We start from the raw sequence: 112,412 nt of genomic DNA, 5'->3' as shown, positions 1-112,412 counted from the left end.
GTCGGTGCGGGTGCGTTGTGGGTCGGGGCCGTGCCGGTGCATCAGCCCGTCGCCGTTGGGTGAGGCGTGGGCGTCGGTGGCGACGGGCATCGATGTACCGGCACGGCCCCTCGCGTCGGATCTCGGGTGCGGGTGCGTTGTGGTGGCCGGTTCGGATTTCAGCTCCTCCGGCGTTTGAGGAGCGGGGCTGGGGCGGAGCCCCGGGTATGGGTCGGGTAGGGGTGGAGGGGGCTAGGAAACGCTTGGGGGGCGGGTGCGTGTTTCCGGGGGTGTGGGGCGGGCGGCGTACGATTCTGGCCGGGCTGGTGAAAGGGGCCGTATGGCCATCGGCGGGGATTCTCGGGGGCGGCTGCTGGGGGAGCTGGCGGTCGTCTCGCGGCGGTACATGGCCTCGTACGCGCTGTTCAACCAGGCGCTCGCCGACCACCTCGGGCTGCATCCGACGGACGTGCAGTGCGTGAACCTGCTCAGCCTGGAGGACGGGCCCGTGACCACCGGGCGGATCGCCGAGATGACGGGGCTCACGACGGGGTCGGCCACCAGGCTGGTGGACCGGCTGGAGAAGGCCGGCTATGTCGTGCGGGAGCGCGATGTGGTCGACCGGCGGCGGGTGCTGGTGGCGACCGTGCCGGAGAGGATCGCCGAGTTCGGGCGGATGTGGGAGCGGCTCGGCTCCGGGTGGTACGGCCTGTTCGACGGGCTCGACGACGACGAGGTCGCCCTGATCATCGGGCACATGCGGCGCACGGTCGACCTCAGTGCCGAGCAGGTCGCGCGGCTGCGGTCCGGGGATCTTCAGGACGCCTCGGACGAGGTGTCGTAGCGCTCGCGGGCCTCGACGACCTCCTCGATGTGGTGCTCCGCCCAGTCCTTGACGGCGGTGAGCAGGCAGCTCAGGTTCGTGCCGAGCGTCGTGAGTTCGTAGTCGACGCGGACCGGCACCGCCGGGGTGACCGTGCGGGAGAGGATGCCGTCGCGCTCCAGGGAACGCAGGGTCTGCGTCAGCATCTTGGGGCTCACTCCGGCGATCTTGCGGCCGAGGTCGCTGTAGCGCATCGGTCCGCCCGCTTGGGCGAGCGCGCTCACGATCAGGCTGACCCACTTGTCACTGATGCGGTCCAGGAGCTGGTTGGTGGGGCAGCTCTTGAGGAACGCGTCGTACTCGACGCGGGCCTGGTGGCGCCGCTGGGCCGCCGTCGTGGTCGCCATGACTCACCTCCGGGTGACGTACGCACCTTCAGGTGCCTACTTACCAATGGATAGTAGCTCTTCCTAGGGTTGTTGCAGCGGGAAAGAGACCCGTGGATGACCTGTAGATGGGGTGAGCTGGGATGCGTGCAGCGGTTGTGTCGTCGTTCGGTGGTCCGGAGGCCGTGGAGATCGTCGAGGTCGCCCTGCCGGAGCCGGGGGCCCGGCAGGTGCGGATCAAGGTGGCGGCCGCCGGGGTCAACCCCGTGGACGCCGGGGTGCGCGCCGGTGTCTTCGGGGGCGCGGGGAAGCGGCTGGGGCTCGGCTGGGACGTGGCGGGTGTGGTGGAGGCGGTCGGGGCCGCCTCGGGGTGGACCGTGGGTGACGAGGTGGTGGCGCTGGCGTACGGGACCGCCAAGACCCTCGGCACGCACGCCGATCTCGTGGTCGTCGACGCCGACGCGGTGGCCGCGGCGCCCCGCTCGGTCGACGTGGTGCACGCGGCGAGCCTGCCGCTCAACGCGCTGACCGCGGCCCAGGCCCTGGACGGGCTGGGCCTGGAGCCGGGGCGGAACCTGCTGATCACCGGTGCCGCGGGGGCGGTCGGCGGGTATGCCGTGCAGCTCGCCGCCCGGCTCGGGGTGAGCGTGACCGCGCTGGCCCGCGAGGGCGACGAGCAGCTCGTACGGTCCCTGGGGGCGGACCGGTTCGTGTCGGACGGGGTGGCTCCGCGGAGTGTGGACGCGGTGCTGGACGCGGCGATCCTGGGCGCGGAGGCGCTGGAGTGGGTGCGGGACGGGGGCGCGTTCATGGGCGTCATCCCGGGGGCCCACCCGGCGTCCGTGCGCGGGGTGCGGACGAGCGCGGTGGAGGTCGCCGCCGACGGGGCCCGGCTCGCGGAGCTGGTGGCGCTCGTCGACGAGGGGGCGCTGACGACCCGGGTCGCCGGGACGTACGCGCTCGACGAGGCCGTCAAGGCGCACGCGCGGCTCGCGGAGGGCGGACTGCGGGGCCGGCTGGTCCTCGTGCCCTAGCCGGCGGCCCCGTGGAACGCCCGGGGATCGCCGGACAGGCGCTGAGGGGTCTGGCCCTAGTGGTGCTGCTCCGGTGCCTTGAGCGGGAGCAGGCGTACGAGGGGGCAGCAGAGAAGGGCGATGGCGGCCACGACGGTGAGGCTCACGGTGGTGGCGTGGGTCCCGCCGCCGTCGGTCCGGAAGTAGACGGTGGTGACGGCGGCGGCTCCGATCGCGTTGGCGAGCTGCTGGACCGCGCCGAGTGAGCCGCCCGCGCTGCCGGCCTCCGCGGGTGCGATGTCGCCGATGGTGACGTCGTACAGCGAGCCGAAGCAGGCGCCCATGCCGAGGCCGATGACGAGCAGCGGGGGGACCAGGGCCCAGCCGCCGGTGTCCGTGCCGGAGACGGTGATCAGGGCGAGGAGGTGGGCCGTCCCGGCGAGGGTGACGAGGAAGCCGATGAGGACGAGGCGGCGGCCCAGGCGGGCGATCAGGCGGTAGCAGGCGATCGAGGCGATGACGATGCCCGCGGACAGGGGTGTCAGGGCGAGCGCGGCAGCCGCGGGGGAGCGGCCGAGGCCCTGCTGGAGGAAGAGAGAGAGGACGTAGAGGAGGCCGGCGACCGCGGCGAAGAAGACGGTGCCGAGGACCAGTCCCGAGGTGAAGCCGCGGTTGTGCAGGAGGGAGGGCTGGATCAGCGGGCTGGGCGCGGTGCGCTGGCGGTGGCAGAACCCCGCGAAGAGCGCGAGACCGGTGAGCAGGAGCAGGAAGGGGACCGCGTTCCAGCCGTGGGCGGAGCCTTCGATGAGGCCGGTGAGCAGGGCGAGCATGGTGGCGCCGAGGAGGGCGGAGCCGGGGATGTCGACGGTGGTCGCGCGGTCGCCGGTGTCGCGGGGGAGCAGGCGGGCGGCGGCGAGGAGTGCGGCGCCGCCGAGGGCGATGTTCATGAGGAACATCGGGCGCCAGCCGAGACCGGCGAGGTCGGCGTCGACGATGAGTCCGGCGAGGACCGGGCCGCCGACGGCGGACAGGCCCATCACGGGTCCGAACAGGCTGTAGGCCTTGCCGATCTGGTCCCGGGGCCAGGTCGCTCCGAGGATGCCGAAGCCCTGGGGGATGACGAGCGCGCCGAACGCGCCCTGGAGGAGCCGGGCGGCGACGAGGGCTGCCGGTGTGGGCGCGAGGCCGCAGACGGCCGAGGCCGCGGTGAAGCCGGCGAGGCCGGTCAGGAAGAGCCGGCGGCGGCCGTACTTGTCGCCGAGCCGTCCGCCGAGCACGAGCAGGACGCCGAGTGCGAGGGCGTAGGACGCGCCGAGCCACTGGATGAGGGCGGTGCCGCCGCCGAGGTCGCGGGCGATGGTCGGGGCGGCGATGTTGGTGATGGTGCCGTCGAGGAGGTCGAGGACGTCGGCGGCGAGGACGACGCCGAGGATCGCCCAGCGGACGGGGGCGGGCGGGTGCTCCGTCACTTCATGTGCGTCGTGCAGTATCTGTGTCACGCAGATAAATGTCGGGCATGGAGTGCGGTGCGGTCAAGCGGGATTTCGGAGGGGTGTGCCGACCGGTGCGGTGCGGTGCGGTGCGGTGCGGTGCGGTGCGGTGGGTGGCATGGCCCTTTCGGGGTGGGGCGACCTGTGTGGTGCGGTGGTGGCGTGGCCCTTTCGGGGTGGGCTGTCGGCGGTGCTGGAGTGCGGTGCCGGAGCGCGGGGGTCGGCGGTGCCTGGACGCGGTGCCGGGGTGTGGTGTCGGAATACCTGGGGTGGGGTGGTGGTTCGAGGGTATAGTTGAACAGTCAACAAGATGGAGGGTGAGCGACCATGCAGTTCGGGATCTTCAGCGTCGGCGATGTGACACCGGACCCGACCACGGGCCGGGAGCCGAGCGAGCACGAGCGCATCAAGGCCATGGTCGCCATCGCGCTGAAGGCCGAGGAGGTCGGCCTCGACGTCTTCGCGACCGGCGAGCACCACAACCCGCCGTTCGTGCCGTCGTCCCCGACCACGATGCTCGGCTACATCGCGGCACGGACCGAGAAGCTCGTCCTGTCCACGTCCACGACGCTGATCACCACCAACGACCCGGTGAAGATCGCCGAGGACTTCGCGATGCTCCAGCATCTCGCGGACGGCCGGGTCGACCTGATGATGGGCCGCGGCAACACCGGGCCGGTCTATCCCTGGTTCGGTAAGGACATCCGGCAGGGCATCAACCTCGCCGTCGAGAACTACGCGCTGCTGCACCGCCTGTGGCGCGAGGACGTGGTGACGTGGGAGGGCAAGTTCCGTACGCCGCTCCAGTCGTTCACCTCGACCCCGCGTCCGCTGGACGGAGTCGCGCCGTTCGTCTGGCACGGCTCCATCCGATCGCCCGAGATCGCGGAACAGGCCGCGTACTACGGCGACGGCTTCTTCCACAACAACATCTTCTGGCCCGCCGACCACACCAAGAAGATGATCGAGCTCTACCGCGAGCGGTACGCGCACTACGGGCACGGAACGGCCGAGCAGGCGATCGTCGGCCTCGGCGGCCAGGTGTTCATGCGGGCCAACTCGCAGGACGCCGTACGGGAGTTCCGGCCGTACTTCGACAACGCGCCGGTCTACGGGCACGGGCCCTCGCTGGAGGACTTCACCGAGCAGACGCCGCTGACCGTCGGCTCGCCGCAGCAGGTCATCGAGAAGACGCTGGCCTTCCGCGAGTACGCCGGTGACTACCAGCGCCAGCTGTTCCTGATGGACCACGCCGGGCTGCCGCTCAAGACGGTCCTGGAGCAGCTCGACCTTCTCGGCGAACAGGTCGTGCCGGTGCTGCGCGAGGAGTTCGCCAAGAACCGGCCGGCCGACGTGCCGGACGCGCCGACCCACGCGGCCCGGGTGGCCGCCGCCAAGGAAGAGGTGACCGCCGTATGAAGCTCGTCGTCGTCTCGGCGGGGCTGAGTGTTCCGTCGTCCACGCGGCTGCTGGCCGACCGGCTGGCGGCCGCGACCGCCGGCCGGGCGCCCGGAGCGGTGGATCTGCGAGTCGTCGAACTGCGTGACCTCGCCGTCGAGATCGCGCACAACCTCACCAACGGCTTCCCCGGACGGGCGCTGTCCGCCGCGATCGACGACGTGACCTCGGCGGACGGGCTGATCGTCGTCACGCCGGTGTTCTCCGCCTCGTACAGCGGGCTGTTCAAGTCGTTCTTCGACGTGCTCGACAAGGACGCGCTGGCGGGCAAGCCCGTGCTGATCGGGGCCACCGGGGGGACCGGGCGGCACTCGCTGGTCCTCGAACACGCGATGCGGCCGCTGTTCGCCTATCTGCGGGCGGTGGTCGTGCCGACCGGGGTGTACGCGGCTTCGGAGGACTGGGGGGTGGAGGGGCTTGCCGAGCGGATCGAACGAGCGGCGGGTGAGCTGCTTGCCCTGATGACAGCGCTGAGTGTCCCTTCGACGCGAGGCGCCTCGGCCTCGGCAGCCCCTTCGGGGGCGGTTCGGGGCGGGCCCGAAGCGGCTGTACCGGCCCAGCCTGCGCCTGGCCGGGCGGACGGTTTCCGCGTGGTTCCCTTCGAGGAGCAGCTCGCGGCGCTGCGGGCGTAGCGACCCACCCCGGGGCTCCGCCCCGGACCTCGCTCCTCGAACGCCGGAGGGGCTGGACCTTCACGCGCGGTCCCGACCCAGCCGCCGGACCGGACCCGCGGGGGCTTCGGTCAGTCGGGTGCCTCGGCGCTTTCGACCGTGAAGCCGATCACCGTGCCGCCGTTTTCCCGGGGGTGGGCGAACGGGGTGCCTCCGTGGGCCGCGGAGATCTCGCGGACGATCGACAGGCCCAGGCCCGAGCCGGGGAGGCTGCGGGCGTCGGCGGCCCGGTAGAAGCGGTCGAAGACGCGCACGAGGTCGTCGTCGCCGATGCCGGGTCCCCGGTCGAGCACCTCGACGCGGACCGGTGCGTGGCGGCCGGTGGAGCCCGCCGTCGTGGCGGAGGAGGCTGAACTCGTAGGGCTCTTGGGGCTCGTGGGGTGTGCGGGGACGCCGGCGGGGGGTGTGGCCGGCTGCCGGGCCGGGCCCGTCACCACGACCTCGATCGGCGCCGTCCCGCCCCGGTCGAACTTGGTGGCGTTCTCCACGAGGTTGGAGACCGCGCGCTGCAGGGCGGTCGGGCGGCCGTCGACCGCGGTGTCGCCGGTGGCCCGGACGGTGATGTCCCGGCCGGTGCGGCGGCGCGCGACGACCGCGACGTCCTCGGCGAGTTCGGCGAGGTCGAGCCGCCGCACGGGCTCGGTGTCCGACCGGCCGGCCGCGAGGGCGACCAGTTCGTTGACCAGGTCGGTCAGCTCCCGGGACTCCAGCGCCAGGTCGGCGACGAGTTCCTCGCGGGCGTCGGGCGGCAGCTCGTCGATCCTGCGGAGCATCGAGATGTTCGTACGCAGGGAGGTCAGCGGCGTACGGAGTTCGTGTCCCGCGTCCTGGACCAGGCGGCGCTGGTCCTCCTCGGACTGGGCGAGACGGCCGAGCATCCGGTCGAAGGACCGGCCGAGCCGGGCCACCTCGTCGTGCCCGGTGACCGGCACCTGGATGCCGAGACGTCCGGTGCGCGCCACGTCCTCCGCGGCCCCGGCGAGCCGCACCAGGCGCCGGGTGATGCGCCGGGCCAGCCACCAGCCGAACAGCCCGGCTGCGATCACGACGGCCCCGACGAGCAGCACCGTGCGCTGCTGGAGCTCCCGGAGCAGGTCCTCGGTGTCGCTGAACTGCTGGGCGACCTGCACCGCACCCCGTCCGCCGCCGAGCGAGACGGTCGCCAGCCGGTAGCGGTCGCCGGTGACGTCGACGTCCTTGTGCTCCATCAGCCCGCCCGCCTCGGCGGCGTCGGCGACCTTCCGGTCGTGGCCGTCCACGGGCAGCGGCGGAACGCCGGGGCCGACGATCGCGCCGCCGGGCCCGAGCACCTGCACGTCGGTGCGGCTGGGCCGGATGATGTCGTCGAGGGGCCCGTCGTGGTCCGGGTCCGAGGACGCGAAGTCGTCCGGGTGCAGGGGATGTTCGCGGACCTGGTCGCGCAGGTCCTGCACCACCTCGGCGAACACGGTCTGCTGGTCGACCCGCACCAGCCGCGCGGCGGCGTCGTAGCTCAGGAACCCGACCAGGACCGTGACGGCGGCGGCGACGGCCGCGAAGGACACGGTGAAGGTGGCCCGCAGCGAGGACACCTGCCGCAGCCGTCGGCGCACTCAGTCCTCCCTCAGGACGTATCCCACGCCCCGCACGGTGTGGATCAGCGCCGGAGCGCCCGGCTCGTCGAGCTTGCGCCGCAGGTAGCCCACGTACACGGCGAGGTTCTTGGAGCCGGGGCCGAAGTCGTAGCCCCAGATCCGGTCGTAGATGGTGGAGTGGTCGAGGACGATGCCCGCGTTGCGGACGAGCAGTTCGAGGAGCTCGAACTCGGTGCGGGTCAGTTCCAGCTCGCGCCGGCCGCGCCAGACACGGCGGGCCTGGATGTCCATGCGCAGCCCGGCCGCGGAGATCTGCGCACCGGACGTCCGGGGTTCGCGGGGCGCGGGCGTCGGCGCGTCGTCGAGGGCGCCGTTCCCGGTGCGGCGCAGCAGGGCGCGCAGCCGGGCGAAGACCTCCTCGACGTCGAACGGCTTGACGACGTAGTCGTCGGCCCCGGCGTCGAGCCCGGCGATGCGGTCCGCGGTCTCGACGAGCGCGGTGAGCATCAGGATCGGGGTGCGGTCGCCCTCGGCGCGCAGCACGCGGCACACCTGGAGGCCGTCGATGCCGGGCATCATGACGTCGAGGACGAGGACGTCCGGCGGGGTGCGGTGGGCCTGGGCCAGCGCTTCCACCCCGTCCGCCACGGCCGTCACCGTGTAGCCCTCCAGTGTCAGTGCCCTTTCCAGGGCATGGCGGATGGCGCGGTCGTCCTCGGCGAGCAGTACGTTCTGGGGCACCCGACCAGTCTGCCAAGCCGTCGGCGGTGTGCGACCTGGTGAGCGGGTCCGCGACGGGCCTTCATACCGGCCTCTCACCTCTCCGCGGTGTGTCGGAGCGTGTCGGACGTGCCCGGGAGGGTCCCGGCCGGGAGGGTCAGCCGACGTGCACCCGCGGCCGGCGCGCGCGGTCGGGTTCGGCCTCGCGCAGGACTTCCCTGGTGACGGGGGCGACCTCGCCCTGGCCGAAGAGGAAGAAGCGCAGGAAGTTGGTGAAGGGGCTGCCCTCGGTCCACTCGAAGTAGATGTGCGGGATGCCGCCCGTGGTGTCGCGGACGTAGAGCAGCAGGGCGGCGAGGGCGTTGGGGATGGAGGCGGATTCCAGGGTGATGACGCGGTAGCGGCTGTGCAGCACCTCGCCGCGTACGTTCATGACGGACTCGAACTCGGAGGGGTCGCCGACGGTGACCTCCAGGAAGACGAAGTCCTCCTGGGGCGGGAGGTCGTGGTCGGCGCGGATCTGCTCGATCTTCTCGCGGTACTCGGTGATGTCGCGTTTGTCGGGCTCGTTGGCGATGAAGCGGATCCGCCGGCTCGCGATGTCCCGTACGAACCGCTCGGCCATGTCGTCCATGGTCATGCTGGTCACGCGCAGTTCGAACGCGCGGGCGAGCCGGGAGAGGAAGGAGACGAGCATGATGCCGGCGATGAAGCAGGCGCCGATCTTCACACCGTCGGGGCGTTCGATGACGTTCACGACGGTCGTGTAGAGGAAGACCGCCGAGATGACCGCGAAGCCGATGGCCCAGTGCTTCTGGCGGGCCTTGCGGGCGGCGATGGTGACCGCGATGGCGGCGGAGCTGATCAGGACGAGGACACCGGTCGCGTACGCGCCGCCCTGCGCGTCGACGTCGGCGTCGAAGATCCAGGTGACCAGGAACGCGATCAGGGTGAAGACGATCACCATGGGGCGGACGGCGCGGGCCCAGTGCGGGGCCATGCCGTAGCGCGGGAGATAGCGCGGCATGAGGTTGAGCAGCCCGGCCATGGCGGAGGCGCCGGCGAACCACAGGATGGCGATCGTGGAGACGTCGTAGACGGTGCCGAAGGCGTTGCCGAGGTACTCGTGCGCCAGATAGGCGAGGGCGCGGCCGTTGGCCTGGCCGCCCGGCTCGAACTCCTTCTCCGGGATCAGCACGGTGGTGATGAAGCTGGTCACGATCAGGAAGACGCTCATGATCACGGCGGACGTCGTGAGCAGTTTCTTCGCGCCGCGGATACGGCCGGCCGGCTTCTGTTCGGTGTCGCCGGGGTCGCCCTCCACGTGCGGCATGACCGCCACACCGGTCTCGAAGCCGGACAGGCCGAGCGCGAGTTTCGGGAAGACCAGCAGGGACACCCCGATCATCGCGAAGACGTTGCCGTGTTCGGCGGTCAGGGCGGCGGTCCAGTCGGTGACGACGTGTTCGTGGGTGATCACCTGCCAGACTCCGGACACCGCGACCACGACGTTGAGCCCGAGGTAGATGGCCACCAGGACCACCGCGACGCCGATCGCCTCCAGGAAGCCCTTGAGGAAGACCGCGCCCAGGAGGGCCACCAGGAACAGGGTGATCACCATCTGCTTGTCGTGCAGGGCGTCGTTCAGATGGGGGTTCTCCACCAGGTGGGTGGAGGCGTCGGCCGCCGAGAGGGTGATGGTGATCAGGAAGTCGGTGGCGGCGAAGCCGAGCAGGGTGAGGACGAACAGCTTGCCCTTCCAGAAGGAGAGCAGGCGTTCCAGCATCGCGATGGAGCCCTCGCCGTGCGGGCTCTCCTCCGCGACCCGGCGGTAGACGGGCAGCGCCCCCGCCAGAGTGACGATGACGAGCACGATGGTCGCGATGGGGGACAGCAGTCCGGCCGCGAGGGCGGCGATGCCGGGCTGGTAGCCGAGGGTGGAGAAGTAGTCGACGCCGGTCAGGCACATGACGCGCCACCAGCGCTGCCCCTTGTGCACGGGCGCGGGCTCGGTGGACGGCCGCGGCAGCTGGCGGCCCTTGCCCTTGCCCATGTCGGAGAGGCCCTCCAGCATCCACGCCCGCAAGCGACTCGGCGGGGCGGGCTCGGTGCTGGCCATCGGTGACTCTCCTGACGTACGTCTCTTCGAACGGTTCCGGCCATCGAGGAGACGGCGCCCATCAGCGTATGCAGAGAGTGATCCATGGGCCCGAGCGTCCATGGGTCTCGGGCGTCAAGCTTGCGTTAAGACCTGCTGGTCGCGCATCACGAGTGCGCCGAGCGGAAGGGGTTCGTCGCCGGTTCGGGGAGTCGGGGGCGGTGCCGGTGCCCGGTCAGACGAGATGGGCGAAGACCACCAGGTTGTCGGTGTAGTCCTTGACGGCATGGTCGTAGGTGCCGGCGCAGGTGATGAGGCGGACCTCGGCGTCGGGCGTGTCGGCGTACACCCTGTCGTCGGGGAAGGCGTCCTTCGCGAAGGTCTCCGCGCTGTCGACGACGAAGGACGCCGTCCGGCCGTCGGACCGTTCGACGCTGAACTTGTCGCCCATCTTGAGGTCTCCGAGGCCGGCGAACACGGCGGCGGAGGTCTTCGTGTCGACGTGCCCGGCGATGATCGCCGTCCCCACCTCACCGGGGGAGACGCCCTTGGCGAACCAGCCGACCATGTTCGTGTCGTTCGCGGGCGGGGCTTCGAGCTTGCCCGTGGCGTCGATGGAGAGGTCGGTGAAGGGCGCGTCCACCGAGATCTTCGGGATGTGCAGCCGGGTCGGCTCGGCCCGCGGGAGATGCCTCGCCGCCGGGCGGTCGTTCGAGGGCGAGGCCGAGGACACCGGCGCCTGCGCGTGCGCGTGCGCCGGGGCCGCCGCGGCGGGGGAGGCGGGGCCGGACGACTGGTCCTGGCGGTGGAGCACGTTCGTGGCCACGAGGACCGCGAGACCGGCGCACCACACGACCCAGGTGGCGCGACGCCGGAAGGTCCGCTCGGGTGACGGGTTCGGGGTCTCGGCGGGAGAGGACAACCGGGCTGCCATCGGGCACCACCTCATCGGGTCGGGGCAGCGGAGCGGACTGGGCGGGAGCGGCGGGAAGAACAACAAGGCGAGCAAGCGGGGGGAAGCAGGAGCGGCAGGACAGGCAACAGCAGAAGGACCGGCAACAGCAGCAACAGCAGCAAGAGCACAAGAGCGGCAAGAGCGGCAACGCCGGCAAGGCCGTCAGGAGCCGGAGGAGGGACCGGCCGGGCCGCCACGGGGTGAGGGGGTGGCGGCCCGGACCGCTATGTCGTCAGGCATGGTCAGGCCACACCACCCGCGGAGCTCCTACGGCGCAGCATGTACACGCCCGCGGCCGCGAGGCCCAGGACGCCGACTCCGCCGGCCGTGACACCGGAGCTCGTGGCGAGACCGCCGCCGCCGGTGTGCACGCCGCCGTGCGGCCTGTCCCCGGACTCCTTGCTGCCCGAGTCCCACGAGCCCTTGTCCGTCCCGGAGTCCCAGGAACCGCTGCTGTGGTCGGAGCTCGAGGAGTCCTTGTCCTTGTAGGTCTCCGGGTCGTACTTCTTGTCGCCCTTGGTGGAGTCGTCCGTCTTGAGGGACGTCAGAGCGCCGCCGCCGGTGTGCACGCCGCCTTCCGGCTTCTGGTGGTGCCAGGTGGGCTTGCCGTGGTCGCTGTCGGTGTCCTTGCCGTGCTCGGTGCCGTATCCGGAGTCTTGGTTCTCCTTGCCGTATCCGGAGTCCTCCTTCTCCTTGCCGTACCCGGAGTCCTCCTTCTCCTTGCCGGAGGAGGAAGAGGAGGAGGAAGAGGAGTCGCCGTGGTCCCAGTCGCCGGTCGCGGCTGCGTACGCGCCGGGGGCGCCGATCGCGAGAGCGGCGGTGGCCGTCGCAGCGGCCAGGAGCATGCGGGCAGATCGCATTGTGGGAGTCCTTCCGTCAGAACCAGGCAGCTGACCTCTTGTCAGCAGGCGAAAACCCGGTGCGACGTGATCCACCGTCAATCCGATGCGGCGAGCGCACCACCCGGGAAGCTCGCCCGGCCCATGGCCGAGGGCCCGTCCTCCGGTCGCCGTGACGACCGGCCCAGGGCGGTCCGACCTCTCTGACCTGCCGATTCGCCGTGCGCATCCAGAGGGGAGCCGCCCTGAGCGGTGTTCTTCGGATGACCCGATCGGCGGCGACACGTCTGCTTCGCCGGATGCGCCGTGCGAGGGGCTCACCGTCAGATCCCGTTCCCCTGAAGGCTCTTGTCGTGGGTGAGTCGTGGGTGAGTCGTGGGACAGCCATGGGCGAGCCATGGGTGGGTCATGTCCTGGCGGCCGCTGAAGGTAGCGTGGCAGCGCGGGAGTGGCGCCCTCTGGCGTCACCTGGTGGTTCGCGTGGTGAGGAGCGGTGATCGTGGGGAACGGGCGGAGGATCACGGTGGTGACCGGCGGCAGCCGCGGGATCGGCGCCGCCGTCTGCCGGCGGCTGGCCCTGGAGGGCCATGACGTCGTCATCGGCTACCGGTCCGACCGTGCGGCGGCCGAGAAGGTGGCGGACGCCGTCACGGACGCGGGCCGGAGCTGTCTGACGGTGGCCGTGGACACCTCCGACGCCGCCGCGGTCGACGGGCTCTTCGACGCGGCGGCCGCCGAACTCGGCCCGGTCACCGGGCTGGTGAACAACGCGGGCGTCAGCGGACCCAACGGACCGCTGGCCGACGCGGACCCCGACGGCATGCGGGGCGCCCTCGCGGTCAACGTCCTCGGCTATCTGCTCTGCGCGCGTCGCGCCGTACGGGAGATGACCGCGTCCGGCGGGGGTGCCATCGTCAACATCTCGTCCGCGGCGGCGACCCTCGGCAGTCCGGGGCAGTACGTCCACTACGCGGCGGCGAAGGCGGCCGTCGACGCCCTGACCGTCGGCCTGTCCAAGGAGGTGGCGGCGCACGGCATCCGCGTGAACGGTGTCGCCCCGGGTGTGGTCTGGACCGACTTCCACGAGGACCCGCAGCGCCCGGCCTGGATGGCCGACGTCATCCCCATGGGCCGCGCGGGCCGGCCCGAGGAGATCTCCGGTGCGGTGGCCTGGCTCCTGTCGGACGACGCCTCGTTCACGACGGGAGCGGTCCTGCGGGTCGCGGGCGGGATGTAGCCGGGGGTCCCCGGTTTTCCGCGTCGCGGGCGACCGGGGGTCCGGGTCTCCGCGCCGCAAGCCACCGGGGGTCCCGGGCCGCCGCGCCGCGGACCACCGGAGGTCCCCGGGTCTCCGCGCCGCAAGCCACCAGGGGTGCTCCGCGCCGCGGGCCGGTGATCGTCCGCGAGCGCCCCGGGGCATGAAAAAGGCGGGGTCCGGAAACCCCGCCCGCTGCTCAGGAACCCCGGATCAGGGCCACACCAGGCAGTAAGGCTGGTGCCCCGCCTCGTGCAGGCGGTGCGAGAAGTCCTGCCACTCGTGCAGGAGCTGGTAGACGTTGAAGGCGTCCCGTGGGCCGCCCCGGTCCGGGACGGTGGACCAGATGAAGGCCGCCGCGCCCACGGCTTCCTCGCCCAGGCCGCGCAGCGGGTCGACGACGGTCATCGGGAGCTTGACCACGGCGTAGTCGGGGTGCAGGACGACAAGCTCCAGAGGCGGAACCTTGTTCAGGGGGACGCCTTCTATGCCGGTGAGGACCATCGCGGCCATCGTCTCCGGCTTGATCTTGGTGAACATGCCGTTCATGCCGAGTTCGTCGCCGCCGAGTTCTTCGGGGCGCATCGAGATCGGGACCCTGGCGGCCGTCGCGCCGTCGGGCGCGCCGAAGTATTTGTACGTCACCCCCACTCGGCCACCATTCCCGCTCTCCGCCCGCAGTCGTTCGACCGCACGATCGATCCGCTCGTCGGGGTCACCCGCCGATCCCTGTGCCTGTCCCGCTCTGCCGGCGGCTTCCTCCGCCTCACGCCGGTGCTTCCCCCGCCGGGCACGCCGAGGGTTGAGGTCGTCGGTCCCCTCGCCCAGTCCACCGCGATGCATATCTCCACCCGACTGCTTTTCTAAGTCGCGAGACCCCCGCCACGCAACCCGATCATCGTGACAGTGACCTCCCCCACGGTCGCACGCCGAAACGTACGCCGAAACACCTGTCCGCGGGATCTTCGCGGCCCCTGAACACCGTCGTTCATGTGAGCTGTCCGTTCTGGTCCCAGTTTCGCAGATGGCCGGGGGATGGGACCCGCTTGTCGTACCGGGCTCCGTCACACCGGCCCGGCGATGGCCGGGATCATTCCTCTGTGGAGGCGTACGTCGGGCCGGGGCCGTCCGTTCACGGCGTCCCGCTCTTCCCCTCGCGGTCCACCGGAACCCCTGGCCTACCCTGAGGAGGTCACTAGCCCCCCGGAGTCGGAGACGTCGCAGGTCATGACCGAACTGCCTTATCCCTACGAAGCCCCAGCCTCGCAGTCGCTGTTCGACCGTGCGGCGGCCGTCACACCAGGTGGCGTGAATTCTCCGGTGCGCGCCTTCCGCGCCGTGGGCGGTACGCCCCGGTTCATGGTGTCCGGTACCGGTCCCTATCTGACCGACGCCGACGGCCGTGAGTACGTCGACCTCGTCTGTTCCTGGGGTCCGATGATCCTCGGGCATTCCCGTCCCGAGGTCGTCGCCGCCGCTCAGGACGCCGTCGCGCGCGGTACGTCCTTCGGTACGCCCGGTGAGGGGGAGGTCGTCCTCGCCGAGGAGATCGTCGCCCGCGTCGAGCCCGTCGAGCAGGTCCGGCTCGTCTCCAGCGGTACCGAGGCGACCATGTCGGCCATCCGGCTGGCCCGCGGGTTCACCCGGCGCACGAAGGTGATCAAGTTCGCCGGCTGCTACCACGGCCATGTCGACTCGCTGCTCGCCGCGGCGGGCAGCGGGGTCGCGACCTTCGCGCTGCCCGACACGCCCGGTGTCACCGGCGCCCAGGCCGCCGACACCATCGTCCTGCCCTACAACGATCTCGAAGCCGTGCAGGCCGCGTTCCACGCGCACCCCGGCGAGATCGCCTGTGTGATCACCGAGGCCTCGCCCGGCAACATGGGTGTGGTGCCGCCCGCGCCCGGTTTCAACCAGGGTCTCAAGGACGCCTGCGCGAAGAACGGCGCCCTGTACATCTCGGACGAGGTGATGACCGGCTTCCGCACCAGCAGGGCGGGCTGGTACGGGATCGACGGTGTGCGTCCGGACCTGATGACCTTCGGCAAGGTCATGGGCGGCGGCTTCCCGGCCGCCGCGTTCGGTGGCCGCGCGGACGTGATGGCGCACCTCGCGCCGGCCGGGCCGGTGTACCAGGCGGGCACGCTCTCGGGCAATCCCGTCGCCACCGCCGCCGGGCTCGCGCAGCTTCGGCTGCTCGACCAGGCCGCGTACGACACGATCGACGCGGTGTCGGAGCGGATCCGGACGCTGGTGACCGAGGCGCTCACCAAGGAGGGTGTGACCCACCGCCTGCAGAGCGCCTCCAACATGTTCTCCGTCTTCTTCACGGGACGTGAGGTGCGTGACTACGAGGACGCGAAGGCGCAGGAGTCCTTCCGCTACACCGCGTTCTTCCACTCGATGCTGGCGCAGGGTGTCTACCTGCCGCCGTCCTCGTTCGAGTCGTGGTTCGTGTCGACGGCCCATGACGACCAGGCGGTTCAGAGGATCGCCGACGCCCTTCCGGCGGCGGCGCGGGCAGCGGCGGAGGCCACGGCATGAGCGGGACCAGCGGCACGAACGGCGCCGGGGACATCACCGTCGTCCACCTGATGCGGCACGGCGAGGTCGCCAACCCGGACGGGGTGCTCTACGGGCGGCTGCCCGGATACCACCTGTCCGAGCTCGGGCGGCAGATGGCCGACCGGGTGGCCGAGCACCTCAGCTCGCGCGATGTCACGCACGTCGTGGCCTCGCCGCTGGAGCGGGCGCAGGAGACGGCCACGCCGATCGCGAAGGCCCACGGGCTCGACCTGGCGACGGACGGGCGGCTCATCGAGGCCGACAACGTCTTCCAGGGCAAGACCTTCGGTGTCGGTGACGGCGCGCTGCGGCGGCCGGAGAACTGGAAGCACCTCGTCAACCCCTTCAAGCCGTCCTGGGGCGAGCCGTACGTGGACCAGGTCGTCCGCATGATGGGGGCGCTGGACGCCGCCAAGGACGCCGCGCGCGGCCACGAGGCGGTGCTGGTGAGTCATCAGCTGCCGATCTGGATCGTCCGCAGCTACGTGGAGAAGCGGCGGCTCTGGCACGACCCGCGCAAGCGGCAGTGCACCCTGGCCTCGTTGACCACGTTCACCTACCGCGGCGACAAGATCGTATCGGTGGGCTACACCGAGCCCGCGCGCGATCTGGTTCCGGCTCATCTCCTGGCGGGCGCCAAGCCGGTGCCGGGCAAGAGCAAGGCGTTCGGAGCCTGACGGGCGAAATCCAGACCCGGTCCAAACGGGCGCATCTTCGTAAAATCATATAAATCTGCGCGCGTTAAACGGAACCTCTGTCTTCATCGTGCCCTCTCATGGGATGCCAGCTGAGAGCCAGCTGAGAGGGTGCGATGAAATGAGGACCGTATGCGGGACGTCAGCCGAAGGGGAATGATCGGCCTCGGTGCGGGTGCCGCGACCGCGCTCGGACTCGCCGCGTGCGGCACCACCTCGGGGAAGGACGCCACGAAGCGTCCCGACCGTTCCGCCACGGCCGGCACCGGCCGCCCGGGCGCCCCGAAGAAGCCGGCCGTGCGTCTCATCGGCGACGGGTCCACCGCCTACACCGGCAAGCAGCCGCGCCAGCCGCTGGCTCCCGTCCCGCTCGAACCCGGCCAGACCCCGCCGCAGTTCGTGGTCTTCTCCTGGGACGGAGCGGGAGAGGTCGGCACCGGTCTGTTCGACCGCTTCCTCCAGCTCGCCAGGGAGAACGACGCGCACATGACGTTCTTCCTCTCCGGGCTGTATCTCCTGCCCGAGTCGAAGAAGCGCCTCTACGACCCGCCGAACAACCCCCGCGGCGCCTCGGACATCGGGTATCTGAGCGACGGCCACGTCCGCTCCACCCTGAAGCTGGTCCGTCAGGCCTGGCTCGACGGCCACGAGATCGGCACCCACTTCAACGGCCACTTCTGCGGAGGCTCCGGCTCGGTCGGCAACTGGACGGCCCGGCAGTGGGCCAGCGAGATCGAGCAGGCCAAGTCCTTCGTCACCGAGTGGCGCACCAACACGGGCTGGACCGACCTGCCCCCGCTGCCCTTCGACTACGAGAAGGAGCTCATCGGCGCCCGCACCCCGTGCCTGCTCGGCCAGGACAGCCTGCTGCCCGCCGTCAAGGAGCTCGGCTGGCGCTACGACGCCTCCTCGCCCGGCGGTGTCCAGCGCTGGCCGCAGAAGAAGGAAGGGCTGTGGGACCTGCCCCTGCAGGCGATGCCCTTCCCCGGGCACCGCTTCGAGGTCCTCTCGATGGACTACAACATCCTCGCCAACCAGTCCGTCGCCACCACCCGGGCGCCCTCGTACAACTACCCGGGCTGGCGTACGCAGGCCTCCGCGTCGTACGTGGCGGGATTCAAGCGGGCATTCGAGACGAACCGGGCGCCGTTCTTCATCGGCAACCACTTCGAGGAGTGGAACGGCGGCATCTACATGGACGCCGTCGAGCACGTCTTCACCCACATCGCCCGGGAGAAGCAGAAGGGCTCCGACGTACGCATGGTCTCCTTCCGGCAGTTCGTGGACTGGCTGGACGTCCAGCGCCCCGAGGTGCTGGCCAAACTCCAGGCGATGGACGTGGCCGAGGAGCCCGCCGGGGGCTGGCACCGCTACCTTCGGGGACAGGCTGCCTGAAATGCGGGTTTCCACCCGCAAGGGGGGTGCGGAAGATCCCCGAAACGGGCATGCGAAACTTTTCACATGAGTGCCGCCTGCCGCGCAGACCAGCGCCCGAACCGCACCCGCGCCGCCCTGTACGCCGCGGGGGCCGCCGTCGCCGCGCTCGTGCTGTCCGCGTGCACCTCCGGTGGTACCTCCGGCGGCGCGGGCAACAGCAACTTCGTCCCCGGCAAGGACGGCATCTCCGCCGTCGCCAAGGGGTCCAGGGACACCGCCCCGGACCTCTCCGGCGAGACCATCGACGGCAAGCAGCTCGACGTCGCGGACTACAGGGGCAAGGTCGTCGTCCTGAACGTGTGGGGCTCCTGGTGCCCGCCGTGCCGCGCCGAGACGCCGAACCTCGTCAAGGTCGCCAAGGAGACCGCCGCCCAGGGCGTGCAGTTCGTCGGCATCAACACCCGTGACCCCAGCACCTCCCCGGCCAAGGCCTTCGAGAAGCAGCAGGGCGTCCCGTACCCCAGCCTGTACGACCCGACGGGCAAGCTGATGCTCCGCTTCAAGAAGGGCACGCTCAACCCGCAGACGATCCCCTCCACGATCATCATCGACCGGGACGGGAAGATCGCGGCCCGCACGCTCCAGGCGCTCAGCGAGGACAAGCTGCACGAGATGCTCGACCCCGTCCTCGCGGAGAAGTGACCGACGTGTCCCTTCTCCAGACCTCCGTGACCCTCGCCGCCCCGACCGACATGAACACCACGGTCTACAGCGGCGCCCTGCTGCTCGCGCTGCCCATCGCCGTGCTCGGCGGGCTCGTCTCCTTCTTCTCGCCCTGCGTCCTGCCGCTGGTACCCGGCTATCTGTCGTACGTCACCGGGGTCAGCGGCACGGACCTGGCGGAGGCCCGACGGGGGCGGATGGTCGCGGGGGCCAGTCTGTTCGTGCTCGGCTTCACCGCCGTGTTCGTCTCCGGCGGCGCGCTGTTCGGCTACTTCGGCTCGACGCTGCACGAGTACAACGGAACGCTCAGCAAGATCCTCGGCGCGCTGATGATCGCGATGGGCGTGTTCTTCATGGGGCTGATGCCCTGGCTCACCCAGCGCGAGTTCCGCTTCCACCGGCGGCCGGTGACCGGGCTCGCCGGGGCGCCGGTACTGGGCGCGCTCTTCGGCATCGGCTGGACGCCGTGTCTGGGCCCGACACTCACCTCCGTCAACATGCTCTCCATGGACCAGGCGAGCGCCGGGCGCGGGGCCATACTGACGGTCGCCTACTGCCTCGGACTGGGAGTGCCCTTCGTCCTCGCCGCGGTCGCCTTCCGCAAGGCGCTCGGCGCGTTCGGCTGGGTGAAGCGTCACTACGCCTGGGTGATGCGGATCGGCGGCGGAATGATGATCGTGACCGGGCTCCTCCTGCTGACCGGTGCCTGGGACGGCATCGTGCAGCAGGCGCAGACCTGGTCCGACGGCTTCACGGTAGGGATCTGATCCATGAGCACGACCGACACCGGCAACACCTCCGAGTCCGCCGCGACGCCGGGCGACGACGGCACGCCGGACCCGGCGAGCACCAAGCGGCACATCGGGGTGAGCGCCGACGGCGAACTCGGCGAGGCCGGGTCGCAGTTGTCCACCGCGCCCGTGGAGACGGCGGTGCCCGGCTCCTTCGGCGGCGCGCGCACCCCCGGCGCCCTGGGATGGATCGCCTGGACAGGCCGCGAGGTCACCGGCTGGGCCCGCTGGATCTGGCGCCAGCTCACGTCGATGCGGGTCGCGCTGATCCTGCTCTTCCTGCTGTCGCTCGGCGCCATCCCCGGATCGCTGATCCCGCAGTCCGGCACCGACGCGGCGAAGGTGCAGGAGTTCAAGGACGCGCACAGCGTGCTCGGCCCGCTCTACGACCGGCTCGGCCTGTTCCACGTGTACAGCTCGGTGTGGTTCTCCGCGATCTACATCCTGCTGTTCGTCTCGCTCATCGGCTGCATCGTGCCCCGCACCTGGCAGTTCGTCGGACAGCTGCGCGGTCGTCCGCCGGGCGCCCCCAGGCGGCTCACCCGGCTGCCCGCGTACACGACCTGGCGCACCGCGGCGGAGCCCGAGCAGGTCCGCGAGATCGCGCTGAAGGTGCTCAAGGAGAAGCGGTTCCGGGCGCACGTCGACAAGGACGCCGTCGCCGCCGAGAAGGGCTACCTCCGCGAGACCGGCAACCTGCTCTTCCACATGGCGCTGATCGTGATGCTCGTCGCCTTCGCCTGGGGCCAGCTCTTCAAGTCCGAGGGCGACAAGCTGATCGTCGAGGGCGACGGCTTCTCCAACACGCTCCTGTCCTACGACGACTTCAAGTCCGGCAACCTCTTCAGCACCGACGACCTGACACCGTTCAGCTTCGACCTGAAGAACTTCACCGGCACCTACGAGCGGACCGGTCCCAACAAGGGCACCCCTCGCACGTACCAGGCGGCGATCACCTACAGCGAGGGCGCCTACGGCAAGGAGCGCAAGACGCTCGTCAAGGTCAACGAGCCGCTGGAGATCGGCGACACGAAGGTCTATCTGACCGCCCACGGCTACGCGCCCACCGTGACCGTCCGGGACGGCAAGGGCAAGGTCGTCTTCCACGACGCCGTGCCGCTGCTGCCGCTCGACTCGAACGTCACCTCGCAGGGCGCCGTCAAGGTCATGGACGGCTACAGGAACGCGCAGGGCAAGAGCGAACAGCTCGGCTTCTCCGCCTTCTTCGTGCCGACCTTCGCCGGGGCGGGCAAGGGCGACATGTTCTCCCAGTTCCCCGCGCTCGACTACCCGGTGCTCGCGCTGAGCGGCTTCCACGGCAGCCTCGGGGTCGACGCGGGCCTGCCGCAGAACGTGTACCAGCTCGAGACCACGCACATGAAGCAGTTCAAGGACGCCAAGGGCGAGATCGTCAAGTCGCGGCTGCGGCCCGGCGAGACGATGACCCTGCCGGACGGCGCCGGTTCGATCACCTTCGACAAGGACATCAAGGAGTGGGCGAACTTCCAGGTCACCCAGCAGCCCGGCAGTGACTGGGCGCTGGCCGGGGCGTTCACCGCGATCCTCGGACTCGCCGGTTCGCTGTTCATCCAGCGCCGCCGCGTCTGGGTGCGGGCCACCACCGGCGACGACGGTGTCACCGTCGTCGAGATGGCCGGGCTCGGCCGCAGCGAGTCCGCGAAGCTTCCCGAGGAGCTCGGCGACCTGGCCGCGCTCGTGCACGAACAGGCCCCCACCAAGCCCGACGAAGACGCGGCACCCACCGACGCCGACGCCGAACCCCCCGTACCCGCCGCTGAAGGGTCCAAGAAGCCGTGACGCTCGCCACCGCACACGACCTGGGCGCCGTGACCGAACTGGCCACCGCGACCAACGAACACCTCGCCAACATCAGCAACACGCTGATCTACTCCGCGATGGCCGTCTACACCCTGGCCTTCTTCGCCTTCATCGCCGAGTGGCTCTTCGGCAGCCGCAGCAAGGTCGCCCGCACCGCCAGCGCGCTCACCGCTGACGGCGCGAAGACGGCCGCGGCGGCCCCCGAGGTCGCCGTGCGCAAGGCCGGCGGCACCACCGTGCTGGAACGGCCGAAGGTCGTCACCCGGTCCGCGGCGGGCGCGCGGGACGTGCCCGACGGGCCCGGCGCGCACGGCGGGGACGAGCAGGGCGACCTGTACGGGCGGATCGCCGTGTCCCTCAGCGTGCTCGCCTGGGGCGTCGAGGCGGCCGGAGTGCTCGCCCGCGCCCTGTCGGTGCGGCGTGCCCCCTGGGGCAACATGTACGAGTTCAACATCACCTTCTCCACCGTCGCCGTCGGGGTCTTCCTCGTCCTGCTCGCGCTGAAGAAGAACGTCCGCTGGCTCGGCCTCCCGCTGATCACCACGGTCCTGCTCGACCTCGGTCTCGCGGTCACCGTCCTGTACACCGCGAGCGACCAGCTGGTCCCCGCGCTGCACTCGTACTGGCTGTACATCCACGTCTCGACCGCGATCCTGTGCGGCGCCGTCTTCTACGTGGGCGCCGTCGGCACGGTGCTGTACCTCTTCAAGGACTCGTACGAGAACAAGCTGGAGAAGGGCGGAGAGCCCGGCCGGTTCGCCACCTCCGTCATGGAGCGGCTGCCCGCCTCGGCCTCGCTCGACAAGTTCTCCTACCGCGTGAACGCCGCCGTCTTCCCGCTGTGGACCTTCACGATCATCGCGGGCGCGATCTGGGCGGGCGACGCCTGGGGCCGCTACTGGGGCTGGGACCCCAAGGAGACCTGGGCGTTCATCACCTGGGTCGCCTACGCCTGTTACCTGCACGCCCGCGCCACGGCCGGCTGGAAGGGCCGCAAGGCCGCCTACATCGCCCTGATCGCCTTCGGCTGCTGGCTGTTCAACTACTACGGCGTCAACATCTTCGTCGGCGGCAAGCACTCCTACGCGGGAGTCTGACCCGCCCGGAACACGAAGACCGAAGACCCTAGGACGGCGGCAGGCACTGGGCGGCCGGTGGTCTGCCGTCCGGCCAGGCGATCTTCACGAAGCGGGCGCGGCTGTCGTGGGTCAGTTCCACGATCGGCACGGCCTTGTCGTACGGATTCCCGTGGACGTCCAGGCAGATCCACCCGCTCGCCCCGTTCACCCGGAGCTGGGCGCCCTTCACCTGGGGCCACTGGAGACCGACGTCCGCGAGCGCGGGGATCCGCCCGGTCGGCGAGGCCCCGCGGACACCGCGCACCGCGAGCCGCATGGCGTCGTACGCGATGATCAGCTGGCCGTCGTCGAGGGCCACCGGGCCGATGGGGCCGACCGGCTCCCGCGCGGCGCCGGCCAGCAGCCGCCCGAGCACCTTCGCGTCGGCCGCGCTGCCGCCGGTCTTCGCGCCGTCCTTCGGCCAGGCGTCCGGATGGGCGAGGGCCGTGTAGCGCACGGTCAGCAGCGGGTCCTTCAGCGCGGCCGGGTCGAGGTCCTTGTCACCGGCGAGGTACGAGCCCTCGTCGCCGGTGAGTACGGTGAAGCGGCGGTCGGAGCAGCCCCGGGCGCCCAGCGCGTTGATGAACTGCCGCAACTGGGTGTGCCGGCCGGCGAACAGGACGGTGTTCGTGGTCTTCGGCGTGTTGCACAGGATGTTGGCGATCTGCGCGAAGACGTTGGCGGTGCTTCCCTCCTTGCTGCGGTCGGCGGGCGGGGTGAACGGCTGGGCCTCGGAGCGCGCGCCCTTGAGCATCTTCTCGAACGACGTCTGGAGCGTGCGTGTGTAGGGATCGCCGGTCCGGTCGTAGACCAGGAAGGCGTTGACCGCCGACACCTTGGCGAAGGAGGCGAGGGCGCGTGCCTCGTCGGTGTTGGTGGGGGAGACACGGGCGAGCCCGGGGAAGGGGTCCTTGCCGCCCTGCCCGTTGGCGAGGCTGTCGGCGGTGATCGAACTCCCTATCACCGGGATGCCCCGCCGGGTCAGCTCCGCGACCGCCTTCTTGTTGTTGTCGGTGCTCACCCCGACCCCGGTGACCGCGCGCAGCCGGTCCGGGCCCTTGGTCATCCGGTCGAGCTGGTCGACCGTGTGCCGCCAGGAGGCTCCGGTGGCGCCGGGGTTGGCGAGCACGAGCCGTATCTTCGGCTTCAGCCCGGTCGTGTCGTGGTTGGCCTGGTACTGGGCCAGGTAGGCGCCCTGGAGTTCGTGAAGGACGTCGGCGAGGTTGTCGGCGTCGGTCGCGGTGAAGGGTTCGAGCAGGGCGACGGTGACGTAACTGCCGGGAGCCAGGCGGTGGTTCTCGCGGTTGATCGCCCGCACGGTCTCGGTGAACCGCGAACGCCCGAAGGCGTACGCCGTCCAGGAGACGCCGACGCACTCGTCACCGTCCTTCGGCTGGACGACCCCCGGCGCGCACGACCGGTCGACCTTCGCCGCCGTCATGCCGCCCCACACGCCGAGGCCCACGAGGGCGGCGGCGAGGGTCAGCGCGACATACCTGCGGAAACGAATCTCCCAGATGTCCTCGCGCAGCCACACCCATAAGCGGGCCATCACCGTCCTCCGTCCTCGTCGTCCGGGACGCGCAGCGGCCGGCCGGCCAGGGCGTCGGCCGGCCAGTCGCGAGAGGCCCGCCACAGCAGGGCGTTGCCCGCGGGCCGCAGGTTCGAGAGCTGCTCCAGCTCGAAGCGCAGCCGCTCGGCCACCCTCGGGTCCGGCAGCACCAAGGGGTCGGTGAGCTGCCACACGGCGTGCAGCAACCGCCTTACCCGCAGATGCAGTACGGGGTCCACGCCCTCCGGCGGGCGGTGCGCGGCGTCCGTACGGCCGAGGGCGACGGAGGCGCGGTGGTCGTGGCCCCCGAAGTCGCGGCCGTCCGGATCATGGGCGTGGTAGTAGGGCGCGGAGGCGATGAAGAGCAGGGTGGACAGCCAGCCGCGGGTGTCGGAGCGGGGGAAGGTGTCCCGCAGATGCGCCACCGCGAAGTCCGCTTTCCCGAGGGCGAGTTCGTGGTGCAGCCGATAGCGGTCGCTGTCCGCCGGGGCCGTCTCGCCGAGGTCCTGGTAGTGGTCGACGAGGGCGCGGTGCACCGCCCGCCATCCTTCGTGGTCCGCGTCGTCGTGGTGCAGCCTCAGCAGCAGGAGCGCGCGCAGGAACGGGTCGCCGACGAACTGTCCGGCCGCTGTCGCCCAGCCCTCCGACGCGAGCCGTTCCTCCAGGTCCAGGACACCGGACGGGCCGAAGTCCTCCGGGAGCCGCGACTGGGCGAGCGAGCACGCCGAGTCACGGTCGTGGGCCGCGGCCAGCACGGTCAGCTCGTCGAGCCGGCCGCCGGGGACGAGCCGGCCGAGGAGCTCCTGATAGGCGGGGCGGCCGGCCTGGTCCTCCTGCGGGGCGATGTCGGCGGTCAGCAGTGTGCCCAGCGAGTCGGCGCCCTCGGGCAGGTTCTGCCGGACCGAGGCGGCCAGCAGGGTGATGCCGAGCGGACTGCCGCCCGTCAGCCGGTGGGTGGCGTGCGGGAGGTGGGGCGGTACGGCGGCCGGGGCCGCGGGTCCGGCACCGGGGCCGCCGGACGCGGTGTCCATGATGTGCAGGGTGTCGTCGGGGGTCAGCGGCGGCAGCGGGACGAGCAGGGCGCGCGAGGACGGCGAGGTGCCGGGGCGCCAGCCGGTGGCCCGCGCCGTCTCGGGCAGGGAGAGGCGGCCCGCGTTGCGCAGCGCCGGATGCGCGTCGCCCCGTAGCGTGGCGAAGAACACGGCCTGGTCCCTGATGCCGTCGGCACGGTCGCGCAGGACCGGTTCCAGGAGTCCGAGGCCCGCGGGCTCCTGGACGTTGTCGATCAGCAGGACCGGGCGTCCCCGCCGGTGCGAGCGCTGGACGACGCCCGCGTACGCGTCGTCGAGGTCGGCCAGCAGGGCGCGTACGAGATGGCGTTCGGCGTGTCTGCGGGAGTCGCCGCCCGCCCGGAAGTGCCGGGAGAGCAGGATCAGCGCGAGCTTGGGGCTGCCGCCCGCGTTCGGGTAGTCGCGGTACCAGGTGGCGGCCCTGCGCAGCCGGCGGTGGGCCGGGGAGACGCCTTCCGTGAAGGCCTCCAGGGTCGCCTCGATGATGGGCTCCACCACGGGGCCGGTCCCGCTCATGGACGCGACGAGCTTGGAGATCACCTTGCTCACCCAGCGCCCCGCGAATCCCGACAGCCAGGACTCGGTCTCGCTCAGCAGCAGGATGCGCTCCGCCTCCTGCCGGATGCGGGGCACGTCGCGGTCGCTCCAGCCGCCCGCCGCCACCGCCAGCAGGCCGGACGACAGGCGCGGGAAGCCGATGCGCCCGGCGCCCTTCACCGGTTCGGCGAGCTGTTCCGCGGCCGTGGTGAGCGCCTGCGCCACCGGTGACCAGGACTCGGCCGGGCGGTCCGGGGGCGGGGCGGCGAACTGCGTCTCCTCGCCGTCGATCAGGGCGACCGGGGTGTGTCCGCGGTAGGCCTCGCGCAGGGCGAGGAGCACGGCGGTCTTGCCCAGTCCCCGGCCGCCCGTGAAGACCACGAAGGGCGGTTCCTCGGTGTGTTCGTAGGGTGTGGCGCGCAGCTGGTACGGGCGCAGGCCGACCAGTCGTGACGCGAGTCCGGGCGGATCGGTGTCGAACAGCGCCCCCCGGCCGTGCAGCCCTGTGTGCACCGCATCTCCCCCTGGTCCGCGGTCCGGATCAACTGTGCTGCTGTGAGGTGTATCAACAACAGTTTAAGAAGGGGGAGTTGGTTCGGGATAGGGCATCCGGTGTCCGTTCAGTTACGAAAACGTTCAACCGTTCAACCGACAGTGATCGAATCGAGCTTCTGGCGCAGGTAGACGTGGGAGTCCACGGGTTCGTACACGACGCGGCCGACGGGGGCGGGCACCGACTCGACCAGCGTTCCCGGCGCGCACTCGCCGAAGTACACGAGCGAGATCAGCTCCTCGGCGGGAGCGTCGGCCGGCGGCGGCAGCACCCGGTGCCGTCCCGAGCGCCATCGGTCACCGGTCCAACGGGCCATGAGGTCACCGATGTTGATCGTCAGCGCCGCCGGGTCGAACGGGGCGTCCTGCCAGCCGTCCGCGTCCGTGAACACCTGGAGCCCGCCCTTGCCGGCCTGCCGGTCGAGGATGGTGACGGTGCCGAAGTCGGTGTGGGGCCCGATGCGGAACTGGCCCGGCTCGGGCTCGCCGACGACCTCCGTCCCCGGATACCAGTTGATGTTGAAGCCGTACGTCGGATGGTCCATGTGCCGGGTGAAGAAGTCCGGTTCGAGGCCGAGCGCCTCGCCGAGCAGCTCCAGAAGTTCGTTCTCCAGCCGGGCCATCTCGGCCAGGTACTCCTCGCAGAGCGCCCGCAGCGAAGGGGCCTCGGCGGGCCAGACGTTCGGCGCGTACCACTGCGCGTTGATCTCCGGGTCCTCGAACGGCTCGTGCGTCGCGAACGTCAGCGACTCCTTGAGGTCCGGCGGGGTCTTCGTGCCCTCCGCGTAGCCGTTGGCCTCGGCGCCGGGCCCGAGCCAGCCGCGCCCGCCGACCCGGTCGGCGTACGGCTGCTTGGTCCCGGGGGGCAGCGCGAAGAAGGCACGGGCGGCGTCCCGCAGGCCCCGGCGCAGCTCCGGGTCCACACCGTGGCCGGTGACGAGCAGGAACCCGGCCGTTCGCAGGGCCTCGTCGACGGTCCGGGCGAGCACGGCCCGTGCGCCACGGTCCCCGGAGAACCAGGGACGCAGATCGACGGTGGGGATGCCGGCGGCCGCTGGGCGCGCGGAGTGGGTGGTGGCGTCGGGGATGCCGGGAGGTGCCGGGTGTGCGGGGTCGGCGTCGGGAGCCGACGGGCGTGCGACGTGTGCGGTGGCGCCGGGAGGTGCCGGGTGCGCGAGGCCGGCGCCGGGGACGCCTGGAGCCGGCGGGTGGGCGGGGCCGGTGGGGGCGGGTGCCGCCGTCCCCGGGGCGTTCGCCGGGTCGTTCACGGGGTTGTTCACCGGGTCATTCACCGATGTCCTCGTTCCACAGGGCCGGGTTCTTCTCGATGAAGTCGCGCATCAGCGCGGTGCACTCGGGATCGTCGAGCAGCACGATCCGCACACCGTGTTCGGCGAGCCAGTCGTGGCCGCCGTGGAAGGTGGCCGCCTCGCCGACGATCACCCGGGAGATCCCGAACTGCCGGACCAGCCCGCTGCAGTACCAGCACGGCGACAGGGTGGTCACCATGGTCGTGCCGCGATACGTCCGCTGCCGTCCCGCGTCGCGGAAGGCGGCCGTCTCGCCGTGCGCCGAGGGGTCGCCGTCCTGGACGCGGCGGTTGTGGCCGCGGCCGAGCAGGGTGCCGTCCGCGCCGTACAGCGCGGCCCCGATGGGGATACCGCCCTCGGCGAGCCCGGCGCGTGCCTCCGCCAGGGCGGTCGCGAGCCACGCGCGGGCCTGTACCTGATCGATGCGCTCCATGGCCCCACTGTCCCCCGGGTCCCCCTCCCACGTCGCCGGAACACGAGGGCGCGTAGGTCCGGGGCTCGGACACGTGCTGCCGTTACCGGCCGGAGTCCGTCACCCGCAGCAGCAGCTTCCCCGTGCTCGTCCGTGATCCCATCAGCGCGTGCGCCTCCCCGGCCGTCTCCAGGCCGAACTCCGCCGTCACCGGCAGGATCACCGTGCCGTCGGCCACGAGCTCGAACGCGCGCGAGGCGATGGCGCGGAGGGCGGCCGGGTCCGTCCTGGCGAGGCCGAGGATCGAGAACCCGGCGACCGACAGGCCCGTGGGGTAGAGCTCCGGCCGGCCCACCGTCCAGGGCTCCGCCGAGCTCGCGTTGCCGAAGGAGACCAGGCGGCCGAAGGGGGCGAGGGAGGCGAGGCTGCCGCGGAGGGTCTCGCCGCCCACCGGGTCCAGGGCCAGGTCCACCCCGCGGCCGGCGGTCGCCGCGCGGACCTCGTCCGCGAACGGGCCCACGAACACCTCGTCGTAGCCGTGGGCGAGGGCGTACTCGGCCTTCGGGGCGGCGGACACGACGCCGAACACCGTCCCGGCCCCCGCCGCCTTCGCCAGCAGGCCCAGCACCGTGCCCACACCGCCCGCCGCGCCCTGGACGAGAACGGTCTCGCCGGGCTGGAGCCGGCCCACGGTGTGCAGGAGCGCGTACGCCGTGGGCACGACGGTGGGGAGCGTGGCGCCGGTGCGCAGGTCGACACCGCCGGGCAGCGGGAAGACCGTCACGGCGTCGGCCACGGCCACCTCCGCGTACGCCCCGCCCTCCGTCAGCGCCGCGACCTCCTGGCCCACCCGCAGTCCCGTGACGTCCGGACCGACCGCGCGGATCCGGCCCGAGACCTCGAGTCCGGGCACGAACGGGAGGCCGGGTACGCGGTAGCCCTCCGACCTCGCCTTGAGGTCGGCGAAGTTCACGCCCGCGTAGGCCACGTCGATGCTCACCTGTCCGGGGCCCGGACCGGGGACCTTCGCCTCCGTGACCCGCAGGACCTCGGGACCGCCGTACTCCTGGAATGCGACCGTACGCATGGCACACCTCCGGCTGACGCCCGGCAGGTCAGTCCGCGCCCGCCGTGCACTGTTCAATGAAAAGCGAACACTCGGGAGTGTATGGTTTTCATCGAACACTCGGCAAGCGGATCAGGGAATCACCAGGGGAGACCGGCGTGGCGGAGCGGACCAGTCACCGGGCGGCGCCCGAGCACACCCACCCGGACGAGGTCCCCGTGCAGACGGCCCTCGCCGCCCTCGCCGATCCCGTGCGGCTCCAGCTCGTCAGGGCACTGGCGGAGTCCGAGGAGTGGAGCCGCAGCTGCGGCAGCTTCGACGTACCCGTCGGCAAGGCGGCTCTCAGTCATCACTTCTCCGTGCTCCGCGGCGCCGGTCTCGTCGAGCAGCGCGACGAGGGGCCCAAGCGGGTCAACCGGCTGCGCCGGGCGGAGTTCGACGCCCGCTTCCCGGGCCTCCTCGCGCTCGTCCTGCGCGAGGAGCCGTCCCGCTGAGCGGTCTCGGTGGCGCTTCCGGCTGTGTGCGGTGGGGCTCGGCGACGCCGGCTCGGGTGGCTCAGGCGTGCTCTTCGGTGGCGCGGGAGTCGGTGAGCGTGAGCGCGCCGCCGGCCGCGATCAGGCCGACGACGACCGCCAGCACGGCGTAGGTGATCCGCTCGCCGTGGAAGAACGACGCCACCAGAGTGTCGCTCCAGGTGCCCGCGGGCAGCCGAGTGGTGACCAGCGCGGCGATGAGGGTGCCGACCACGGCGGTGCCGATGCTGCTTCCGACCTCCTGGGCGGTGTCGTTGAGCGCCGTGCCGATCGACGTCCGGTTGCCCGGCATCGCGTCGACGAGCGCGATGGCGCAGATCGTCATGACGGTGCGCAGTCCGACGGTCATCACGACCATGCAGGCCGCGATGGCGCCGTAGCCGTGGTCGACGCCCCAGGACAGGCCGGCCAGTGAGCCGGCCAGGCAGGCCGCGCCGACCAGGCAGGCGACGCGGTGGCCGAACCTTCCCGCGAGCCACTCGGACAGGGGGGTGGCGACGATCATGGTCACGATGATCGGCAGGTTCGCCAGGCCGGCCCGTACGGGGCTCCACCCGTAGGCGTACTGGAAGTGGAGGATCAGCCCGAACATCACGGCGGCCATCGCGATGGCCGTGCCGATCTGCGCGATGGCGGCGCCGCGGACGGTTCCGTCGGAGAAGAGGCGCAGGTCCAGCATCGGCGACGCGCTGCGGCGCTCGTGCCACACGAACGCGATCGCCGCGACGATGGCACCGAGGACGGACGCGAGGGTGATCGTGGAGAGCCAGCCGTGCTCGACTCCGCTGGTCAGCGAGTAGCAGGCGAGACCGATGGCGGTGACGCTCAGGCCGGCGCCCGGCAGGTCGAGCTTGTCGTGGGTCAGGTCCTCGGGCCGGTCGGCCGGGACACCGAGACGGACGCCGACGGCCGCGATCAGCGCGATCGGGGCGTTGACGATCAGGAGCCACTGCCACTGGAAGTGGGCCAGGGCCGTGCCGCCCAGCAGCGGGCCGAGGACGAAGCCGGACATGCCGACGACGATCATCAGGGTCATGGCGCGCATCCGCAGCGCCTTGTCGTCGAACAGCCGGAAGACCAGCGAGTTGGTGATGGGGGCCATCGCCGCCGCGGCGATGCCGAGGCCGGCCCGCAAGGTGATGAGCTGCCCCGCCGTGGTGACCGCGACGACGGCCAGGCTGAGTACGCCGAACACCGCCAGGCCGGCCAGCAGCACACGGCGGCGCCCGAGCCGGTCGGCCATCGATCCCGCCGTCAGCAGCAGGCCGCCGAACGTCAGCGAGTACCCGCCGGTGACCCACTGCAGCGCGGTCGTGCTGCTGTCGAGGTCCCGTCCGATCGTGGGCAGCGCGATCGAGAGCAGCGTGTTGTCGACCATCTCGACGAAGAAGGCCAGGCACAGCGCGGCCAGGGGAATCCATGCCGCGCGCAGGGACGGATAGGTACGCGATGCGGCGGGCGCTATGGCGGTCGTGGTCATGCCGGGCCTCCTCTCGGAACGCCGTCGACTATCGAACGGCGTTCGGCAATGGAACGTTGTTCGACAATAGAACGAGGTTCGATAATTGCGCAAGCTGTGATTGGATGGGCGTCATGACAGGCCCGCGACCACGACCCGCCGATCGTCCTTCCCGGGGACGTCAACGTGCCTCGCACTCCATCGAGGCCGTTCTCACCGCGGCCGTGGCCCTGCTCGACGAGGCGGGCGAGCCGGCGCTGACCCTCCGTGCCCTCGCGACCAGGCTCGGCACCGGCGTCGGCAGCATCTACTGGTACGTCTCGGGCAAGGACGACCTGCTCGACCGCGCCATCGACCACGTGCTCGGCGGGGTGCTCACCGCCGTCGAGGGGCAGACCGGCAGCGGCGACCCGATCGACGACCTGCGCGTGATGGCCGTCACGCTGTTCGACGCGATCGTGGACCGGCCGTGGCTGGGTCCGCACTTCATGCGCCGCACCGACGTCCAGGGCAACTCGTTGCGGCTCTACGAGAAGCTGGGACAGCAGACCCTTCGGCTCGACCTCACGCCGCAGCAGCGCTTCTACGCCGTGTCGGCGATCGTGGGCGTCGTGGTCGGCAACGCCGCCGACCTGGGGCAGGAGCCTCCCCAGGAGGTGCTCGACGGCTACGTGGACCGCGACGAGTTCCTCGGTCGCTACACCGAGACGTGGCGTGCGCTCGACGCCGGGGAGTACCCGTTCGTGCGCGACATCGTCGACGAGTTCGACGGGCACGACGACAAGGAGCAGTTCCTCGCCGGGCTGGACCTGACCCTGGCGGGCCTCCGCCTTCAGGCCGGAGTCTGACGCCGAGGGCACCCCCCCTTCCCGTCCTCCGCTCGGCGCCGGCGCCGGTGCGTCGCGTCCGGCCGGTTCCCGGGTCCCGCCCGCCTGCCAGCACGCATCGGCGGTGCCGATGGGGGCATCGGCAGGACGCCATGGTGGGCCGTGGCCCGGCGGGGGGTGCCGCTCCTACCTTCGGCGCATGACCTCAGCCACCGCAGTCGAGAACAAGGGCATCGCCCAGCTCACCGCCGCCATGATGCTCTCCGGGACCCTCGGCGTCTTCGTCGTCGAGTCCGGGGCCTCGCCCTTCAACGTCGTGTTCTTCCGCGTCCTGTTCGGGGCGCTCGCCCTCGGCGGCTACGCGCTGGCCCGGGGCTACTTCCGGGGCCACGGCTTCACCCCGCGCACACTCGGACTCGCCGCGCTCGGCGGGGTGTTCATCGTCTTCAACTGGGTCCTGCTCTTCCAGTCGTACGAGAACACCTCGATCTCCGTCGCGACCGTCGTCTACCACACCCAGCCGTTCTCCGTGGTGCTGCTCGGCGCCCTGCTCTTCCGCGAACGGCTCACCGCCGCCAAGGTCGGCTGGATCGGCCTCGCCTTCGCCGGTCTCGTCCTCGTCTCGGGCGTCTCCCCGGCCGACTTCGCGAACGGCGGCTCGTACCTCACCGGCATCGGACAGGCTCTCCTCGCCGCGCTCCTCTACGGACTGTCCACCCTGGTCACCAAGCGCATCACCGGCGTCCGGCCCCACCTCATCGCGCTCGTCCAGGTCCTCGTCGGCATCCCGCTGCTGCTCCCCTTCGCCGACTTCGGCGCGATGCGCGGGACCGGCGCGGACTGGGGCTGGCTGATCGGACTCGGAGTCGTCCACACCGGGCTGATGTACGTCCTGATGTACGCCGCGTACGCCAAGCTCCCCACCGCGAAGATCGCCGTGCTCGCCTTCACCTACCCGGCCGTCGCGATGGTCATGGACTGGGCGGTGTACGGCCACCACATCGGTCTCGTCCAGGCCCTCGGCGTCCCGCTGATCGTGACGGCCGGCCTGAAGGTCACGCTCCCCAGGACCGCCGGGACCGCCGGGACCTCCCTGGCCGGCCGGATCACCCGGGTCGTCCGGACTCCTCGGACACCAGTCGCCGCGCCCGCTCCACGAACAGCCGCGCATGCGCCGGAAGCCGCTTCCCGGCCCGCCACGCCAGTTGCGTCCGAAGCGTGAACGGCGGCTCCCAGTCCAGCCGTACGAGTCCTCCCCGCTCCAGTTCCGCGGCGACCGTCACCTCGGGAAGCAGCGCGATCCCGAGGCCGGCCGCCGCGGCGCGTTTGGTCGCCTCGATCGTGCCGAACTCGGTGAAGTCGACGGAGGAACCTTCCGGGAGGCAGGCGTTGAGCTCCCGCTCGAACAAGTCCCGGTAGGCGCAGCCGGGTTCGGTGGCGAGCAGGGAGTGGCCGGTGAGGCCGGCGGTGGCCGGTGCCGTGCCGGCGAGCGGATGGCCGGGCGCGGCGACCAGCGCGAGAGGTTCCTCCGCGAGCACCGCGACCTCCAGACCCGCGTGCTCGGTGTCCTCCTCCATCAGGAAGCCGACGTCGTACGTGCCCTGGCGCAGGGCCTGGCGGGTCTCGTCGCCGATGGTCGTGCGCAGCGACAGCCGCACCCCGGGGTGGCGGTGGTGGAAGAACTCCAGGAGCGGCAGCAGCCGGTAGGAGGTGAGGGACTCCATCGTGCCGACGGTGAGCGCGCCGGAGGGCTCCTCGGCGCCGACGACCGCGGCCCGCGCCTCCTCGGTCAGCTCGATGATCTGCCGGGCGTAGGGCAGCAGCCGTTCGCCCGCCTCGGTCAGCCTGATCCTGCTGCCCAGCCGGTCGAAGAGCTCCGTGCCGAGCGAGGACTCCAGGGCGCGGATCTGGCTGGTCACACTGGACTGCGCGTACGCCAGCTCGGCGGCGGCCCGGGTGAAGCTCCGTACGGTCGCGACCTTCTCGAAGGTCACCAGCAGACGCAGTTCCACGTCAGGACTCTTCGTCGGACCTGCTCCGGTCCTCGCGTCGCTTCAGCTCCTCCTCGCGGCGCCGCAGGTCGGCCTCCCAGTCCTTCAGGAGGGACTCGTCCTTGCGGTTCTCGGCCTTGAGGGATTTGAGGAACTCGGGGTTGTCGTCAGGGGCGACGAACGTCGTCCGCTGGTTGCGGTGCCACTCGGAGGGCGTGGAGCCGCCCGCCGGACCCCGGCGGTTGCGGCCCGCGACCAGCCAGGCGACGGGACCGACCAGCACCTCGCCGAAGAGCAGGATGATGATGACCCAGACCACCTTGGGCAGGCCTCTGACCTCCTCCTCCGGCGTGTTCAGGCAGTCGACGAAGGCGTAGATCCACAGCGCCAGGACCAGCAGGAAGGGCAGATACCTGAGCATGGCCGAACGATCCCCCAGTGAGCGACGGCGGGGCGGCACGGGCCCCCCGGTGACGGGCACAGGGTAGCGGGTGGCCGATACTTGGACACATGGCTTACGACGATCTTCGCTCCCTGCTGAGGGCGCTGGAGCGCGAGGGAGACCTCAAGCGCATCAAGGCCGAGGTGGATCCGTACCTGGAGGTCGGGGAGATCGTCGACCGGGTACAGAAGGCCGGCGGGCCCGCGCTCCTCTTCGAGAACGTGCGCGGCTCGGCGATGCCGCTCGCGATGAACGTCTTCGGCACCGACCGGCGACTGCTGAAGGCCCTCGGGCTGAAGTCGTACGCCGAGATCTCCGAGAAGATCGGCGGGCTGCTCCGGCCGGAGCTTCCGCACGGCTTCGTGGGCGTGCGCGAGGCCTTCGGGAAGCTCGGCGCGATGGCGCACGTACCGCCGAAGAAGGTCAAGGACGCGCCGGTGCAGGAAGTGGTGCTGCGCGGCGAGGACGTCGACCTCGACGCCCTGCCCGCCCTGTTCACCTGGCCCGACGACGGCGGCTCCTTCTTCAACCTGGGGCTCACCCACACCAAGGACCCCGAGTCCGGCATCCGCAACCTCGGTCTGTACCGCCTCCAGCGCCACGACAAGCGCACCATCGGCATGCACTGGCAGATCCACAAGGACAGCCGGAACCACTACCAGGTCGCGGCCCGCAGGGGCGAGCGGCTGCCCGTGGCGATCGCCTTCGGCTGCCCGCCCGCCGTGACGTACGCCTCCACCGCCCCGCTGCCCGGTGACATCGACGAGTACCTCTTCGCCGGGTTCATCCAGGGCAAGCGGATCGAGATGGTCGACTGCAAGACCGTTCCGCTCCAGGTGCCCGCGAACGCCGAGGTCGTCCTGGAGGGCTGGCTGGAACCGGGCGAGACGCTGCCGGAGGGTCCGTTCGGCGACCACACGGGGTTCTACACCCCGCAGGAGCCGTTCCCGGCGCTGACGATCGACTGCGTGACGATGCGGAAGCGGCCGTTGCTCCAGTCCATCGTGGTGGGGCGGCCCCCGACGGAGGACGGGCCCCTGGGCCGGGCGACGGAGCGGTTCTTCCTCCCCCTGCTCAAGATCATCGTGCCGGACATCGTGGACTACCACCTGCCGGAGGCAGGCGGTTTCCACAACTGCGCGATCGTCTCGATCGACAAGAAGTACCCCAAGCACGCCCAGAAGGTGATGCACGCCGTCTGGGGCGCCCACATGATGTCCCTGACGAAGCTCATCGTGGTCGTGGACGCGGACTGCGACGTCCACGATCTGCACGAGGTGGCCTGGCGCGCGCTCGGCAACACGGACTACGGACGTGACCTCACCGTCGTCGAAGGCCCGGTCGACCACCTCGACCACGCCTCCTACCAGCAGTTCTGGGGCGGCAAGGCGGGCATCGACGCGACGAAGAAGTGGCCCGAGGAGGGCTACACCCGGGACGGCGGCTGGCCCGAGATGGTGCTGTCCGACCCGCAGACGGCGGCGAAGGTCGACCGCCGTTGGAAGGAGTACGGGCTGTGAGTTCAGCTTCCGCGGCGCTTCCGCAGCCGGGCCGCACCAAGGCGTTCCTGCGGCTCGTCATGATCGAGCACTCGGTGTTCGCGCTGCCCTTCGCCTACATCGCCGCGCTGACGGCGATGTTCGAGGTCGACAAGAACATCCACTGGGCGAAGCTGCTCCTGGTCACCGTCGCGATGGTGGGCCTGCGCACCTTCGCCATGGCGGCGAACCGGATCATCGACCGCGAGATCGACGCCCGCAACCCCCGTACGGCCCATCGCGAACTGGTCACCGGCGCGATGAGCGTGAAGCACGCCTGGACCGGCGCGCTGGTCGCCCTGGTCGTCTTCCTCGGCGCCGCCGCCCTGCTCAACCCGCTGTGCCTCGCGCTGGCGCCCATCGCGGTCATCCCGATGGTCGTGTACCCGTACGGCAAGCGGTTCACGAACTTCCCGCAGGCCATCCTGGGCCTCGCCCAGGCGATGGGCCCGGTCGGCGCCTGGATCGCCGTCACCGGCACCTGGTCCTGGGACGCGGTCGTCCTCGGCCTCGCGGTCGGCGTCTGGATCGGCGGCTTCGACCTGATCTACGCCTGCCAGGACGTCGAGACCGACCGCGAGATCGGTGTGATGTCGGTGCCCGCGCGCTTCGGCATCCCGGCCGCGATCCGGGGCGCGCGAGGCTGCCACGCCGTGACGACGGCGCTCTTCGTCTGGTACGGGGTGGCCACCGGCGCCGGCGCCTTCTTCTGGCTCGGCCTGGTGATCGTCGCGGGTGCCTTCCTCTACGAGCACTCCATCGTGAAGCCGCACGACCTGAGCCGGCTGAACCGGGCGTTCTTCCAGGTCAACGGCTTCATCGGGATCGCCCTGTTCGTGTGCGCCCTGCTCGACCTGCTGGTGCGCGGGCTGACGGTCTGACCATGGGCGGTGGCCGGATAGGCTCGACATCATGAAGCCAGGACAGACGCAGCGCCGGCCTTGGATCGTGGGGGTCTCCGGCGCGTCCGGTACGCCGTACGCGGCCGCGGTGCTGCGTTCGCTGCTGGAAGCGGGGGAGAGCGTCGACCTGGTCGTCAGCAGGGCCTCACGGCTCACGCTGCTCGACGAGACCGGCCTCCCGTTCCGCGACGCCCACTGGCGGGACGACCTGCGCGCGTGGCTGGAGCGGGGCGCCGACGGCAAGCCCGGCACCTTCGACATCCCCGGGGAGCGTCTCGACGGCGTACGGCACTGGAGCGCCGGTGACCTGGCGGCGGGCCCCTCGTCCGGGTCGTATCCGGCCAAGGGCATGCTGATCGTGCCCGCGTCCACCGCCTGCGTGGCCGGAGTCGCCCTCGGCCTCTCCAAGGATCTGCTGCAACGGGCCGCGAGTGTCACCCTCAAGGAGGGGCGCACGCTGGTCGTCGCCGTACGGGAGACCCCGCTGAACGGGCAGACACTGCGTCACATGGTCTCCCTGGACGACGCGGGCGCCACCGTGCTGCCCGCCTCACCGGCGTTCTACGCGGGAGCCACGCACATCCAGGACCTGGTGGACTTCGTCGCCGGACGGGCCCTCGACGCGGCGGGCGTCGAACACGGCCTCTACCGCCGGTGGAAGGGCGAACTCGGGAGCGGTTCCCGGGACGCCACCACCTGACCCTCACGACCTCTCGACCTCTCACGACTTCTCAGACCTTTTCAGCGGAAGGCTTCGATCGCATGGACGCGGTGGACAGGCAGCTCATCCAGGCCCTGAGGGAGAACGGCCGGGCCTCCTACGCGGAGCTGGGGCGCCTCGTCGGACTGTCGGGACCCAGTGTCACCGACCGCATCAACCGGCTGGAGGCGGCCGGCGTCATCACCGGGTACCGCGCGACGGTCGACTCGGCCTCGCTCGGTCTCGGCGTCACCGCCCTGATCGGGATCTCGCTCTCCGACGCCGCCGACCACGAGGACGTGGCGCGGCGGCTGCGCGACCTCAGCGAGATCGAGGACTGCTGGTTCATCGCGGGCGACGACTCGTTCATGCTCAAGGTGCGCTCCAGCGACGTCGACGGACTGGAGAAGACCATCCGGCGGCTGTCCGGGACCAAGGGCGTCTCCCGCACCCGTACGACGATCGTGCTCTCCACGAAGTGGGAGAACCGGGTCGGAGAGCTGCCCGAGGAGGAGTAGGCGCGAAACCCCTGGTGGGGGCCCTTCGCCGGAAAGGCGGGGGAGTACGGTTGGCAGCGTTCGTCACAGGGAGAGGTAATCGCATGGATGTCGGGCTCAAGCGCGAGCTGGAGGACAAGGTCCGGGCCGGTGAGCGGCTCAGCCGCGAGGACGGCATCGCGCTGTACGAGTCGGACGACCTGGCCTGGCTCGGCGGGCTCGCGCACGAGGTGCGCACGCGGAAGAACGGCGACGTCGTCCACTTCAACGTCAACCGTCACCTCAACATGACGAACGTGTGCACCGCGTCCTGCGCGTACTGCTCGTTCCAGCGCAAGCCGGGCGAGAAGGACGCGTACACGATGCGCATCGAGGAGGCCGTCCGCCTCGCCAAGGCGATGGAGGGCGAGAACCTCACCGAGCTGCACATCGTCAACGGCCTGCACCCCAGCCTGCCCTGGCGCTACTACCCGCGCTCGCTCAGCGAACTGAAGAAGGCGCTGCCGGACGTCTCGCTGAAGGCGTTCACGGCCACCGAGATCCACCACTTCGAGACCATCTCCGGGCTGTCGGCCTCGGAGATCCTCGACGAGCTGATCGAGGCCGGTCTGGAGTCGCTGACCGGCGGTGGCGCGGAGATCTTCGACTGGGAGGTCCGGCAGCACATCGTCGATCACCGCACCCACTGGGAGGACTGGTCGCGCATCCACCGCCTCGCGCACGAGAAGGGGCTCAAGACCCCGTGCACGATGCTCTACGGGCACATCGAGGAGCCCCGTCACCGGGTCGACCACGTGCTCAGGCTGCGTGAGCTCCAGGACGAGACCGGCGGCTTCCAGGTCTTCATCCCGCTGCGCTACCAGCACGACTTCGTGGACATGAAGGACGGCAAGGTCAGGAACCGCCTCCAGGCGCGCACCCAGATGGCGACCGGCGCCGAGGCGCTGAAGACGTTCGCCGTCTCCCGGCTGCTCTTCGACAACGTCCCGCACGTCAAGGTCTTCTGGGTCATGCACGGAGTCCAGACCGCCCAGCTCGCGCTCCAGCACGGCGCCGACGACATGGACGGCTCGGTCGTCGAGTACAAGATCACGCACGACGCGGACAACTTCGGGACGCCCAACAAGCTGACCCGCGAGGACATCCTCGACCTGATCCGTGACGCCGGTTTCCGCCCGGTGGAGCGCAACACGCGCTACGAGATCATCCGCGAGTACGAGGGACCGGACGCGGAGCGCCGCGAGTCGCCGCAGGCCATGCGGGTCTGACGTGGCGCTGGTCTTCGAACTGGACCCGGCGGTCACCCCCGGGCTCCGGGACGGTGTCGTCGCCCTGTGGGTGGACGTCTCGAACGCCGGCGGCTCCGTGGGCTTCGTCCCTCCGGTGGCCGCCGGCGACGTACGCCCCGAACTCGTGAAGCACTTCGTCGCCATGGCGGAGGGCCGCACCCGGCTGCTGGTCGGCCGGGACGAACGGGGCGACGTCGCCGCGACCGCCTTCCTCACGCACAACACCCACCGGCTGATGCGGCACTGGGTCTGGCTGTACACCGTGATGGTGCACCCGCGGCACCAGGGCAACGGGTACGGCCGGGACCTGCTCGCCGCCGCGGAGGAGGCGGCGGGCCGTCTCGACGGCGTCGAGGCGGTACGGCTGACCTGCCGCGGTGGCGAGGGCCTTGAGCGCTTCTACTCCTCCTGCGGTTACAAGGAGGTCGGACGGGTGCCGGGCGCGATCCGCGTCGCGCCCGGCGACGAGCGGGACGACGTCACGATGCTGCTGCCCCTCCCGCGCCGCGCCTGAACACCCCCGCCCGGTGACCGAGGACGCTCCCTCGCCGCGGCGAGGACCCCGCTCCGCGACCGGGGGTCCCCCGTCTCCGTGACCGAGGACCCCCTGCAAGATCGCTGTCCCGGCGTGCTTCACTGGACAGGGTTCTTTGGGAACGTTCGGAACGGAAGAGTGGATTGAGATGCTCCGCTACACACTGATGCGCCTTGGGATCTTCGTGGGCTGCCTCGTGGTCGTCTGGGGCCTCGTCTACTCCGGCGTCGCCCCGCGCGGCCTCGGCGACTCCAACTACATGTGGGTCGTCCTGCTGGCCCTGGTGATCTCCGCGCCGATCAGCTTCGTCGTCCTGCGCGGCGCGCGCGACCGCGCCTCGGTCGAGGTCGTCGCCCGCGTGGACCGCGCCAGGGCGAACCTGGACCGCAACCGCAACCAGGAGGACGCCGCCCTGGACGAGACCGCCCAGGGCGCCCCGAACCAGGCATCGTGAACCCGCTGCGCGCCCGGCCGCCCGGCGGTCCCTCGTAGGCTTGGCGCATGGGTGCTGTGAAGAACAAACGGATGCCGCGCGCGGTACGCGAACAGCAGATGCTGGACGCGGCTGTGCGGACCTTCGGGCAGCGTGGGTACCGAGCCGCGTCGATGGACGAGATCGCCGAACTGGCGGGCGTGTCCAAGCCGTTGGTGTATCTGTACCTGAACTCGAAGGAAGACCTGTTCACCGCGTGCATCCGGCGTGAGGCCAAGGCGCTCACCAAGGCGGTCCGCGCCGGAGTCCGCCCCGAACTGGCCGCCGACCGGCAACTCTGGGAAGGGCTGCGGGCGTTCTTCACCCACACCGCCGAGAACCCGGACGGCTGGGCGGTCCTGCACCTCCAGGCCCGTACGCACGGCGAGCCCTTCGCCGCCGAGGTCTTCGCGATGCGCGAGGAACTCGTCCACTTCGTCACGCAGTTGATCGTCGTCGCCGCACGCGAGGCGCACCGTGACCCGTCGCTGCCCGCACGCGAGGTCGCGGGGCTCGCGGAGGCGCTGGTCGGCGCCGCCGAGTCGATGGCCGCGTGGGCCAACGCCACCCCCGGCGTCTCGGCCCGGCAGGCCGCCGCCACCCTGATGAACTTCGCCTGGACGGGACTCGGCACCCTCATGCAGGGCCGGCCCTGGTCCCCGCCGGCCACGGGGATCCCGGCCCAGACCGTCGCGGAGGCCTGACACCTCGCGGCCCGCCGCACCACCGCCCGTGGCGGGCCCGCACGACAGCGCGTTGGTGCGCCGGGTGAGCACGGTGAGTCTCACGCGCGCGGTGGCCGCACCTCGCCGGTCAGATGGAGCCGCTCGCCGGAGCGGAGCTCGAACGACGATCCCCGCGCCGCGTACGTCACCGCCCCGGGCAGCAGTACCGGCGCCCTGAACTCGGCCCGTACCTCCGCCACTTGCCCCGGCCCGTACTCGGCGAGACAGCGGGCCACCGTCCACATGCCGTGCGCGATGGCACGAGGGAAGCCGAAGAGGCGGGCGGTGAGAGGGTGCAGATGGATGGGGTTGCGGTCCCCTGAGACGGCGCCGTAGCGGCGGCCGACGTCCGGGGCGAGGTGCCACTCGGCGAGCGCGGGCAGCGGCTGGGAGCCCCGGGGCCGTCCCGGCCCTTCGCGATGCCCGGGGCCCCTGTCGTGCTCCTGGCCCCGGTCGTGCTTCCGGTCCGGGGCTCCGTCCCGGTCCCGGTCTCGCTTCCGGTCCCCGTCCCGGTCGTGGTTCCGGTCCCGGTCGTGCTCGTGGGCCCGGTCGTGGTTCTTGTCCCCGTTCCGGGGCCTGTGCCGGGCGAGGTAGGTGCTCCTCGACTCCCAGACGAGCCCGCCGTGGACCCTGGCCTCGGTCAGCACGGTCGCCTCGGTGCCCCTCCGGTGCGGCGTCAGCTTCTCCACCAGCACCGCGAGTTCGTACTCCGCGCTCGCGGCGCACTCCTGGCGGCCGCTGATCTCGATCGAGGTGTGCACGAGCCCGAGCAGCGGAAGCGGGAACGCCCGCCCCGCGAGGATCCGCATCGCCAGCGGAAAGGCGAGCACGTGCGGATACGTGACCGGCAGGGCGTCCGCGCCGGTCGGGAAGCCGCACACCCTCTCGTAAGCGGCGAGGTGGGCGAGGTCGACCCGCACGCCGGAGAGGACGAGCCGGGTGGCGGGGACGGGGGCGTCCGGGCGGGGCCGCTTGAAGGGGGAGAGCAGGGCGCCGCGGGCCAGCAGCGGGACGAGCGAGGGGGAGCCGGCGAGGGTGCGGGTCCGCGGCTCGGGGCGGACGGGAGGCTGAACGCGCATCGGAGTCTCCAGGCGGACGGGAAGGTGCGGCTCTGGGCGGGTGGCGCGGCGCGGGGTTCGACGAGGGGGATTGTCCGGCATGCGGGCGGGCAGGAGGTGACTCTGGAGTAAGTTACCGGGGGTAAGGCTATGTCGGGGAGGGGGCGGAGGTCGAGATGGGCCACGGCGGTCCGCTGGGGGCGCGTCACCCGGGGGCGGGTCGAGAAGGCTTCGGCCGACCGGTGCCGGGTGTTCCGGCGGCAAGACCGCCGGGGTGTCCGGCGCCGCCGGCCGCAGGGTCCGAACGGGCACAGCTACCCCGGGTAACCCGCACCTCGCCTGCGGCAAAGCGTCACAAACTCCACACTCCGGCGCCGTAGGATCCCCGTCTCACCGGGTTGCCGAGACCCCTGAACCCCCCACTCCCCAGGGCCGTACGAGGATTCGCGCCCCGCGCGCACCTCCGAGCCCGAACACGCTTTGCACCCGCCCCGGCCTCCGGCCGACAAGGAGCCGCCCCGTGTCCAGCCCGTACTTCTCCGACTCCGTCCCGCCCCTTCCGGAGCCCGAGATCAGGCGGCTGGACGGTGTCGTGCGCGAGGTCGCGGTGCCGCCGATCGTGGGACAGGTGACGCACGGCTCCCTCGCGGACATCCCGTTCGACAACGCGGCCGCCGCTCCGCTGGAGCCGGTCCTCAGCCGGAAGACCCCGGACGGCGAGGGCTGGACGGACGTGAGCGCCGCCGAGTTCGCGGACGAGGTCCTCGCGGTGGCCAAGGGGCTGATCGCGGAGGGGCTGGTGCCGGGCGACCGGATCGCCATCATGGCCCGGACGACGTACGAATGGACGCTCCTCGACTTCGCCGCCTGGGCCGCGGGCCTGGTCACGGTGCCGGTGTACCCGACCTCCTCGGTCTTCCAGACCCGCTGGATCCTCCAGGACTCGGGGGCCGTCGCGCTCGCCGTGGAGTCCGTGGCGCAGGCCGCCGCGCTCGGCCCCGAGCGGGAACACATCCCCGACCTGCAGCACATGTGGGTCTTCGAGAAGGGCCACGTGGAGCGCCTCGCGGAGCTGGGCCGCGAGGTCCCGGACCAGGAAGTGACCGTACGGCGCGGGGTACTGGGCCCGGACACGCTCGCCACCCTCATCTACACCTCGGGCACCACCGGCCGCCCCAAGGGCTGCGTCCTGACCCACGGCAACTTCTTCGCCGAGGTCGACAACGCCGTCGAACTGCTCTACCCGATCTTCAAGGCCCGCACCCAGGACCCCGCCTCCACCCTGCTCTTCCTCCCCCTCTCGCACGTCTTCGGCCGCATGGTGGCCGTGGCCTGTCTGCGCGCGCGGGTCAAACTCGGCCACGCGCCGAGCCTCCAGACCGACGAACTCCTCGCCGACCTGGCCTCGTTCAAGCCGACCTTCCTGCTCGCCATCCCGTACGTCCTGGAGAAGGTGTTCAACACCGGCCGCGCCACGGCCGAACGGATGGGCCGCGGTTCCTCCTTCGACCGGGCGGCCCGGATCGCCCAGAAGTACGGCGAGGCCGTCGAGGCGAGGCAGCACGGCACCGGTCCCGGCCCGAGCCGGTCACTGCGCGCGGCCCGCGCCCTCTACGACCCCCTGGTCTACCGGCGTATCCGCAACGCCCTCGGCGGCAGGGTCCGGCACGCCATCTGCGGCGGTTCCCCGCTCGGCCGCCGGCTCGCCGCCTTCTACGCGGGGGCCGGGATCGAGATCTTCGAGGGCTACGGCCTCACGGAGACGACGGCCGCCGCGACCGTCACGCCTCCGCAGAAACCGCGCCTCGGCACGGTGGGCCGGCCGCTGCCGGGCACCCGCGTGCGGATCGCCGCCGACGGGGAGGTGCTGCTGTGCGGCGCACAGGTCTTCCGCGGCTACTGGGACCCGCACGCGGGCGGTGTCGTCGACGCCGCCCCGGACGGCTGGTTCGCCACCGGCGACATCGGGGAACTGGACGACGGCGGCTACCTCGCCATCACCGGCCGCAAGAAGGAGATCCTGATCACCGCGGGCGGCAAGAACGTCGCCCCGGCGCCCCTCCAGGACTGGCTGCGCTCCCATCCGCTGATCGCCCAGTGCATCGTTCTGGGGGACCGCCGCCCGTTCGTCTCCGCCCTCATCACCCTCGACCCCGAGGGCATCGCCCACTGGCGCCGGATGAACGGCAAGCACCCGGTTCCCCCGGAGCTGGTCATGGACGACCCGCAGTTGCTGGCCATCCTGCAGCGCGCCGTCGACGAGGCCAACCGGCTCGTCTCGCGCCCCGAGTCCATCCGCCGCTTCATCGTCCTGCCCGTCGACTTCACCGAGGAGGCCGGCCACCTCACGCCCTCCATGAAGCTGCGGCGCACGGCGATCGAGAAGGACTTCGGCAAGGAGATAGAGGCCCTGTACGCGACGTAGTCCCCGGGCCGGGGTGGCCGGGGCGCCGCGCCCGGCCGGGTTCACCACCTGCGGGTGGCGGGCGGCAAAGGCGAAAAAAGGCAGGAGCCCCGCGACCGGCTGGCGCGGGGCTCCTTGGGTACTGCTATCCGTTCCGGATCAAAGCATTGGGCTCATGGAGCCGAAGGCTTAGAGCGGGGTGACGTTCTCCGCCTGCGGGCCCTTCGGACCCTGCGTGACGTCGAAGGAAACCGACTGGTTCTCTTCGAGAGAGCGGAATCCGCTCGCGTTGATCGCGGAGTAGTGGACGAAGACGTCCGGGCCGCCGCCTTCCTGGGCAATGAAACCAAAGCCCTTTTCGGCGTTGAACCACTTCACGGTTCCGGTAGCCATAAGCCCTCCTTGGGCCCAAAGGGTTGCCCTGCTCCAGAACCTGCGATTGTGTAAACAACTGCATACGTCTGAAAACGACGAGAGCCCGCGGTCACATGCTCCGCAGGCTCTGTACTGCAAGGGAAACCAAACTGCAACTTGCGGCGAGCCTAGCACGCAGGCAGCCGAAAGCAATAGAGGCAAAGATCACGTCATCCGGACGGGTGTCTCGTGTCGGCCAGGGGCCTGACGTGCGTTGACTTCGAGGTGTCACGACGGTTGACACGAGGGGCCGGGACGGTTTCCACCCGTACACGCCGACCCTGAGGCCTGCCAGGTATCGCATGGGGTCTAGCCTCGCGATGTGGACAATTCTCGCACCCGGCCGCGCGTCGGCCACATCCAGTTCCTGAACTGCCTGCCCCTGTACTGGGGGCTCGCGAGAACGGGCACGCTCCTCGACTTCGAGCTCACCAAGGACACCCCCGAGAAGCTCAGCGAGCAGTTGGTGCGGGGGGATCTCGACATCGGGCCCATCACGCTCGTCGAGTTCCTCAAGCACGCCGACGACCTTGTCGCCTTTCCGGACATCGCGGTCGGCTGCGACGGCCCCGTGATGTCCTGTGTGATCGTCTCGCAGGTTCCCCTCGACCAGCTCGACGGTGCCCGCGTCGCCCTCGGCTCGACCTCGCGCACCTCCGTGCGGCTCGCCCAGCTCCTGCTGGCCGAGAAGGTCGGCGTGCGGCCCTCGTACTACACGTGCCCGCCCGATCTGAGCCTGATGATGCAGGAGGCCGACGCCGCCGTCCTCATCGGCGACGCGGCGCTGCGCGCCAACCTGCTCGACGGACCGAAGTTCGGGCTCCAGGTGCACGACCTCGGCGCGCTGTGGAAGGAATGGACGGGCCTGCCGTTCGTCTTCGCCGTGTGGGCGGCCCGGCGCGACTACCTGGAGCGCGAACCGCTCGTCACCCGCAAGGTGCACCAGGCCTTCCTCGCCTCCCGTGACCTCTCCCTCGACGAGGTCTCCAAGGTCGCCGAGCAGGCGGCCCGGTGGGAGGCGTTCGACGAGTCCGTCCTGGAGCAGTACTTCACGACGCTCGACTTCCGCTTCGGCGGCCCGCAGCTGGAGGCCGTACGGGAGTTCGCGCGCCGGGTCGGCTCGACCACCGGTTTCCCGGCGGACGTGAACGTACGGCTCCTTCAGCCGTAACGCTCCTTCAGCCCTGACGCCCCGGGCGCGCACGGCACTACGCTGCTGGGCAGTGTGTACGGGGGAGGGGGAACCGTGAGTGCCATGCAGCCGCTCGGAGCCGACGAACCCACGGTCGTGGGGCCCTACCGGCTGCTCGGCCGGCTGGGGTCCGGCGGCATGGGGCGCGTCTATCTGGGACGCAGCGCGGGCGGACGTACGGTCGCGGTCAAGATCGTGCATCCGCACTTCGCGCTCGACGAGGAGTTCCGCGCCCGCTTCCGCCGCGAGGTGGAGGCGGCGCGGCGGGTGGGCGGCGCGTGGACCGCGCCCGTCCTGGACGCGGACCCGGAGGCGCCGGTCCCCTGGGTCGCCATCGGCTACGCGGCCGGACCCTCACTGACATCCGCCGTCGTGGACGGCGGACCGCTCCCGGTGCACTCCGCGCGCGTCCTCGGCGCCGGTCTGGCCGAGGCGCTCACCGCGGTCCACGCGCTGGGCCTGGTCCACCGCGACGTCAAACCCTCCAACGTGCTGCTCACCCTCGACGGTCCGCTCCTCATCGACTTCGGCATCGCACGCGCCACGGACGGCACCGCCTCGCTGACCTCGACGGGGGTCTCGGTCGGCTCGCCCGGTTACATGTCCCCCGAGCAGATCCTCGGCAAGGGCGTCACCGGAGCCGCGGACGTCTTCTCGCTCGGCGCGGTCCTGGCGTACGCCGCCACCGGCGAGCCGCCCTTCCCCGGCGACTCCTCCGCCTCCCTGCTCTACAAGGTGGTGCACGAGGAACCGCGACTCGACCTGCTGGAAGGCGAGTTGCGCGAGCTGGTGGCGGCCTGCCTGGCCAAGCAGCCCGCGGCGCGGCCCACTCCGGGAGAGGTGGCCGTCCGGCTCGCACCGCAGGGCGCCGCCCGGCTGGTGTCGGCGGGCTGGCTGCCGGGCGCCCTGGTCGAGCGGGTGAGCCGAAGTGCCGTACAGCTGCTGAACCTTGAGGCGGCGGGGGCCGTGCAGGCGACGCCGTCCGGGCCGGTGGGCTTCAGCAGTCCGTCGGTGCAGGACGGCCGGGGCGCCGGGAGCGGGGCCGGGGCCGGAGGGCCGGCGTCCGGTGCGGTGGCGTCCGGTGAGGTGAACTCCGGGGCGGCGGCCGGGAGGCCGGGGCCGGGTGGTGGCTTCGGGCCGCCCCCGCCGGGCTTCGGGCCGCCGCCCGCGATGCCCGCGTACGTACCGGGGCAGGGCGGGGGCCGGGCCACCGGTCCCCAGGACGCCGTGCACCGCGAGGCGGGTTCGGACCGGGGGACGTCCGACCGGCCCGGCAAGCTCTCGGTCAGCGTGGCGGCGACCTCCGCGCCGGGGGCCGGCGGGCAGGGCCGCAGGATGAGCTGCACGGTCGCCCTCGCCGTCGCGGGAGCGCTGGCGGCGGTGACCGTGGGATCGGCGTTCCTCTTCGACCTGCTGCCGGGCAGCGGCAAGGACGACGCGGGGAGCGTGGCGGGCGGGCGTCCGTCGGCCACGGCGACCCGGAGCGACCCCGCCACCGATCCGTCGGCGAGCGCCACCCGGCCGGGCTCCACGGCGAGCGCCCCCGCACCGGACCCGACGAAGAGCGCGTCCGATCCCGGAAGCCGGCAGTCCACCGTCCCGGCCTCCTACCTCGGCACCTGGGAGGGCGACGGTCTCGGTCTCAGCGGCACCCTCCCCATGGGCACCTTCCGTGTCACCGTCCACCAGGCGGCCGTGGGCGAGGAGTTGGGCACCTTCCGGCAGACCGACCAGATCGGCGGCATCTGCGACGACGTCCTCGTCCTCAAGACGGTCACGAAGAAGCGGCTCGTCGCCACGAGTGTGGCCTCGGAGTCCAACCGGGACGTCTGCACCAAGGGCCGTCACGAGGTCCGGCTGACGCCCTCCGGCAGCGTCCTCACCTACGAGACGGACAACGCCGAGGCGGGGGACCCGGTGGCCCGGATGACGAAGGTCGGCTGATGTCCCGCACCGCCCAGTGAGGCCCGCACAGCCCCGAGGCCGCCGTCCTGGGACGGCGGCCTCGGGGCCGGTGGACAGCGGTGGGCGGCCGCGGGGCCGGTGGACACCGGTGAGCCTCAGCCCGTGGCGGCGGGACCTCAGTCCTTCTGCCCAGGCGTCTGCCTCATGCCGTCGACGATCGCGCGCTCGGTGATGGCGCTGATCCCGCGGACGGTGCCGGGCTTGATGACGACCCCGTCCTGGGTGACCGGCGTGACCTGCACGGTCCGCTCGCCGAGGAAGACATGGGTCTTCTTGTCGAAGATCCACTCCTCGCGTTCGCCGCTGGTCTCGTCCAGCCGCGCCACCGCGACGCCCGAGCGGCCGAGCGCGTCCTTGGCGTCGTTCACCACGACCACGCCCGGGATCTTCGCGGCGGCCTTGAACAGGGCCGAGTAGAGCTTCGCGGGCGGGTAGCTCTCGCCGAGCAGGTCACCGATCGTGGTGAACGCCTCCTGGTCGGGGGTGTTGCCGTGCCCCGCGGCCTCCTTGTAGATCAGCTTCAGCAGCTCGTCGGGGTCGGTGGTCAGCCGGGTCTGGAAGTCGTACGACGGGTGGTTCAGGCCGGCCTCGGGGGTGTTGCCCCGCTCGTCGGGCAGGCTCAGCGTCTCGCCCTCGGAGCTGTCGTTGACGGCCGCGTCGATCAGCCAGCCCTTGGTGCCGTCGGCGGACCGCCAGATCTGGCGCCGGTGCAGCGCGTAGCTGACGAGGCTGCTCTCGTCGCCGTCCGTCTTCACGAAGGTGCCGGAATCCTGGGACGCGATGTAGACGTACTGGCCGGGCCCGACCGTGGGGTGGGTCTCCTCGGCCGCCGCCAGGGAGACCTGGTCGATCAGTTGCGGCAGACCCTTGGTGGTCGTGGCGCCGACGGGGACGATCGCCGCGGGTCCGGTGGCGAGACCATCGTTGTGCACGCCGCTGTCGATCAGCAGCGTCCCGGCGACGACCGCGGCGGTCAGCGCCATCGCGGGCAGCGCGAACGCCGGGCGCAGCAGGCGGAATCCCCGGGGCTTCGGCAGGGCGGGGGCGGCCTTCGTGGTGCTCGTGTCCCGCTGGGTGTCCTGCTGGATGTGGGCCATCAAGCGCTCCTTGTGGAACTGGTGACGGCCCGCCGGGAGATCGCGCGCAGTCTGCGGGAGGAGAGGCGTGCTCTCCTCCCACTCGGCCGGACTCTGCCGGGACTGGGTCGCTTTCATCGATTTCCTTCCGATACGGGCCGGATCGAGTGGATGTGTTCTCCTCTTGTCTGTCGATCCGGCCGGCCGAGTTCCCGATTTCCCCGTACGGGTTTTCCCGCGCGTTCTTCGGCGCGGTGGCCCGTGTACGGGGCCGTCGCCGCCCGGTCGGTGGGGCCGCCGCCGAGTTCGGCCTCGGTGAGTCTGCGCAGCTTGGCGCGCGCCCGGGAAAGACGCGAGCGCACCGTTCCGACCGCGATGCCGAGAGCCTCGGCCGCGGCCGCGTACTCCAGCCCCTCCCAGAGGCACAGCGTCAGGACCTCGCGCTCGGGTCTGCGCAGTGCGGCGAGCGCGCGCAGGGCGGCGGCGATACGCCGTCGGTCGTCGAGCCGGCCCGCCACCTCGTCGGCATGGTCGGGCAGCGCCGTCTCGGCCTCCGCGGCGGCGCTCGCCGCCGCCCGGTAGCGCCGGTTGCTGCGATGGTGGCCACGGGCGATGTTGATCGCCACGCCCAGCAGCCACGGCCGCAGGCTGCCGCCCTCGGCGCCGACCCGGTCACGCAGCCGCCACGCCTCCATGAAGGTCTCGGCCATCACGTCCTCCGCCGCGGACCAGTCGGCGGTGAGGCGGAAGGCGTGGTTGTAGACGGCGCGGGCGTAGCTGTCGTACAGCTCGGCGAACGCGCTCGGATCCCCGGCACGTATCCGGGTACGCATGTCAGTGCTCACCCTCCTTAACTGTCGATCCGCGCACCCCGGGTTCCCGTGATCCGCGTCACAGGGGGCGGCGGGGGTGTCTCGTGCGGCAGTCAACCGGGGGTCCGGGGCCGGGCCGGGGGGCGGGCTCGGAGCGGGGCCGGGGCCGGGAGGGGCGGGGCTCAGGCGGACGGGGTCTTCTCGCGGGCGTTCGCGATCCTGATGAGCACGGTGATCAGCGCGGCGGCGACGAGCACGGTCGCGAGCAGGCCGACGGCCCAGACATACGGGTACTCGGCGTGGACCCAGCAGGGGTTGCCCCGGCTGTAGCACGCGGAGTCCCAGTCGCGCCGGTGCTTGGGGCGGAAGGCGGCGAACACGACCACGGCCCACAGGAAGCAGGCGGCGACTCCGGGCAGAGAGGCGAGCACCCAGCCGAGCGAGCGCAGTGGGCTCGTCTTCCACTTCATCCTGTCGAGTGTCACGATCACCGCGGCCAGTCCGAGGGGCAGTACCGCCCCGACGGTGGCCGCGAAGCCGTAGCCGTCGCCCGGCCAGGCGGGGGCCGTGCCGCCCCAGAGTTCGGATCCCCAGGTCATGACCATGAGCGCGAACCCGGCGAACGCCGCCATGGCGGCCAGCAGGATCAGACAGCCACCGAACGCCTCCCCCCGGGACGCCTTCTCCCTCGCCTGCGCCCACGCGGACGGCCGCTGCCGCACATGCTCGTAGCGCAGCGCCGCCCCCGCGGCCCTGCGCCGCTTCGGCTTCGCCGATCCGCTCACCGGACCGCCCCCTCTTCCTTCTGTTCCCTCTGTTCCTTTCGGTCCTCTTCCTTGCCGGCCCGTCGGGTCACATCGGTGTCGTCACCGTCATCGGCTCTCCGTCGCCGAGGTGCAGCAGGCCCTTGCCGGGGGCGACCGGTCCGCCGACCATGCTGCGGTTCGTACGGATGCCGATCAGCTCGCCCGCCGAGGAGTCCTGCGGAGACAGCAGGATGCCGCGGCGGCCCTTCTTCATCTCGACCTGCCAGCCGGAGAACCCGCTGCACACATCCTCCTCGTCACCCGCGATGACCAGTCCGAGACCGCGTTCGGCGCCGCGCTGCACGATCCGCTTGAAGACGGTCTCGGCGTCGCAGTCCTCCAGGACCTCGCCGTCGTCGACCAGGACCACGACCGGCTCCTCGGGCGTGGCCGAGTCGATGGCCTCGCGCAGATCGTCGCTCTCGATGTCGTCCTCGTCGAAGACCTTCAACACGCCTTCCTGGCCGTCCAGTTCGCGCAGCGGCGACGGGCGGGGCGCCGCGATGACCAGGCGTACCCCCTGGGCCAGATAGGACCGTGCCATGTTCATCAGCGTCGTACTGCGGCCGGACTTGGCCGGGCCCGCGACGACGAAGGTCGGAACACCCCGGGAGAGGTCCGGTCCGAAGCCCATGACGTCGTCGCCGCCGATGCCCACCAGGCTCCACAGCCTGGAGCGGGAGGCGTCCGGGTCGCGCATCTCCCACGCGTCCGCGAAACCGATCCGGGTGGGCAGCACGTCGACCCGGAACGGGCGGCGCTCGCGCGGCAGTCCGGCGTCGCGGACCGTGGCCGCCTCGCCGATCGCCGTGAGCGCCGCGGCCTGGCCCTGACCGGTGGAGTCCTCCGTGAGCAGGGCGAACTGCGTCTCGGTGCCGTGCTCGTTGCGGTAGCCGCGGCCGGGCGGGATCTCCTCGGGGATCTTGCGCGCGTTGACGCCGATCAGCGAGAAGTCGGAGCGGTCGGCGAGGCGCAGGGCGTACTTGTCCTCGGTGAGCGAGCCGATCCGGGTGGACAGGATCTGACGGTCGCCCGTCATCACCAGGTGCAGCCCGACGCTCGCGCCCTCGCGCATCATCGCGGTGAGCTGGTCGGTCAGATCGCCGTGGTCGTACTCGCCGAGCGTCGGCAGCCAGCCCTCCCACCGGTCGAGCAGCACCACGATGTGCGGGAGCCGCGCGCCTTCCGGCTCCGCGGCCCGCTGCTCGCCGATGTCGGCGAAGCCCTTGTCGGCCAACAGATCCTGCCTGCGGGTCAGTTCACCCTTCAGCCGGGCGATGAGGCGGACGACACGCTCGGTCTGGTTGCGGCCGACGACGGCGCCGCAGTGCGGCAGCCGGGTCAGCGCGTTGAGCGCGCCGTTGCCGCAGTCGATCCCGTACAGGTGGACGTCGGCCGCCGAGTGGGTGCGGGCCAGCGAACCCGCGATCGTCCGCAGGATCTGCGAACGTCCGCTGCGGGGCGCGCCGCCGATGAGCAGGTGCCCGAAGGAGGCGAAGTCCACGACGACCGGGCGGCGGGCCTGGTCGGCGGGCAGGTCCTCGACGCCGTACGGGGCGGGCGGCAGCTTGCCGGGACCGCCCGCGAACGCGGGCACGGTGATCTCGTCGAGCAGCAGCGTCTCGGAGAGGGCGGGCAGCCAGGGGCTGTGCTGGGGCGGGATACCGAGGGCCTGGTTGGCCTCGCGCACGGCGTCGACCAGCACCTTGAGGTCGGTGATCTCCTCCTCCTCGCGCTGTTCGGCCTTGGGCTTGACCAGCGCGGCCCGCCCGAGGTCCGTCCAGCCGAGCGGCCCCGCCCAGGGCGCGAGCGCCGCCGGGTCGGCGGCACCGGGCCGGCGGCCGCCGACGCGCCCCGACTGGAACGGTACGAGCGAGGCGTGCCCGAGACGGACGTAGGCGCGGCCCGGAGTGCTCTTGGAGATCTGCCCGGCCTCGGGGGAGTCGATGACATCGCTCGACTCGCCGCCGTCGGTCACGCGCAGCGCTATCCGGAGGTTGGTGTTGGCCCGGATCTCGGGGGAGACGACACCGCTCGGCCGCTGGGTGGCGAGCAGCAGGTGGATGCCGAGCGAACGGCCCCGCTGGGCGATGTTGACCAGTCCCGTCACGAAGTCGGGCAGGTCACGCACCATGGAGGCGAACTCGTCGATGACGATGAGGAGCCGTGGCACGGGCGCGTGCGAGGGATCACGGCGTACGAGATCCTGGTAGTCCTCGATGTCCTTGGCGTCGGCGGCGGCGAGGATGTGCTCGCGCCGCTTGAGCTCGGCGCCGAGCGATTCCAGCGCGCGCTCCACGAGATGGGCGTCGAGGTCGGTCACCATGCCCACCGTGTGCGGGAGTTTGACGCAGTCCTTGAACGCCGAGCCGCCCTTGTAGTCGACGAGGACGAAGGTCATGTTCTCGGGGGTGTTGGCCACGGCCAGCGACGCCACGATGGTCTGGAGCAGCTCCGACTTTCCGGAACCCGTCGTACCGGCGATCAGACCGTGCGGGCCGTCGCGTCGCATGTCGATGCCGAACGGACCGTCGTACGACTCCCCGATGACCGCCGTCGTCGACTGCCCGCCCAGCCGCCAGCGCGCGCCGATCGCGTCCCCGGTCGGCGGCTCCAGCTGAAGCACGTCGAGCAGCCGGCTGGCGCCGGGGAGGGCCGAGTCCTCGGTCTCGCCGCTGATGTCGCGCAGCGCGGACAGGGCCCGGGCGAGCCGGGAGCACCAGGGGGCCGACACGAAGTCGGGCCGTACGTCCTGTACCCGTGCGACGCCCGTCTGCTGCACCCGCAGCCGCAGTTCGAGCGCCTTGGACGTCCCGGTGGCGGAGTCGTCGGTCTCGGTGGCGTGCCAGGCGTGGAAGGAGGGGAAGCCGCCGGGGGCGGCCGGCGCGACCCCGGCGGGCCGCCGCTCGCTCGTGTGCTCCTCGGGCTTCGGCTCCGCGATGACGATGGCCTGGCACTCGCCGGGCAGGAACCGCTCCTCGGCGTCCAGACAGATCGCGTACATGGCCATGGCCGGGCCCTCGCGCAGCAGCCGCACCACACCGGGCATGGACCGCAGCCGCCGGGATCCGTCCCAGACGACGACGATGTCGGGATCGCTGAACGAGGCCTTGTTGCCGTTCTGCCTGGCGGCCTTCTGGCGGGCGTCGAGGAGCTGGGTGAGCTCGCCGATGCGGGCGCCGACGGTCTCGGCGTCCGTGCCGATGAGGACGTTGGCGTCCTGGGCGCCGGCGGGCCTGCTGTGCGGGAGCCAGCGCACCCAGTCCCAGTCGTCCTGGCCGCTGTTCTCCGTCAGGACGTAGAACTGGACGTCCAGCGGGCTGTGCAGGGCCGCGGTCTGCGCGACGGCCCAACGGCCCAGCGCCTGGGCCGAGTCGCCGGGTCCGGCGATGCCGACGACCCCGCGCTCGGCGAGCGGCAGGGCGACCGGCGCGTCCTCGATGCTCCAGGTGACCTGGCGCTTGTGGTCGTCCTGCTCGGGGTCGTCGAGCACGACCTCGGACGGCAGCCGTCCGGTGCCGACGCGCAGCAGCAGATGGTCCGCGTCGGTGCGCCGCCGCTCCCACAGCCGGGTGCGCGGTCCGGTGCCCAGCGACAGCACGGTCGCCGGATCGGGGATCGCCCGGCGCCGGTCGAGGCGCTCGGCGAGCAGGGCCTCCTGGGCGTCCTTCTCGATCCGCGCCTTGTGCTCGTTGTACTCCTTCACCTGCTTGGCATGGGACTTGCGGCCCTGCTTCTTGTCCATGAGGTAGTTGCCGAGCATGATCAGCGGGCTCAGCAGCGCCATGATCATGTAGTACCAGCGCCCGAAGACCATCACCATGACGACGGCGCTGACCAGCGGCGTCAGTGCCATCAGCCAGGGCAGCGGACGGGCCTCGTAGTCCCGTACCGGGCTCGGCAGCCGGAACTTGGTCTCGCGCTCCGGCGGACGCAGCCGGGGCGGCCGGTTGTAGTCGAGCGCGGCGCCGTCGTCCGACCACTTGAGCGCGGCGTCGGGCTGTGTGTAACGGTCCAGCTGGAGAAGGGTGTTGCCGACCGCGACCTGCCCGCCGAGCGGCCAGTCGTCGCCCTCGCGCTCGGTGAGAGCCGTTCCGTCGAGGGTGACGCCCTCCTTCTCCCCGTGCGCGACGACACCGCAGGTTCCGTCCGTTGCAACTGACAACGTCAGCGCCCTTTGCGGAAGTTCGGGATCGTCGATCCTGATGGGTGAGGCCGCCCCGGCGCCGATGTCGTACCGGCCGATCCCGAGCCGGTGCACGGCGCCGGCCGACGGACCGCCCGCCACCCGCAGTTCGACCAGTCCGGTCGGTTCGCCGGGCAGACATCCGGCGGGGTCGTGCAGGCTCACGACGGCGCCCTCGCGCAGCGGCGAGGTGGCGATGGTCGCGGCGGGATCGACGGGATACCCGTCGACGTACGCGACCGGCGCGCCGCCGCCCGCGGCCCCCTGGTGATGTCCGAGGGGGATGATCTGCGCACCGCCGTCGTAACCGACGTGCGCTGCGAGCTCTTTGGCGATGTCCCCCACCGAGGACTCGGGATCCGCGTCGAGAACCACGTCGGCGGTGGCGCCGCCGAGCGGGTCGACGACGGTCAGAGTCAGCCGCACGCTCGTCCTCCCCCAGACACCGAGGGCCGCTTCCGGAACGCGGGCCACAGGTGCTCTCGACGATAGCCGCTCACCGCTTCCCGCAGGCAACGGCCCGTGTGAGGGAACCACGAAGGCCCGGGACGGGAACGGTCCTTGGTGCGGGCTCGTGACACAACCGGGGTGTGCTCCTGCAAGCGCCGTAAGTAAGCTGCTTGCTCGATGCGGGCGATCGCACCATCCGCATCAGGAGCCACGGGGGTTGGCCCTGCGGCGAGTTGAAGCATGGAGGACGCCACATGGCCGGCGGCAAAGACGCGGACATCACTTACGAGAAGATGCGGGGCGCTGCCAAGCGACTGGGCCACGAGAAGGAGAAGATGGAGGACAAGCTCCACGGCCTCGACAGCTACATCGACGGCCTCGTCGCGGACGGTTACACCACGTCCAAGGGCTCCCAGGCCTTCGACGACTCCTTCAAGGAGTTCACCAAGGGCATGAAGGAAACCCTTGAGGGCCTCAAGGGCATGGCCAAGTTCCTGGACGACGCGGCGAAGGCGTACGAGGACCTGGACGACCAGCTGGCCAAGGGTGTCAAGGGCTAGAAGCGCCCGCGAGCCACGTGCCGCACTGCGTGCGATGGGGCACATGCCGTGTCCCATCGCACCGTCATGTCAGACGTCGGAGGTGTGGGGCCCCTCGGCCCGTGTCCGCCGCATCAGATACATGTGGAGTTCGCTGCGCTGCTCCTCCGTGGTGAGCATCAGCCAGGAGCCGTCGGTGAAGCGGATGCGCAGCTTTCGGTTGTCGTACTCGGGCAGAGGGTCCTCGACGACCGCCGTTCCCGCGGGAATCTCGGCGACGACGCGCATGCGGTCCTCCCTGCGGACGGACACCCGCTTCGGCGGGGCGGCCAGCACGATGCGGCCCTCGGCCAGCATGACGAAACGTTGGTGGTGGGAGGAATGGCCGTACCAGCGCAGCAGGAACTGTCCCGCGGCCTTGTCCCAGTCGCCGTCGAAGGTGTCGTCGAGGCCCTGCTCGACGATGGCCTTGTCCCGACTGTCGGTCGCGAGGTCGTCCGCTCGGCCACGGTCGCGCTCCTCCTTCGTCGACAAGAGGCGCTTGAGGGCCTGCTCACCGGAGGCGAGGAGGCTGAACAGCATGGCGATGGGCATCAGCGGTGCTACGAGTACGGCGCCGAGGATGCCGAGCGGCCGGAGGAACGCGGGTCGCAGTGGGCCCGCGCCGGCCGCCTGGTGAACGTCCGCCGGAGGTTGAGGGACCCGGCCTATCGCGCACCACGCACCGGCGTCCGGAACGACGCCGAGGCGGTTGCGTGCTGTGCGGTCGCTGCTCCTGGACAACTCGTCTCACCTTCCTCGCTGCTGGCGGGCGAAGTATCGCAGCAGTGTCTCATGTTCACGATGGGGAATTAATCGATGGGTGACAGAACCGCTTACGACCTGGACCTGATCAAGGAGTGTTCTCGTTCGCTGGGAAAGATTCACCGTGAGTTCGAACAGCACGGAAATCCGGCGGACGGTTACAACGACGCACTCGGCCATGGTGGATTGAAAGATGCCTTCGACGATTTCGGCGGCACATGGAAGAAGACGCGCAAGCATCTCATGAAGGAAATAAAGAAGCTTGCCGAAGCGACATCGGTCGCGGCTCAGAAATATGAGGAGATAGACCACGAGTTGGCCAATGCCATATCGGGGGCCAAGGGGAAGGGCAAGTAGTGAGCAGGCGATCGAGCGACTGGCCGCCCCTGTGGGACGAGGATCCGACGCCCGGAGACCCGCATGAAGTGGCGGCACTTGGAAGCAAGTTGCGCAAGACGGCCGAGATGATCGATGAACAGGCCCGGGTCATCAAGGCGTTGTCGTCCGTGGAGGGGTGGGACAGCGACGCGGGGCGCGCCTTCAACGAAGTGGCGGACGGCGCGGGTGACCGACTGCAGAAGGCGTTCGAACGGTACGACGAGGCGGCGAACGCGCTCGGCGAGACGGTCGCGGACGGAGAGTCGAAGGAGTTCGCCGGAGAACTGCACCGCGCACAGCGGAAAGCCGACAAGGCGCTGGCGGACTACCGGGAGGCCAAGGACGATCACGACATGGCGGAGCGGGAGGTGAAGAAGTTCACGGACAAGTACCTCGTCACCGAGATCCCCGAGGCGGACAGGCCTGAGTACGAGCGCTGGAAGAAGAAACAGAACGAGGCGCTGCACAGGATCGGCCAGGCACGGAAGGACGTGTCGGACGCCAGGGACATTTTTGACGACGCCGGAGATCGTGCGGCCCGCCACATCAGGGACGTCGTGCACCACGACGCCGTTCGGGATCCCGGCGGATTCATGAACTGGCTCGCCGACTGGGCGGATACGTTCTCCAATCTTTCGGCCATTCTCTCGGTGCTGGCGGTCGTCTGCGCGTTCGTCCCGCCGCTCCAGTTCCTGGTGCCCATCTTCGCCACCCTCGCGGTTCTCTCCAGCGCCGCGGCACTGGCCGGTCACGCGTACGACATGTCCGTGCGCGGCGGCAAGGTCGACTGGCTGAAGCTGGGCACGGACGCTCTGGGCATCCTTCCCGGGCTGGGGTCCCTCAAGGGCTTCCGGGCCCTGGTCGGCCTCAAGGGCATGGCGAAACTGAGGGCGTTCGGAAAGCTCGGCACCTTCGGATCCTTCAGGGGCCTCGCCGCCGTGGACGGGATCGGCCACAACTTCCTCAACGGCTTGAGCGTGACCTTGACCAACAAGACGTTGGCCGGCGGGCTGAAGCTGGGCCAGAAGCTGGGCGTCTCAGGCCTTCCGGAAAAGTTCGTGCCCATAGGCGGCAAGGAGATCACGGCCGCCATCAAGGGGACGGGCCTCGCGAGCGCCCTTCACCGGATGTTCAGCGGGGAGAACGGCGGGACCACCGGGTACCAGCCGCCCGCTCAGCAGCCCTCACCGACTCCGGCGCCCACGCCGAGGCCTTCTCCCGGTGCCTCGCCGAAGCCCTTCCACGCCGCGCTGGCCGCCTAGCCCGCATCCGGGGCGAACACAGCAGGAACGGGGAACACGGCATGACCGGACGAACAGCATGAGAGGAGCAGGGCGTTGGTGAGTGACACAAGCGAACTCGGAGAGTGGGAGTTCATCGGCCGCAGGGGCGGGGAGCCTGCTCGGCTGGTACCCGGCGAGGTGATCGCCGGGGTTCCCGGGGCTCGGAGGCTGGCCGAAGAGGCGGGCCGTGAGGTCGGCTTCGACTTCCTGGACGACCGGGCGGTGCTCCGGATGCTGAGGCTTCGGCACCAGGACGAGCAGGAGATGTTCAGCGCCGGTTTCAGGACCGGGGTTCCGCTCGCGCTCGTCGGCTTCGGCGCCGCGGTGTACTGGGGTGGCGCGGCCCAGTACTGGGAGTCGGACAGAGCTCAGCTCGTCTATCTCGCCGCGACCGGAGTCGTCGTTCTGATTCTGCTGGGTCTGTGGATTCGAGCCGCGGTGGTTCATTGGGGCGACCCGGCCCGGCAGAATCTGCGGGCCCGGGCTCACAGGTACCGCGCTGTGGCACACGCTGCCCGCGACGGGGGAGCGGACGTCCCCGCTCACTACCCGCACTACGGTCCGTACCCCTTCGCTGCCACGTACCGACCGGGCGTGGATGAAGCGAGTGTTCCCGACGGAGAAGAACAGTCATGACGGCGATATCAGTCGAGGGCGAACTTCGGGGCCCGGCCGGTGAGAACGGCATAGACGTCCGCTGGATCATGCCGGACGGCTTCTTCGAGATCCCGCTGGACGCGGAGGATCTGGACGAGACCGCAGAGCAACTGATGCAACTCGCACGCGATGTGATGCCGGAAGCCGACTTCGACGTACAGCTCCAGTGGGCTGTCATGTGTGCCGCCCACTACGACTCCATCATGGAAGCCGGAGTTCAGTACGCGGGGTTCGTCCTCACCGAGGTGGAGGGCACCCGGTGTACGGCCACGGTGACGGTGAGCATGATCGACCTCGACACCCGGGCAGGATCCAACCCGGTCGGATTCATGGGCTCTTCGATGCGGCACCTCGGCATCGGGCAGGTCAGCGAGATCGAACTGCCGTGTGGCCCTGCCGTCTGCTGTATCGGGGACCGCAAGGGCAGCCTGGACGGCAGTCTCACGGGGTCGGGCAAGGACGAGGCGGTCCGGACGTCCTTCATCCAGGTCCAGGTGCCGCTGACGAACGGGACCGCCGTGGTGATGGAGATGGGTACCCCCACCCCCGAGGGATGGGACGTGTTCTCGTCCATGTTCGCCGGAGTCGTCAAGAGCGTGCGTCTGTTCGACGCCGAGGGCGAGCCCGTCGTGATGCCGGGATGACGACCGGGCCGGACGTGTCGGCGCGTCCCAAGGACTACCGACTGCTCGTTCCCCGCGAATGGTTCAGGATCGACCTGGTCCAGGACCGGTGGCGCAAGCAGCTGAAGACGTTCGTGGACCTCCAGGCGTCCGGCAAGAACGCCCCGGCGGAGGTCAAGCAGGAGGCGTGGGCCGGCCTTCGCAACACTGCCGAGTCCGCCGTCGCGAACGGTGCGCTGGAGTTCTTCCTGCGGCCGGAGCTGCGCGACGGCAGCGTCATGCCCGTATCGCTCGTCGTGTCGCTGATGCCCAGGCCGGGCGCTCCGACGCCCAGGGACCTCCTGGCCTCGTTCGAGGAGAGGGAGCACCGGAGCGGACGGGGTGCCGAGGTTTCGATTGTCGTCCTTCCGGCCGGTGAAGCGGTCCGGATCCGCACGCGGACCACCCTGGACCTGTACGTCCACATGCCGGGAACGGCGGGCTATCTGGTGCTCGGCTTTGTCGTACCTGTCACCGGGGTCACCGGTCCCATGGAACGGCTGTGCACCTCGATCGCGGGGTCCCTGCGCTGGGTCATGTGATCCCCGGCGACACGCGGCCCACTCCCGCGTCGGACGCGAACCCCGGCCTTCCGGCCGGTCCACGGCTCCCTCGCCGACGCCGCGTCCAAGCCCTTCCCCGACCTCGTTCCACGCCGCACCGGCGCCTGCCGGACAGGGAGAGATTCACGTGGGTGACTATCACGCCCTCAAGCCCGGACGATTCGTCGACGACCAGGGGACCGCGCACGACATGGTCCCCTCGGAGGTCGTCGCCGCCGTCCCCGCCGCCAAAGCGGCGGCCGAGCGGTTCGGGCGAGAGGTGCGCTTCGACTTTCTCGATGACCGGGCCGTCCACTGGATGCTGTTCCAGCGGCGCCAGGACACGGAGAAGGCCGGTGTTCTCGGCTGCCTCGCCGCGATTCCGCTCTTCGTCTTCGGACTCGGGGCATGGCCCTTCTGGGACCTGGTCGCGTCCGGCAGGTCCCGCCCGTTCCAGATCGCGTTCATCGTCGTCGACGCGCTGATCGTCTGCGCGTCGCTGGTGGGGACCTATCTGGTGCGGCGCCGGAGCCTGCTCGACCCGACCGACAGGAACGTACGGGCCAGGGCCCGCCTCTATCGCAAGATCGCCGCGATCGCCCGCCACGGGGGCGCCGACATTCCGCTCCTGTACCCGTATTACGGAAGGTACGCGACGTCCCGGAAGTTCTTCCCCGACGCTCCCGAGCGCCCCGTCCCGCAGCGGGAACAGGCTCCCTGACCAGGGTGATGTCATCGGTTGACGGACTGGATCTCCTGGACGGTGATGTCCTGGGTCGTTCCGAAGGTGCCGTCGGGCAGGTCGCCGCCTGCGCCTCCGGTGCCGGTCCAGGTGACCGCCCAGGTGATGGTGGCTCGGAGTTCGTAGGTGCCGTCGCCCGATGAGCGCAGGTACTTGATGCCGCACGGCGGTGTCTCGCCGGCCTTGCCCTTGGCGTAGGGCTCGCCGATCGAGTGGTCGTCGTTCAGCCGGCATTCTCCGGAGGCCGGGTAGGTCTCGGCGTCGCTCGTGCCGGGTTCCAGCTTGAGGGAGACGGGCTTCGCCGTGGTGGTCGCCGAGATGTCGAAACCGGCGACGTCGAGCGACGCGGTGACGGACACGTCCTTGAAGGTCGCCTTGTCGAGCCAGGCCCAGGTGGGCAGGTTGACCTTCGTGATGTCCCGGGGGGCGAGGGTGACCTTGGTGTCGGGGAGCTGGATGGCGTTGTAGGCGGCTTCGGCGAGAATCCTTGGCGTGACGGCCTGGGGGACACCGGGGTCGTCGTCGTTCGCCACCCAGAAGGGCAGTTCACCGCATTCCATGCTCGCGGGGTCGTCGAGACGGTCGGGATTCTGGACGGCGACCCACCAGGCCCCGTCGTCGGCCTTGTCCCCGTTGTAGTCCTTGTACTTGCCGTCCTTGTAGATGTCCCGGAACTGACCGACCGCCGACTTCGCGTAGTTGGCCTGGCCCGGGGTGTTGATCGTGTCCTCGTACATGGTCTCGACGTACTTCTTGAACTCGGCGACAGAGCGCGGCTCGTACCAACACGCGGGCGGCGTCCAGCCGCCCACCGGCTGAACGGTGGCGCTGTTGCCGCCTCTAGGGCGGACGGAGCCGGAGTAGGTCACCTGGGAGACAAGAGTTCCGGCGTCGGAGTGGGCGCTCTGCTGGGTGTGGCCCTGCGTGCCCGCGCCGGGGGGCCAGTCGGCGAAGGCGGTGGTTGGAATCATCGCGAGCGTCCCCGCCACGGTCCCGACGACGAGGAGTCGACCAGGCGTCGCTATGCGGTGCACGACTTGTGTCCCCTCTGCGACGTGAGCTTCGTCGTCTGCCAGACACCCTTCTCGTTCCTCTCGAGTCGCGTCGTGTAGAGGACGTAGGACTTGGCAGTCACGGCCGTTTTGATGACCTTGCCCGACTTCCGGTCCTTCGCGAAGGCCTTGGACTGATCCTCGCAGTACACGACGCCCGCCGAAGCGGAGTCGAAGAGGTCGATCTTGGCGTTGTAGTAGCGGTTGACGCCGGTGATCGAATAGCCGTCCTTCGCGATGGACGTGACCCAGTCCCCGGCGTCGCCCAGAGCGGTGCCGCTGTAGTAGTAACCGAGAGCGGGCAGTTCGGCGTCGCCCTTGGCGATGGCGTAGTTGGTCGCGTCGATCCTCCGTGCGGCATCCGCGAGAACCGCGTCCTTGGCGGCGTCGCCGGTACTCCAGTTCTCGAACCTGTCGCTGAGGTCCTTCGGAAGAGTGATGTCCGGCCGGTCGGCGTCGTCCGGAGCGCTCGCGCTGGGGGAAGCCGGACCCGTGCTTCCCTGGTCCGCGCCTGCGATCTTGTCGTTCGCCTTCGGGGCGTCGTCCCCGCCGCCGCAAGCCGTCAGCAGCAGGGCTGTTGTCGCGGCGAACGCGGCAGCAACGGGCAAAGAGCGGCGCTTCACAGTGGACTCCCCGTGGGACATCGGTTGAACGAAGTCGGTCAAGGGCAATGACGGTATCCGTGGGGCGCTTGGTTTCGCCAGGTTGAAACCGCCCTGTGGATGGGGTCATACGGGGCTGTTCCGGCCCGAACGGAGCCCCGTTGGCGCCTGATCGTGTTCCTGGACACATCCGCCGGTGCCGCGACGCGCTCGCTTCCACACCGCGCCCCCACATTTGCGTTCGGCACCTTCACACCGTCCCGCGAGCGGGGCTACGGCCTGGGACGGTGGGTGGCGCGGGGTCCTCGCCGGCCTCACCTCGTAGGCTGACCCGAGCCGAACAGGTCGAACAGACACGTCGAACAGACAGGGCCGGTTCGCGCAGAAGGACGGACCATCAACCCGGGGGGCGCGCCATGGACCGCTACATCGAAACGCTCACCGTCGAGCGCGGCGGATTCCGCATCAAGGTGCCGGAGTCCTGGTGGGAGTTCGACGTGCGGCCGGAGTCACGGGACGACTCGATCCGGCGGATGGTGAGCGAACGGGTCGAGGGGCGCCCGGAGTTGGCGAGGCATCGCGACACCTACATCGGCTTCCTCCGCAGGGCCGCGGCCGATGCCTGGAAGTCCGGTGCCCTGTACTGCGGCTGCATGGCCGAGTCCTTCGGCGGCGACACCCCGATCACCGGCTCGGTCACCGTCTCGATCGTCGGCGGCCGCTCGCGGACGGGCGAGGCCCTCTCCACCGACCCGGGGGCCATCGCGGGTCAACTCGCGGCGCGGGAGGCGAAGAAGGAGGGTGACGCCTGGCGCAAGGTGACCACCGTCGAGATACCCGGCGTAGGGCCCGCCGCGAGGACGTACGGCATCGAGGACATCGTCGTCCCCGACGACAGCCTCCAGCGCACGATCCGCGCCGTGCTCATGCAGACGTTCATCCCCGTGCCCGGTCAGGAGGGCAAAGTCGCCCTGGTCGCCGGCAGCAGTCAGGTCCTCGACCTCGCCGACTCCTTCTTCGACGTCTTCGACGCCGTCACCTCGACGTTCCGCTTCGTTGGCCGGTAGGACCGGCAGCCCCACGGCGGCTTCCCTTTCTCACCTCGCGCCCATCCAGTAACTTCGCCGGTGCGTACGGGTGTTGCCGAACTGGACGTGACGGGGGTTGCGGCATGGCGGGGAATCGGCCGGGGGACTGGCATGTCCTGGACCTGGACAAGGATCCGACGCCGGGAGATCCGGACCGGGTGCGGCAGCTCTCGAAGAATCTGCACGACTTCGCGGACGACGTGTCGGAAGCCCTGCGCCTGATCAAGGGGATGGCGGACGAGGACGCTGTCCTGCGGTGGGCGGGGAAGTCGGCGAAGGCGTTCCAGGGCGAGTTCTCGGGTGTGCCGAAGCAGCTGAAGAAGCTGAAGAAGTCGTACGAGATGGCGGGGGACGCGCTCGCGGACTACTGGCCCCGGCTGGAGCGGGCGCAGGCGCTGGCGGACAAGGCGCTCGCGAAGGGGCGGGAGGCGCAGGCCGATCTCACCTCCGCCAAGTCCCGTCTGGCGACGGCCGATTCGTGGGTGACGCGGGCCGGCAAGGAAGCGGACAAGTACAAGGACGATCCGACCGGCAGCAAGGACGCGGAGAAGCCGGACGAGGCGAAGGTGCGGGCCGCGACGCGGGACGCGCAGCACGCCAGGTCGGCGCAGACCTCGGCCCGGTCGGACGTGACGGACGCGAACAGTGCTCTGGACGCGGCGAAGAAGATGGCGGCTGATGCCCGCAGGATGCGGGAGGAGGCGGCGCGGGACGCGAAGTCGAAGATCGACGAGGCGTCGGACGCCGGTATTCACAATCGGAAGTGGTGGGAGGAGGTCGGGGACTGGTTCTCCGACAACTGGGACACCATCGTCACGGTGTGCAAGGTCGTCGTGGCCGTGGTGGGCATCATCGCGATGATCATCGGGGGGCCGATCCTCGGCGCGATCGTGCTGATCGCGGCGCTGGTCGTCCTCGCCGACACGCTCAATAAGTATGCGAAGGGGCAGGCGTCTCTTTGGGATGTGGCCTTCGCGGCGCTGGACTGCATACCCGGCATGAAGGGGTTGACCACCCTGGGCGGACTCGCCAAGGGGCTCAAGGGCCTCAAGGCCTTCGGCAAGACCGGCCTCAAGGGCATGGCGCTGGGGATCAAGGGGTTCGGCAAGGGCACACGCTCTCTCGGGCGGCCGATGGAGAAGCTCTTCACCTGCGGCGATCCCATCGACATGGCGACCGGCCAGATGGTGATGTCCGAGACCGACGTGGCGCTGGACGGGGTGCTGCCCTTGGTGCTGGAGCGCGGCCATCGCACCGGACTGACCGGCGGCCGGTACTTCGGGCGGGCCTGGAGCTCCACTCTCGATCAGCGGTTGGTCCTCGACGCCACGGGCGTGCGGTTCTTCACCGCCGACGGCATGATCCTCACCTACCCCGTGCCGGAACGAGACGTGCCCGTCCTGCCCGTGGAAGGCCCGCACTGGCCGCTGAGCTGGGACGGAGGTCCCGGCGGGACACTCTCGGTGAACCAGCCGGAGACCGGTCGGGCGCTGACCTTCCGGCCGCTGAAGGGCCTGCCGGCGCACGAACTGCCCCTCGCCGTGATCGGTGACCGGAACGACAACACGATCACGATCGCGTACGCCGCCGACGGCAGCCCGGCCGAGATCGCCCACCACGGCGGCTACCGCGTCGGTGTGACCTGCGAGGCGGGGCGGGTCGTGAACCTGACCCTGCTCAGCGACCCCGCGCGGCCGACCCTGATGACGTACGGCTACGACCCGCAGGGGCGTCTCACGGAGGTCCGCAACTCCTCGGACCGGCCGCTGAAACTGGCCTACGACGACCGGAACCGTCTCACGGGCTGGGAGGACCGCAACGGCGCCTGGTACCGGTACACGTACGACGAGCGGGGCCGGTGCGTCGCCGTCAACGGTGTGGACGGGATCCTCGACTACACCTTCGCCTACGACGACGAGCGGCATCTGACCCGCGCCGTCAACTCCCTCGGGCACACCACCTCCTACCAGTTCAACGACGCCTACCAACTGGTCGCCGAGACCGACCCGCTGGGTCACACCGTGCTCCGTGAATGGAACAGGCGGGATCAACCGATCTCCCGTACCGACCAGTTGGGCCATGTGACCCGTATGGAGCGGGACGCCTTCGGGCGCCTCACCGAAGTCCGTCTGCCCGACGGGACCGTCTCCGGAGCCCGCTACAACACCCTGGGGCTGACCGTCGAGCTCACCGGTTACGACGGCACGGTCGTACGGCAGGAGTGGGACGAGCGGGGCAACTGCACCTCGCTCACGGACACCGACGGGACCACCACGGTGTTCACCCGGGACCGCGCCGGCGCCGTCACCTCGGTGACCGACGCCCTGGGAGCGGTCCAGCGGTTCGCCAACAACCCGGCAGGGCAGGTCGTCTCCGCCGTCGATCCCCTGGGGGCGGAGACCCGATTCGCGTACGACTCCTTCGGGCGGGTCGCCGCCGTCGTGGACCCCTTCGGGGAGACGACGCGCCAGGAATGGACCGTGGAGGGTCACCTGGCCGCCCGGACCGGCCCGGACGGGGCGACCGAGACATGGACGTACGACGACGAGGGGAACCGCCTCACGCACGCCGACGCGCTGGGCCGGGTCACCCGGTTCGAGTACGGCGCCTTCGACCTGCCGACGGCGCGCACGACGCCGGACGGGACGCGGTACGCCTTCCGCCACGACAGCGAGCTGCGCCTCTGCCAGGTCGTCGGCCCGCAGGGACTGACCTGGGACTACACCTATGACGCCGTGGGCAACCCGACGTCCGAGACGGACTTCGACGGCCGGACCGTCGGCTACGCCTACGACGCGGCGAGCCGGCTCATCGGCAGGACCAACCCGTCGGGGCAGAGCACCACGTTCTCCTACGACGCCGTCGGCAACCAGGCCGAGAAGACCGTGGACGGCCGGACCACGGTGTTCACACACACCGGGGACGGCCGTCTGCTGCGGGCCGCGGGCCCGGACGCCACACTCACGCTCCGCTACGACGACTCCGGGCGCATCGTCGGAGAGGCGGTGGACGGACGGGAACTCGCCACGTCGTACGACGCCGTGGGCCGGCCGGTCCGCCGCACCACACCGGCCGGTGCCACGACGACGTACACCTACGACGCCGCGGGGAACCGCACCGCGCTCAGCGCCTCGGGTCACGTCCTCACCTCGTCCTACGACGCGGCGGGACGCGAGACGGCCCGTGCGTTCGGGCACGGCCTCACTCTCGGTTTCGGCTGGGGCACCGGGGACCGCCTCGGCTCCCAGACCCTGGAGGACTCCCGTGCCTCCCGTCTGCTCGCGCGCCGGACGTACTCGTACGGCGCGGACGGGAACCTGACCGGGGTCGACGACGGGGCCGCCGGCCGCCGCACCTTCGACCTGGACGCCCTGGGCCAGGTCACCGCGGTACGGGCCGCGGACTGGACCGAGTCGTACGCCTACGACGCGACGGGCAATGTGACGAGCGCGGACTGGCCCGGACACCGCGACCAGCCCGAGGCGCGGGGTGCGCGTGCCTACACGGGCAACCGCCTCGTCCGTGCCGGTTCTCTCCGCTACGAGTACGACGCCGCCGGCCGCGTGATCCTGCGGCGCCGGACCAGGCTGTCGCGCAAGCCGGATATCTGGCGCTACTCCTGGGACGCCGAGGACAGGCTCGTCGGTGCCACGACCCCGGACGGCACGCGCTGGCGTTATCTCCACGACGCGCTCGGCCGGCGGGTGGCGAAGCAACGGCTGGCGGCGGACGGGGTCGCGGTCGCCGAGGAGACCCGCTTCGTGTGGGACGGCCCGCATCTCGTCGAGCAGACCGGCCGCGTGGCCGGCCCGCCCGGGGGAGCCGCCCGGGAGACGACGCTCACCTGGGAGCGCGACGACACCCGTCCCTTGACCCAGATCGAGCGCACGACCGTGACCGGTGCGTCCCAGGACGCCGTCGACGAAAGGTTCTTCGCCATCGTCACGGACCTGGTCGGCACTCCGACCGAACTCGTCGACGAGACCGGCGGAATCGTCTGGCGCGGCGACACCACACTCTGGGGACTGGAGTCCTACCCGGATCCGGGTTCCCGCCCCGGCCAGGGCTCCGGCGCGTCCACCCCTCTGCGCTTCCCCGGCCAGTACCACGACCCCGAGACAGGGCTCCACTACAACTGCTTCCGGACGTACGACCCGGCGTCGGCCGTCTACCTCAGCCCCGACCCTCTGGGCATGGACGCCGGACCCAACCCGCGCCGCTACGTCCTCAACCCGCTGCTGTGGTCCGACTATCTGGGCCTGAAGCAGTGCTCCAAGATCCTCGGCGACAACATGGCGAAGGAGGGCCGCACGGTGGGAGCCGGAAACGCGGCGGCTCACATCGTCCCCTCCGGGTTCTCCCGCGGCGGCGGCCCCCGGATGCGGACGCTCCTGGCGAAGTACAAGGTCGACATCAACGACGCGGCCAACGGCATCGCGCTCGGACATCCGCGGCCGCACAACTTCACCCACAGCAACCGGTTCCTCGGCCGGCTCGACGCCCATCTGCACAACGTCGTCGCGGACCGTGTCGCCCGGGGCTTCGGCGACCGCGCGATCCGCACCGTGCTCCGGCGGGAACTGCGCAGTATCGGCCGCCAGATCGAGGGGGAACTGGCGGGCGTCACCACCGCGGTGCCGAGCACCGCCTACTGGACGGCGTGATGATGTCCTTCATGAACTCGAAGCCCCTGGCCGTGTACCGCCTGATGCCGAGCGCGCGGAATCTGCGCACGCTTCGTCTGGACGACTCGCTCATCGACCTCAAACGCTGGCAGTTCCAGGGTGATCGGGCCCCGCGGCCCACCGCGTTCGCCGCGGAGTGGACGGGTGACCCGGAGGCCCGCGAGGCCGAGTTCGCGTCCGACTATCCCGGCGCCCCGATTCTCGGCGGCCGGCTCGCGGACCGCCTGCGGGACGACCTGGAGAAGTCGGGTCCGCTGCTTCCGGTCCGCGTCGAAGAGCCGTCCGCGGACACGTACCTCCTCCACCTCGTGGAGCAGGTCGTCGATTGCGTGGACACCCGCGCGTCCTCGCAGCCGAAGAAGGCCACCGGTGAGATGCAGAAGACCGTCTTCCGCCCGGACGCGCTCCCGCTCGCCCTGCCTTCCTTCCGCGTGCCGCAGTTCCCCGTCGGGGTCCAGTGGAACGGCTGGGCCGTCGACCGCCTGACCGGACTGCTCGGGGACGACATCGAGGCCCGCCTGGTCTGGTCGGAGGACCCGGCCGCCAGGCCTCATCCCCATCCATGGGGGTTCTGAGTCCGCCGACGGCGGTCGTTCAGGTGCTTCGACGTCCTCGCCGCAGCCTGGCAGACCGACCGGCGTGCCTGACCGACCGCAGCCTGGACGGGACCGTAAATGACCGACAGCACCTCACACCCCCTCACCGTCTACCGCCTGCTTCCGAGCATGGGCGAGTTCCGGACACTGCTCCTCGGCGGTTCCCTCAGAAAACTCATCCGCTGGCAGATCACCGGGTCAGCGACGGATCTGCCGCCCTCGTTCAGCGGCTCGTGGGACGGCAACCCCGGCCGGCGCAAAGGCGAGTTCCCGAGCGGCTATCCGGGCGCTCCGATCCTGAGCCGGCGCGTCGCGGACCTGCTCGCCGAGGACCTGTCGGAATCGGGCCCCTTCGTGCCGGTCGTCATCGAAGCAGCCGATCCGGCCTTCCCCGCTGACGCCGGCGGCTCGGACGACTACGTCCTCCACCTCGTGGAGCAGGTCGTCGACTGCCTGGACACACGCCGTTCGTCCAGGCCGAAGAAGACCACCGGCGAGATCACCGAGGCCGTCTTCCGCGCGGAGGCCCTGCCCGTGGGGCTCGCCGCGTTCCGGGTCCCCGAGTTTCGCGGCGGCGTCCACTGGAACGGCTGGGCCGCCGACCGGCTGAGCGAACTGCTCGGGGACGACATCGAGGCCCGCCTGGTCTGGTCGGAGGACCCGGCCGCCAGGCCTCATCCCAGCCCCTGGGGGTTTTGAGTCCGGTCCTGGTCCGGTTCTTCCCGCGCCCTCTTCCGGCCCGTTCCGTGAGCACCTCGTGCAGGCATCGTGCACGGTACGTGACGGAAGTCCCGGGCGGCGGCGGCGATTCGCTGGCGCACAGACGACGGACCGGCCGACTGTCCGGCTCAACACGGAACCGGACGGCTGTCGTTGCGCGTCGATAACGTCGAGTCAGGTGCGCCTCGGGGGCCTTGGAGCTTCTTGAGGGGCCTATGGGTGGCTGATACGGTGCCATGGCCTGACACTCGCTCCGGCGTCGGCCGTACGGCCAGGTCGCACGGTACGTCCAGTAAAGGGGCTCGGGGGTGAAGTGTCCTACTTGGCACGTGAATTGACAGACATTTTCTTGGGTGTACGGGGAGCGGTCGCGTGAGGATCCAAGAGCGTACGGGGGCGGGCAACAACCGTTCCGCCACGTCGGCTCACCCGGCGATGGGCGAGCGTCTTCCCACCCCGCCTCGCGAGCGCAAACCCGCGTTGGCCGCCCTCGCGGTGCTCCTCGTCCTCGTCGGCGCGCTCGGCGCCACCATGCTGGTGCTGCGCGCCGGTGACCGGGTCGAGGTCGTGAAGGTGACGAGCGACATCCAGGCCGGTGAGTCGGTCGGCGATCACGCGACCTCCGTACTGGTCGCGGACGATCCCTCCATCCACTACGTCCCGTGGGAGCAGGTCGGACAGCTCAAGAAGCTCAAGGCCAAGTCCCCGATCTACAAGGGGACCGTGGTCATCGGCGAGATGTTCGCCTCAGGCTCCGCGCTTCCCGACGGCAAGGCCTCCGTGGGCGTCTCCCTCAAGGAGGGCCAGTACCCCGCGGGCATCAAGTCCGGTGACACGGTGGCCGTCTACCGTGTCGGCGACACCGGATCCGGTGGGAGCCGTTCCTCGGCGGGTTCGTCGAACTCCTCGGGTCCGGGCGCCTCGGGCACGGACGGCGCCCCCCTCGTCGAGCGGGCGAAGGTCGGTTCCGTCCAGGACCACCAGGACAGCACGATCAGCAGCACCAACCTGCCGGTCACCCTGATCGTGGACAGCGGCCAGGCCGCGTCCGTCACGCAGGCGGCCTCGGCGGGCCAGGTCGCCCTCGTCATCGTTCCCGGCAACTAGAGGCGAGTGGGTAGACAGACATGGCGCTCATCGCCCTCGCCGCAGACAAGGGTTCCCCCGGAGTCACCACCGCAGCGGTGGCGCTCTCCGCGGTCTGGCCCCGCAGGGTCCTGCTCGCCGAGACCGACCCCGCCGGCGGCGACCTCGTGTACCGCAGCGCGGCGGCCCACGGCGGCCCGCTGAACCCGAACACCGGCATGCTGTCGATCGCGGCGACCGCCCGGCGCGGTCTCGTCCCCGATCAGCTGTGGGACCACGTCCAGCCGCTGAGCGGCGGACTCGACGTCCTCGTCGGACTCGGGATCGCCGAGCAGGCCGCCGGTCTCGCCGGTCTGTGGCCCACCCTGGGCCGGGCGTTCGCGCAGCTCGCCGACTCCCCGAACGCGCCCGCGGACGTCATCGCCGACTGCGGCCGGATCAGCGGGGACACCCCGGCGTCCGAACTGTTCCCGCACGCCGCCCTGGTGCTCCTGATCTCCCGCACCGAGCCCGAGGCCATCGCCCGCGTCCGTGACCGTGCCGCCGCGCTCTCCGCCAAGCTGCACGGCGGACCGCGCGGCGCCGGCGGCCTCGCCACACCGTTCATCGGCGTCGTCCTCGTCGCGGACCCGGGCGACTCCGCCAAGCTCGTCCACCAGGTCAACGACATGCTCGTGGCGGCCCAGACCGGAGCCCGCGTCGTGGGCACCCTCGCCGACGACCCGGCGGGCGCCGCCCAGCTGGCCGGGCGGCGGCGCGGCCGTCTCGACAAGTCGCTGCTCATCCGTTCGGCCCGCAAGGTCACCGCGGATCTGTACCAGCAGTACGGCGCGGCGTGGTCCGTACCCGCCGACGGCCCCCGTGCCGGGCACGGACAGCCCGCCGCCGGAGCCGGCCGATGACCGCCGTCGACCATCAGCTGGTCAAGCGGTTCCGGCAGGACGCCGGTGACCGCATCTCCGAACAGCGCCGCGAGGACCAGGTCCGCGGTGTCACCCCGATGTCCGGCGAGGACGAACGGCACTACGCCCGTGCCGTCATCGCCCAGATACTCGAGGACCACGCCCGCAGCGAGATCAACCTCGGCCGGACCCCGCTCGACGCGGAGACCGAGGAGCAGTACGCGGCCGCCGTCCACGCCGCGCTCTTCGGCGTGGGCCGTCTCCAGCCGCTCCTGGACGACCCGGAAGTCGAGAACATCGACATCAACGGGTACGACGAGGTCTTCATCGGCTATGCCGACGGCCGGGAGACGAAGGGGGACCCCGTCGCCGAGACCGACGAGGAACTCATCGAGCTGATCCAGGTCCTCGGCGCGTACTCGGGTCTGTCGTCCCGGCCCTTCGACTCCGCGAACCCGCAGCTCGACCTGCGGCTGCCGGACGGCTCCCGGCTCTCCGCCGTCATGGACGTGACCCGCCGGCCGGCGCTGTCGATCCGCCGTGCGCGCCTCGGCAAGGTCTTCATGTCCGACCTCGTCGGGAACGGCACCCTGACCCCCGAGGTCGCCCACTTCCTCGCCTGCGCCGTCCGGGCCCGCAAGAACATCATGATCGCGGGCGCCACCAACGCCGGCAAGACGACCCTGCTGCGCGCCCTCGCCAACGAGATCCCGCCGTACGAGCGGCTCATCACCGTCGAGCGCGCACTGGAACTCGGCCTCGACACGTTCGCCGAACTGCACCCGAACGTGGTGGCCTTCGAGGAACGCCTGCCCAACTCCGAGGGCCAGGGCGCCATCACGATGGCCGAACTGGTGCGCCGTTCGCTGCGTATGAACCCCTCGCGCGTCATCGTCGGCGAGGTCCTCGGCGACGAGATCGTCACGATGCTCAACGCGATGTCGCAGGGCAACGACGGCTCGCTCTCCACGATCCACGCGAACAGCTCCAGCGAGGTCTTCAACCGCATCTCCACGTACGCGCTCCAGGCGACCGAGCGGCTGCCCATCGAGGCCAGCCAGATGCTCATCGCGGGCGCGGTGAACTTCGTGGTCTTCGTCCAGCGGCGCAACGACTACGAGTCCGGGGGCAGCCTCCAGCGCATGGTGACCTCCGTGCGCGAGGTCAACGGTGTCGACGGACGGGTGCTGTCCAGCGAGGTGTTCGCCGAGGCCCCGGACGGCCGGATCGTCCCGCACGCGCCCATCGCCTGCCTCGACGACCTTGTCGCGCAGGGCTACCGGCTGCCCGGCAGCGGGAATTGGTGACGACGATGACCCAGGACATGACGACGCCGGCCGCGGCCGTGCCGCATCTGACCACGGCCGTGATGCCGGCCGGGCCCCCGGGGACGACCTCGCTCGCCGCGCTCGACTCGCTCGGCTCCATGGGCGGACTGTTCTCCCTGCCCGTCCTGTACGCCCTCGGGTGCGGGATCGCCGTCGGCGGCGGCCTCGCGCTGTTCGCCGTCGCCGTGCGCGGACTGCCCGCCAAGCCCGAACACGAGAAGCACAAGGCGAGCGAGCGCGCGGGCGAGCTGATCCGGTTCGCCGGACAGCGTGGTTCGATCGCCGCCATCGCCGGCCTTGTCGTCCTCCTCCTCACCCGCTGGGCCGTCGCCGGTATCGCGGCCGGCATCCTCGTCTTCTTCTGGGACAAGCTCTTCGGCGGCGCCTCCGAGGAACGGGCCGCGATGCGCCGGGTGGAGGCACTGGCGTCCTGGACCGAGTCGCTGCGCGACACCATCGCGGGCGCGGTCGGCCTGGAGCAGGCCATCCCGGCCTCGGCACGCGCCTCCGCCCCCGTGCTGCGGCCGCATCTCGACGCCCTGGTGGACCGGCTGCGGTCCCGCACACCGCTCCCCGAGGCCCTCCAGCAACTGGCCGACGAGATCGACGACGCGTCCGCCGACATCATCGTGGCCGCGCTGATCCTCAACGCGCGGCTGCGGGGCCCCGGTCTGCGCCAAGTGCTGGGCGCGCTGGCCAAGTCGGCGCGCGAGGAGGTCGACATGCGGCAGCGCGTGATGGCCCAGCGCGCCTCGACCCGGCGTTCCGTGCAGATCGTCGTCGCGGTGTCCATCGCCTTCGTCCTCGGACTATCGATCTTCAACCGTGAGTTCGTCGAGCCCTACGGCACGGCGGTCGGCCAGCTCGTTCTCACCTGCGTCTGCGGCCTGTTCGGCCTCGGCTTCTGGTGGCTGCGCAAGCTGTCCACGATCGAGACGCCGGAGCGGTTCCTGGTACGGGACGAGTCGTCCGTGCGGTTCGTCCGGCCCCGTACACCGGTTTCCGGGGATGAGGCGGTACGCCGATGAACCTGACCATGCCGATCCTGATCGGCGCCGTCCTGGGCCTGGGCGTCTACGTCCTCGTCCGCGCGCTGATGCCGTCGAAGCGCAGCGCGGTCGCGCAGGTCGCCCGGATCGACGCGATGCGGGCCCGCGGGGCGGCGTACGAGTCCGCGCACCACGGACAGCAGGACCGCGGACGCCTCGGCAGCCTGCGCGCCCAGGTCGGCGCGCGTGTCGCCGAGCTGTATCTCCAGCAGGGCTGGGAACAGCGCTCGCTGCGCGCCGATCTGGCGGTGCTCGACCGGAGCTGGGAGCGGTTCCTGGCGACGAAGGTGCTGCTCGCCGCGGCCGGCGTCTTCTTCGGCCCGTTCCTCTTCGCCGTCGTCTGGACCCTCGGCGTCGGCCGCAGTCCGATCATCCCGGTCTGGCTCGCGCTGCTCTTCGCGATCGTGTTCTTCTTCCTCCCCGATCTGGAGGTGCGGCGGGACGCGGTGGACAAGCGGCGCGATCTGCGGCGCGTGATCGGCGCGTATCTGGACCTGGTGTCGATGAGCCTGGCCGGCGGGCGCGGTCTGCCCGAGGCGCTGCTGGCCGCCGCCGAGATCTCCGACGGCTGGGCCACCCAGCGCATCCGCAACGCGCTCGCCGACGCCCGGATCACCGGCATCAGCCAGTGGCAGGCGCTCGGCTCGCTCGGCGAGGAGCTCGGCGTCGAGGAGCTGAAGGACCTGTCCGCCTCCCTGGCGCTGGTCTCGGACGACGGCGCCAAGGTGCGGGAGTCGCTCGCCTCGCGTGCCGAGACGATGCGCCATCGCGAGCTCTCCGAGATCGAGGGCAGCGCGGGCGAGAAGTCCCAGTCGATGCTCGTCGCCCAACTCCTGCTGTGCGCGGGCTTCCTGGTCTTCCTGATCTTCCCGGCGGCGATGCGTGTGTTCCAGGTCTGATCGTCCGCCGTGCCCGAAGGGCCACCAGTCGGCCACCACTATTTTTTGAGAGGACAACTCACCATGAACGGACGGAACTTCAGTACCGGGATCCCGGGGGTGGACTTCCTGATCACCTTCCTCCAGGGGCGGGTGCAGCGTGCCCGCTCCGGCGAACTCGACCGGGGCGCGTCCGCGGTCGAGTGGGTCATCATCTCCGCCGTCGTCGTCGCCATCGTCGGCGTGGTCGCCGCGATCATCAACGCCGCGCTGAGCGACGGCGCCAACAAGGTCGGCAACTGCATCAAGGGCGCCGACGCCGGCAAGACCTGCTGAGTTCCGGGGATACGCGTGCGCGAACATCGAGGGGTACGTCGCTGGGTGCGCCGCAGGGTGGAGGCAGCCTCCGCCCGCGGCGACTCCGGCATGACCGCGATCGAGTTCGTGCTGCTCACTCCGGTGCTCTTCTTCATGATCTTCGCGACGGTGCAGTTCGCGCTGTACTTCTTCGCGGACCACGTCGCCCAGGCGGCGGCCCAGGCGGGCGCCCGCAAGGCCCGCGCCACCGCGGACGCGCAGCCCGGCGCGTGGCGCGGCGAGGCGGGTGACGTCGTCGACAGCTACATCCGCCAGCTCGGTCCCAAGCTGGTGCTGTCCCCGGACGTGACGATGCTCCAGCCGGAGCCGGACACCGTGGGGGTCGAGATCACGGGCAGGGTCCCCTCGGTCTTTCCGGGCCTGAACCTGACCGTGCACGCGCAGTCGTCGGGGCCGGTGGAGAGGTTCGTGAAGGAGGAGGCGCCGTGACGGGACCGAAGGCTCCGCTCGCCGCGCTCCTGGACCGCGTGTCCGGGTACCGGCGCGACCGGGGGCTGTCCACCATCGAGGTGGTCATCCTCGCGCCGGTGATGATCCTCTTCATTCTCGTCCTGGTGGCCTTCGGGCAACTGGTCGACGGACGCGGTGCGTTGGACGGCGCCGCTCGGGACGCCGCGCGGGCCGGTTCGATCCAGAAGGACCACGCGACCGCCATGGCCGAGGCGAGGAAGGCGGCCGAGGCCGACCTCGGGGACGTCTGCTCGGGTCCGGTGAACGTGACGCAGACCAGCGCGGGCTTCGAGCCGGACACGCTCTTCACCGTCGAGGTGAGCTGCGAGGTACGGGGTCTCGCGATGATCGGCCTGGACGTGCCGACCACGCTGGAGGCCTCCTTCAGTTCCCCGCTGGACCCGTTCCGGAGGACGGCATGAAGCTGAACTCCGCCGTACGCGGCTGGGCCGCCCGGCGCCGGGAGCGGCTCGACGACCGGGGCTCGGGCGCCGGCGCGGTCATCATCTTCGCGCTGGTCTTCCTGTCGCTCTCGGCGTTCGTCATCGACGGCGGCATGTCCATCTCCAAGCGGGAGAGGGCCGCGGACATCGCCGAGCAGGCGGCCCGTTTCGCCGCCCAGGACATCGACCTCGAATCCCTCTACGAGAACGAGAACGGCCCGGCGCCCATCAACTTCGAGAACTGCGGCGCCCGGGTGAAGGCGTTCGCCCGGGAGATGGGCATGTCCGGCGCCGACATCGCGGCCACCCACTGCGTGACCGCCGACGCGGAGCAGGTGGAGGTCGAGGTCCAGCTCACCTACTCGCCGGTCTTCACCGGCATGTTCTACGGCGGTGACGTGACCGTCCACGGTCGGGCCGTGGCGGAGAACGAGGTGGGCTGAGCCGGGCGGGAGCCGTCCTGGTGGCGCGGTCGGCCGGGACACCGCTCAGTTCACGGCGATCCCGAGATCCCGCGTCAGAATCTCCAGCAGGCGTGTCTCGGGCACGTCCGGAACCCGGTACCGGGCGTTCCTGACGTGCGTGAGGAATTCCCGGGGCAGGGAGACGTGGTATCTGCCGAGGTAGTACGGAAGGTCCTGACGCCACAGCCAGGTCCCGTCCGTGAAGAGCGAACCGACGCCGGACAGGACCGGGGCCTCAGGGTCCAGGACGTCGGGCCCGGCGCTCATCTCGGCCCAGATCCCGGCACCCCGTCCGAGGTAGCCGGTGATCTCCGCCTCGTCCGGCTCACCGACGGGATTCACGGACTCCCGCAGAAGCCCGCCCAGGGGAAGCCCCCACCCGGGCCCGAGCTCGGAAAAGAACCCCACGGGCCGAATCATCCCAGCGCCTCCGTCACGGTTCCGCCCTCGGGCTACTTCGCCCCGTCCTTCTTCTCCGTCTTCACGCCCTCGGAGACGTCCTTGGCCAGTTGGTCGTCGAGCTTCTTGAACTCGCGGACCACGGCGTCGGACATCTCCGCGAGGGCGTCGAGGGCCTGGCCGATGTCCTCGCGGCCGTCCTCCCAGCCGGATTCGAAGTCGTCCAGGGCGTCGTAGACGGTGTGATCGCCCAGGTCGTCCCGGTACGACTCGAAGAGCTTCTTGGTGTGGTTCAGCCGGGTCTTGATGTCCCGCAGCCGCCCGCCGTAGTCCTCCAGCTCGCTCAGCGAGAGCGCGAGGTCGCTCTTGCCGCCACCACCCATGCCGGTTCCCCCTCCTGGAGTCCTGAAGTCCCGGTCAGACGAACCGGAACGTGCCGGTCACCGCGTCGAAGATGTCGTGGAACGCCTCGGCCAGACCGAGCACCGGGCTGGCTCCGGAGACGAGAACGACCTGGTCGGTGGTTCCCGGGACCGGAATGTAGGTCTGGGTCAGCACCATACGAAGGGTACGGGTGTCGCCCTGGGCGACGGGTACGTCCTCGACGCCGAACGTCCGGGCGGCAACACCGACTTGAGGGATGTCGACGGTGGTGACCGTGTGCCAGGCGTCGCCCTCGCGGCGGGCGGTGACCGTCCCCAGGCTCTCCGCGATGGCACGCGGGTCGGTCGACAGCGCCACGCCCTGTTTGTTCCTGGCGCCCAGCACCGAGACGGTGAGGGTCGCGGTCAGCGGGACGCCGTCGAAGTTCTCGGCCATGCAGCCCATGTACACGGCCCCCGAGTCGTACGCGTCCTTGGCCATCTTGCGCAGCTCGGCCGCCAGGTCGCCCCGGTACTCGGCGAGTTCGGGAACCCCACGGATCCGCTCGTCGACGAGGCCGCGGACGGTCGCGTCCCGGCCCTCCGGGCGGATGTCGAACTCCCATCAGGAATCCGGGACGGACAGCGAGAAGCCCGAGGACAGGCCGGGGTTCTCCGGAGAGGTGGAGCTTGCGGTCAAGGTCGGACGCCTTCCTTCAGGTGGCCCGGTGCGATCCGTCCGGGGCCGGCAGCCAGTCCAGCAGATCCTCGGACCGGACGGGGGGACCGGCGTCCGTGGTGAGGGACACCGGCAGGTCGAGCCGGGCCGCGCGCGCCAGCGCGTAAGGGGAGAGAAAGGTCCGGGAACCGCTCCGCACGTGGCCGCTCAGGTCCAACTGCACGGAGTGGCCACGGCGCCGGATGTCCTGGACCTCTTCCAGAAGGGGAGAGATGAGCGCGACCAGTTCGTCGACGAGCCCGTCGAATCCCCGCTCCGGCGCACCGGTCACCTGGAGTGCCCAGCATCCCTCGCCGGGCCGGAACGACGCATCGCGCGTCGCCTCCCTGGAGAACGTGGGCGTGATGCCCAACGCGGCGGTGATGTCCCGCGGTTCCAGGTTCCGCCCGGTGATGAGCAGGGCGGCTCGGGGGGTGTCCCACGAAGAGACGAGTTCCATGCGGATCCTCACCGATCACTGACGCTGGTGGTGACCGTGACGGGAACGCCGAGGGCAGCAGCTGTCCGGACGACCTCGGGAGCCAGCACGAACGTGGCCCCGCGGCCGACGAATCCGAAGAGGTCGAGGTGGATGTCGTAGCCCTGGGACGTCAGTTGGGCCAGTGAGGAGGATCGGGGCCCGACCAGGTCCATGAGGGTGCGGAGCTGATCGCTCAGTCCTCCCGGCAGTCTGTCGTGCACCTGGAGTGCCCACAGTCCGCTCCGGGGCGGTGACACCCGATCGCGGTGATCGTTTCCCGGCCTCCGGACCGACGTCGGAGGGAGCGAGAGGGTCCGGGTCACGAGATCGGCGTCCAGGTCCTGCTTGCGGACGACCAGCGTCACCGCGGTCTCGGCCCAAGGGCCTTCCTTGTGCGTGTACTCGATCACGCGTCCTCTTCGTCGAAAGTGACGGGGTTGTACGTCTTCGCGTGGGCGGCGAGGAAAGCGACGGCTTCCTCCGGCAGGGGAAGGGGTGCCGCGGCCACGTAGTCGAGGAGCCTTTTCGGTGCGTAGTAGTCGACGAAACGGTATTCCACTCGGGCCGGCTCGGCCGCGTCGGCGTACCGGTGCGCCACTCCGAGGGCCTCCAGCAGCTCGGAAAGGCCGTACGCGCCGACCTCGTCCCCGAGATCGACGGGAAGCCGGTAACGGGTCACGTCCGAGGACGAGACCGGAAGTGCGCCCGAGCCGATGGCCCGGAGCTGGGGGAGACCGAAGCCGAACCATGGACCGGTCTTCTTCACGAGCATCCAGCGATCGGACATCCGGCTCTGGAAAATGTCGCACTCGTCTCCCGAGAAGACAGGGCGCATGCTCAGGCCCATCCTTGTCAACGGCGGGTGCGACGCTTCCAGACCGGGGATTTCTTCGTGCCCGGCCTGAACGAGGTGGACGAACTCCTCGTGGAACTCGCCACGTCTGTCCGATTGCTCAAGGCATGAGAAGTGGAGATTGCCGTCGAGGAAGGACGGGGAATCGGACCAGGGATCCCGGACCAGGCGGTATCCGGTGATCTCGCCGCACTGGCCGTCGATCGGGGGAGCCGGATCACCGCAGATCCGGCAGCGATTGCTGAAGTCCATGGGGCTCCTGACGGCGGTCGGCTCGGCGGGAGGTGAGGAGAAGAGGAGGAGGGAAGGAGGAGGGAAGCCGGGGTCGGCCTCACACGTCGAAGGTCCGGTCGTCGACGAGTTCGCCGCTCTCCGACCACTTCTTGATCGATCTCACCATTCCGCGCGCGCCGTATTCCTTCTCCAGGGCCAGCCGACCGTTCTGGTGCCAGTCCCGCCGGCGGCCGTACGGAATTCCTCGTCGGCATTGACCTTCCGCTCTGTCCGCTCCATCCGCATACCATTCGCGGATGGGACCGTCCTCCAAGCCTTCGGTATAGGTGGTCATGGCGACCACCTGACCCGTCCGGGGATTCTTCTCGACGGTCTCTCCGGTGAACAGCAGACCCTGATAGGTCAGGGACTGGTCGATTCCCATGTCCAGTTCGGGGTCGTCGACGTCGATGCGCATCAGTAAGTGACTCCAGGTATGAGGACTTGGTCGCTCGGCGGCCAGCCAGGAAACCTGCCTGCGACGCTGTCCACGCCGCCCGCTTCGGCACGCCGAGGTGAAAGCCACGAACATGGCACTGCACGACCGTGCCGCCGCGGGCCTCCCGGACGGTGCTTCCGCGATGCGGGAAATCACGATGAACACCCACTTTCCCTGCATGGGAGGTGGCAAGCCCGCCCCGTTCTGCGCCAACTGTCACAATGTCCTTCTGCCGTTCCTTGGCGTGCTGGGCGGCACGTGTCGCGCGCCGGACGGCGGCCTCGTCCGGCGGGGGCACGTTCTCGCCGCGGTGCTTGTCCGGGGCGTAGGAGTCGGCCTTCGCGGTGGCCGTGTGCACCCAGTCGTCGGCACCCGAGAGCGCGGTCCTGGCCGTGGACAGGTCCTGGCGGGCCTTGCGGCCGTCGCGCAGCGCCTTGTCCGCCTTCTGCTGGGCGTCGTCCAGGTCCGGCCAGTACGAGGCGAGCGCGTCGCCCGCGATGTCGTAGGACTTCTTGAGCTTCTTGAGTCGGCCGGGGACGTCCTCGAACTCCGACGCGAAGGCGTCCGCCGTCTTGCCCGCCCACTTCAGGGCCGCGTCGTCGTTCGCCAGCCCCTTGACGTCCCGCAGGATGTCCGCGACGTCGTCGGCGAAGTCGTGCAGCGAGCCCGCGAGTCTGCGCACCCGCTACGGGTCGCCCGGCGTCGGGTCGCGGTCCAGGTCGAGTAGGTGCCAGTCCGTCGGCCTGTTCGACACGCGTTCCCCCGTAACACCCGCAACCTCTGCATCAGAACGTACGTGTGAACGTAGCGCGCTGATCATTGCGACTGGAACGCCGAACCGGGCTTCGTCGAAGGGTTGTTACGGGCGGAGCGCGGTGACCGCCGAGTCGTACGGCCCGGCGGCGGCACCGGGGGTGCTTCTCGGTGGTGAGGCCGGCGTGATGCTCTGATAGTATTGATCTTGAGCTGGTCGGCGGAAGTCGCACAGACCGGCCATGCGTTGGTGGTCCAAGGAAAGACGCCCCGCTTCCTGCGGGGAAATGCAGGTGCAAGGCCTGCCCGGCGCTCCACGAAGACCCTGTCCCGAATCCTCGGGGCAGGGTCTTTTTTCGTCCTGATGCTGTGAAGGGTGTGTGGGTCCGGCGGGGGTGACGGGTCGCGGGGCGGGGCGGCAACTCGGTTGTCCGGGACGGTTGGTGACGAAACGGACGCGCGGTCGACAATGCCATCTGCCCGACCTTCGACACCCTCCCTAGACTCTCAGTAGGCTCGGGCCACCCCCGAACTCACGCCCTCATCAGACGACCCCAGGACACCCGCCATGGCGCGACGCACCACTTCCAGTTCGACGGGCGGCTCGCCGGGTCCGAGGAATCGGACGCCGCAGCCCCTGCCCCGGCGTCGTCGGACGTTCGGGGACTTCGTGAAGGCGTTCGGGGCGTTCGTCGCCCTGCTGGTGCTGCTCGTCGGCGTGCCCGGCGCGCTGGTCGTGGCCGTGGGCTGGCCCCTGCCGCACGGCGCACCCTCGCTGGACTGGCTCCAGCAGGAGATCACCGTCGGCACGTTCATCCACGTGCTGACGGTCATCGTGTGGTTCGCGTGGGCGCAGTTCACCGCGTGCGTCCTCGTCGAGATGAAGGCCGCGCTGTCGGGCGTCGGGCTGCCGAACCGTGTCCCGGGCGCGGGGGCGAGCCAGTTGCTGGCCCGTCAGCTCGTCGCGGCACTCCTGCTCGTCGGCGCCGCGGCGGCGAGTTTCACGCCGGGCCTCTCCCAGCTCGGCCAGAGCCTGGAAGGCAATCAGCACGGCTCCGTCGCCGCCGCTCAGCAGACCCCGGGCGGGCTGTTCGGGCAGCAGGAGCGGGCCGCCACCGCGGCGGCCGCCGCCGTCGCCGAACAGGCCGCCGACGCCTCCCAGGCCGCGGCGCAGGCGGACAGCGGCACGTCCGCCCGGCACGGCGACACGAAGTACTACCGGATCCAGCCGCCCGAGGGCCGTCACCACGACTCGCTCTGGGAGGTCGCGCAGCGCCACCTCGGCGACGGGCGCCGGTACAAGGAGATCTACGAGCTCAACAAGGACCGTACGCAGCCCGACGGGTCCAAGCTGTCCGAGGCCAGCCTCATCCGGCCCGGCTGGATCATGGAGATGCCCGGCGACGCCCACGGCGGCGAACTCGTCGAGATGCCCGACGGCAGGCCCGGGATCCCGGAGCAGGCCCAGCCGCAGATCCAGCGGCAGATCCACGACTACGCGAAGACCGGCGATCACCAGCAGGCCGGCGGCCGGCAGGGCAGCGGCGCCGACCGGGCCGACCGGGACACCGCGCACTTCCGCGTGCCCCAGCAGCGGGCCGGCGGCGACCAGGGCCAGGAGCGTGAGCGCGCCGCCGACGAGGCCGCCACGGACTCGCGCGACGGGCAGAGCTCGCGGCCGGCCGCCGAGGAGAGCGGGTCCGCCTTCGGGCTGCCCGAGGCACTCGTCGGCGCGCCGCTCCTCGCCGCCGGCCTCCTCGGCGCCCTCGGCAGGCGCCGCCGCCAGGCCCTGTGGCAGTCGGCGCTCGGTGCCGTCCGCGGGCACCGGGGCATGGAGCCGCCGGTTCCGACCGGATCCGCCGCGGACGCCCAGGACGCGCTGCTCGTCGGTGCCGACCCCGACGGCGTACGGCTCCTCGATCTGTCGCTGCGCGGGCTCGCGGCCGCTCTCGCCGCCGAATCCCGCCCGTTGCCGACCGTCTACGCGGCCTGGCTCGGCGGCAACGGCGATCTGCACCTCCAGCTCGCCCAGCCGGCCGGAAAGCCCCCCACGCCGTGGCAGCTCGGCCAGGACCAGACGTTCTGGATGCTGGCACGGGCCGACGCCGAGCGGTACGAGGAGACCGACACCGCCGCCCCGTACCCCGGCCTCGTCAGCCTCGGCACCATGGACGACTCGCGGCTGCTGCTCAACCTGGAGGCCGTGCCCGGCATCGTCTCCCTGAGCGGCAGCGCGACCGACCGCGCGGGCGTCTTCGCCTCCGTCGCCGCCGAACTGGCCACCAACGGCTGGTCGGACCGCATGACGATCACGCTCGTCGGCTTCGGCGAGGACCTGACGCCGCTCGCGCCCAACCGGCTGCGCCACCTCGACGACATCGAGGCGCTCGTCGAGACCATGGAGGCCGAGACCCGGCAGCGGCGCGGCGCGCTGGGAGCCGCCGGGCACGACTCCGTGCTCACCGGCCGTACCGGGCCCGCCCAGCACACCCGTTGGGCCCCGCACCTCGTCCTCCTCGCCGCCGAGCCGTCCCCCGTCGACGCCCTCAGGCTCGCCGAACTGGCGGCCGACGCGGGGCGGTTGGGGATCGGCTATCTCGTCGGCACCGAGAGTGGCGAACTGCCGGGCGCTGCCTGGGAGATGGAGATCACCCGCGAGGGCAAGCTGCTCGCTCCGCTCCTCGGGCTCGAACTCGACGCGCAGACACTGCCGGTCGCCCAGCAGCGCGCGGTCGTGGAACTCTTCGTCGGGGCGGACCCCGAGGGCGGACCCGACGGGCCGACCGACACCCCGCCGTTCCTCGTCGACATCAGCGAACAGGGGCGGCCCGCCGTGTACGCGCGGCTCGTGGGCCCGTACGAGATCATCGGCCTGGAGACGCCCGAGGGCGAACGCAGTCCGCTGCTGCACGAGGCGCTGGCACTGCTCCTGCTGCACCGCGAAGGCGTGCACCCACGCGTGCTGTCCTCCGCGCTGTGGCCGCGCGGTGTCACCGAGGACGTGCGGGACGCGCTCGTCGAGCGGTTGCGCGGCTGGCTCGGCACCGACCCCGACGGCACCGCCCGCCTCGGCGCCGACGCGACCGGGCGGCTCACGCTCGCCAAGTCCGTCGTCTCCGACCTGGACGTGCTGCGCTCCCTCTATCACGAGGCGACGCAGGGCAAGGGCGTCAACAGCCGTGTGGTGCGCGGGCGGTTGCTCACCGACGCGCTCGTCCTCGTCCGCGGCCCGCTGCTCGCCGACCGTCCCGAAGGACGGTACGGCTGGCTCACCCACGAGATCATCGACGCCCAACTGCCGCTGCTCGTGGCGGACATCGGGCTCGCGCTCTCCGCGTTCCACCTGGAGAAGGACCGGGCGGAGAAGGCGATCGAGGCGCTGAACGCGTCGATGAACTCGGCGCCGGCGGACGAACGGCTGTGGAACGAGCTGCTGCGCGCGACGCACGCCACGGGGGACGAGGACAAGGTGAAGCGGCTCGCCGCGGACCTGGTGGCCCGCAGCGGGGCGCGGGGGCTGCCGCCCCGGACGGAGGCGCTGCTCGACGAACTGCTGCCCACCTGGCGGAGCGGCGCGGCCGCGGTGAGCTGACCTCACCGACCCGGCCGTCGGATCCGTATCGGGGCAGGCCGCCGACGGTACGGATCTCGCGGCTGCCGTGGCCGTCGCACCGGAGACACTCCGGAGTCACTCTTCCTGGGGGGAACGCGTGGATCTCGACCTCTGGCTCGTCGCCGTCGCCGCACTCTGGGGTGCGGCGGCCGGGCTCCTGGTGCCCCGGCCCGCGTACCGCTTCGCCGTCGACCCCGACGAACCGTGGCGGGACCGCTGTCCCGAGGGGCAGCCGATCACCGGGGCCGCGCGGGGATGGCTGGGGCTCGCCCGTTCGCCGGGCGGAACCCGTTACGGCCCCGGCGTCCTCCTCGTCGCGCCGGTCACCGCCCTGCTCTGCGCCGGGCTCGCCGCCGCGACCGGTACGCGCCCGGAGCTGGGCGTCTGGCTGCTGCTCACGCCGCTCGGCGTGCTGCTCGCCGTGGTGGACTTCCGGGTGCAGCGGCTGCCCGACGCGCTGACCCTGCCGCTCGCGGCGGCGGCGCTCGTGCTGCTCGGGGCGGCCGCCGTGCTGCCCGAGCACGCGGGGGACTGGCCGACCGCGCTGTTCGGGGCGCTCGCGCTCGGGGGCGGGTACTTCGTGCTCTTCCTCGTCAACCCGAACGGCATGGGCTTCGGCGACGTGAAACTGGCCCTCGGTCTCGGCGCGGTGCTCGGCTGGTACGGGTGGAGCGTGGTCGTCCTCGGGACCTTCGCCGGGTTCCTGTTCGGCGCGCTGTACGGGACGGTGCTGGTGATCGCGCGACGCGCGGGGCGCAAGACGTCGATCCCGTTCGGCCCCTTCCTGATCGCGGGGGCGTACGTGGGCCTGCTGATCGGGGCTTACGCGGCCTGACACCGGCCGGCGCGGTCGGCTGGGTCGGCGCGGCGGGGCGGCGGGCCTGGCGTCGGCCGGTCGGGCGGGCTGGCGTAGGGTGGTTGGGTCTGTCCACAACCCTTACGAAAGGGACGCTCCCGGTGACCGAGAAGGCCGACCTTCAGTCCGTGCTGGACCGTGCCGCCGAGGGTGGGCGCATCACTCCGGAAGAGGCGCTCGTCCTCTACCGCGACGCCCCGCTGCACGCGCTCGGCGCAGCCGCCGACGCCGTACGCCGCCGCAGGTACGCGGGTACGGAGCACATCGCGACGTACATCATCGAGCGCAACATCAACTACACGAACGTGTGCGTCACGGCGTGCAAGTTCTGCGCGTTCTACGCGGCTCCCAAGGACACCGCCAAGGGCTGGACCCGCGACCTCGACGACATCCTGCGCCGCTGCGCGGAGACCGTCGAGCTCGGCGGTACGCAGATCATGTTCCAGGGCGGGCACCACCCGGACTACGGCGTCGAGTACTACGAGAAGCACTTCGCCGCGATCAAGGGCGCCTACCCCGAGCTGGTCATCCACTCCCTCGGCGCGTCCGAGGTCGAGCACATGGCCCGTATCTCCAAGGTGAGCGTGGAGGAGGCCGTCCAGCGGATCCACGCGGCCGGTCTCGACTCGTTCGCGGGCGCCGGCGCCGAACTGCTCCCCGCCCGCCCGCGCAAGGCGATCGCCCCGCTCAAGGAGAGCGGCGAGCGGTGGCTGGAGATCATGGAGATCGCGCACGGCCTGGGCGTCGAGTCGACGTCCACCATGCTGATGGGCACCGGCGAGACCAACGCCGAGCGCATCGAGCACCTGCGGATGATCCGCGACGTACAGGACCGGACGGGCGGCTTCCGCGCCTTCATCCCGTACACCTACCAGCCGGAGAACAACCACCTGAAGGGCCGTACGCAGGCGACGCTCTTCGAGTACCTGCGGATGATCGCGATCGCCCGCCTGTTCCTGGACAACGTCGCCCACATCCAGGGCTCCTGGCTGACCACCGGCAAGGAGGTCGGCCAGCTCTCCCTGCACTACGGCGCGGACGACCTCGGCTCGATCATGCTGGAGGAGAACGTCGTCTCCTCCGCCGGTGCCAAGCACCGCTCCAACCGCATGGAGATCATCGACCTGATCCGCAAGGCGGACCGTGTCCCCGCCCAGCGGACCACGACGTACGAGCACATCGTCGTCCACGACGACCCGGCGAACGACCCGGTCGACGAGCGCGTCATGTCCCACATCTCCTCGACGGCGATCGAGGGCGGCACAGCGCACCCCGAGCTGAAGCTGCTGGCCTCCAACTAGCCGCGCCGTGCTGACACTTCACGTAGCCGAGCAGTCGGCCGGGACCTCGGTCCTGGTCGACGGGGCGGTCGTCGCCGCCGTCGGCCCGTACGAGGAACTGGCCGCCGCCCATCCGCTCGCGAAGGTGCGGCGCTGGCCCGGAATCCTGACGCCGGGACTGCTCAACCCGTACGGCCCGGAGCTCCTGGAAGCCATGTACCACCCGGACCCGCGCGAGGCCGCGGGCTTCGGCACCGAGCCCATCGGCGGGGAGCGGGCCAAGCGGATCTTCCGCGCCGATCCCGCGCGCGTCGGCGCGAGCGCGCGGCGCGGGATCCAGAGGTTGCTGGCGCACGGCACGGTGGCGGTGGGCGGGGAACTGCGGTCGCGAGCCGTGGTCGACGCGGTGCGCAGGGTCGGTCTCGCGGTGGGGCGGCGGCCGGACCCGCTCGTGGGTCCACCGGCGCTGTCCCCGACCCCGCTGATCATGCTGCCGGGGCTCGTGCCGGGCGGTCCCGCCCGGTTCGCCGTGTTCGACGTCGCGGACCGCGCCGAACTGGTCCGGCGCGGTGCGGGAACCTGCGTGGCGACCGTGATCGGCGGGCGGCTGGTGTACCGGAGCCGCTGATCACGGCACGTGGCGCCGGCTCAGCCCGCGAACGCCTTCGCGAACGCCCCAGCGTCCTGTTTCACCCCGCTGCAGTCGGTCGCCGCGTCGCCCGCCGTGGCGCTGCCCTTCTCGCACTGCCGGTCCCGGAACGTCGACCACATCGACACCCAGGCCACCCCCTTCTTCTCGGCGAACTCCCGTACCTGCGCCGCGTCCGGGAGTCCGAACGTCTCGTTGTCCACGTCGTTGACGCCGATCATCGAGGTGAGCGCGAGCCCCTGCCAGGCCTCGGCGTCCGACAGTCCGAACACCTTCTTCAGCTGGCCGTGGGCCGCCTCGGCGGACGTGATCGCGTAGTCGCCCATGTCGTCGGCGTACGAACTGCCGTAGTTCATGGTCATGATGTTGACCGTGGAGACGTCCACCGAGTGGTCGTTGGCTGACTCCAGGAGGGCCAGGCCGTCGGCGTCGAGGCCCGACGGCATCACGGGCAGCGTGAAGGACACCGTCAGTCCGGGACGCTTCTTCTGGAGCAGCGCGACGGCCTCGGAGCGCAGCGCGACCGAGCCGGAGTCGCTCAACTGGGCGCCCTCGATGTCGAAGTCGGCCTGGGTGGAGCCGGCCGCGTCCAGTGCCGCCCCGTAGGCGGCGGCGAGGTCGCTCGCGGTGTCGCACGTCGACGCCAGCTCCTTGCCGGAGGCGCCGCCGAACGACACCCGCACCCGTGCGCCGGACTTCTCCAGCGCCGAGACCCGGGACTTCACGGCCGTGTCGCCGATCGCGTACATGCCGTCCCATTCCGGAGTGCAGCCGCTGCCGTCCGAGATCACGAAGGCCAGGTTGTACGTGGTCGGCGACCCCGCGGCATCGGTGTCGGCGGCGGTCGTGGCGCTCACGTACGGGGCGTACGAGGTGGCCGACGACTTCGTCGTGCCCGGGTTCGGTGACGCCGCCGCGGCCGTCGTGCGGCCGGCTCCCGCGGACGCCGGGTCCGAGGCGCCGCCACCCGAGGAGCAGCCCGTACAGGCCAGGGCCACCGCGCAGACGACCCCCGCGGCCGGCCTCAGGAAACTCCGCATTCCGCACGCACCCACTCTCGTGATGTCTGTCTCAGAAAAGAAAGCAAACGGTTGTTCCCCGACTGGAAATGTGTCACATCCGGAACGGAATACCGAATGGGGATCACGAAGGGGAATCGTGAGCGAGTATGCCGACAAAGGGGGTGATTCGGGCTCCGGAAGGGTGCATATCTCCCATATTCATCAGGCCTGAGTCGTGCGGGTATTTCCCGATTCTCATAGAGAAAATACAGGTTGGGGCGTCTCTCATGGTCCGTTCATACGGAACTCGGAGTTTTTGACACATAAACGCGTCCTACCGTCTGGGGAATGCAATCCGAGTCCGCCGTCGAAAACCGTGCCCAGGTGCGTGGCCGCCGCCGCAAACGCGGCAGCGGGGCCGAGGCCGGCCCTGTGTTCGTTGACAACTCCGGGCGCCGCGCCCGCCTGCTGAGCAGAGTCGGGATGCTCGTCTGCGTCGGCTGCCTCGGCTACGCCGTCGTGCTCGGCATGGCCTTCATGGGCTGGGGCACCTCGCTGACGCCTTCCTCGCTCCTCCCCTTCGACGGCGGCCGGGCCGGCTCCGCCCCCGACGGGGGCTACGGCGGGCCGCACATCGGCACCGTCCCGAGCGGCACGCCGGACGCGGCGCCCACCGGCAGCCCGCCGCCGTCTTTGCCCGCCGGGTCCACGCCCTCCGCCGCCGCGACGGCCGGGGCGTCCTCCACCGCCACGACAACCGCCGGGGCCTCTGCCTCCCCCGGCACCGAGTGACGGGGGAGCACCCACTCTCATGACCACGACGACACCGACGCGCGGCCGACGGCGGGCCCCCTCCAGGCTGGAGCGGGCCGCCGGGAAGGCCGCCGCGCTCCAGAAACCCCGTGTCATCCTCGCCCTGACGCTCCTGCTGGCGCTCATCAGCGTCATGCTGCTCGACGGCTATCTGCGCTCGGAGATCGGCAACGACGCCCGCGTGCGCGACGGCGCCGCCTACGACAAGGTCCCCCGGAAGATCCTCGACGGCGGGCCCATCCTGACGTTCACCGGCGGCACCGCGAAGACGCAGTCCGTGCCGAAGAAGACCATCGTGCTCACCTTCGACGACGGACCGACCCCGAACTGGACGCCCGAAGTCCTGAAGGTCCTGGAGAAGAACGACGTCGAGGCCACCTTCTTCCTGGTCGGCTCGATGGTCTCCCGCTACCCCGGCGTGGTGAAGAACCTGGTGGACCAGGGCAACGAGGTCGGCATCCACACCTTCACCCACGTCGACCTCTCCTACCAGAGCACCGCACGCCTCCAACGCGAGCTGAAGCAGACCCAGTTGGCCCTCGCGGGCGCGGCCGGCATCACCACCACGCTGTTCCGTGCCCCGTACTCGTCGGAGATCAGCGCCGTCGACAACTACAGCTGGCCCGTCTACAAGGAGCTCGGCGGCCTCGGCTACACCAGCGTCTTCGTCGACACCGACAGCGACGACTGGAAGAAGCCGGGCGTCTCGAAGATCGTCCGGTGGGCGACACCGAAGAAGAACCAGGGCGCCATCGTCCTCATGCACGACGCGGGCGGCGACCGTTCGCAGACGGTCGAGGCGCTCGACACGTACATCAAGAAGATGAAGGCGAAGGGCTACACCTTCACCACCGTCAGCGGCGCCCAGGCCGAACTGAACCGGTCGGCGTCCGGGGCCGCACGGGACCGGGGCGCCTCCCGGGCCGCGTCGGACCGGGGCGCGTCCGCCGCCGCTCCGAACGGGGGCGCGTCCGGGTCGGGCGGCACCTCGGCGGCCACCGGCCCGTCGGCTGGTGCGCCCGCGAGCGCCGAGGCGCAGGCGGGTCAGCGGAAGGTCACCGGCGCGACTCTCTACGAGGGCAAGGCACTCGTCTACGCCGTGGCGGTCGCCGAATGGGTCGTCCCGGCGCTGTCCTGGTTCCTCGTGGTCGTCGGCGTCGCCGTCATGGGCCGGTTCGCGATGATGCTGGTTCTCGCCCGCCGTCACCACCGCCGGCGCAACCGCGGACGCGGCCGGGGCGGGAAGTTCAGCTGGGGACCGACGGTCACCCGGCCGGTGACGGTGATCGTGCCCGCGTACAACGAGAAGGAATGCATCGCCAACACCCTGAGGTCGCTGGCGAGGAGCACGCATCCGATCGAGATCATCGTGGTCGACGACGGTTCCGAGGACGACACGTCCGGGATCGCCGAGTCGCTCGGCATGCCGAACGTCCGGGTCATCCGGCAGGCGAACGCCGGCAAGCCCGCCGCGCTCAACAACGGCGTGCGCAACGCCCGTCACGACGTCGTCGTGATGATGGACGGGGACACCGTCTTCGAGCCGGACGCCGTGCACCAGCTCGTCCAGCCCTTCGCCGACCCGGAGATCGGGGCGGTCGCGGGCAACGCCAAGGTCGGCAACCGCGACACCGTGATCGGGGCCTGGCAGCACATCGAGTACGTGATGGGCTTCAATCTCGACCGCCGCATGTACGACCTGCTGCGCTGCATGCCCACCATCCCCGGCGCGATCGGGGCGTTCCGCCGGGAGGCGGTGCTGGAGGTCGGCGGCATGAGCGAGGACACGCTCGCCGAGGACACCGACATCACCATCGCCATGCACCGCGCGGGATGGCGGGTCGTCTACCAGGAGCACGCCAAGGCCTGGACGGAGGCGCCCGGTTCGCTCAAGCAGCTCTGGTCGCAGCGCTACCGCTGGTCGTACGGCACCATGCAGGCGCTGTGGAAGCACCGCAAGTCCCTGACGGACAAGGGGCCTTCGGGGCGCTTCGGCCGCGTGGGCATGCCGCTGGTGGTGCTCTTCCAGATCGTCACGCCGGTCTTCGCGCCGCTCATCGACGTGTTCACCGCCTATTCGATGATCTTCGTGGACTTCCGGGCCGCGCTGATCGCCTGGGTGGCCGTCCTCGCGGTCCAACTGGTCTGCGCGGCCTACGCGTTCCGGCTCGACCGGGAGAAGTACCGCTACCTCGCGATGCTGCCGCTCCAGCAGCTCGCCTACCGCCAGATGATGTACCTGGTCCTGATCCACTCCTGCGTCACAGCCCTGACCGGCGGCCGGCTCCGCTGGCAGAAGCTCAAGCGCACGGGCGAGGTCGGAACCCCGGCAGGGGTGAGCTAGATGACCTGGGGCGCGGAACAGCAGGGCCAGGGGTACGAGGGCGAGTACGGGTACGGGTACGACGGGGGGTACGGTCACGGCCGCGCGTACGGGTACGACGGCGGGTACGCCTACGACCCCGGGCAAGGGCTCCCGTACGACCAGACCGCGTCGTACGAGCAGGCCCCGTCGTACGAGCAGCCGATGGCGTACGAGCAGTCGGCCCCGTACGAGGAGCGGTGGCCGGACGTTCCCGAGCCGGAGGACCCCGTCTTGACGGAGACGGCGACGGCGACGGCGGAGGCTGCGACCGGGCCGGCCCCGGTGCCGTCCCCTTCCCGCGAGAAGGGAGCGGGGGGCCGTGACCGGTACTTCGACGCTCTCCGCGCTGTCGCCCTGGTCCGTGTCGTCAGCTATCACACCTTCGGCTGGGCCTGGGCCGGACTGGTCTTCCCGTCGATGGGCGTGATGTTCGCGCTCGCCGGCACGCTGATGGCCAAGTCCCTGGAGCGCCCCGCCCTCACCGTGGTCCGGAGCCGAATACGGCGCCTGCTGCCGCCGTTCTGGTTCTGGGGCTTCTTCGTCGTGGTGGCGATGCTGGTCCACGGCTGGATGCCGGGCTGGCAGATCGTGTTCTGGGTCGTCCCGATCGGAGACCCTCCGGGGAATCAGTGGGGCGCGCAGGCCTGGGAGATTCTCTGGTACCTGCGCACGTACCTCTGGTTCGTGCTGCTCTCCCCGCCGCTGCTGAAGATCTTCCGCAAGGCCCCGGTCCCGGTGCTGCTCCTCTCGCTCGTCCCGGTCCTCGTCCTCCAGTACGGCCCGCACCCCTCGGACGGCCGTCTCGGCAGCGCCCTCACGGACCTCGCCGTCTATCTCTTCTGCTGGCTCGTCGGCTTCGCCCACCGTGAGGGGGTGCTCCAGCGTCTGCGGCCGGCCGCGGTGCTCCTCGCCTCGGCTGCCGCGCTCGCGTACGGCGGCTGGTACGCCCTCGCGCACCGGTCGGAGTACGGCACGTACGACCTCGACGAGATCCCTCTCGCCCAGGCCTTCTGGTCGGCGGGCTTCGTGACGCCGCTGATGTACTTCAAGGCGTACTACGACGTCGACTTCGCCTGGCTGGCCCGCTTCAGGCGGCTCGACCGCACGGTGACGGTCTTCAACGGGCGGGCGGTGACGATCTACCTCTGGCACGAGATCGCGCTGATCCTGGCCGTCCCGCTGATCGACCAGTTCTGGAAGGTGCCGGCCTTCGAGAAATGGCTGCCCCTGGAGAGCCAGTGGTTCATGTTCGGCGTCGGCTGGGTGCTGATCGGGATCGCGATCCCCCTGTTCGGCTGGGTCGAGGACGTGGCCGCCCGGAGACGGCCCCGGCTGCTGCCGTAGCGGCTCGAAGGGTGAACCCTCGCCCCGGTTGGCGGTGTGAGGACGCGTACAACGAGCCGGGCGTGATCTTGGCTGCGAAGCATGAGGGAAACCGCCACAGAGAGGCTGACGTACCTCATGCGTCGTTCCCTGTTCGCCGCGTCCACCGCGGCGACCGCACTCACCGCCGCCCTGTCACTGGCCCTGAACACACCCGCGGCCGCCGGAGCCGGCCGCGGGCACGACCCCGAGCCCTGGGTGAAGCGCAGCGCCGTGATGCGCGCGAATCCCAAGGACTTCCATTCGCTGTGCCGCGATCACAAGGACGGGGTGCCCGAGCGCCGCACCTTCCCGCTCTTCGAGCACGGCAAGGGCTTCACGGCGATCGAGGACTTCAAACGCCACGAACCGAACGGCACCGTGTTCTGGTCCGGCCACGACCCGAGGCATCCGGAGAACACGATCTCCGTGTCCGTCATCGGGGCGTGCACGGCCGGGCCGGTCACCCTTTCCGGTGAGATCGAGGCGGGCTTCCGCCAGTATCTGTACAAGCCGCTGGCCAAGCGGCCGGGCCGGTACCTGCTCCAGGAGATCGACGCCCTGAAACTGCCCCCCAGCGGACAGGGCGTCGACACCGTGACCGCGCCGCCGACCCGGTCGGTCAAGCCGCACAAGCCGGGTCTGCGGATCGCCACCCCCGACAATCCCGCGGCCATCGACATCGTCGTCGCCTACACCCCGGCGACCGTCACCGAACTCGGTTCGGTCGCGGCGGTCCAGAGCCGGATCGACTACGGCGTGAACCAGCTCAACAGGGCACTCGCGACCAGCTACGTGCCGGCCAGCGTGCATGTCGTCAACACCTACCAGACCCAGGCGACCGGCGTCGCCCGTGAGAACGCCGGAACCCTGCTGAACATGATCAGCAATCCCGCGAACCTGACGCTCGGCGCCACGGCCGCCGCCCAGCGGGCCGCCTTCGGCGCCGACCTGGTGGCGCTCATCGCCGCCATCCCCGCGGAGGACAGCTCCGGACAGGCCAACCTGCCCACCCCGGCGGGCCCGACGACCAGCAACAACGCCTTCTCGGTCACCAGCGCCTTCTCGATCACGGCGTGGGAGAACCTCGCGCACGAGATCGGTCACAACTTCGGTCTCCAGCACGACCGCAAGACGGTGGTGGACCAGGGCGGCACGACTCCCGCGGGCACCGACAACTACGGCTTCGTCACCTCCGACCAGCGGCACCACACGATCATGGCCTACTCCAGCGCCTGCACCCGGGCGTGCACGGTCGTCAACCAGTACTCCAACACCGTCAACCTGCTCAACGGCGAGGCCCTCGGCGACGAGAACAACAACAACGCCGGCAACGCGACCAGGGCCGCCGAGTATCTGGCGGGCTATCGGACCTCCCTGGTCACCAACAGGGTCTCCCTCACCATGGCCTCCAGCCCTCCCGCCGGAGGCAGCCTCAGGCCGAGCGAGTACGGGCCGTACGACCCCGGTACACAGGTCACCGTCACCGTCGATACAAGCCCTGGCTTCCAGTTCACCGGTTGGCAGGTCGACGGCGTGCTCCAGACCGACACCACGCCGAACTACACGATCACGATGGACGCCGACCACACCATCACCGCGGTGTTCACCCCGATCCCGGAGCCGGTGCGCTAGCACCCGGCCCGCCGGACAGCGCCGTACCCGTCCCGTGGTGCACGGGGCGGGTGCGGCGCTTTCCCGTACGACGGGAACGGAGAACGATTCCCGGCCGGGCGCCGGAGAGTCGTCCGGCCCGTACTGCCACAATGGGGACCGTGACCCGCGCATCCCTGGACAAGCAGCCGCACGAAGTCGCCTCGATGTTCGACGACGTGGCGGAACGGTACGACCTGACGAACGACCTGCTGTCGCTCGGACAGGACCGGGCGTGGCGCAAGGAGGTCGCGAAGGCGGTCGACGCGCGCCCCGCGCAGAAGATCCTCGACCTCGCGGCCGGCACCGCGACCTCGTCGCTCCCCTTCGCCCGCACCGGCGCGTACGTCGTCCCCTGCGACTTCTCCCTCGGGATGCTCCGCGTCGGCAAGCGCAACCACCCCTGGCTGCCGCTGACCGCCGGCGACGCGACCAGGCTGCCCTTCAAGGACGACACGTTCGACGCCGTCACGATCTCCTTCGGACTGCGCAACGTGCAGGACACCGACACCGCGCTCCGCGAGCTGTACCGCGTGACCAAGCCGGGCGGACGCGTCGTGATCTGCGAGTTCTCGCACCCCACCTGGGCGCCGTTCCGTACCGTCTACACCGAGTACCTGATGCGCGCGCTGCCCCCGGTCGCCCGCGCCGCCTCCTCCAACCCCGACGCGTACGTCTATCTCGCCGAGTCCATCCGCGCCTGGCCGACCCAGCCGGAACTGGGCCGGCGGCTGATCGAGGCCGGCTGGTCGAAGGTGGCCTGGCGCAACCTGACGGGCGGCATCGTGGCTCTCCACCGGGGCTACAAGCAGGCCTGACCCCGCTCGGCGTCCGTCCCCCGGGGAACCCGTCCGGACCAGCTGCCTCGGGACCGCGAACGAGCTACCTCAGGACCACGAACGGGTCGCCGGGCAGGTCGAGTTCGCGGCGCAGCCCGCCCGACGGCGGGCAGGGCGGACGCGGTTCACGCACTCCGGCGCCGCCCTCCGCGTCCCCCAGGTCGAACCACACCGTGACGACGGCTCCGCGCGGCACCTCGGCACCGGGCTGCGGAAATTGCCGTACGACGTAGTCGACGACCGTCCGATGGAAATCGGGCCGGTCGGGCGCGGCGAGCAGAACACCACGCGCCTCGGCCGTCTCACGCGCGTCCACGGCCATCAGACCGACGAGCCGCGGTACGCGCACTTCGGGTGTCTTGGGTGTAATGCGCACAGACGTCACCCCCAGCGGTACCGGCAGGGTAAGCCTCGCCCGTGCCCTTCCGGAAGCCATGAGGAGACGCGCCGGACTCCGTCACAGGGCCAGCCGGTAGCGGTGGCCCTCCTGCTGCGACGAGGGCAGCGTGAACCGCTCCGCGAGTTCCATGCCGAGCCGTCTCGTCACCGCGATGGAACGGGTGTTGCCCGCGTTGACCATGGCGACGACGTCCGTGACGCCCGCCGCGCGGACCCGCTCCAGCGTGGTCCGCGCCGCCGCCGTGACGTACCCCTTGCCCCAGTGCGCCCGGCCCAGCCGCCAGCCGATCTCGATCTGCCCGGCCGGACCCCAGGCGTGCGGCCACGGCTGCGCGCCCGTGAAGCCCAGCACCTCGTCCCCGGGACCCACCATGGTCCACAGGCAGAACCCGTGCTCCGCGTCGTGCCGCCGCTGGCGGGCCGTGAGTTCCTCGTAGACGGACCGCTCGGCCGCGCGGCCCCCGTGGAACTCCATGACCTCGGGGTCGTCGAAGACCCGGTGCCAGGCGAGAGCGTCCTCGTCGGTGGGAACGCGCAGGCGTACATCGGGGAGAACTCGGTTCACGGGGGCAGCCCTTCAGCCGGGTGATCGGTACCGCTGCATAGACTGCCCATGTCCAGTGCCCGTCGGCACGTTGATTTCGAGTCTTGGGGAGAACCCGCCGTGACCGAGCCCCAGCCGCTCTCCGAAAACACCGCCGACGTCATCGTCGTCGGGGCCGGGCCAGCCGGTTCGACCACCGCGTACTACCTGGCGAAGGCGGGACTCGACGTCCTGCTCCTGGAGAAGACGGCCTTCCCGCGCGAGAAGGTCTGCGGCGACGGTCTGACCCCGCGCGCCACCAAGCAGCTCGTGTCGATGGGCATCGACATCTCCGAGGAAGCCGGCTGGCTCCGGAACAAGGGGCTGCGCATCATCGGCGGCGGCGTGCGCCTCCAGCTCGACTGGCCGGATCTCGCCTCCTTCCCCGACTACGGACTCGTGCGCAAGCGGGACGATTTCGACGAGCAGCTCGCCCGCCAGGCGCAGAAGGCGGGCGCGCGGCTGCACGAGCGCTGCAACGTCGGCGCCCCGATCCTCGACGAGCGCACCGGCCGGATCACCGGCGTGCACGCGAAGCTGGGCGACGCCGACTCCAAGGAGAAGCGGGAGGTGACCTTCCACGCCCCGCTGGTGGTGGCGGCGGACGGCAACTCCACCCGCCTCTCCCTCGCGATGGGCCTGCACCGCCGCGAGGACCGCCCGATGGGCGTCGCGGTCCGTACGTACTTCACCTCGCCGCGTCACGAGGACGACTACCTGGAGTCGTGGCTGGAGCTGTGGGACCGCCGGGGCGCCGAGGACCGTCTGCTGCCCGGCTACGGGTGGATCTTCGGCATGGGCGACGGCACCTCGAACGTCGGCCTCGGTGTCCTCAACACCTCCGACTCCTTCAAGGAGCTCGACTGGCGCGAGGTCCTGAAGGCCTGGTGCGCCTCGATGCCGGAGGACTGGGGCTACACCCCCGAGAACATGACCGGCCCGATCCGCGGCGCGGCCCTCCCGATGGCCTTCAACCGTCAACCGCACTACACCAAGGGCCTGCTGCTGGTGGGTGACGCCGGCGGTCTGGTGAACCCCTTCAACGGCGAGGGCATCGCCTACGCCATGGAGTCCGGCCAGATCGCCGCCGACGTCATCGTCCAGGCCCACGCGCGTGCCACCCCGGCCCAGCGCGAGCTGGCCCTCCAGCGCTACCCGCGTGTCCTCAAGGACACCTACGGCGGCTACTACACCCTCGGCCGCGCCTTCGTGAAGCTCATCGGCAACCCGAAGGTCATGAAGATCGCCGCCCAGCGCGGCCTGACCCACCCGATGCTGATGAAGTTCACCCTGAAGATGCTCGCGAACCTCACCGACCCGACGGGCGGCGACGCGATGGACCGCATCATCAACGGCCTCTCGAAGGTGGCCCCGAAGGCCTGACCCCGCGAGCTGCCCGGGCGGTCGACGGGACGGCCCGACTCCTCGGCGGCGCGACGGGCTTCTGCCCGCTCGCGCCGCTCGGGCATCCCCACCGCCTTCGGAACGGACGGCATCCCGCTCTCCGGAACAGCCGGGAGCCCGCTCCGGAACAGCCCGAAGGACCGCTCCCCGCACAGGAAGCGGTCCTCCGGAAGACACCCGCGGGTCAGAGCACGCGCACCGCGCCCGTGGCCGGGTAGCCCGAGAGGTCCTGGATCACGACACCCTTGGAGGGGTTGGCCGCGTCGAGGTACTGCCCGTTACCGATGTACACCCCGACGTGGTACGCCGAACCGGCCGCACCCCAGTACAGAATGTCGCCGACCTGGACATTGGACAGGGAAACCGGCGTACCGGACACCGACTGGTCCTGCGAGACGCGCGGCAGGTCGACGCCGACCTGCTTGAACGCCGCCTGCACCAGACCGGAACAGTCCCACGCGTTGGGTCCGGTGCCGCCCATGACGTACGCGTCGCCGACCTGGGCCTTGAGGAAGGCCACGACGGTCGCGACACTGCCGCTGGCCGGGGCGGCGACGTTCGTGGACGTGGACGCGCTCGCCGACAGGACGGTCCGCGCCGAGGAACGCGAGACGGCGTCGGCCGCCGCGGCCTTGCGTGCGGCCTCGGCCTTCTTCTTGGTCTCGGCCTTGTGCTTGGCGTCGGCCAGGTCGGCCTTGGCCTGCTTGGCGGCCTTGGCGGCCGCCGCGTCGCGCTCCGCCTGAAGCTGGTAGTTGGCCGCGGTCTGCTGGGTGGCATCCGCGGACTCGGCGACCTGGGTGGCCAGATCGGCCGTCAGGGTCGGCAGTTCCATGGTCTGCGTCACGGGCTCGGCGGCGCTCGCCGAACCCGCTGCACCGGCCACTGCCAGGGTGCTGAGGACGCCACCGGCAACTCCGGCGCGCATCGCGAGCGACGGAGCGTTGCGACGGGGCTTCCGGTGGCTTCGTATGTGTGCGGTGTGGGACATGGGTACTAGCGGTACCAGGGGCTCCTCCATACCTTCAAGAAACGTGTGGTGCGCCACAGTTGTTCAATGGGCCGCCGAATTCGTCGCCCGTCACTCTTTATTGACGCCGTAACGGGCATTGCGGACACTGCCCATCAGGCCCGTGATCATGGCCTTTCAGCATTACGTCCGAATTGCCCCCGACCTACCACCGGTTGAAGTCGATGGCCAAGCCCGGCTTATCTGACCCATAGGTAGATGTGGCGCAGGTCACGGAACGGTCACCCGGGCCGTCGCGTCCCGCGCGTGACCCCTCCCCGTCACCCCGCGGCCCCCGCTCGTGAACGCGCGCACGTGTCCACATCGGTCCCGTTGATCCCTCCGAAGTGTGAACGCGGTCCTCTATCAAGGGGGTGCGTCCAGCGCGAATTTGCATGCGGCGGAAGTCTCTTGATATGGAGACGACCCCCTGGCGACCCCCTCGGCCTGCGGCGATGAGCGAAAATGTCACGTCTCGTGATCGACCTGACGCTTCGCGTGTGAAGATCACTGCTCATCCGACTTCATGATCGTTCGTCAGGTGGTGGAGATCACAAAGCTAAGGCAATACCCCGTGTCGCAGATCACAGACCGCCGGGCATAAGATGCGAGGCAGTTGGGCTTGTGACCTGCTTCACATGTCCGCGATCTTCGCCGGGACAGGTGAGGTTCGCGGTGCTGGCGAGGCAGGGGTGCAGGCTCGCCGAAACCGCCACCAGTCAGTGCCGACTGAGAGGAGCGAGGAGCGTGAACGCGTATGCGCCGATCCTCGTACTGGGAGCCCTCGGGGCAGGCTTTGCGATCTTCTCCGTGGTCATGGCCACGCTGATCGGTCCGAAGCGGTACAACCGCGCCAAGCTCGACGCGTACGAGTGCGGCATCGAGCCGACCCCCACGCCGGTCGGCGGTGGGCGTTTTCCCATCAAGTACTACCTGACGGCGATGCTCTTCATCGTCTTCGACATCGAGATCGTCTTCCTCTACCCCTGGGCCGTCACCTTCGACGCCCTGGGTGTTTTCGGGCTCGTGGAGATGTTGCTCTTCGTGCTCACCGTCTTCGTCGCCTACGCGTACGTGTGGCGCCGCGGCGGTCTGGAATGGGACTGAGGGGCCTTTAAGCATGGGACTCGAAGAAAAGCTGCCGAGCGGATTCCTGCTGACGACCGTCGAGCAGGCCGCGGGCTGGGTGCGCAAGGCGTCCGTCTTCCCCGCGACATTCGGACTCGCCTGCTGCGCCATCGAGATGATGACGACCGGCGCCGGGCGCTACGACCTGGCGCGCTTCGGTATGGAGGTCTTCCGCGGGTCGCCCCGCCAGGCCGACCTGATGATCGTGGCCGGCCGGGTGAGCCAGAAGATGGCGCCGGTGCTGCGGCAGGTCTACGACCAGATGCCCAACCCCAAGTGGGTCATCTCCATGGGGGTTTGTGCGTCATCGGGCGGAATGTTCAACAACTACGCCATTGTGCAGGGAGTTGACCATATCGTCCCGGTCGACATCTATTTGCCCGGATGTCCGCCGCGGCCCGAGATGCTGATGGACGCGATTCTCAAGCTCCACCAGAAGATCCAGTCCTCCAAGCTCGGCGTGAACGCCGAGGACGCGGCCCGCGAGGCGGAGGAAGCGGCGCTCAAGGCGCTTCCCATCATCGAGATGAAGGGCCTGCTGCGGTGAGCGACGCGAACGGCAACGGGGTCAACCCTGAGAAGGACCTGAGCGCCTCCAACCTTCCCGGCCAGCGAGGCGACCAGGGCGAGGAGATCCGCGTCCAGCGCGGCATGTTCGGCGCGAACAACGGCGGCGACACCTCCGGCTACGGCGGCCTGGTCCGCTCGATCCGGCTGCCCGGCGCGGCCACCCGCCCCTACGGCGGCTGGTTCGACGAGGTGGCCGACGAGCTGGAGGGCGCCCTGGAGGAACAGGGACTCGTCCCCGAGAACGTCATCGACAAGACGGTCGTCGACCGCGACGAGATCACCTTCCACGTCGAACGCGAGTACCTGCTCCCCGTCGCCCAGACCCTGCGCGACGACCCGGCCCTGCGCTTCGAACTGTGCACGGGCGTCTCCGGCGTCCACCACCTGCACGACAAGGGCCGCGAGCTGCACGCCGTCTACCACCTGCGCTCGATCACCCACAACCGGCTGATCCGGCTGGAGGTCAGCGCCCCGGACGCGGACCCGCACGTTCCCTCGCTCGTCAGCGTCTATCCGACGAACGACTGGCACGAGCGCGAGACGTACGACTTCTTCGGCCTGATCTTCGACGGCCACCCCGCGCTGACGCGGATCATGATGCCGGACGACTGGCAGGGCTTCCCGCAGCGCAAGGACTATCCCCTCGGCGGCATTCCCGTCGAGTACAAGGGCGCCCAGATCCCGGCTCCGGACCAGCGGAGGTCGTACTCATGAGCACGCAGACCCCTTCCGGGGCATCGCCCGCCTCTCCCCGCGAGACGACCGAGGGCACCGTATATACGGTCACCGGCGGCGACTGGGACGAGATCGCCCAGTCGGCGGCCAAGTCCGACGACGAGCGCATCATCGTCAACATGGGCCCGCAGCACCCGTCCACCCACGGAGTGCTCCGGCTCATCCTGGAGATCGACGGCGAGACGGTGACCGAGGCCCGCTGCGGCATCGGCTATCTCCACACCGGCATCGAGAAGAACCTCGAGTTCCGTACGTGGACCCAGGGCACCACGTTCGTGACGCGCATGGACTATCTGACGCCGTTCTTCAACGAGACGGCCTACTGTCTCGGCGTCGAGAAGCTCCTCGGGATCACCGACCAGATCCCCGACCGCGCCTCGGTCATCCGCGTGCTCCTCATGGAGCTGAACCGACTCTCCTCCCATCTGGTGTGCATCGCCACCGGAGGCATGGAGCTGGGCGCCACCACGATCATGATCTACGGCTTCCGGGACCGTGAGCTCATCCTCGACATCTTCGAGCTGATCACGGGCCTGCGGATGAACCACGCGTTCATCCGCCCCGGCGGACTCGCCCAGGACCTGCCCCCGGGTGCGGTGGACCAGATCCGCGAGTTCGTGAAGAAGATGACGAAGAACCTTCCCGAGTACGACAAGCTCGCCACCGGGAACCCCATCTTCAAGGCCCGCATGCAGGACGTCGGCTATCTCGACCTGGCCGGCTGCATGGCCCTCGGCGCCACCGGCCCGGTCCTGCGCTCGGCGGGCCTGCCGCACGACCTGCGCAAGTCCCAGCCCTACTGCGGCTACGAGAACTATGACTTCGAGGTCCCGACCGCCGACACCTGCGACTCCTACGGGCGCTTCCTCATCCGCCTGGAGGAGATGCGCCAGTCGCTGCGGATCATCGAGCAGTGCCTGGACCGGCTCCAGCCCGGCCCGGTCATGGTCGCCGACAAGAAGATCGCCTGGCCCGCCCAGCTCGCGCTCGGCCCCGACGGTCTCGGCAACTCGCTCGACCACATCAAGAAGATCATGGGCACCTCCATGGAGGCCCTGATCCACCACTTCAAGCTGGTGACCGAGGGCTTCCGCGTGCCGCCGGGCCAGGCGTACACGGCGGTCGAGTCGCCCAAGGGCGAGCTCGGGGTGCACGTCGTCTCCGACGGAGGCACCCGCCCCTACCGGGTCCACTTCCGCGACCCGTCCTTCACCAACCTGCAGGCCATGGCGGCGATGTGCGAAGGCGGCCAGATCGCCGACGTCATCGTCGCCGTCGCGTCCATCGACCCCGTGATGGGAGGCGTCGACCGGTGACCACCACCCCCGAGGGCGTCAGCCTGGGCATGCCCCAACTGCCAGCGCCCGACTACCCGGCCGACGTCCGGGCCCGGCTGGAGGCGGACGCGCGCGAGATCATCGCCCGCTACCCGGACTCCCGCTCGGCGCTCCTTCCGTTGCTGCATCTCGTGCAGTCGCAGGAGGGCCACGTCACGCGCACGGGACAGCGGTTCTGCGCGGAGGTACTGGGCCTGACGACGGCCGAGGTCGCCGCCGTCGCGACCTTCTACTCGATGTACCGGCGCAAGCCGAGCGGTGACTACCAGGTGGGTGTCTGCACCAACACCCTGTGTGCCGTCATGGGCGGCGACGCCATCTTCGCGGCCCTCCAGGACCACCTGGGCGTCGGCAACGGGGAGACCACCGGCGACGGCAAGGTCACCCTGGAGCACATCGAGTGCAACGCGGCCTGCGACTTCGCGCCGGTCGTGATGGTCAACTGGGAGTTCTTCGACAACCAGACCGTGGACTCGGCCAAGCGGCTCGTCGACGACCTCCGCGCCGGCGCGGACGTCGACCCGACCCGTGGCGCCCGCCTGTGCACCTTCAAGGACACCGCCCGGATCCTGGCGGGCTTCCCCGACGAGCGCGAGGGCGCGGTGGAGGCCGGCGGCAGCGCGGGCCACGCGTCCCTGGTGGGGCTGCGCCTGGCCAAGGGGGAGAGCGCTCCCGCGCGGGTGGTGCATCCGCGGGGCGGAGGAGCACCTCAGAACCAGCGGCCCGCCGAGCACCCCAGCTCGCACGACGCGCCGCAGGACACGTCGGCCTCCGACCCGTCCCACCCGGCGGGTCCCGTGGCAGAGGAGGGGGAGTGATGACCTTGGCAGCCGAGATCAACGAGACGAGTCCCGAAAAGCTGCTCGCACCCGTGCTGTCGGCCTTCTGGGACGAGGACAGGTCCTGGTCGCTGGACGTCTACCGGAGGCACGAGGGGTACGAGGGCCTGCGCAAGGCACTCGCCATGTCACCGGACGACCTGATCGCGTACGTCAAGGACTCCGGACTGCGGGGCCGTGGCGGTGCCGGTTTCCCGACCGGAATGAAATGGCAGTTCATTCCCCAGGGAGACGGCAAACCTCACTATCTAGTTGTCAACGCCGACGAATCGGAGCCGGGAACCTGCAAGGACATCCCGCTCCTCTTCGCGAACCCGCACAGCCTCATCGAGGGCATTGTGATCGCGTGCTATGCCATTCGGTCTTCGCATGCCTTCATCTATCTCCGCGGTGAAGTGGTTCCTGTGCTGCGGCGGTTGCACGAGGCCGTACGGGAGGCCTACGCGGCGGGCTACCTCGGCGAGAACATCCTGGGCAGCGGACTCGACCTCCAGCTCACCGTGCACGCGGGCGCGGGCGCGTACATCTGCGGTGAGGAGACCGCGCTGCTCGACTCGCTCGAAGGCCGCCGTGGACAACCGCGGCTCCGCCCCCCTTTCCCTGCTGTCGCGGGACTCTATGCGTGCCCGACTGTTGTAAATAACGTCGAGTCCATCGCGTCAGTTCCCGCAATTCTCCAAAAGGGCAAGGAATGGTTCAAGTCGATGGGCAGCGAGAAGTCTCCGGGCTTCACGCTCTACTCGCTCAGCGGCCATGTCACCAGCCCCGGCCAGTACGAGGCACCGCTCGGCATCACGCTGCGCCAACTCCTCGACATGAGCGGCGGGATGCGCGCCGGTCACCGGCTGAAGTTCTGGACGCCGGGCGGCTCCTCGACCCCGATGTTCACCGACGAGCATCTCGACGTCCCTCTTGATTACGAAGGAGTGGGTGCCGCGGGTTCCATGCTCGGCACGAAAGCACTCCAGTGCTTCGACGAGACGACCTGCGTCGTCCGCGCCGTGACCCGCTGGACCGAGTTCTACGCCCACGAGTCCTGCGGCAAGTGCACGCCGTGCCGTGAAGGCACGTACTGGCTCGTCCAGTTGCTGCGCGACATCGAGGCCGGCAAGGGCGTCATGTCCGACCTCGACAAGCTCAACGACATCGCCGACAACATCAACGGCAAGTCCTTCTGCGCCCTCGGCGACGGTGCCGCCTCGCCGATCTTCTCCTCGCTCAAGTACTTCCGCGGGGAGTACGAGCAGCACATCACGGGCCGCGGCTGCCCCTTCGACCCCGCCCGTTCCACTGCCTGGGCGGACAAGCACACGGAGGTGAACGCATGACAGTGACCACCAGCGCTCCCTCCGGAGGCGGGGAAGCGGCGGTCCCGCCGGAGGATCTCGTCTCGCTGACGATCGACGGCGTCGAGATGAGCGTGCCCAAGGGCACCCTGGTCATCCGGGCCGCCGAACAACTCGGCATCGAGATCCCCCGCTTCTGCGACCACCCGCTCCTCGACCCGGCCGGCGCCTGCCGCCAGTGCATCGTCGAGGTCGAGGGCCAGCGCAAGCCCATGGCGTCCTGCACGATCACCTGTACGGACGGGATGGTCGTCAAGACTCAGCTCACCTCACAGGTGGCCGAGAAGGCGCAGCACGGCGTGATGGAGCTGCTGCTCATCAACCATCCGCTGGACTGCCCGGTCTGCGACAAGGGAGGCGAGTGCCCCCTGCAGAACCAGGCGATGTCGCACGGCAACGCCGAGTCCCGGTTCGAGGGCAGGAAGCGGACCTACGAGAAGCCGGTCCCGATCTCCACCCAGGTGCTGCTCGACCGCGAGCGGTGCGTGCTGTGCGCGCGCTGCACCCGCTTCTCGAACCAGATCGCGGGCGACCCCATGATCGAGCTGGTCGAGCGGGGCGCGCTCCAGCAGGTCGGCACCGGTGACGGCGACCCGTTCGAGTCGTACTTCTCCGGCAACACGATCCAGATCTGTCCGGTGGGCGCGCTCACGTCGGCGGCCTACCGCTTCCGCTCGCGCCCCTTCGACCTCATCTCCTCGCACTCCGTGTGCGAGCACTGCTCCGGCGGCTGCGCGACGCGTACCGACCACCGGCGCGGCAAGGTGATGCGGCGTCTCGCGGCGCCGGACCCCGAGGTCAACGAGGAGTGGGTCTGCGACAAGGGCCGGTTCGGGTTCCGGTACGCGCAGCAGCGCGACCGCCTCGACACCCCCCTGGTGCGCAACGCCGAGGGCGTCCTCGAACCCGCTTCCTGGCCGGAGGCCCTGGAGGCCGCCGCGCAGGGGCTGACGGCGGCCCGCGGTCGGGCCGGTGTCCTCACCGGAGGCCGGCTCACCGTCGAGGACGCCTACGCGTACAGCAAGTTCGCGCGCGTGGCCCTCGACACGAACGACATCGACTTCCGCGCGCGCGTGCACAGCTCCGAGGAGGCCGACTTCCTGGCCGCTCGGGTCGCCGGACGCGGCCGGGACCTCGACGGAACGGGCGTCACGTACACCGCCCTGGAGAAGGCGCCCGCCGTCCTGCTCGCGGGCTTCGAGTCGGAGGAGGAGGCGCCCGGCGTCTTCCTGCGGCTGCGCAAGGCATGGCGCGGGCACGGACAGAAGACGTTCTCCCTGGCCACGCACGCCACCCGGGGTCTGGGGAAGGCGGGCGGCACGCTGCTGCCGGCCGCGCCCGGCACCGAGACCGAGTGGCTGGACGCGCTCGCGAGCGGCGTCGGCCTGGAGGGCGACGGCGCCAGGGCGGCCGAGGCGCTGCGCGCCGAGGGCGCCGTGATCGTCGTCGGTGAGCGTCTGGCCACCGTGGCGGGAGGGCTGACCGCCGCCGTGCGGACCGCCACCGCCACCGGCGCCCGGCTGGTGTGGATTCCGCGCCGGGCCGGGGAACGTGGTGCGATCGAGGCCGGCGCGCTTCCGTCGCTGCTGCCGGGCGGACGTCCGGCCACCGATCCGCGCGCGCGGGACGAGGTCGCGGCCGCATGGGGCGTCTCCGAACTCCCGCACCGCTACGGCCGCGACACCGGCCAGATCGTGGAGGCAGCCGCCGGCGGCGAGCTGCGGGCCCTGGTGGTGGCGGGCGTGGAGGTCGCCGACCTTCCCGACCCGACACGCGCGCGTGCGGCCCTGTCCGAAGTGGGCTTCCTGGTGTCGCTCGAACTGCGGCCCAGCGAGGTCACCGACCACGCGGACGTGGTCCTGCCGGTCGCCGCGGTCGCCGAGAAGTCCGGCAGCTTCCTCAACTGGGAAGGCCGGCTGCGGTCCTTCGAGGCGGCCCTCAAGCCCGAGCAGATGACCCGGAACCTGTCGCCCACCGACGCGCGCGTGCTGCAGATGCTCGCCGACGCCATGGACGTCCACCTCGGGCTGCCGGACCTGCGCACCACGCGCGGGGAACTCGACCGGCTCGGAGCCTGGGACGGGGCGCGGGCCGACGAACCCCGGGAGACCGGGGTGCAGATGCCCCGTCCGGCCGCCGGGGAGGCCGTACTGGCCGGGCACCGGCTGCTGCTCGACCAGGGGCGTCTCCAGGAGGGCGACGAAGCGCTCGCCGGAACCCGGCACGCCGCACACGCGCGCGTGTCGGCCGCCACCGCCGCCGAGGCGGGCGTCAAGAACGGCGATGTCATCGCCGTGACCGGTCCTGGCGGAGCGGTCGAACTGCCGCTGCAGGTCACCGAGATGCCCGACCGGGTGGTCTGGCTCCCGCTGAACTCGACCGGCGGGGGCGTCGCCTCCGACACCGGGGCGCTGCCCGGCGCACTCGTCCGCATCGGCCCGGCGACGATCGCCGCCGAGGCCCCCAAGGAGGTGGAGGCATGACGCCGTACCTCGCCGCTGAAGACCTCTCGATGTTCGGCCACGACCCCTGGTGGCTGGTCGTCGTCAAGGCGGTGTTCTGCTTCGCCTTCCTGATGGTGACCGTGCTCTTCTCCATCGTGTGGGAGCGCAAGGTCGTCGCCTGGATGCAGCTGCGCATCGGCCCCAACCGGCACGGGCCCTGGGGCATGCTCCAGTCGCTCGCCGACGGTGTGAAGCTGATGCTCAAAGAGGATCTGATCGTCAAGCGCGCGGACAAGGTGGTCTACGTCCTCGCGCCGATCGTCGCGGCCATCCCGGCCTTCATGGCGATCGCGGTGATCCCCTTCGGACCCGCGGACAACGAGATCTCGATCTTCGGTCAGCGCACCACGATGCAGCTCACCGACCTGCCGATCGCGATGCTCTACATCCTCGCGGTGGCCTCGGTGGGCATCTACGGGATCGTGCTCGCCGGCTGGAGCTCCGGATCCACCTATCCGCTGCTGGGCGGTCTGCGCTCCTGCGCCCAGATGATCTCCTACGAGATCGCCATGGGTGCCGCGTTCGCCTCGGTGTTCCTCTACTCCGGGTCGATGTCGACGTCGACGATCGTCGAGCAGCAGCACGACCGCTGGTACATCGTCCTGCTGCCGGTCTCGTTCCTCATCTACATCGTGACGATGATCGGCGAGACCAACCGGGCCCCCTTCGACATGCCGGAGTCCGAGGGCGACCTCGTCGGCGGCTTCAACACCGAGTACTCGTCGATCAAGTTCGCGCTGTTCATGCTCGCCGAGTACGTGAACATGGTGACGGTCTCGGCCGTGTCGACGACCCTCTTCCTGGGCGGCTGGCGTGCGCCCTGGCCGATCAGCAGCTTCTGGGAGGGCGCCAACCACGGCTGGTGGCCGATGCTCTGGTTCGTGGTGAAGGTGCAGCTCCTGCTGTTCTTCTTCATCTGGCTGCGGGGCACGCTGCCGCGCGTCCGCTACGACCAGCTGATGAAGCTCGGCTGGAAGGTGCTCATCCCGGTCTCCGTGGTCTGGCTGATGCTCGTCGCGACGGTACGGACGCTGCGCAACGAGAACTACGACTTCGCGGACATCGCCCTGTACGTCGGCGGAGGCGTCCTCGTCCTCCTGCTGTTGTCGTTCGTCGCGGACATCTTCCGCGACAAGCAGGGCCAGGAGACGCCCGCCGAACCCGCCGCTTTCGACCCGATGGCCGGCGGATTCCCCGTGCCCCCGCTGCCCGGCCAGGAGCTGCCGCCGGTACCGCGGCGCCGTCCGCGCCGCGAGCGGGAGCTGATTGTCAGTGGCGGGTCCGATACTGCGAGTGATGGACCGGTCACCGGATCTCGTGACGGAAAGGAGGGGTCCGATGGCTGAGGAGCCGAAGGAGACCAAACCCGGTTTCCAGAACCCCGTCGCCGGTTTCGGCGTGACCTTCAAGGCCATGTTCAAGAAGCGGCTGACCGAGCAGTACCCGGAAGAGCAGAAGACCACCGCACCGCGGTTCCACGGCCGGCACCAGCTCAACCGCCACCCGGACGGCCTGGAGAAGTGCGTGGGCTGTGAGCTCTGCGCCTGGGCCTGTCCCGCGGACGCCATCTATGTGGAGGGCGCGGACAACACCGAGGAGGAGCGCTACTCCCCGGGCGAGCGCTACGGCCGCGTCTATCAGATCAACTACGCCCGCTGCATCCTTTGCGGCCTGTGCATCGAGGCGTGCCCCACGCGCGCGCTGACGATGACGAACGAGTTCGAGCTCGCCGACAGCAGCCGCGCGAACCTCATCTACACCAAGGAGCAGCTGCTCGCCGGACTCCAGGAAGGCATGGTCGAAACACCGCACTCGATCTTCCCGGGCACGGACGAGCAGGACTACTACCGAGGTCTGGTCACCGAGGCGGCACCCGGCACCGAGCGTCAGGTGGCCGTCTCCAACGGCGAGTTGCATCCCTCGGCGAGTCCGTCGGGCGGGGCCTCCGGAGAGGGGGCGGAGGCATGACCGGTCTGGCCGCGTACTCCACCTCCACCGGAGAGGCCTTCCAGTTCTGGGTTCTCGGGACCGTCGCGGTGATCGGCGCCCTGTGCACCGTCTTCATGCGCAAGGCCGTGCACAGCGCGCTCTGTCTCGCCGGAACCATGATCATCCTGGCGGTGTTCTACCTCGCCAACGGCGCCTACTTCCTGGGCATCGTCCAGGTCGTCGTCTACACCGGCGCGATCATGATGCTGTTCCTCTTCGTCGTCATGCTCGTCGGTGTCACCGCGGCGGACTCGCTGAAGGAGACCATCAAGGGCCAGCGCTGGCTGGCCCTGCTCTGCGGGCTCGGCTTCGGCATCCTGCTGTTCGCCGGTATCGGCAACGCGTCCGTCCAGGACTTCGACGGCCTGTCGAAGGCCAACGCGAACGGCAACGTGGAGGGCCTCGCCGCCCTCATCTTCACGAAGTACGTGTTCGCCTTCGAGATCACCGGCGCGCTGCTCATCACGGCCACCATCGGCGCCATGGTGCTCACCCACCGCGAGCGCACCGAGCGCGCCAGGACCCAGCGTGAGCTGTCCGAGCAGCGGGTGCGCGAGGGCAAGCACATCCCGCCCCTGCCGGCGCCGGGTGTCTACGCCCGGCACAACGCGGTGGACATCGCGGGCCTGCTCCCCGACGGCACCCCGTCCGAGCTGACCGTCAGCAAGACGCTGCGCGACCGCGGGCAGATCCGTGACGTGTCGGCCGACGCGCTGAAGGATCTGAAGGCGCTGGAGCAGCGTGCCGAGGAGCGCCTGGAGCGCACGAAGCCGGAGGAGGCGTCCAAGTGAATCCGGTCAACTACCTCTATCTCGCAGCTCTGTTGTTCACGATCGGCGCCACCGGTGTCCTGATCAGACGGAACGCGATCGTGGTGTTCATGTGCATCGAGCTCATGCTCAACGCCTGCAACCTCGCCTTCGTCGTCTTCTCCCGGATGCACGGCAATCTCGACGGCCAGGTCATCGCCTTCTTCACGATGGTCGTCGCCGCCGCGGAGGTCGTGGTCGGGCTCGCGATCATCGTGTCGCTGTTCCGTTCCCGCCACTCGGCCTCGGTCGACGACGCCAGCCTGATGAAGTTGTAAGGGGTCGCTGAATCGTGGAGAACCTGATTGCGCTGCTGATCGCGGCGCCTCTGCTCGGAGCGGCCGTACTGCTGTGCGGCGGACGGCGGCTGGACGCCGTCGGTCAGTGGGTCGGTACCGTGCTCGCGGCCGCCTCGTTCGTGATCGCCGTCGTCCTCTTCGCCGACATGCTGGGGAAGGGTCCTGAGGACCGGACCTTCACGCAGCATCTGTTCAGCTGGATCGCCGTCGGGAACTTCCGGGCGGACGTCGGCTTCCAGCTCGACCAGTTGTCGATGACGTTCGTCCTGCTGATCACCGGCGTCGGCTCGCTGATCCATCTGTACTCGATCGGGTACATGGAGCACGACGAGCGCCGCCGCCGCTTCTTCGGCTATCTGAACCTGTTCCTGGCGGCGATGCTGCTGCTCGTCCTCGCCGACAACTACCTGCTGCTGTACGTCGGCTGGGAAGGTGTCGGTCTCGCCTCGTACCTGCTGATCGGTTTCTGGCAGCACAAGCCCAGCGCGGCCACGGCCGCCAAGAAGGCCTTCCTGGTCAACCGTGTCGGCGACATGGGTCTGTCCATCGCCATCATGCTGATGTTCACGACCTTCGGGACCTTCGCCTTCGGTCCGGTGCTCGGCACCGAGGGACACCCCGGGATCGCCGGGGACGCCACCGAGGGCAAGCTCACGGCCATCGGGCTGATGCTGCTGCTCGCGGCCTGCGGCAAGTCGGCCCAGGTGCCGCTCCAGTCCTGGCTCGGGGACGCGATGGAGGGCCCGACCCCGGTCTCGGCCCTCATCCACGCCGCCACGATGGTGACCGCGGGCGTGTATCTGATCGTGCGCTCGGCCGCCGTCTTCAACGCGGCACCGGACGCACAGCTCGTCGTCACCGTCGTGGGCGGGGTCACGCTCCTGTTCGGTGCGATCGTCGGTTGCGCGAAGGACGACATCAAGAAGGCGCTCGCCGGCTCGACCATGTCGCAGATCGGCTACATGGTGCTCGCGGCGGGCCTCGGCCCCATCGGCTACGTCTTCGCGATCATGCACCTGGTGACGCACGGCTTCTTCAAGGCCGGGCTCTTCCTCGGCGCCGGTTCGGTCATGCACGGCATGAACGACGAGGTCGACATGAGGAAGTTCGGCGGCCTCAGGAAGTACATGCCGATCACGTTCGTGACGTTCGGCCTCGGCTATCTCGCGATCATCGGTTTCCCGGGCCTGTCCGGCTTCTTCTCCAAGGACAAGATCATCGAGGCGGCCTTCGCCAAGGGCGGCACCGAGGGCTGGATCCTCGGCAGCGTGGCCCTGCTGGGCGCGGCGATCACCGCGTACTACATGACCCGCGTGATGATCATGACCTTCTTCGGGGAGAAGCGCTGGCAGCCCGACGCCGAGGGTCACGAACCGCACCCGCACGAGTCGCCCAGGTCCATGACGATCCCGATGATCGTGCTGGCCTTCGGGTCGGTGTTCGCGGGTGGCTTCTTCAGCATCGGCGACCGCTTCGTGCACTGGCTGGAGCCGGTCACCGGGCACTCGGAGGGCGACTCCCCCGTGAGCGCCCTGACGGTCACCCTGGCCACCATGGTGCTGCTGGTCGTCGGCGCCGGCATCGCCTACCTCCAGTACGGACGCAGCTCCGTCCCGGTCGTCGCCCCGCGCGGCTCCCTGCTCACCCGCGCCGCCCGGCGCGACCTGTACCAGGACGACTTCAACCATGTCGTACTGGTACGCGGCGGTGAGCACCTCACCCGCTCCCTGGTCTACGTCGATCACACCCTGGTCGACGGAGTCGTCAACGGGACGGCGGCCTCCGTGGGCGGCCTCTCCGGGCGGCTGCGCAAGCTGCAGAACGGCTATGCGCGCAGTTACGCGGTCTCGATGTTCGGCGGCGCGGCGATCCTCGTCGCCGCGACCCTGCTGATGAGGGCGGTCTGATACCGATGTCCTTTCCTCTGCTGACAGCGACGGCGGCGCTCCCGGCCCTCGGGGCGATCGCCACGGCCGCCGTGCCGGCCGCGCAGCGCGTCGCGGCCAAGTGGCTGGCGCTGCTGGTCTCCCTCGGCACGCTGGCGTTCGCCGCGGTCACTCTGGTGCGTTTCGACCCCGGCGGCGACCGTTACCAGCTCACCGAATCCCACGCCTGGATCCCGGACTTCGGGGTGCGCTACCAACTGGGCGTGGACGGCATCGGGGTGGCGCTCGTCGCGCTCACCGCCCTGCTGATGCCGTTCGTGATCCTGGCGGGCTGGCACGACGCCGACCCGATGGAGACCGGAAGCAAGCGCTGGCGTCCCACCCAGGGCTTCTTCGCCCT

The 112,412-nt window shown here is 70.4% G+C and carries 105 protein-coding genes and 1 pseudogene (1 of these 106 running past the window's edge); 69 read left to right on the top strand and 37 right to left on the bottom strand.

What is annotated here, in order from left to right; translation table 11 throughout:
- The first annotated feature begins 319 nt into the window (after positions 1–319).
- Positions 320–823: a MarR family transcriptional regulator gene (locus tag ACF07B_RS17490; RefSeq protein WP_362405723.1), complete on the top strand. Its 504-nt coding sequence runs from the start codon at positions 320–322 to the stop codon at positions 821–823.
- On the opposite strand, the gene ACF07B_RS17485 is transcribed toward ACF07B_RS17490, so the two are convergent.
- Positions 796–1,209, bottom strand: coding sequence for a winged helix-turn-helix transcriptional regulator (locus ACF07B_RS17485; protein WP_369480661.1), 414 nt, complete (start codon positions 1,207–1,209; stop codon positions 796–798). The two genes, ACF07B_RS17490 and ACF07B_RS17485, sit on opposite strands and share 28 nt — an antisense overlap.
- Positions 1,210–1,331: 122 nt before the next feature.
- Between ACF07B_RS17485 and ACF07B_RS17480 the strand changes: the two genes are divergently transcribed.
- Positions 1,332–2,222, top strand: coding sequence for an NADP-dependent oxidoreductase (locus ACF07B_RS17480; RefSeq protein ID WP_392179522.1), 891 nt, complete (start codon positions 1,332–1,334; stop codon positions 2,220–2,222).
- A gap of 56 nt (positions 2,223–2,278) precedes the next feature.
- Here the strand turns inward: ACF07B_RS17480 and ACF07B_RS17475 are convergent, their stop codons facing one another.
- Complete coding sequence (locus ACF07B_RS17475) at positions 2,279–3,700, bottom strand: MFS transporter (RefSeq protein ID WP_392179521.1); 1,422 nt, start codon at positions 3,698–3,700, stop codon at positions 2,279–2,281.
- Between the two features lie 318 nt (positions 3,701–4,018).
- Between ACF07B_RS17475 and ACF07B_RS17470 the strand changes: the two genes are divergently transcribed.
- Together ACF07B_RS17470 and ACF07B_RS17465 are read left to right on the top strand one after the other, a co-directional pair.
- A complete protein-coding gene (locus ACF07B_RS17470; RefSeq protein WP_369480658.1) occupies positions 4,019–5,110 on the top strand; it encodes an LLM class flavin-dependent oxidoreductase in 1,092 nt (363 codons plus the stop codon).
- Positions 5,107–5,781 carry an FMN reductase gene (locus tag ACF07B_RS17465; protein ID WP_392179520.1) on the top strand — a complete coding sequence of 225 codons (675 nt, stop codon included), beginning with the start codon at positions 5,107–5,109 and terminating at the stop codon, positions 5,779–5,781. The genes ACF07B_RS17470 and ACF07B_RS17465 overlap by 4 nt, the downstream gene beginning before the upstream one ends.
- A gap of 110 nt (positions 5,782–5,891) precedes the next feature.
- On the opposite strand, the gene ACF07B_RS17460 is transcribed toward ACF07B_RS17465, so the two are convergent.
- The 5 genes from ACF07B_RS17460 to ACF07B_RS17440 all read right to left on the bottom strand — a co-directional run bounded on the left by ACF07B_RS17460 (position 5,892) and on the right by ACF07B_RS17440 (position 12,027).
- Positions 5,892–7,412 (bottom strand): ATP-binding protein, encoded by a 1,521-nt coding sequence (locus tag ACF07B_RS17460; RefSeq protein WP_392179519.1) that lies wholly within the window; start codon positions 7,410–7,412, stop codon positions 5,892–5,894.
- A complete protein-coding gene (locus ACF07B_RS17455) occupies positions 7,413–8,135 on the bottom strand; it encodes a response regulator transcription factor (protein ID WP_392179518.1) in 723 nt (240 codons plus the stop codon).
- 136 nt (positions 8,136–8,271) lie between these two features.
- Entirely contained in the window at positions 8,272–10,233 is a 1,962-nt protein-coding gene (locus ACF07B_RS17450; protein WP_392179517.1) for an amino acid transporter, read from the bottom strand.
- Positions 10,234–10,447: 214 nt separating this feature from the next.
- Positions 10,448–11,146, bottom strand: coding sequence for a class F sortase (locus ACF07B_RS17445; RefSeq protein WP_392179516.1), 699 nt, complete (start codon positions 11,144–11,146; stop codon positions 10,448–10,450).
- A gap of 263 nt (positions 11,147–11,409) precedes the next feature.
- Positions 11,410–12,027, bottom strand: a complete 618-nt coding sequence (locus ACF07B_RS17440; RefSeq protein WP_392179515.1) for a hypothetical protein — start codon at positions 12,025–12,027, stop codon at positions 11,410–11,412.
- Positions 12,028–12,505: 478 nt separating this feature from the next.
- Here ACF07B_RS17440 and ACF07B_RS17435 point away from each other — a divergent pair, with 478 nt between their 5' ends.
- Positions 12,506–13,243, top strand: a complete 738-nt coding sequence (locus tag ACF07B_RS17435; protein WP_369480651.1) for an SDR family NAD(P)-dependent oxidoreductase — start codon at positions 12,506–12,508, stop codon at positions 13,241–13,243.
- A 231-nt stretch (positions 13,244–13,474) separates the two neighbouring features.
- Here the strand turns inward: ACF07B_RS17435 and ACF07B_RS17430 are convergent, their stop codons facing one another.
- Positions 13,475–13,912, bottom strand: coding sequence for a hypothetical protein (locus tag ACF07B_RS17430; protein WP_326790851.1), 438 nt, complete (start codon positions 13,910–13,912; stop codon positions 13,475–13,477).
- Between the two features lie 576 nt (positions 13,913–14,488).
- Here ACF07B_RS17430 and hemL point away from each other — a divergent pair.
- From hemL to ccsB, 7 genes are all read left to right on the top strand, one after another.
- The gene (hemL, locus tag ACF07B_RS17425) at positions 14,489–15,805 is read left to right on the top strand and encodes a glutamate-1-semialdehyde 2,1-aminomutase (RefSeq protein ID WP_392179514.1); all 1,317 of its coding nucleotides are present in this window, start codon (positions 14,489–14,491) and stop codon (positions 15,803–15,805) included.
- Positions 15,802–16,503, top strand: a complete 702-nt coding sequence (locus ACF07B_RS17420) for a histidine phosphatase family protein (protein ID WP_369480649.1) — start codon at positions 15,802–15,804, stop codon at positions 16,501–16,503. Before hemL ends, ACF07B_RS17420 begins: the two co-directional genes overlap by 4 nt.
- 150 nt (positions 16,504–16,653) lie before the next feature.
- On the top strand, positions 16,654–17,916 hold the full coding sequence (locus ACF07B_RS17415; protein WP_392179513.1) for a hypothetical protein: 1,263 nt from the start codon (positions 16,654–16,656) through the stop codon (positions 17,914–17,916).
- A 66-nt stretch (positions 17,917–17,982) separates the two neighbouring features.
- A complete protein-coding gene (locus ACF07B_RS17410) occupies positions 17,983–18,600 on the top strand; it encodes a TlpA family protein disulfide reductase (RefSeq protein WP_369480647.1) in 618 nt (205 codons plus the stop codon).
- Between the two features lie 50 nt (positions 18,601–18,650).
- The gene (locus ACF07B_RS17405; protein ID WP_369480669.1) at positions 18,651–19,388 is read left to right on the top strand and encodes a cytochrome c biogenesis CcdA family protein; all 738 of its coding nucleotides are present in this window, start codon (positions 18,651–18,653) and stop codon (positions 19,386–19,388) included.
- A gap of 3 nt (positions 19,389–19,391) precedes the next feature.
- Entirely contained in the window at positions 19,392–21,230 is a 1,839-nt protein-coding gene (locus ACF07B_RS17400; protein ID WP_384233796.1) for a cytochrome c biogenesis protein ResB, read from the top strand.
- Positions 21,227–22,348, top strand: coding sequence for a c-type cytochrome biogenesis protein CcsB (ccsB, locus tag ACF07B_RS17395; RefSeq protein ID WP_369480645.1), 1,122 nt, complete (start codon positions 21,227–21,229; stop codon positions 22,346–22,348). The genes ACF07B_RS17400 and ccsB overlap by 4 nt, the downstream gene beginning before the upstream one ends.
- 28 nt (positions 22,349–22,376) lie before the next feature.
- Here ccsB and ACF07B_RS17390 read toward each other — a convergent pair whose 3' ends face one another.
- From ACF07B_RS17390 to ACF07B_RS17370, 5 genes are all read right to left on the bottom strand, one after another.
- Positions 22,377–23,921, bottom strand: a complete 1,545-nt coding sequence (locus ACF07B_RS17390; protein ID WP_369480644.1) for an ABC transporter substrate-binding protein — start codon at positions 23,919–23,921, stop codon at positions 22,377–22,379.
- Positions 23,921–26,041, bottom strand: a complete 2,121-nt coding sequence (locus tag ACF07B_RS17385; RefSeq protein ID WP_392179512.1) for a hypothetical protein — start codon at positions 26,039–26,041, stop codon at positions 23,921–23,923. The genes ACF07B_RS17390 and ACF07B_RS17385 overlap by 1 nt, the downstream gene beginning before the upstream one ends.
- Before the next feature lie 131 nt (positions 26,042–26,172).
- Positions 26,173–27,123 carry an isopenicillin N synthase family dioxygenase gene (locus ACF07B_RS17380; RefSeq protein WP_392179546.1) on the bottom strand — a complete coding sequence of 317 codons (951 nt, stop codon included), beginning with the start codon at positions 27,121–27,123 and terminating at the stop codon, positions 26,173–26,175.
- A gap of 241 nt (positions 27,124–27,364) precedes the next feature.
- Entirely contained in the window at positions 27,365–27,823 is a 459-nt protein-coding gene (locus tag ACF07B_RS17375; protein ID WP_369480642.1) for a nucleoside deaminase, read from the bottom strand.
- Positions 27,824–27,905: 82 nt separating this feature from the next.
- Positions 27,906–28,889 carry a zinc-binding alcohol dehydrogenase family protein gene (locus ACF07B_RS17370; protein WP_392179511.1) on the bottom strand — a complete coding sequence of 328 codons (984 nt, stop codon included), beginning with the start codon at positions 28,887–28,889 and terminating at the stop codon, positions 27,906–27,908.
- Between the two features lie 137 nt (positions 28,890–29,026).
- Here ACF07B_RS17370 and ACF07B_RS17365 point away from each other — a divergent pair, with 137 nt between their 5' ends.
- Positions 29,027–29,362: an ArsR/SmtB family transcription factor gene (locus ACF07B_RS17365; protein WP_392179510.1), complete on the top strand. Its 336-nt coding sequence runs from the start codon at positions 29,027–29,029 to the stop codon at positions 29,360–29,362.
- Positions 29,363–29,423: 61 nt separating this feature from the next.
- On the opposite strand, the gene ACF07B_RS17360 is transcribed toward ACF07B_RS17365, so the two are convergent.
- On the bottom strand, positions 29,424–30,881 hold the full coding sequence (locus ACF07B_RS17360) for an MFS transporter (RefSeq protein WP_392179509.1): 1,458 nt from the start codon (positions 30,879–30,881) through the stop codon (positions 29,424–29,426).
- A 179-nt stretch (positions 30,882–31,060) separates the two neighbouring features.
- Between ACF07B_RS17360 and ACF07B_RS17355 the strand changes: the two genes are divergently transcribed.
- Both ACF07B_RS17355 and ACF07B_RS17350 read left to right on the top strand, forming a co-directional pair.
- On the top strand, positions 31,061–31,708 hold the full coding sequence (locus ACF07B_RS17355) for a TetR/AcrR family transcriptional regulator (RefSeq protein ID WP_369480667.1): 648 nt from the start codon (positions 31,061–31,063) through the stop codon (positions 31,706–31,708).
- Between the two features lie 178 nt (positions 31,709–31,886).
- Positions 31,887–32,909, top strand: coding sequence for a DMT family transporter (locus tag ACF07B_RS17350; RefSeq protein ID WP_369480637.1), 1,023 nt, complete (start codon positions 31,887–31,889; stop codon positions 32,907–32,909).
- On the opposite strand, the gene ACF07B_RS17345 is transcribed toward ACF07B_RS17350, so the two are convergent.
- Together ACF07B_RS17345 and ACF07B_RS17340 are read right to left on the bottom strand one after the other, a co-directional pair.
- Positions 32,794–33,699: a LysR family transcriptional regulator gene (locus tag ACF07B_RS17345; RefSeq protein WP_392179508.1), complete on the bottom strand. Its 906-nt coding sequence runs from the start codon at positions 33,697–33,699 to the stop codon at positions 32,794–32,796. The genes ACF07B_RS17350 and ACF07B_RS17345 overlap by 116 nt on opposite strands.
- Before the next feature lies 1 nt (position 33,700).
- Positions 33,701–34,099 (bottom strand): PLD nuclease N-terminal domain-containing protein, encoded by a 399-nt coding sequence (locus tag ACF07B_RS17340; protein ID WP_369480634.1) that lies wholly within the window; start codon positions 34,097–34,099, stop codon positions 33,701–33,703.
- 89 nt (positions 34,100–34,188) lie between these two features.
- Between ACF07B_RS17340 and ACF07B_RS17335 the strand changes: the two genes are divergently transcribed.
- The 8 genes from ACF07B_RS17335 to ACF07B_RS17300 all read left to right on the top strand — a co-directional run bounded on the left by ACF07B_RS17335 (position 34,189) and on the right by ACF07B_RS17300 (position 40,757).
- Positions 34,189–35,640, top strand: a complete 1,452-nt coding sequence (locus tag ACF07B_RS17335; RefSeq protein WP_329301087.1) for a menaquinone biosynthesis decarboxylase — start codon at positions 34,189–34,191, stop codon at positions 35,638–35,640.
- A complete protein-coding gene (gene mqnP, locus ACF07B_RS17330) occupies positions 35,637–36,539 on the top strand; it encodes a menaquinone biosynthesis prenyltransferase MqnP (RefSeq protein ID WP_362405640.1) in 903 nt (300 codons plus the stop codon). Before ACF07B_RS17335 ends, mqnP begins: the two co-directional genes overlap by 4 nt.
- A 31-nt stretch (positions 36,540–36,570) precedes the next feature.
- A complete protein-coding gene (locus ACF07B_RS17325) occupies positions 36,571–37,260 on the top strand; it encodes a UbiX family flavin prenyltransferase (RefSeq protein WP_392179507.1) in 690 nt (229 codons plus the stop codon).
- A 62-nt stretch (positions 37,261–37,322) separates the two neighbouring features.
- Complete coding sequence (locus tag ACF07B_RS17320; RefSeq protein ID WP_266761447.1) at positions 37,323–37,778, top strand: Lrp/AsnC family transcriptional regulator; 456 nt, start codon at positions 37,323–37,325, stop codon at positions 37,776–37,778.
- A gap of 83 nt (positions 37,779–37,861) precedes the next feature.
- The gene (gene mqnE, locus ACF07B_RS17315) at positions 37,862–39,025 is read left to right on the top strand and encodes an aminofutalosine synthase MqnE (RefSeq protein ID WP_362405631.1); all 1,164 of its coding nucleotides are present in this window, start codon (positions 37,862–37,864) and stop codon (positions 39,023–39,025) included.
- 1 nt (position 39,026) lies between these two features.
- Positions 39,027–39,560, top strand: a complete 534-nt coding sequence (locus ACF07B_RS17310; RefSeq protein WP_392179506.1) for a GNAT family N-acetyltransferase — start codon at positions 39,027–39,029, stop codon at positions 39,558–39,560.
- Between the two features lie 169 nt (positions 39,561–39,729).
- On the top strand, positions 39,730–40,035 hold the full coding sequence (locus ACF07B_RS17305) for a DUF4229 domain-containing protein (RefSeq protein WP_369480629.1): 306 nt from the start codon (positions 39,730–39,732) through the stop codon (positions 40,033–40,035).
- Between the two features lie 47 nt (positions 40,036–40,082).
- Complete coding sequence (locus ACF07B_RS17300; RefSeq protein ID WP_392179505.1) at positions 40,083–40,757, top strand: TetR/AcrR family transcriptional regulator; 675 nt, start codon at positions 40,083–40,085, stop codon at positions 40,755–40,757.
- Positions 40,758–40,837: 80 nt separating this feature from the next.
- Here ACF07B_RS17300 and ACF07B_RS17295 read toward each other — a convergent pair whose 3' ends face one another.
- Entirely contained in the window at positions 40,838–41,857 is a 1,020-nt protein-coding gene (locus tag ACF07B_RS17295) for a MaoC/PaaZ C-terminal domain-containing protein (protein ID WP_392179504.1), read from the bottom strand.
- Positions 41,858–42,356: 499 nt separating this feature from the next.
- Here ACF07B_RS17295 and ACF07B_RS17290 point away from each other — a divergent pair, with 499 nt between their 5' ends.
- Complete coding sequence (locus ACF07B_RS17290) at positions 42,357–44,261, top strand: AMP-dependent synthetase/ligase (protein WP_392179503.1); 1,905 nt, start codon at positions 42,357–42,359, stop codon at positions 44,259–44,261.
- 168 nt (positions 44,262–44,429) lie between these two features.
- On the opposite strand, the gene ACF07B_RS17285 is transcribed toward ACF07B_RS17290, so the two are convergent.
- On the bottom strand, positions 44,430–44,633 hold the full coding sequence (locus ACF07B_RS17285; RefSeq protein WP_010986243.1) for a cold-shock protein: 204 nt from the start codon (positions 44,631–44,633) through the stop codon (positions 44,430–44,432).
- Positions 44,634–44,976: 343 nt separating this feature from the next.
- Here ACF07B_RS17285 and ACF07B_RS17280 point away from each other — a divergent pair, with 343 nt between their 5' ends.
- Positions 44,977–45,825, top strand: a complete 849-nt coding sequence (locus ACF07B_RS17280; protein WP_362405613.1) for a menaquinone biosynthesis protein — start codon at positions 44,977–44,979, stop codon at positions 45,823–45,825.
- 84 nt (positions 45,826–45,909) lie between these two features.
- On the top strand, positions 45,910–47,790 hold the full coding sequence (locus tag ACF07B_RS17275; protein WP_392179545.1) for a serine/threonine-protein kinase: 1,881 nt from the start codon (positions 45,910–45,912) through the stop codon (positions 47,788–47,790).
- A gap of 137 nt (positions 47,791–47,927) precedes the next feature.
- Here ACF07B_RS17275 and ACF07B_RS17270 read toward each other — a convergent pair whose 3' ends face one another.
- The 4 genes from ACF07B_RS17270 to ACF07B_RS17255 form a co-directional block, all read right to left on the bottom strand.
- Positions 47,928–49,025 (bottom strand): CU044_5270 family protein, encoded by a 1,098-nt coding sequence (locus tag ACF07B_RS17270; protein WP_392179502.1) that lies wholly within the window; start codon positions 49,023–49,025, stop codon positions 47,928–47,930.
- Positions 49,022–49,720 (bottom strand): RNA polymerase sigma factor, encoded by a 699-nt coding sequence (locus ACF07B_RS17265; protein WP_392179501.1) that lies wholly within the window; start codon positions 49,718–49,720, stop codon positions 49,022–49,024. Before ACF07B_RS17265 ends, ACF07B_RS17270 begins: the two co-directional genes overlap by 4 nt.
- Before the next feature lie 161 nt (positions 49,721–49,881).
- The gene (locus ACF07B_RS17260) at positions 49,882–50,484 is read right to left on the bottom strand and encodes a hypothetical protein (protein ID WP_392179500.1); all 603 of its coding nucleotides are present in this window, start codon (positions 50,482–50,484) and stop codon (positions 49,882–49,884) included.
- Between the two features lie 67 nt (positions 50,485–50,551).
- A complete protein-coding gene (locus ACF07B_RS17255; protein ID WP_392179499.1) occupies positions 50,552–55,117 on the bottom strand; it encodes an FtsK/SpoIIIE domain-containing protein in 4,566 nt (1,521 codons plus the stop codon).
- A 278-nt stretch (positions 55,118–55,395) separates the two neighbouring features.
- Between ACF07B_RS17255 and ACF07B_RS17250 the strand changes: the two genes are divergently transcribed.
- On the top strand, positions 55,396–55,701 hold the full coding sequence (locus ACF07B_RS17250; protein WP_365878159.1) for a WXG100 family type VII secretion target: 306 nt from the start codon (positions 55,396–55,398) through the stop codon (positions 55,699–55,701).
- 69 nt (positions 55,702–55,770) lie between these two features.
- Here the strand turns inward: ACF07B_RS17250 and ACF07B_RS17245 are convergent, their stop codons facing one another.
- A complete protein-coding gene (locus ACF07B_RS17245) occupies positions 55,771–56,463 on the bottom strand; it encodes a hypothetical protein (RefSeq protein WP_392179498.1) in 693 nt (230 codons plus the stop codon).
- 75 nt (positions 56,464–56,538) lie between these two features.
- On the opposite strand from ACF07B_RS17245, the gene ACF07B_RS17240 reads away from it, so the two are divergent.
- From ACF07B_RS17240 to ACF07B_RS17215, 6 genes are all read left to right on the top strand, one after another.
- Complete coding sequence (locus ACF07B_RS17240; RefSeq protein WP_369480620.1) at positions 56,539–56,841, top strand: hypothetical protein; 303 nt, start codon at positions 56,539–56,541, stop codon at positions 56,839–56,841.
- On the top strand, positions 56,841–58,124 hold the full coding sequence (locus tag ACF07B_RS17235; protein ID WP_369480619.1) for a putative T7SS-secreted protein: 1,284 nt from the start codon (positions 56,841–56,843) through the stop codon (positions 58,122–58,124). Before ACF07B_RS17240 ends, ACF07B_RS17235 begins: the two co-directional genes overlap by 1 nt.
- Before the next feature lie 78 nt (positions 58,125–58,202).
- Positions 58,203–58,781 (top strand): hypothetical protein, encoded by a 579-nt coding sequence (locus ACF07B_RS17230; protein ID WP_392179497.1) that lies wholly within the window; start codon positions 58,203–58,205, stop codon positions 58,779–58,781.
- Complete coding sequence (locus ACF07B_RS17225; protein ID WP_392179496.1) at positions 58,778–59,446, top strand: hypothetical protein; 669 nt, start codon at positions 58,778–58,780, stop codon at positions 59,444–59,446. The genes ACF07B_RS17230 and ACF07B_RS17225 overlap by 4 nt, the downstream gene beginning before the upstream one ends.
- A complete protein-coding gene (locus ACF07B_RS17220; protein WP_369480616.1) occupies positions 59,443–60,006 on the top strand; it encodes a hypothetical protein in 564 nt (187 codons plus the stop codon). Before ACF07B_RS17225 ends, ACF07B_RS17220 begins: the two co-directional genes overlap by 4 nt.
- A 148-nt stretch (positions 60,007–60,154) precedes the next feature.
- Positions 60,155–60,727: a hypothetical protein gene (locus tag ACF07B_RS17215; protein ID WP_392179495.1), complete on the top strand. Its 573-nt coding sequence runs from the start codon at positions 60,155–60,157 to the stop codon at positions 60,725–60,727.
- An 11-nt stretch (positions 60,728–60,738) separates the two neighbouring features.
- Here the strand turns inward: ACF07B_RS17215 and ACF07B_RS17210 are convergent, their stop codons facing one another.
- Both ACF07B_RS17210 and ACF07B_RS17205 read right to left on the bottom strand, forming a co-directional pair.
- Positions 60,739–61,719 (bottom strand): hypothetical protein, encoded by a 981-nt coding sequence (locus tag ACF07B_RS17210; RefSeq protein ID WP_392179494.1) that lies wholly within the window; start codon positions 61,717–61,719, stop codon positions 60,739–60,741.
- Between the two features lie 50 nt (positions 61,720–61,769).
- A complete protein-coding gene (locus ACF07B_RS17205; protein ID WP_392179493.1) occupies positions 61,770–62,465 on the bottom strand; it encodes a hypothetical protein in 696 nt (231 codons plus the stop codon).
- A gap of 353 nt (positions 62,466–62,818) precedes the next feature.
- Here ACF07B_RS17205 and ACF07B_RS17200 point away from each other — a divergent pair, with 353 nt between their 5' ends.
- From ACF07B_RS17200 to ACF07B_RS17140, 13 genes are all read left to right on the top strand, one after another.
- Positions 62,819–63,469, top strand: coding sequence for a hypothetical protein (locus tag ACF07B_RS17200; RefSeq protein WP_392179492.1), 651 nt, complete (start codon positions 62,819–62,821; stop codon positions 63,467–63,469).
- Positions 63,470–63,573: 104 nt separating this feature from the next.
- Positions 63,574–68,154 (top strand): DUF6531 domain-containing protein, encoded by a 4,581-nt coding sequence (locus tag ACF07B_RS17195; protein WP_392179491.1) that lies wholly within the window; start codon positions 63,574–63,576, stop codon positions 68,152–68,154.
- 11 nt (positions 68,155–68,165) lie between these two features.
- A complete protein-coding gene (locus ACF07B_RS17190) occupies positions 68,166–68,750 on the top strand; it encodes a hypothetical protein (protein ID WP_392179490.1) in 585 nt (194 codons plus the stop codon).
- A gap of 99 nt (positions 68,751–68,849) precedes the next feature.
- A complete protein-coding gene (locus ACF07B_RS17185; protein ID WP_392179489.1) occupies positions 68,850–69,470 on the top strand; it encodes a hypothetical protein in 621 nt (206 codons plus the stop codon).
- Between the two features lie 393 nt (positions 69,471–69,863).
- Positions 69,864–70,598 carry a hypothetical protein gene (locus tag ACF07B_RS17180; RefSeq protein WP_392179488.1) on the top strand — a complete coding sequence of 245 codons (735 nt, stop codon included), beginning with the start codon at positions 69,864–69,866 and terminating at the stop codon, positions 70,596–70,598.
- Positions 70,599–70,618: 20 nt separating this feature from the next.
- Positions 70,619–71,479 (top strand): hypothetical protein, encoded by an 861-nt coding sequence (locus tag ACF07B_RS17175; protein ID WP_362408244.1) that lies wholly within the window; start codon positions 70,619–70,621, stop codon positions 71,477–71,479.
- Positions 71,476–72,786, top strand: coding sequence for a CpaF family protein (locus ACF07B_RS17170; protein WP_369480607.1), 1,311 nt, complete (start codon positions 71,476–71,478; stop codon positions 72,784–72,786). The genes ACF07B_RS17175 and ACF07B_RS17170 overlap by 4 nt, the downstream gene beginning before the upstream one ends.
- 119 nt (positions 72,787–72,905) lie before the next feature.
- Positions 72,906–73,835 (top strand): type II secretion system F family protein, encoded by a 930-nt coding sequence (locus ACF07B_RS17165; RefSeq protein WP_362408281.1) that lies wholly within the window; start codon positions 72,906–72,908, stop codon positions 73,833–73,835.
- Positions 73,832–74,755, top strand: a complete 924-nt coding sequence (locus ACF07B_RS17160; RefSeq protein ID WP_384236676.1) for a type II secretion system F family protein — start codon at positions 73,832–73,834, stop codon at positions 74,753–74,755. The genes ACF07B_RS17165 and ACF07B_RS17160 overlap by 4 nt, the downstream gene beginning before the upstream one ends.
- 63 nt (positions 74,756–74,818) lie before the next feature.
- Positions 74,819–75,070, top strand: a complete 252-nt coding sequence (locus tag ACF07B_RS17155; protein WP_037627216.1) for a hypothetical protein — start codon at positions 74,819–74,821, stop codon at positions 75,068–75,070.
- 90 nt (positions 75,071–75,160) lie between these two features.
- Positions 75,161–75,541 carry a TadE family protein gene (locus ACF07B_RS17150; RefSeq protein ID WP_362408283.1) on the top strand — a complete coding sequence of 127 codons (381 nt, stop codon included), beginning with the start codon at positions 75,161–75,163 and terminating at the stop codon, positions 75,539–75,541.
- Positions 75,538–75,984, top strand: a complete 447-nt coding sequence (locus ACF07B_RS17145) for a TadE/TadG family type IV pilus assembly protein (RefSeq protein WP_384236679.1) — start codon at positions 75,538–75,540, stop codon at positions 75,982–75,984. The genes ACF07B_RS17150 and ACF07B_RS17145 overlap by 4 nt, the downstream gene beginning before the upstream one ends.
- On the top strand, positions 75,981–76,448 hold the full coding sequence (locus ACF07B_RS17140) for a pilus assembly protein TadG-related protein (RefSeq protein ID WP_392179487.1): 468 nt from the start codon (positions 75,981–75,983) through the stop codon (positions 76,446–76,448). Before ACF07B_RS17145 ends, ACF07B_RS17140 begins: the two co-directional genes overlap by 4 nt.
- Positions 76,449–76,493: 45 nt before the next feature.
- Here ACF07B_RS17140 and ACF07B_RS17135 read toward each other — a convergent pair whose 3' ends face one another.
- The 8 genes and pseudogenes from ACF07B_RS17135 to ACF07B_RS17100 all read right to left on the bottom strand — a co-directional run.
- Positions 76,494–76,877, bottom strand: a complete 384-nt coding sequence (locus tag ACF07B_RS17135; RefSeq protein WP_369480605.1) for a hypothetical protein — start codon at positions 76,875–76,877, stop codon at positions 76,494–76,496.
- Positions 76,878–76,921: 44 nt separating this feature from the next.
- Positions 76,922–77,251 (bottom strand): hypothetical protein, encoded by a 330-nt coding sequence (locus ACF07B_RS17130; RefSeq protein WP_392179486.1) that lies wholly within the window; start codon positions 77,249–77,251, stop codon positions 76,922–76,924.
- 34 nt (positions 77,252–77,285) lie between these two features.
- Positions 77,286–77,843: a hypothetical protein gene (locus ACF07B_RS17125; RefSeq protein ID WP_392179544.1), complete on the bottom strand. Its 558-nt coding sequence runs from the start codon at positions 77,841–77,843 to the stop codon at positions 77,286–77,288.
- Between the two features lie 103 nt (positions 77,844–77,946).
- A complete protein-coding gene (locus ACF07B_RS17120) occupies positions 77,947–78,408 on the bottom strand; it encodes a DUF4279 domain-containing protein (protein WP_392179485.1) in 462 nt (153 codons plus the stop codon).
- An 8-nt stretch (positions 78,409–78,416) separates the two neighbouring features.
- Entirely contained in the window at positions 78,417–78,839 is a 423-nt protein-coding gene (locus ACF07B_RS17115; RefSeq protein ID WP_392179484.1) for a DUF4279 domain-containing protein, read from the bottom strand.
- Positions 78,836–79,534 carry a hypothetical protein gene (locus ACF07B_RS17110; RefSeq protein ID WP_392179483.1) on the bottom strand — a complete coding sequence of 233 codons (699 nt, stop codon included), beginning with the start codon at positions 79,532–79,534 and terminating at the stop codon, positions 78,836–78,838. Before ACF07B_RS17110 ends, ACF07B_RS17115 begins: the two co-directional genes overlap by 4 nt.
- A gap of 79 nt (positions 79,535–79,613) precedes the next feature.
- A complete protein-coding gene (locus tag ACF07B_RS17105; protein WP_392179482.1) occupies positions 79,614–79,973 on the bottom strand; it encodes a toxin-antitoxin system YwqK family antitoxin in 360 nt (119 codons plus the stop codon).
- 262 nt (positions 79,974–80,235) lie between these two features.
- Positions 80,236–80,676, bottom strand: a pseudogene (locus ACF07B_RS17100) (putative T7SS-secreted protein); the annotation flags it as partial.
- Positions 80,677–81,315: 639 nt separating this feature from the next.
- On the opposite strand from ACF07B_RS17100, the gene ACF07B_RS17095 reads away from it, so the two are divergent.
- From ACF07B_RS17095 to ACF07B_RS17080, 4 genes are all read left to right on the top strand, one after another.
- Positions 81,316–84,339 (top strand): BTAD domain-containing putative transcriptional regulator, encoded by a 3,024-nt coding sequence (locus ACF07B_RS17095; protein WP_392179481.1) that lies wholly within the window; start codon positions 81,316–81,318, stop codon positions 84,337–84,339.
- 118 nt (positions 84,340–84,457) lie between these two features.
- Positions 84,458–85,195 carry a prepilin peptidase gene (locus ACF07B_RS17090; protein WP_392179480.1) on the top strand — a complete coding sequence of 246 codons (738 nt, stop codon included), beginning with the start codon at positions 84,458–84,460 and terminating at the stop codon, positions 85,193–85,195.
- 122 nt (positions 85,196–85,317) lie between these two features.
- A complete protein-coding gene (gene mqnC / locus ACF07B_RS17085) occupies positions 85,318–86,517 on the top strand; it encodes a cyclic dehypoxanthinyl futalosine synthase (protein ID WP_351863092.1) in 1,200 nt (399 codons plus the stop codon).
- A gap of 7 nt (positions 86,518–86,524) precedes the next feature.
- On the top strand, positions 86,525–87,124 hold the full coding sequence (locus ACF07B_RS17080; RefSeq protein ID WP_369480601.1) for a hypothetical protein: 600 nt from the start codon (positions 86,525–86,527) through the stop codon (positions 87,122–87,124).
- 20 nt (positions 87,125–87,144) lie between these two features.
- On the opposite strand, the gene ACF07B_RS17075 is transcribed toward ACF07B_RS17080, so the two are convergent.
- On the bottom strand, positions 87,145–88,185 hold the full coding sequence (locus ACF07B_RS17075; protein ID WP_392179479.1) for a chitinase: 1,041 nt from the start codon (positions 88,183–88,185) through the stop codon (positions 87,145–87,147).
- A gap of 309 nt (positions 88,186–88,494) precedes the next feature.
- On the opposite strand from ACF07B_RS17075, the gene ACF07B_RS17070 reads away from it, so the two are divergent.
- The 5 genes from ACF07B_RS17070 (at position 88,495) to ACF07B_RS17050 (ending at position 95,157) form a co-directional block, all read left to right on the top strand.
- Positions 88,495–88,938, top strand: a complete 444-nt coding sequence (locus ACF07B_RS17070) for a hypothetical protein (RefSeq protein WP_392179478.1) — start codon at positions 88,495–88,497, stop codon at positions 88,936–88,938.
- Positions 88,939–88,957: 19 nt separating this feature from the next.
- Positions 88,958–91,303 (top strand): bifunctional polysaccharide deacetylase/glycosyltransferase family 2 protein, encoded by a 2,346-nt coding sequence (locus tag ACF07B_RS17065; protein ID WP_392179477.1) that lies wholly within the window; start codon positions 88,958–88,960, stop codon positions 91,301–91,303.
- The gene (locus ACF07B_RS17060) at positions 91,304–92,668 is read left to right on the top strand and encodes an acyltransferase (protein WP_392179476.1); all 1,365 of its coding nucleotides are present in this window, start codon (positions 91,304–91,306) and stop codon (positions 92,666–92,668) included.
- Positions 92,669–92,785: 117 nt separating this feature from the next.
- Positions 92,786–94,321: a reprolysin-like metallopeptidase gene (locus ACF07B_RS17055; protein WP_392179475.1), complete on the top strand. Its 1,536-nt coding sequence runs from the start codon at positions 92,786–92,788 to the stop codon at positions 94,319–94,321.
- A 140-nt stretch (positions 94,322–94,461) separates the two neighbouring features.
- Positions 94,462–95,157: a demethylmenaquinone methyltransferase gene (locus ACF07B_RS17050; RefSeq protein ID WP_362405431.1), complete on the top strand. Its 696-nt coding sequence runs from the start codon at positions 94,462–94,464 to the stop codon at positions 95,155–95,157.
- 64 nt (positions 95,158–95,221) lie between these two features.
- Here ACF07B_RS17050 and ACF07B_RS17045 read toward each other — a convergent pair whose 3' ends face one another.
- Together ACF07B_RS17045 and ACF07B_RS17040 are read right to left on the bottom strand one after the other, a co-directional pair.
- A complete protein-coding gene (locus ACF07B_RS17045; protein ID WP_362405434.1) occupies positions 95,222–95,554 on the bottom strand; it encodes a PASTA domain-containing protein in 333 nt (110 codons plus the stop codon).
- Between the two features lie 81 nt (positions 95,555–95,635).
- Complete coding sequence (locus ACF07B_RS17040) at positions 95,636–96,142, bottom strand: GNAT family N-acetyltransferase (RefSeq protein ID WP_392179474.1); 507 nt, start codon at positions 96,140–96,142, stop codon at positions 95,636–95,638.
- 99 nt (positions 96,143–96,241) lie between these two features.
- Here ACF07B_RS17040 and ACF07B_RS17035 point away from each other — a divergent pair, with 99 nt between their 5' ends.
- Positions 96,242–97,543 (top strand): geranylgeranyl reductase family protein, encoded by a 1,302-nt coding sequence (locus ACF07B_RS17035; RefSeq protein WP_362405440.1) that lies wholly within the window; start codon positions 96,242–96,244, stop codon positions 97,541–97,543.
- A gap of 205 nt (positions 97,544–97,748) precedes the next feature.
- Here the strand turns inward: ACF07B_RS17035 and ACF07B_RS17030 are convergent, their stop codons facing one another.
- Positions 97,749–98,582, bottom strand: a complete 834-nt coding sequence (locus ACF07B_RS17030) for a C40 family peptidase (RefSeq protein ID WP_392179473.1) — start codon at positions 98,580–98,582, stop codon at positions 97,749–97,751.
- Between the two features lie 735 nt (positions 98,583–99,317).
- On the opposite strand from ACF07B_RS17030, the gene ACF07B_RS17025 reads away from it, so the two are divergent.
- The 13 genes in view from ACF07B_RS17025 to ACF07B_RS16965 are tightly spaced (at most 14 nt apart) and all read left to right on the top strand, a layout consistent with a single transcriptional unit that may run on beyond the window.
- Positions 99,318–99,677, top strand: coding sequence for an NADH-quinone oxidoreductase subunit A (locus tag ACF07B_RS17025; RefSeq protein WP_037627175.1), 360 nt, complete (start codon positions 99,318–99,320; stop codon positions 99,675–99,677).
- A 13-nt stretch (positions 99,678–99,690) separates the two neighbouring features.
- Positions 99,691–100,245 (top strand): NADH-quinone oxidoreductase subunit B family protein, encoded by a 555-nt coding sequence (locus ACF07B_RS17020; RefSeq protein ID WP_369480592.1) that lies wholly within the window; start codon positions 99,691–99,693, stop codon positions 100,243–100,245.
- A complete protein-coding gene (locus tag ACF07B_RS17015; RefSeq protein ID WP_328670820.1) occupies positions 100,242–100,982 on the top strand; it encodes an NADH-quinone oxidoreductase subunit C in 741 nt (246 codons plus the stop codon). The genes ACF07B_RS17020 and ACF07B_RS17015 overlap by 4 nt, the downstream gene beginning before the upstream one ends.
- Positions 100,979–102,319, top strand: a complete 1,341-nt coding sequence (locus ACF07B_RS17010; protein WP_384234927.1) for an NADH-quinone oxidoreductase subunit D — start codon at positions 100,979–100,981, stop codon at positions 102,317–102,319. The genes ACF07B_RS17015 and ACF07B_RS17010 overlap by 4 nt, the downstream gene beginning before the upstream one ends.
- Positions 102,316–103,158, top strand: a complete 843-nt coding sequence (gene nuoE, locus ACF07B_RS17005; RefSeq protein WP_369480589.1) for an NADH-quinone oxidoreductase subunit NuoE — start codon at positions 102,316–102,318, stop codon at positions 103,156–103,158. The genes ACF07B_RS17010 and nuoE overlap by 4 nt, the downstream gene beginning before the upstream one ends.
- Positions 103,158–104,507, top strand: coding sequence for an NADH-quinone oxidoreductase subunit NuoF (nuoF, locus tag ACF07B_RS17000; protein WP_362405453.1), 1,350 nt, complete (start codon positions 103,158–103,160; stop codon positions 104,505–104,507). Before nuoE ends, nuoF begins: the two co-directional genes overlap by 1 nt.
- Positions 104,504–107,008, top strand: coding sequence for an NADH-quinone oxidoreductase subunit G (locus tag ACF07B_RS16995; RefSeq protein ID WP_392179472.1), 2,505 nt, complete (start codon positions 104,504–104,506; stop codon positions 107,006–107,008). Before nuoF ends, ACF07B_RS16995 begins: the two co-directional genes overlap by 4 nt.
- Positions 107,005–108,375 (top strand): NADH-quinone oxidoreductase subunit NuoH, encoded by a 1,371-nt coding sequence (nuoH, locus tag ACF07B_RS16990; protein ID WP_369480587.1) that lies wholly within the window; start codon positions 107,005–107,007, stop codon positions 108,373–108,375. Before ACF07B_RS16995 ends, nuoH begins: the two co-directional genes overlap by 4 nt.
- Positions 108,368–108,997 carry an NADH-quinone oxidoreductase subunit NuoI gene (nuoI, locus tag ACF07B_RS16985; RefSeq protein WP_369480586.1) on the top strand — a complete coding sequence of 210 codons (630 nt, stop codon included), beginning with the start codon at positions 108,368–108,370 and terminating at the stop codon, positions 108,995–108,997. Before nuoH ends, nuoI begins: the two co-directional genes overlap by 8 nt.
- Positions 108,994–109,809, top strand: a complete 816-nt coding sequence (locus tag ACF07B_RS16980) for an NADH-quinone oxidoreductase subunit J (RefSeq protein ID WP_328449419.1) — start codon at positions 108,994–108,996, stop codon at positions 109,807–109,809. Before nuoI ends, ACF07B_RS16980 begins: the two co-directional genes overlap by 4 nt.
- On the top strand, positions 109,806–110,105 hold the full coding sequence (nuoK, locus tag ACF07B_RS16975) for an NADH-quinone oxidoreductase subunit NuoK (RefSeq protein ID WP_369480585.1): 300 nt from the start codon (positions 109,806–109,808) through the stop codon (positions 110,103–110,105). Before ACF07B_RS16980 ends, nuoK begins: the two co-directional genes overlap by 4 nt.
- Positions 110,106–110,119: 14 nt before the next feature.
- A complete protein-coding gene (nuoL, locus tag ACF07B_RS16970) occupies positions 110,120–112,033 on the top strand; it encodes an NADH-quinone oxidoreductase subunit L (protein ID WP_384234932.1) in 1,914 nt (637 codons plus the stop codon).
- A 5-nt stretch (positions 112,034–112,038) separates the two neighbouring features.
- On the top strand, positions 112,039–112,412 hold the 5' end (the start) of the coding sequence (locus tag ACF07B_RS16965; RefSeq protein WP_369480583.1) for an NADH-quinone oxidoreductase subunit M. Its footprint extends 1,198 nt past the window's final position; 374 of the gene's 1,572 nt are visible here — the first part of the coding sequence; the start codon lies at positions 112,039–112,041; its stop codon lies beyond the right edge, outside the window.

It is taken from the genome of Streptomyces sp. NPDC015532, assembly GCF_043078065.1.
Classification (GTDB): domain Bacteria; phylum Actinomycetota; class Actinomycetes; order Streptomycetales; family Streptomycetaceae; genus Streptomyces.
This window is presented reverse-complemented; position numbering and strand designations above follow the sequence as displayed.

What these genes read in the sequence shown, in the direction of transcription:
- ACF07B_RS17350 (WP_369480637.1), top strand. Translation starts at nt 31,887, where the DNA reads ATGACCTCAGCCACCGCAGTCGAGAACAAGGGCATCGCCCAGCTCACC.
- ACF07B_RS17200 (WP_392179492.1), top strand. Translation starts at nt 62,819, where the DNA reads ATGGACCGCTACATCGAAACGCTCACCGTCGAGCGCGGCGGATTCCGC.
- ACF07B_RS17240 (WP_369480620.1), top strand. Translation starts at nt 56,539, where the DNA reads ATGGGTGACAGAACCGCTTACGACCTGGACCTGATCAAGGAGTGTTCT.
- ACF07B_RS17285 (WP_010986243.1), bottom strand. Translation starts at nt 44,633, where the DNA reads ATGGCTACCGGAACCGTGAAGTGGTTCAACGCCGAAAAGGGCTTTGGT.
- ACF07B_RS17130 (WP_392179486.1), bottom strand. Translation starts at nt 77,251, where the DNA reads ATGGGTGGTGGCGGCAAGAGCGACCTCGCGCTCTCGCTGAGCGAGCTG.
- ACF07B_RS17340 (WP_369480634.1), bottom strand. Translation starts at nt 34,099, where the DNA reads ATGCTCAGGTATCTGCCCTTCCTGCTGGTCCTGGCGCTGTGGATCTAC.
- ACF07B_RS17070 (WP_392179478.1), top strand. Translation starts at nt 88,495, where the DNA reads ATGCAATCCGAGTCCGCCGTCGAAAACCGTGCCCAGGTGCGTGGCCGC.
- ACF07B_RS17075 (WP_392179479.1), bottom strand. Translation starts at nt 88,185, where the DNA reads ATGCGGAGTTTCCTGAGGCCGGCCGCGGGGGTCGTCTGCGCGGTGGCC.
- ACF07B_RS17415 (WP_392179513.1), top strand. Translation starts at nt 16,654, where the DNA reads ATGCGGGACGTCAGCCGAAGGGGAATGATCGGCCTCGGTGCGGGTGCC.
- ACF07B_RS17265 (WP_392179501.1), bottom strand. Translation starts at nt 49,720, where the DNA reads ATGCGTACCCGGATACGTGCCGGGGATCCGAGCGCGTTCGCCGAGCTG.
- ACF07B_RS17195 (WP_392179491.1), top strand. Translation starts at nt 63,574, where the DNA reads ATGGCGGGGAATCGGCCGGGGGACTGGCATGTCCTGGACCTGGACAAG.
- ACF07B_RS17160 (WP_384236676.1), top strand. Translation starts at nt 73,832, where the DNA reads ATGAACCTGACCATGCCGATCCTGATCGGCGCCGTCCTGGGCCTGGGC.
- nuoH (WP_369480587.1), top strand. Translation starts at nt 107,005, where the DNA reads ATGACGCCGTACCTCGCCGCTGAAGACCTCTCGATGTTCGGCCACGAC.
- ACF07B_RS17410 (WP_369480647.1), top strand. Translation starts at nt 17,983, where the DNA reads ATGAGTGCCGCCTGCCGCGCAGACCAGCGCCCGAACCGCACCCGCGCC.
- ACF07B_RS17010 (WP_384234927.1), top strand. Translation starts at nt 100,979, where the DNA reads ATGAGCACGCAGACCCCTTCCGGGGCATCGCCCGCCTCTCCCCGCGAG.
- ACF07B_RS17030 (WP_392179473.1), bottom strand. Translation starts at nt 98,582, where the DNA reads ATGGAGGAGCCCCTGGTACCGCTAGTACCCATGTCCCACACCGCACAC.
- ACF07B_RS17465 (WP_392179520.1), top strand. Translation starts at nt 5,107, where the DNA reads ATGAAGCTCGTCGTCGTCTCGGCGGGGCTGAGTGTTCCGTCGTCCACG.
- ACF07B_RS17360 (WP_392179509.1), bottom strand. Translation starts at nt 30,881, where the DNA reads ATGACCACGACCGCCATAGCGCCCGCCGCATCGCGTACCTATCCGTCC.
- ACF07B_RS17060 (WP_392179476.1), top strand. Translation starts at nt 91,304, where the DNA reads ATGACCTGGGGCGCGGAACAGCAGGGCCAGGGGTACGAGGGCGAGTAC.
- ACF07B_RS17105 (WP_392179482.1), bottom strand. Translation starts at nt 79,973, where the DNA reads ATGCGCATCGACGTCGACGACCCCGAACTGGACATGGGAATCGACCAG.
- ACF07B_RS17165 (WP_362408281.1), top strand. Translation starts at nt 72,906, where the DNA reads ATGGGCGGACTGTTCTCCCTGCCCGTCCTGTACGCCCTCGGGTGCGGG.
- ACF07B_RS17065 (WP_392179477.1), top strand. Translation starts at nt 88,958, where the DNA reads ATGACCACGACGACACCGACGCGCGGCCGACGGCGGGCCCCCTCCAGG.
- ACF07B_RS17400 (WP_384233796.1), top strand. Translation starts at nt 19,392, where the DNA reads ATGAGCACGACCGACACCGGCAACACCTCCGAGTCCGCCGCGACGCCG.
- hemL (WP_392179514.1), top strand. Translation starts at nt 14,489, where the DNA reads ATGACCGAACTGCCTTATCCCTACGAAGCCCCAGCCTCGCAGTCGCTG.
- mqnE (WP_362405631.1), top strand. Translation starts at nt 37,862, where the DNA reads ATGGATGTCGGGCTCAAGCGCGAGCTGGAGGACAAGGTCCGGGCCGGT.
- ACF07B_RS17420 (WP_369480649.1), top strand. Translation starts at nt 15,802, where the DNA reads ATGAGCGGGACCAGCGGCACGAACGGCGCCGGGGACATCACCGTCGTC.
- ACF07B_RS17295 (WP_392179504.1), bottom strand. Translation starts at nt 41,857, where the DNA reads ATGCGCGTTCAGCCTCCCGTCCGCCCCGAGCCGCGGACCCGCACCCTC.
- ACF07B_RS17325 (WP_392179507.1), top strand. Translation starts at nt 36,571, where the DNA reads ATGAAGCCAGGACAGACGCAGCGCCGGCCTTGGATCGTGGGGGTCTCC.
- ACF07B_RS17220 (WP_369480616.1), top strand. Translation starts at nt 59,443, where the DNA reads ATGACGACCGGGCCGGACGTGTCGGCGCGTCCCAAGGACTACCGACTG.
- ACF07B_RS17120 (WP_392179485.1), bottom strand. Translation starts at nt 78,408, where the DNA reads ATGGAACTCGTCTCTTCGTGGGACACCCCCCGAGCCGCCCTGCTCATC.
- ACF07B_RS17155 (WP_037627216.1), top strand. Translation starts at nt 74,819, where the DNA reads ATGAACGGACGGAACTTCAGTACCGGGATCCCGGGGGTGGACTTCCTG.
- ACF07B_RS16980 (WP_328449419.1), top strand. Translation starts at nt 108,994, where the DNA reads ATGACCGGTCTGGCCGCGTACTCCACCTCCACCGGAGAGGCCTTCCAG.
- ACF07B_RS17445 (WP_392179516.1), bottom strand. Translation starts at nt 11,146, where the DNA reads ATGGCAGCCCGGTTGTCCTCTCCCGCCGAGACCCCGAACCCGTCACCC.
- ACF07B_RS17490 (WP_362405723.1), top strand. Translation starts at nt 320, where the DNA reads ATGGCCATCGGCGGGGATTCTCGGGGGCGGCTGCTGGGGGAGCTGGCG.
- ACF07B_RS17210 (WP_392179494.1), bottom strand. Translation starts at nt 61,719, where the DNA reads ATGATTCCAACCACCGCCTTCGCCGACTGGCCCCCCGGCGCGGGCACG.
- ACF07B_RS17150 (WP_362408283.1), top strand. Translation starts at nt 75,161, where the DNA reads ATGACCGCGATCGAGTTCGTGCTGCTCACTCCGGTGCTCTTCTTCATG.
- ACF07B_RS17375 (WP_369480642.1), bottom strand. Translation starts at nt 27,823, where the DNA reads ATGGAGCGCATCGATCAGGTACAGGCCCGCGCGTGGCTCGCGACCGCC.
- ACF07B_RS17480 (WP_392179522.1), top strand. Translation starts at nt 1,332, where the DNA reads ATGCGTGCAGCGGTTGTGTCGTCGTTCGGTGGTCCGGAGGCCGTGGAG.
- ACF07B_RS17300 (WP_392179505.1), top strand. Translation starts at nt 40,083, where the DNA reads ATGGGTGCTGTGAAGAACAAACGGATGCCGCGCGCGGTACGCGAACAG.
- ACF07B_RS17270 (WP_392179502.1), bottom strand. Translation starts at nt 49,025, where the DNA reads ATGAAAGCGACCCAGTCCCGGCAGAGTCCGGCCGAGTGGGAGGAGAGC.
- ACF07B_RS17320 (WP_266761447.1), top strand. Translation starts at nt 37,323, where the DNA reads ATGGACGCGGTGGACAGGCAGCTCATCCAGGCCCTGAGGGAGAACGGC.
- ACF07B_RS17140 (WP_392179487.1), top strand. Translation starts at nt 75,981, where the DNA reads ATGAAGCTGAACTCCGCCGTACGCGGCTGGGCCGCCCGGCGCCGGGAG.
- ACF07B_RS17470 (WP_369480658.1), top strand. Translation starts at nt 4,019, where the DNA reads ATGCAGTTCGGGATCTTCAGCGTCGGCGATGTGACACCGGACCCGACC.
- nuoI (WP_369480586.1), top strand. Translation starts at nt 108,368, where the DNA reads ATGGCTGAGGAGCCGAAGGAGACCAAACCCGGTTTCCAGAACCCCGTC.
- ACF07B_RS17335 (WP_329301087.1), top strand. Translation starts at nt 34,189, where the DNA reads ATGGCTTACGACGATCTTCGCTCCCTGCTGAGGGCGCTGGAGCGCGAG.
- nuoF (WP_362405453.1), top strand. Translation starts at nt 103,158, where the DNA reads ATGACCTTGGCAGCCGAGATCAACGAGACGAGTCCCGAAAAGCTGCTC.
- ACF07B_RS17055 (WP_392179475.1), top strand. Translation starts at nt 92,786, where the DNA reads ATGCGTCGTTCCCTGTTCGCCGCGTCCACCGCGGCGACCGCACTCACC.
- ACF07B_RS17405 (WP_369480669.1), top strand. Translation starts at nt 18,651, where the DNA reads ATGAACACCACGGTCTACAGCGGCGCCCTGCTGCTCGCGCTGCCCATC.
- ACF07B_RS17170 (WP_369480607.1), top strand. Translation starts at nt 71,476, where the DNA reads ATGACCGCCGTCGACCATCAGCTGGTCAAGCGGTTCCGGCAGGACGCC.
- ACF07B_RS17370 (WP_392179511.1), bottom strand. Translation starts at nt 28,889, where the DNA reads ATGCGTACGGTCGCATTCCAGGAGTACGGCGGTCCCGAGGTCCTGCGG.
- ACF07B_RS17390 (WP_369480644.1), bottom strand. Translation starts at nt 23,921, where the DNA reads ATGGCCCGCTTATGGGTGTGGCTGCGCGAGGACATCTGGGAGATTCGT.
- ACF07B_RS17190 (WP_392179490.1), top strand. Translation starts at nt 68,166, where the DNA reads ATGAACTCGAAGCCCCTGGCCGTGTACCGCCTGATGCCGAGCGCGCGG.
- ACF07B_RS17485 (WP_369480661.1), bottom strand. Translation starts at nt 1,209, where the DNA reads ATGGCGACCACGACGGCGGCCCAGCGGCGCCACCAGGCCCGCGTCGAG.
- ACF07B_RS17110 (WP_392179483.1), bottom strand. Translation starts at nt 79,534, where the DNA reads ATGGACTTCAGCAATCGCTGCCGGATCTGCGGTGATCCGGCTCCCCCG.
- ACF07B_RS17275 (WP_392179545.1), top strand. Translation starts at nt 45,910, where the DNA reads ATGCAGCCGCTCGGAGCCGACGAACCCACGGTCGTGGGGCCCTACCGG.
- ACF07B_RS16995 (WP_392179472.1), top strand. Translation starts at nt 104,504, where the DNA reads ATGACAGTGACCACCAGCGCTCCCTCCGGAGGCGGGGAAGCGGCGGTC.
- ACF07B_RS17095 (WP_392179481.1), top strand. Translation starts at nt 81,316, where the DNA reads ATGGCGCGACGCACCACTTCCAGTTCGACGGGCGGCTCGCCGGGTCCG.
- ACF07B_RS17450 (WP_392179517.1), bottom strand. Translation starts at nt 10,233, where the DNA reads ATGGCCAGCACCGAGCCCGCCCCGCCGAGTCGCTTGCGGGCGTGGATG.
- ACF07B_RS17250 (WP_365878159.1), top strand. Translation starts at nt 55,396, where the DNA reads ATGGCCGGCGGCAAAGACGCGGACATCACTTACGAGAAGATGCGGGGC.
- ACF07B_RS17175 (WP_362408244.1), top strand. Translation starts at nt 70,619, where the DNA reads ATGGCGCTCATCGCCCTCGCCGCAGACAAGGGTTCCCCCGGAGTCACC.
- ACF07B_RS17185 (WP_392179489.1), top strand. Translation starts at nt 68,850, where the DNA reads ATGACCGACAGCACCTCACACCCCCTCACCGTCTACCGCCTGCTTCCG.
- ACF07B_RS17225 (WP_392179496.1), top strand. Translation starts at nt 58,778, where the DNA reads ATGACGGCGATATCAGTCGAGGGCGAACTTCGGGGCCCGGCCGGTGAG.
- ACF07B_RS17440 (WP_392179515.1), bottom strand. Translation starts at nt 12,027, where the DNA reads ATGCGATCTGCCCGCATGCTCCTGGCCGCTGCGACGGCCACCGCCGCT.
- ACF07B_RS17020 (WP_369480592.1), top strand. Translation starts at nt 99,691, where the DNA reads ATGGGACTCGAAGAAAAGCTGCCGAGCGGATTCCTGCTGACGACCGTC.
- ACF07B_RS17305 (WP_369480629.1), top strand. Translation starts at nt 39,730, where the DNA reads ATGCTCCGCTACACACTGATGCGCCTTGGGATCTTCGTGGGCTGCCTC.